We start from the raw sequence: 110,180 nt of genomic DNA on the forward strand, positions 1-110,180 counted from the left end.
CAAGGGCTGACCGCACCCGTGACGGCGGCCGGGCGCCGACCCGGCCGCCGTCACGGACCCCATTGCTTCAACCGGTCGAAAAGAGGCGACATGACTGAGCAGACCCCGGACGGCGGCTTCGAAGGCGCCGAGAGCGAAACCGAAGAGGAGGCCTCGCGCCCCCAGGCTCCGGAGCGTCCCCACGACGACGACGGCGACGGCGGCACGTTGCTCTCCCCTCGCGACGCGGGCGGCCAGCGGCCGGAGGAGTTCAACCCCGACGACTTCGAATGACCCGTCCGGGCTGACACCCACCCACCCACCCGCCCGGCACGCGGTGCTACGCCGCGACTCGGCTCTCCCTGGACAGCCGGCCGTCGGCCATGGAGTACACGCGGTCGACCGCGCCGAGCTGGGCCAGGTCATGGGTCACCATGACGGTGGCCAGTCGGCGTTCGCGTGTCAGCCGTCCCAGCAGTTCCACGATCTGCTCGCCGCGGTGGTGGTCGAGGGCGCTGGTGGGTTCGTCGACCAGCAGCACCTGGGGGGCGTTCATGAGCCCGCGGGCGATGTTGATCCGCTGCCGCTCGCCGCCCGACAGCTGGTGCGGACGCTTGTGCTCCACGCCGGCGAGGTCGACCGAGGCCAGCAGGTCCCGCGCCCGGGCGGCGGCGCGCCGCGGCGGCCGGCCCGCGATGTGCGCCATCACGGTGAGCTGGTCGAGGGCGGTCAGCGAGGCCGGCAGGTTGGGCTGCTGGAACACGATGCCGACGTGGTCGCGGCGCAGCCGGGCGCGTTCCGCGGGACGTAGCCCGGTGACATCGCGGCCCGCGACGGTGACCGTGCCGGAGTCCGGGGTGATGAGCGTCGCGGCGACCGCCAGCAGGCTCGACTTGCCGGAACCGGACGGGCCGACGACGGCGGTGAACTCGCCGGGCTCGACGGTCATGCTCACGTGGTCGAGCGCGGTGAGGGTGCGGTCTCCGTCGGGGTAGGTCAGGACGACGTCGTCGATGGCGAGGTTCACCGTGCGGCTCCCAGAGCGGTCAGCGGGTCGACAGATGTGATCTTGCGGATGGCCAGTGCGGCGCCGGCGGCCCCGAGCAGGACGATCACGGCCACGGGCAGCACGGTGGTGGACGCCGAGACGACGAACGGGACGCTCCCGGCGGCCGCGAGCCCGGCCAGCCCCCCGACGGCGCCGCCGAGCCCGGCCCCCGCCAGCAGGACCAGGACGGCCTGGGCGAGCGCGTCGCGCAGCAGGTAGCCGGTACTCGCACCGAGGGCCTTCAGCACCGCGACGTCCGCCTGGCGCTGGATCGTCCAGACGGTGAAGAACGCACCGATGACGAGGGCCGAGATGACGAAGAGGAACCCGCGCATGAGCTGCAGCGATCCGTTCTCCGCCGAGAACGACGGAATCGCGGACTTGGCGTCGCCGCGCGCGACGGTGGTGGTTCCGAGGCGCTCGTCGACCGCGTCGAGGACGGGTTCCCCGGTCAGGCGAAGCAGCAGGACGGTGGCGGCCTGATCGCCCGCCTGCGCATTGAGGGTGCGCCAGTCGCCCAGCCCGATCCAGGCGACGGGGGTGTGGCTATAGGAAGAGGCGCCGCCGGTCCCCGCGACCGTGAACGCGTGCCCGGAGATCTGGACCTCGTCCCCGGACGCCAGCCCGGTGCCCTCGGCCAGCCCGGACGACAGGACGATCTGACCCGCGGACGGCGATCGGCCCGCGTTCCCCGCCTCGCCGCCGGGAGAGACCCCGAAGAGGGCGGCGGGCGCGCCGCGCTCCCCAGCCGTGCCCTGCCCCCCGGACTTGCTTTGCTCCCCGGACGCGCTGAAGGAGATCCGGCCCATCGAGATGCCGAGCGGCTCGGCCGCCGTGCCCGGAACGTCCTGCCACGCCCGCAGGGTTTCCCCGCTGATCCGGCTGTCGGAGAAGGAGATCTTCCCGTCCGCCGCTCCGCGGGCATCGAACACGACCCGGTCGGCGGGCAGGTTCTCGATGGCCGATGAGCTGTCGGCGGCCAGTCCCGCCGTCAGCCCGGACAGCATGGTCACCAGCACCGTGATGAGCAGCACGACCGAGCCCATGAGCGCGAACCGCCCCTTGGCGAATCGCAGGTCTCTCAGTGCCACGAACACCGTGATCTCCCCGTTCCCGTGCGTCGAAGTGGACGCTTCCCAGCCTCCGGCACCGGGATGACGCGCCACATCGTGCGGGGGGACCGGCGAGCCGCCTTCTTCCGGACGCCTGGAATCCACCTTTCGATCGATGCAGCCCAGACCCGCCGTCGCCTACGCTGAGTGAGAAATGAGGAACGATCTGTTCTCCCCGGCGATGCGGCTGCTCGGCTGGGCCGTGCACGGCACCTTCCTGCTGCTGCTCACCATCGCCCTGGTCCGCAGCCTGTACGACGGCCTGGTCCCGGTAGTGGCGGGCGGCCTCGTGCTGGGCGCGGTCTACATCGCCGGAGTCGCGTCGCCGGCGTCCAGGTACCGGGAACGTCCAGGCCCGGCGCGCGTGTGGCTGGCCCTGCTCACCGCCGGGTGGGCGGCGCTGACGCTGGCCTCCCCCGGCTTCGTGTGGCTGGCCTTCCCGCTGTTCTCCCTCTACCTGCACCTGCTGAAGTTGCCCGCGGCGATGACCGGCGTGGTCCTGCTGACCGCGGCGGCGATCGGCGCCGTCGCCTGGAACGGCGGCGGGCTCACCCTCGCGGAGGTGCTCGGCCCGAGCATCGGCGCCGCCGTCGCCACCCTGATGGCCCTGGCGTACCAGGCGCTCCACCGGGAGAGCGAAGAGCGCCGCATGCTCATCGACGACCTGGTGCGCACCCGCGAGAAACTCGTCCGGGCGGAGGGCGACGCCGCGCGGCTCACCGAGCGGGAGCGGCTGGCCAGGGAGATCCACGACACCCTCGCCCAGGGGATGTCGAGCATCATCCTGCTGCTGCGCGCCGCCCGGCGCGACCTGGACACCGACCGCGAGGCCGCGCGGGAACGGCTGGCGGAGGCCGAGGAGGCCGCGGGGGAGAACCTCGAAGAGGCCCGCAACTTCGTGCGCGCGCTCGCTCCGCCCGTCCTCCAGGGCTCCTCCCTCGTGGACGCGCTGCGCCGCATCACCACGTCGGCCGCCGCCCGGTCCACGGCCAGGATCCGCTTCGAGATGTCCGGTACCTCCGTCGAACTGCCCATCGAGTACGAGGTCGCGCTCCTGCGCATCGCTCAAGGAGCGCTGGGCAACGCCGCCAGGCACTCCCAGGCGGGCAACGTCGGCGTGACGCTGACCTACCTGGACGACATGGTGGTCCTGGACGTCTTCGACGACGGATGCGGCTTCGACCCCTCGGACGCGCCGGCGGACGGCGAAGGCACGGGCTACGGGCTGCAGGCGATGCGCGAACGCGCCAGCGCGCTGGGCGGGACGCTGACCGTCGAGTCGGCGCCGCACGAGGGCACGGCCGTGGCGGCGACCCTCCCCCTGCCCGGCACAGGGGAGGAACGGTGAGCCCGCCGATCCGGATCCTGCTGGTGGACGATCACCCGGTCGTGCGTTCGGGCATCCGCGCCATGCTGCTCGACCAGCCCGACTTCGAGCTGGTGGGCGAGGCCGCGACGGGCGAGGAGGGGGTCGCCGAGGCGCGCCGCCTCCGGCCCGCCGTGGTCCTCATGGACCTGCGGCTCGGCGAGGGCATCCACGGCAGCGAGGCCACGCGCCAGATCACCGGCGCCGGGCCCGGCGCCCCCCGGGTCCTGGTGCTGACCACCTTCGACACCGACTCCGACATTCTCGCCGCGATCGAGGCCGGCGCCACGGGCTACCTGCTGAAGGACGCGCCGCCGGAAAAGCTGCACGCCGCGATACGGTCCGCGGCCGCGGGCGACAGCGCGCTCGCGCCCAGCGTCGCGTCCCGCCTCCTCGGCCGGATGCGGACCTCCACCACCTCCCTGACCGCACGGGAGCTGGAGGTGCTGGGCCTGGTCGCGGAAGGGCTGTCGAACCGGCAGATCAGCAAGCGGCTGTTCCTCAGCGAGACCACGATCAAGACCCACCTGGTGCACATCTACGCCAAGCTGGAGGTCGACTCCCGCACGGCCGCGGTGGCCGCCGCAACCCGCCGCGGCCTAATCCACCCCACCTAACCGCACGCCGCGCGTGGCGCTTGGGATTCGGTGCCGGACGGGGGTGTTCCCGTCCGGCGGGCGGTCTACTGGGTTGGGGGGAGGAGGCCTTCGTCGCGGATTGTGCGGAGGACGTCGCGGGCGGCCTCCAGGGTGCGGTCGACGTCCTCTGACGTGTGGGCGGCGGAGATGTGGTTGCGCTTGAGGGTGAGGGGGAGCATCAGGAAGCCGCGGTCGGTCATGCGGCGGTGGAAGGCCACGTAGGCGTCGTCGTTGTTGCGCATGAGGTCGCGGTAACCGCGGATCGGGGACTCGGTGAAGTAGAGGGCGAACACCCCGCCGAAGCCGGCGGCGGTGGCCGCGATGCCGAGCTCCGTGCAGATGCCGGTGAGGCCGGCGCGCATGCGGTCGCCGAGGGCGTGGGTGTGCTCGTAGAAGTCCGGGTGGTCGCGCAGGTGCGTGATGGTGGCGATGGCGGCGGTGGACGAGACCGGGTTGCCGTTGAAGGTTCCGGCCAGCAGGACGTCCCCGCCCGCGGAGCTGAAGTGCTCCATGAGGTGCCGGGGGCCGGCGAGGCCGGCGATCGGGTAGCCGTTGCCCATCGCCTTGCCGAAGGTGGTGAGGTCGGGCATGACGCCGCAGATCTGCTGGTAGCCGCCCAGCGCATGGCGGAAACCGGTGATCACCTCGTCGAAGATCAGCAGGGAGCCGCGCTCGGTGGTCAGGGCGCGCAGCCCCTCGATGAACTCCTGCGACGGGAGCAGGGCGCCGACGTTGTGCGGGATCGGCTCCATGATCACGGCGGCGATCCGGTCCGGGTGCCTCTCGTACAGGGCGCGGACGGAGTCCAGGTCGTTGAACTCGGCGATCAGCGTGGAGTCCAGCGCTTCGGGCAGGATGCCGCGCGAGAGCGGGTCGCTGCCGTAGGCGCGGTCCGGCGCGGAGATCACGTTGCGGGCGACGGCGTCGTGCCAGCCGTGGAAGCCGCCCTGGAACTTGACGATCAGCGGACGGCCGGTGACCGCCCGGGACAGCCGGATCGCCTGCGCGGTGGCCTCGCTGCCCGACATCGCCGAGATCATCTGCTCCGCGGACGGGATCGTCTCGGTGACCAGCCGGGCCAGTTCGATCTCGGGTTCGGTGACCCCCCAGCCGACGAGGTCGAGCCCGCCGACGGCGGCCCGCACCGCGTCGTCCACCTCGGCTGCGGCGTGGCCGAGCAGGATCGCGCCGAACGCCGCGTGGTAGTCGAGGTAGCGGCGGCCGTCGGCGTCGGTGACGTACGCGCCGGACGCCGCGGTCAGTGCGTGCGGCGCGCCGACCAGGCGGGTCGCGGAGTTGACGCCTCCCGGGATGACGGTCCGTGCGGCGGCGAGCAGTTCCGCGCCGCGGGACCTGCGCCCGGCCGGCTCGGCGGTGGTCATTCTGGGAGCCCCCAAGTGGTTGACGAGTGGTTGGAACTGTCCGGACGAATGGTTCATGGAAAGGTGTTCCATGTCAATGGTCTGGTCAGCGGATCGTGACCTGAACAGGAGTATTTCTAGGTTTTCCTCGACCGCTACTTGACACGTGAATGGTCCGGGGCTCAGGATCCGTCGACATGGAATCCCATTCCGTGCCGGTCCCGGTGCTGGTCGTCGGCACCGGTTTCATCGCCGCGCAGCACGCCGCCGCGATCCACGCCGAACCGCGGCTGGACCTCGCCGGCGTGGTCGACATCGACCCCGGCCGGGCCGCCGCCGCGTCCCGCGCCAACGGCGGCGTGCCGGCCTTCACCGACCTCGCCGAGGCGCTCGCGGGAACCGGCGCCGGCGGCTGCGTCGTGTGCACCCCGAACGACACGCACGCCGGCATCGCCGTCCAGATCGCGGAGGCCGGCGCCCACCTGCTGATCGAGAAGCCGCTCGCCACCGAGGTGGCCGGCGCCCGCCGCGCCGTGGAGGCGTTCGCCGCGGCCGGGCGGGTGCTGATGCCCGCGCACAGCCACCGCCACTATGACTACGCGCGGACGGTCCGGGACGTCGTGCGGTCCGGCGAGCTGGGCACGGTCGACCTCGTCCGGCTGTCCATTCTCGGCGGCTGGATCTGGCCGGACTGGCGCGGCTGGATGCTCGACCCCGGCCGGTCCGGCGGGCACGCCCTGCACAACGGCGTCCACCTGCTGGACCTCGTCACCTGGTGGACGGGCGACACCCCCGAGACCGTGTACGCGCGCGGCCGCCGCCAGACCGCCGCCGAACTCGGCATCTACGACTACCTGGAGATGACGGTCGGGTTCGCGGGCGGCGCGACCGCCGTGTGCGAGATGAGCCGCGGGCACCGTCCCGCGTCGTTCGCCCGCCGCGACGTCATGGTCGCCGGCACCGGCGGGATCCTGACGCTTCCCTGGGACGCGGAGGCGGGGACCGTCACCGACGAGACGGGCATGGCACTGCTCCCGCCCGGCGGCACCGACGGGTTCGCCGCCCAGATCGCCGCATGGGCCGACGCCGTCACGGGAGGCCCGCCCGCCGTGACGGGCGCGGACGGGCTGCTCGCCGTGGCCATGGGCGTCGCCGCCGAACGATCGATCGCGACCGGTGCGCCCGTCCGGGTCGCCGACATCCTGAAGGAGACGTCTTCATGAGCGGAGCGAACCGGGGGGTGTGGGGGGCCGTCCTCCCACGAGGAGGCGCGTCATGCGCGCGCTGAGGGTGCTGCCCTGGGGGTCCGGCGGGCTCGGGACCCAGGATCACCAGCACGACATGTACCTTCCCGCGTTCCGGGAACACGCCGGGTTCACGGTCGTGGAGAGCGGGCTCCCCGGCCTCACGGCCGCCGTCCGCGAAACGGGCGCCGAGATCGTGTGCGTGTGCGCGCCGCCCGCCGAGCGTGCCGCCCGTGTCATCGAGGCCCTGCGCGCCGGCTGCCACGTCCTCGCCGACAAGCCCCTCGCCCTGGACGCGGCGGACGTCGAGGCGATCGCCGCCGTCGCCGCCGAGACGGGGCTGGTCTGCATGCCCGCGCACCATCACCGGTTCGGCGCCGCCGTCCAGGCCGCCAAGGGCGCGCTCGCCTCGGGACGGATCGGGCTCCCCTGGAACGTCCAGGCCGACTTCCTCGTCGACGGCGGCGACCCGTGCCCGGACGGCGAGCTCGTCAACTTCGGCATGTACCCCGTGGACGTGGTGCGCGCCCTCACCGGGCAGGCGGTCCGCCGCGTGCACGCGATGCCGGGCCGCGATCACGGCCGGCTCACCGTTCTGCTGCTCGACCACGAGCACGGCCTGACCAGCACGATCACCGTCGGCCGGCTGCGCGGCACCGCGGACGCTCCGGGCATGGCGCTGCACCGGTACCGCATCAGCGGTTCCGGCGGAGTCATGGATGTCGACGCCGCCCGGCCCGGCGCGTCCGTCCGGACGGTGACGGGGAACCGCACCGCCTGGCACGGCCCCGGCACCGTCGGCCGGATGCTCGGCGCCCTGCACACCGCCGTCGCCGGCGGGCGGCCGCCCGAGGCCGGACCGGCCGACGCCCTCGCCGCGCTGCGGGTCACCGACGCCGCGGCCCGTTCCCTGGCCCTCGGCACACCGGTGCCGATCGACTCCCCGGAGGTCTGATCCATGAAGCTCGCGACGTACCGCCTGCCGGACGGCGCAGTCCGCCACGGCGCGATCGTCGACGGCGGCCGCGTCACCGACCTCGGCTCCGGCGACCTCCTGCCCGTGGTCGCCTCGCTCGCGGCGGGCGCACCCACCCGGCCCGGAGGGGCGACCCGTGCGCTGGACGAGGTGACCCTGCTCGCGCCGCTGCTCCGTCCGGGCAAGGTCCTCGCGGTCGCCGCGAACTACCAGGAGCACGTGACCGAGACGGGCGGGGAGCGGATCGACAAGTCGCGGATCTCGCCGCGGCTGTTCATCAAGCCCGCCACCTCCGTCAGCGGCCCCGGCGAGGAGATCGCGCTGCCGTCCGTCAGCCCCAGCATCGACTGGGAGGCCGAACTGGTCGTGGTGATCGGGCGCGGCGGCAAGGACATCCCGGTCGAGAGCGCCCTGGACCACGTCGGCGGCTACACGATCGGCAACGACGTGTCGGCCCGGAAGATGGACTACGGCCACGAACGCGACACCGACGACCCGGCGGTCGCGTTCTTCGACTGGCTGAACGGCAAGTGGCTCGACGGGTTCGCCGCGCTCGGCCCGTACCTCGTCACCGCCGACGAGGTGCCCGACCCGCAGAAGCTCGAGGTCGTCCTCGAGGTCAACGGGCGGGTCCGGCAGCACGGCGACACCGGTCAGATGATCTTCAACGTCGCGGAGCTGGTGGCGTTCGCGTCCCGGCTGATGACGCTGGAGCCCGGCGACGTGCTGTACACCGGCACGCCGTCCGGGGTGGGGATGGCATCGGGGGAGTTCCTGTCCGCAGGCGACGAGATGACGGTCCGCGTGACCGGGCTCGGAAGCCTGGTGAACCGCGTCCGCTGAGCGGACCAGTGGCCGGGCGGATTCCCCGGCCACCGCCGAGAAGAGGCAAGTCAATGACCATTCGTTCCGGCAGGACGAAGACCGGCAGAGTGAGGCGGGGCGCCGCGGCGGCACTGGGCGGCGTGCTCGCGGCCGGTGTGCTCGCCGCCTGCAGTTCCGACCCGACGCAGAAGACCTCCGGCGGGGACGCGGGCGTCCTGAACATGTACCTGTACCAGAAGCCGAAGACGTTCAGCCCGCTCGCGCCGAACAACGGGCCCGACCAGCTCGTCATGTCGTTCATCTTCGACTCGCTGTACGGCGCGGACGGGTCCTACGCGCTGCAGCCGCACCTGGCCGCCGCCGCGCCCGAGGTGTCCGGCGACGCCAAGACGATCACCTTCAAGCTCAAGCCGGGCCTGAAGTGGAGCGACGGGAAGCCGCTCACCTCCAAGGACGTCGTGTTCACCTACACCGCCCTCGCCGACCCGGAGACGGGCAGCGCGCAGGCCGGCAAGTTCGCCGCGGTGACCGGCGCGCAGGCCCTCGCGGACGGCAAGGCCGATTCCCTCGCGGGCGTGACCGCCCCCGACGCCACCACCGTGAAGATCACCACGACGCGGCCGGCGGCGGGGCTGCCCGGGCTGATCGGCAACACCCCGATCCTGCCCGAGCACGTCCTCGGCGACGTGCCGGCGGAGGGACTCGGCGACAACGGATTCTTCACCGAGCCGACCGTCGGCTCCGGAGCGTTCACGTTCGTCGACTACAAGACCGACCAGTACGTCGAGCTGAAGGCCAACCCCAACTTCCGGGAGCCGGTCTCGATCAAGAAGGTGTACCTGAAGCCGGTCACCTCCGACGTGGCGACCGCCCAGCTCCGCACCGGCGAGATGGACCTCACCCAGGTCTCGCCGACCGACCTGCCGACCGTGAAGCAGATGGACGGCGTCAAGGTCGTGTCCGCCAAGAGCCCCGGCTTCACCCGGATCGCCCTCAACCAGTCCCAGAAACGGTTCAAGGACGCCCGCGTCCGGCAGGCGTTCCTCACCGCGATCGACCGCAAGGGGCTGGTCGGCAAGGTGCTCGGCGGCGCCGGGACGGTCGTGAACTCCAGCTTCTACGGCGACGTCGCCTCGTCCGCCGCGAACGACTACGCCTACGACCCGGCGAAGGCGAAGAGCCTGCTCGCGGAGGCGGGCTGGGACGGCTCCAAGCCCGTCACGCTGTCGTGGATCCCCGGGCAGCGCGACCGCGACACCGCCGTGACCGTGATCCAGAGCCAGCTCAAGGCCGCCGGCGTGGACGTGAAGCTGAAGCAGGTGCAGGCGGACGAGCTGCTGTCGTCCTACGAGGAGAAGTCGTACGACATGGCGCTGTTCGGCGGCGGCAACTACGCGACCGAGCCGTCGACCGTCTCCACCATCGCCGACTGCGACCAGGGGTACCCGGCGGGCGGCAACGTCGCCCACTTCTGCGACCCGGAGCTGGACGAGCTGCTGTCCAAGGCCGACGCGGTCGCCGACCCGGCGGAACGCAAGAGCCTGTTCCAGCAGGCCGCCAAGGTCGAGAACGCCCAGGTCCCGTACCTGTGGCTCTACAACCCTGACACGGTCTGGGCGTACCGGACGCGCCTGTCCGGCTTCGAGCCGGCCGGCCTCCCGACCAACGAGGTCGGGACCTGGAACTTCGCCAACTGGAAGCTGAGCTGACCCGCGCCGGGCCGGGGCCGCTCGCCCCGGCCCGGCCGGTACCGACGGGAGGAGGTGAGGCATGGCGGCCTACGTCATCCGGCGCCTGCTGGTGAACGCGCTCGTGTTCGTGCTGATCAGCATCGGCATCTTCGTGCTGGTGCGGGTCGCGCCCGGCGACCCGGTCCGCATGATGGTCGACCCCGAGCAGATGCGCGGCGGCGGCGCCGCGTTCATCGAGGCCAAGCGGCACGAGCTGGGCCTGGACCGGTCCGTCGTCGTCCAGTACGGCAACTGGCTGTCGGGCGCGCTGCACGGCGACTTCGGATACTCCTACGTCGCGAACCGCCCCGTCTCGGCGGTGCTCGGCGAGCGGGTCGGGCCGACGCTGCAGCTCATGGGCGCCGCGCTGGTGGTCGCCCTGGTGGTGTCGGTCGCGCTCGGCGTCGCCGCGGCGGTGCGCCGCAACACCGCGGTCGACTACGGCGCGACCGTCCTCAGCCTCGCCGCGGTGTCGGTGCCGCCGTTCTTCCTCGGCATCGTCGGGATCTACCTGTTCTCGCTGAAGTGGGGCGTGCTGCCGTCCGCCGGGATGACGACGCCGGGCGGCGGCGGGCCCGTCGACCAGCTCCGGCACCTGATCCTGCCGGGGCTGATCCTGGCGTTCGTCACCGCCGGGCCGTTCACCCGCTACGTGCGCGGCGGCCTCGTCGACGAGCTGGGCGCCGACTATGTCCGGACGGCGGAGGCGAAGGGCGCGTCCCGGGCCCGCGTCGTCATGCGGCACGCGCTGCGCAACTCGCTGATCCCGCTGATCACGGTGGTCATGTACCAGATTCCGCAGATGCTGGCGGGCGCGGTGGTGATCGAGCAGGTCTTCGCCTGGCCCGGCATGGGACAGCTCGCGGTCAGCTCGATCGGCCAGCACGACTACCCGGTCATCGTCGGGTTCGCGCTGTACGTGGCGGTCCTGGTGCTGCTCTGCAACCTGATCGCGGACGTCCTGTACGCCGTCGTCGACCCGAGAGTGAGCCTGCGATGACCGCGATGCCCGCCGGCGCGCCGGCCGAGAAGGTGAGCAAGAAGCCGTCCCTGGAGAAGGGTCCGGGGCCGGGCGGGGCGCCGTCCGCGTCGCCGCGGGCCCGGGCGGTGCGGCGGTTCCGGCGGAACCGGCTCGCCGTCGCCGGCGGCGCCGTGCTCGGCACGGTGGTGCTGATGTCGCTGCTCGCGCCGCTGATCGCCGGTGACCCGAACGCGGTGGACCTGGACGCGGTGCGGCAGGGCCCGTCCGGCGCGCACTGGTTCGGCACCGACACCTCGGGCCGCGACGTGTTCGCCCGCACCCTGTACGCCGGGCGGGTGTCGCTGCTGGTGGGGCTGGCCGCCGCGCTCGGCGCCGTCGTGGTCGGCACCCTGTTCGGCGCGGTCTCCGGGCTGTTCGGCGGCGTGGTGGACAACGTCATCATGCGGATCGCCGACATCGTGATGTCGTTCCCGACCGTCGTGGTGATCCTGGTGCTCGCCGGGATCGTCGGGCCGAGCGTGACGGTCCTGATCGTCGCGATCGGCATGACGCAGTGGCCGGTCGCCGGCCGGGTGGTGCGGGGCGTGACGATGTCGCTGCGCGACCGCGAGTACATCCAGGCCGCGGAGGCGTCCGGGGCGAACGCGCGGTGGCTGATCCGCAAGCACATCGTCCCCGCGGCGCTGCCGCCGGTCACGGTGACCGGCACCCTCGCCGTCGCCCAGGCGATCATGCTGGAGACCACCGCGTCCTTCCTCGGGCTCGGTGTCCGGCCGCCGCAGGCGAGCTGGGGGAACATGCTGAACGACGCGCAGAACCTGACGCTGATCCAGACGATGCCGTGGCTGTGGATACCGCCGGGCGTCGCGATCGCGGTGACGGTCCTCGCCGTCAACTTCGTCGGGGACGGGCTCCGCGACGCCGTCACGCCGGGAGGACGCACATGACCTCGCTCTCGAAGAAGGAACCCGCCGGGCCGCTGCTGGAGATCGAGGACCTGGTCGTCGAGTTCGCCGGCGACGAGGAGACCGTCCGGGCCGTGGACGGCGCCGGGTACACCGTCGCGCCCGGTGAGACGCTCGGCGTGGTCGGCGAGTCGGGATCGGGCAAGAGCGTCACCGCCATGTCGGCGCTGGGGCTGATCAAGCCGCCGGGCCGGGTCGTCTCGGGCCGGGTCGTGTTCGACGGGTCCGACCTGCGCGCGATGCCCCGGCGCGAGCTGCGCAGGCTGCGCGGCGGCCGGATCGCGATGATCTTCCAGGATCCGATGACGGCGCTGAACCCGGTCATGTCGGTCGGCGCGCAGATCGGCGAGGCGCTGCGGCTGCACCGGCCCGGCATGTCGCGGGCGAAGGCGCGGGCGCGGGCCGCCGAGCTGCTGGCCCTCGTCGGGGTGCCGGGCGCGGAGCGGCGGCTGAAGCAGTACCCGCACGAGTTCTCCGGCGGGATGCGGCAGCGCGCGATGATCGCGATGGCCATCGCCAACGACCCGGACCTGCTGATCGCGGACGAGCCGACGACCGCGCTGGACGTGACCGTCCAGGCCCAGGTGCTGGACCTGATCCGGCTGACCCGGCGGGAGACCGGCGCCGCGACGGTGCTGATCACCCATGATCTCGGCGTGGTCGCCGAGCTGGCCGACCGGGTCGTGGTGATGTACGCCGGGCGGGTCGTCGAGCACGGCACCGTCGCGGCGATCTTCGACTCGCCCCGGCACCCGTACACGCGGGGGCTGCTGGAGAGCCTGCCCTCGCTGGACGGCGAGGTCGGCGACCTGACCCCGATCCCCGGGTCCCCGCCGGCGCCCGGCGAGGTCGCGGAGGGCTGCGCGTTCGCGCCGCGCTGCGCGATGGTCCGGGACCGGTGCCGGGTGGAACGCCCTGAGCTGGTCCAGTCCGGGACGAGGCGCGCGAGCGCCTGCCATTTCCACCATGAGCTGGCGGGGGAGGAGACCGATGCCCGAGCTTGAGAAGGCGGCGCCGGCGGAGCCGGACGAGGTTCTCGGCGTCACCGGCCTCGTCAAGCACTTCCCGGTCCGGTCGGGGCCGCTGCGCCTGCGGACCGGCAGCGTCCACGCGGTCGACGGCGTCGACTTCTCGCTGCGGGCCGGGCGGACGCTCGGCCTGGTCGGCGAGTCCGGCTGCGGCAAGACGACCACGGGACGGATGGCGGCGCGGCTGCTGGCGCCCACCGCCGGGCGGATCGCCGTGTCCGGCCGGGACGTCACCCGCGTACGCGGCGCCGAGCTGCGCGCCCTCCGCCGCGACCTGCAGCTGGTGTTCCAGGACCCGTACGCGTCGCTGTCGCCGCGGATGACCGTCCACGACATCATCGCCGAGCCGCTGCGCGTCCAGGGCCGCTACGACGACGGGGGCCCGGCGCGGGTCGCCGAGCTGCTGGACATGGTCCGGCTCGCGCCCTCGCACGCCCGCCGGTACGCGCACGAGTTCTCCGGCGGGCAGCGGCAGCGCATCGGGATCGCCCGCGCGCTCGCCCTCGGCCCGAAGGTCCTCGTGCTGGACGAGCCGGTCAGCGCGCTGGACGTGTCGATCCAGGCGCAGGTCGTCAACACCCTGCGGGAACTGCAGCGCGAGCTGGGCGTGGCGTACCTGTTCATCTCGCACGACCTGTCGGTGGTGCGGCACGTCTCGCACGAGATCGCCGTGATGTACCTCGGGACGATCGTGGAGCGCGGCACCCGGGAGGAGATCTTCCGGAGCCCGGCGCACCCGTACACGCAGGCGCTCCTGTCGGCCGTGCCGCGCACGCGGCCGGGCGCCCGCGAAGGGCGGGAGCGGATCATGCTGACCGGCGACGTGCCGAGCCCGATCGACCCGCCGTCCGGCTGCCGGTTCCGCACCCGCTGCTGGAAGGCGCGGGACGTCTGCGCGACCGAGACGCCGCCGCTCGTCGAGCGCGACGGCGTCGGCCATCCGGCCGCCTGCCACTTCGCCGAGCCCGCCGACGTGCTCGCCACCGCCTGACCGCCACCGCCCGACCTGCCCGCAGACCGACCTCGCCGCAGACCGATCCGAAGGAGACACCTTGCACGACGCCGACCAGCGCCTGGCCGCCGCCCCGGTCGAACCGGGGCCCGCGGGGGAGCGCCCGTCCGTCGCCGCCGCGCGCCGCTCCGGCGCCGTCCTGATCGCCTCCGGCCAGGTCGCCGCCCGCGACGGGAAGCTCCTCGCCGAGGGCCGCGTCGGGGCGGACGTCTCGCTCGACGCGGCCCGCTCCTGCGCGCGGCAGTGCGCCCGCAACGTCCTCACCGCCGTCCGGGAGGAGCTGTCCGGCGACGGCGGGCTCGGCGCGGTCGAACACGTCGAGGCGGTGTCGGTGTGGGTGGCGTCCGCGCCCGGGTTCACCGAGCAGCATCTCGTCGCCGACGCAGCGACGGCGCTGTTCACCGAGGTGTTCGGCGACGACGCCGGGCGGCACGCGCGGGTCGCGCTGGGCGTCGCCGCCCTGCCGACCGGGAGCCCGGTCGAGGTGCAGGCCGCCTTCCGCCTGCGCCCGGAGACGGCGGCGACGTGACCGACCTGCTCATCACCGGCGGGACGCTCGCCGACGGCACCGGGGCGGCGCTGCGCCGCGCCGACCTCGCCGTCCAGGACGGGCGGATCACGGAGGTCGGCGACCTGGCGGGACGTCCCGCCGCGCGGACGATGGACGCGTCCGGCCAGGTCGTGGCGCCGGGGTTCGTGGACGTCCACACCCACTCCGACCTGACGCTCCTGTCGGGCCCCGAAGCGCACAGCGCCGTCCGGCAGGGGATCACGACCGTCGTGGTCGGCAACTGCGGCCTCGGCGTGACGCCCGTCCCCGCCGACGCCTCCGCGCACCACCTTGAGGCGCTGCGCGCCGCCGCCGGATACCTCGACCTGGACCCGGCCGTCCGCTGGGACTGGACCGACCTGCCCGGCTACCTCGCCGCGCTCGACACCGCGCGTCCGGCGGTGAACGTGGCCGCGCTCGTCGCGCACCTGCCGCTGCGCGCGGCGGCCGTGGGGTTCGGCGACCGCCCCGCCGACGCCGCCGCGCTCGACCGGATGCGGGGCCTGCTCGGCGACGCGCTCGCGGCGGGCGCCGCCGGCGTCTCCACGGGCCTGGTCTACGCGCCGGTCTGCTACGCCCGCGAGGACGAGCTGGAGGCGCTCGGCCGGACCGCCGCCGCGTACGGCCGGCTGTTCGCCTGGCATGTCCGCGACTACGCCGACGGGCTGCTCGACTCCGTCCGGCAGGCGCTGCGGGTCGCGGCGGCGACCGGCTGCCGCACCCAGATCTCGCATCTCGTCGCGGTCGGGCGGCGCAACCACGGCTCGGTCGCGCGGGCGCTGGAGCTGATCGACGCCGCGCGGGCCGCCGGGCTGGACGTCGCCTTCGACATCTACCCGTACCTGGCCGGGAACGCGCCGCTGTCGCAGCTCCTGCCCGCGTGGGCGCAGGAGGGCGGCGACGGGCCGATGCGGGCCCGGCTCACCGAGCACGCCGTCCGCGCCCGCGTCCGGGACGAGTGGCGCGACCTGCCGAACTCGTGGGACGACATCGCCGTCGGCGGCCGGGCCCTCCCCGACCTCGCCGCCGACTCCGGAACCGACCCGGCGGACGTCGCGCTCGACCTCGTCGCCGAGCACGGCAACGCCGTCCAGATGGTCGCGGGCGGGCGCAGCGAACGCGACCTGGCCGACGCGCTCACGCATCCCGCCGCCGTCATCGGCTCGGACGGCCAGGCCCTCGACCCCGGCGGGCCCACCGGGCACGGCATGCCGCATCCCCGCTCCTACGGCTGCTACCCGCGGCTGTTCGCCGAGTACGTCCGGTCCGGCCCGGAGGGCGGGGAGGGCCGTCCCACCGCGGGGAACCGGCTTGGGCGGCTCGGGCTGGCCGAGGCCGTCCGCAAATGCACGTCGGCCGCCGCCGAGCGCGCCGGGCTCACGGGCCGCGGCGTCCTCCGCGCCGGGACCGCCGCGGACATCGTGGTTTTCGACCCCGCGCGCATCACCGATAGGGCTACGTTCGCAGCACCCCAGCGGTATCCGGACGGGATCCGCGCGGTCATCGTCGGCGGCCGTGCCGTGGTCGAGGACGGCGCGCACCTCGGCGCGCACGCAGACGCCCGGCACGGCGAGATCCTGCGCATCCCCTGAACCGCGCACCCCCTGATCAGAGACGAGGCACCCATGGAGAGAGCCAGAGGGACAGGAGCCGTCGGGCCGCGGCGGCCCGCGGCCCGCCGCGGCAACGTGGACGACGACCGCCCCGCGGCGGCCAACTACCACGCCAACGCGCTGGCCCGGGGCCTGGCGCTGCTGGAACGCCTCGCCGCACAGACCGGCACGCTCACCCTGAACGACTTCTCGACCGGAACCGGCCTGCCGAAGAGCACGCTCGTGCGGCTCCTCGGCGTACTGGAGGAGATGGGCTACGTGGTCCGCGCCGACGAGCGGCCCGCGTACCGGCTCGGCCACAAGACCCTGACGCTGTCCACCGCGTACCTGACCGGGCTGGACCTGTCGCAGGTGGCTGGCGGGCACCTCGCGAGGGTCGCCGAGGCCACCGGCCAGACCGCCAACCTCGGCGTGCTGGACGGGCGGGAGGTGCTGCACGTGTGCGTCCGCGAACCCGACCGGCCGATCCGCTTCCACACCACGCCCGGCACCCGCGACGCCGCGTACTGCACCGGGCTCGGCAAGATGCTGCTCGCCCGGCTCGACCCGTCGGACCTGGCCAGGCACCTGCCGCCCGAGCCGTTCCCGGCCCGGACCGAGCACACCCTCACGACGGCCGGCGCCCTGACCGAAGAGCTGCGGGCCACCGTCGATCGCGGTCACGCCCTCGACGACAACGAGGGCAGCGTCGGCCTGCGCTGCGTCGCCGCGCCCGTCGAGGTGGACGGGGCCTGCGTCGCCGCCGTCAGCGTGTCCGGGCCGTCCGCCGAGTTCGACGACGACCGCCGCGCCCGCTACCTGGACCGGCTGCGCGCCGCGGCGGCGGACCTCGCGGCCGACGCCGACGTCGTCGCCGCCCTGGAGTTCCTGCACTCGTCCCTGCGCTCCGGCGTACCGCACACCCGGGAGGACGGTTGATCGACTTCCACACCCACTGCCAGCGGCCCGAACACTGGGGCCACGAGTGGGACAACCACTGGAAGCCCGTCTACGGGCGCGGAGCCCACGAGTTCACCCCCGCCGACTACGACCGCGCCATGGCGGACGTGACCGCCGCGTGCGTGTTCGGGATCCGCGCCACCGCCGCCGGGGTGCTCACTCCGAACGAGTTCACCGAGGGGTTCTGCGCGGAGACCGCCACCGAGACGATCGGGTTCATGGCGCTCGACCCCACCGACCCCGACGTGCTCGACCAGCTCGCGGACGGTGTCGCCCGCGGGCTTCGCGGCATCAAGCTGTACCCGGTGCTCGCGCTGTTCGACCCGCGCGACACCGTCCACGACCCGTTCTACCGGGCGGCGGCCGACGCGGGGCTCGTCGTCCTGTGGCACATGGGCGCCACCCCGAGCCCGGCCGGGGACCTGTCGGTCAGCAACCCCCTGGTCGTGGACGACGTCGCGCGCCGCCATCCCGGCCTCGTCCAGATCATCGCGCACCTCGGGCACCCGTGGCAGCGCGAGACGATCGTGACGCTGCGCAAGAACCGCCGCGTGTACTCGGACGTGTCGGCGTGCTGGGCCCGTCCGATGGACGGCTACTTCGCGCTGGCCCGCGCCCAGGAGTGGGACGTGGTCGACAGGCTCGTCTTCGGCTCCGACTTCCCGCTCTGGACGCCCGCCGAAGCCGTCGCGGGACTGCGCGAGATGGCGGGGCGGCGCCCGTCCGGCTTCCCCGAGATCAGGAAGGAGACCGTCGAGTGGCTGCTGGACGGAGACCCGCGACCGCAGATGGGCCTCGCATGACGGCGGACCTTCCGCCCGGCGGGCTGCCCCTGGACGAACTTCCGACGCCCGCCCTCCTCATCGACCGCGCCCGCATGGAGGCCAACCTGACCGCCGTCGCCGGCTCGATCGGCGCTGCCGGGGTCGCGCTGCGTCCCCATTTCAAGACCTCCAAGTGCCTCGCGGTCGCGCGCCGCCAGCTCGCCCACGGCGCGATCGGATTCACCTGCGCCACGCCCGCGGAGGTCACGCTGCTCCAGGACGCGGGCGTCGAGGACGTGCTGTGGGCGCACCAGCCGGTCGGACCCGCCAAGGTCGCCTTCGCCGTCCGTGCCATGGCCCGGGGCGGGCTGACCGTCGCGCTCGACTCGACGGAAGCGGCGGAACCGCTGTCGGAGGCGGCGGCCGGCGCGGGCGTCACGGTCCCCTTCGTCCTGGAGGTCGACACGGGCCTGCACCGGGCGGGCGTCGATCCCGACCGGGCCGTCAGAACCGCCGCCGCGCTCACCGCGCTGCCCGCTCTGGAGATGCGAGGCGTCCTCACTCACGAAGGGCACCTCGCCGCGCACGGGTCCGACCGTGCCGGGCTGGAGGCCGCCGGCGCCCTCGCCGGACGGACGCTGGTGCAGATCGCCAAGGCCCTGCGTGCCGAGGGGCACGAGTGCCCGCTGGTCTCGGTCGGCTCGACACCGGGCGCCACCTCCGCGCCGTTCGCCGAAGGGGTCACCGAGGCCCGCCCCGGCACGTACGTCTACTTCGACGCCAACCAGGTCGGCCTGGGCAGCGCCCAGATCGACCAGTGCGCGCAGACCGTCCTGACCCGCGTCGTCAGCGCACAGCGTCCCGGAACGGTCATCGTCGACGCGGGCATCAAGGCGATGAGCTCGGACTCCATCGCGACCGCCGGCACTCTGGGGATCGTCTGCGACGCGGCCGGCGCCCCGCTGGACGGGCTGGCCTTCACCGGCGGCAACGAGGAGCACGGCTACATCACCGGCCCGGGCACTTCGGGTCTGCGCGTCGGCGACCCGCTGCGGATCGTCCCCAACCACGCCTGCGGCACGACCAACATGTGGAGCGCTCTGCATTTCGTGGACGGCGACCGGGCCGTGGAACGCCACCCGATCGAAGCGCGCCATTAGGCACGCCATTCGCTGGACGACGACAGGCCAACGAAAGCAACCAACGCCGCCGCGTTGAATGCGATGCGGCCCGCCCTTCTTGCGCCGAAAATGGAGCGTTGACATGGAATGGTATTCCGTGTTGTATCCGGGAACTATGCGACTCCATCGAACGATCTCCCTCGCCCTGAGCGCGCTGCTCACGCTGGGGTTCACGAGCGCAGTGGCGCACGCGAGCCCGTCCGCCCCCTCCACCCCGGACCGGCCCGACGTGATCGTCGCCGAGGCCGCCCCGGGCAAGAAGCTGCATTTCCCGAACATGGAACGGCTGAACGACGGGTCCCTCGTCGCGGTGGCGCGCGAGGGCGCCGGCCACACGGGCCAGGACGGCCGGCTGCTCATGCTGACCAGCGACGACGGGGGCCGCACCTGGTCGCCGCCCGAGGTCGTCCACGACTCTCCCTACGACGACCGCGACCCGATGATCACGCAGCTCGGGTCCGGCCGCCTCCTGCTGAGCTGGTTCCAGATCGACTACTCGGTCTCGCCTCCGGAGCCGATGGGCGTGTCCGTCCGGCACAGCGACGACGGCGGCGCCACCTGGTCCGAGCCGGTCGCGGTCCAGTCCTCGATGAGCGGCGAGTCCGACATCGTCGACACCTACGAACTGGGCTGGGCGGCCAGCCACGGGCAGATCAAGGAACTGCCCTCCGGCGAACTGATCGTCCCGCTCTACGGCACCGTCCCCGACGACCGCTGGCAGCGCGCCACCGTCGTGCGCAGCCTGGACGGCGGCGAGTCCTGGCACGCCGGCACCGAATCGCTGATCGCGTCCGCGCAGAACACCCACTACCAGGAGCCCGTGCTCACCGTCCTGCCCGACGGGACGATCCACGCCCTGCTGCGCATCGGCACGGCGGCCTCCACGATGGGTGCGGTCCACTCCCAGGAATCCTGGTCCCGCGACGGCGGCCGCACCTGGACGCCCCCGGCCGAGATCGACCTGGTGACGTCCTCGGCGCACACCGAGGTCCTGGAGAACGGTGACGTCTTCCTCGCCTACGGCGATCTCTCCGGCCACTTCACCGACCGCCGCGGCACCGTCGGGGCCGTCCTGCGCGATCCGGGCCGGCCGTGGAACGGAGCGCCGCGCGAGCTGGTGTACGACTCGGGGACCGGCGACCAGGCCAACCCCGCCGTCGCCGAGGTCCGTCCAGGGCGTGTCCTCGTGCTCGGCTTCGACTCGAACACGAGCCGGCTGGTCGGCGACTTCGTCGACGTGGCCGACATCCGGGACGAGCCCGCCGACCCGCGCCGCGTCGATCTGGCCGCCCTGCACGCCGCGGGCCGCCTCAGCATCGACACCGACCTCGTGTACACCGACTCCCGCCGGCCGAACGTGCGACCGGCGGGCGCGATCGACGGCGTGGTCGGCTACAACGACGCCGCCTGGAAGGCCGGTGCGGCGCCTGCCCGGTACGCCATCGCCTTCGATCGGCCGACCCGGGTGACGGAGGCCGGCGTCGCCCTCAAACCCGGCCACGCCGAAGCGGCGACGATCAAGGTGCGGACCGTGGACGGCGCCTGGCGGAGCGTCGGCGAGCTCGACCACCGCGTTCGGTGGGGTGACGACCTCACCTGGTTCCAGGTGGACCCCGGTACCCAGATCGACGGGATCCAGGTCGAGATCACCCGGTCCGGCGGCTGGGCCGTCCTGGCCGAACTCGGCGTCCGCGCCCCGTCCGGCGGCTGACCCGGACCCTCGTCCCGCCTGGGAATGGCCGGCCGCCACCACTCAATGGCGCGCCGGCCATTTCGCTGCCTCAGCTCGACACTCCTTCATTCTGGGGTGCGGCGCCTGTGGCTTGCGGCGGTGCCGCAACGGGTCTCGGTCGTTTGCCCGGCATTCCGAGTGCGACGAGCATGCCGATGAAGGCGAGTGCGGTGACCGCGCCCATCCCCGCCGAAAAGCCTTCACTGAACTCTTCGGCCGACGCATAGCCCCCGGCGCTCGCGAAGACGGCGACCGTGACGGAGGTGCCGAACACCCCGCCGAACATCCGCAGCATCATGAAGGCGCCGGAGGCCTGACCGATCTCTTGGGGCCGCACCGCTCCGACCACCGCCTTCTGCGCCGCGGGCATGGCCATGGTCACTCCCGCACTGCCGATGACGAGCGAGGGCAGCAGTTCGAGGTAGCCCGTGTCGGCATCGGAGACCATCGCGATCCAGCCCATGCCGATGGTCTGGAGCAGCAGCCCGCCGACGACGAACCTCCGCTCGCCGACCCTGTCGGCCAGCCGGCCGGCGATCGGCGCGCACACCATCAGCGTCGCGGTCCACGGCATCAGCCGCAGGCCGGCGCCGAACGGCCCTTCACCTCGTACGGTCTGGAAATACTGCGCGAGAAAGAACATCGTGCCGTACAGCGAGGCGAACACGAGGAAGTTCGCCGGGTTGGCCGTGGCGAACGCCCTCAACCGGAAGAACCGCATCGGCAGCATCGGCGCCTTCGTGTGCTGTTCCCAGACCGCGAAGGCGATCAACAGCGCGACACCGAGCAGCAGCGCGGTCAGCACTTCAGCGCTGCCCCAGCCCGCCGCGTTCCCGCGGACCAGAGCCCAGACGATGCCGAACGCGCCCAAGGTCACGAGCACGACCCCGCCCTGGTCGAGCCGGTTGTTCGGTCCGAAACCCTCGTCGACGTGCCGCGCCGCGAGCGTGATCACGATCAGGCCGAGCGGCAGGTTCAGCCAGAAGATCCACTGCCAGGCCAGCCCCTCGGCGATGACGCCGCCGAGGAACGGGCCGCTGAAGGTGGCCAAACCGGTGATGCCCAGGTACAGCCCCATCGCCTTGCCCCGCGTCTGCGGCGGGAACAATGCGCTGATCAGGGTGAGCGACAGGGGCAGCACCATCGCGGCGCCGGTGCCCTGCAACGCCCGGGACGCGATCAGAATGCCGATGTTCGGGGACAACGCGCAGGCCACCGACGCGATGGTGAACACCGCCAGACCGCTGACGAACATCCGGCGGCGCCCGAAGCGGTCGCCCAGTGCCGCTCCGGTGAGCAGCAGTACCGCGAACGTCAGGTTGTACGCGTTGACGGTCCATTCGAGTGATTCGAGGGATGTCCGCAGGTCCTGCCGGATGGTGCTCAGCGCCGTCGTCACGACCAAACTGTCCAGCGCCATCATGAAGGACGCCGATGAGGCGATCCCCAAAACCCATGCCTGCTTGGACGTCATCCGCCCTTCGTTGGTACTCACCGTTCTCCTCTGGTCAAAATGTTCATTGGATACGCGGGGTTTCCGCCTATTTCCAGGCATGATTCACCGCACGCGCACCTTCGGCGTGCCGGTGGATGCCTGCGTCGGATCTATGGCCTATGCATGCCGGTTAGGCGCGTAGCGATCTCGGCAGGCCGAATTTCGGCAGAAGCGCGTTGTCGTGGAAGCGGGTGAGCGCGGTGATCCGGTTCCCGGTCAGGGTCAGCACGAGCACTCCGTGTGCGTGCAGGATCGGCGTCCGCGGGTCACGTAGGTAGCAGCCGAACGCCGGCTGGCCGTTCGCCCGCGTCGGGATGAGCACGTGGCGGGGACCGCCGCGCAGCGCGACCGCGGCCAGGAAATTCCGGATCGCGTCCAGGCCCCGGTATTCCAGTGGCAGCGGCGGCATCGTCAGCCACGCGTCGTCGGTCAGCAGGGCGATGACCGCATCGACGTCTCCGGCCTCGAATGCGCGGGCGAAATCGTCCACTATCCGGCGTTCTCGGGGCGAGTTCGGCAGGGGAGTGCTCTCCCAGCCGGCATCCGGCAGTTCGTCCCCCAGCGTTCGCCGTGCTCGTTTCAGCAAGCCGGCCACCGCGTTCTCGGTCGTGCCGAGCATGGTCGCCACTTCGCCGGCCCGGAATCCCATCACGTCTCTCAGCACCACCACGGCCCGCTGCCTCGACGGCAGTTGCTGCAGCGCCGCCACGAACGCCAATGACACCGACTCCCTGGCCTCGTACCGCGCCTCCGGTCCGGGCCCGTGGTCGGCGATCTCGTCGAGCAGCACATCGGGGTACGGCTCCAGCCAACTCGGTTCCGCTCGGCGGTGGGACGGCTCGGGCAACGGGACCTCCGCTCGGTAGGCCGCATGTTCGTGCGGACGACGGGCGCCGGCCCGCAGTGCGTTGAGGCAGCGATTGGTCGCGATCCGGTAGAGCCACGTCCGGACCGACGCCCGCTCCTCGTAGCCGCCGATCCCGCGCCAAGCCGCCAGCAACGTCTCCTGCACCAGGTCCTCGGCGTCCTGCACCGAGCCGAGAATGCGGTAGCAGTGCACCTGGAGCTCATGCCGGTACGGCTCGACGAGCCCGTGGAACGCCTCGCCGTCTCCTCTCCGCGCCTGCGCCAGCAGATCCCCGGCCGGGCGCCGTGCACCGGTCGGGGCATCGTTTTCCCCGGTCAGCGGGATCCCGCTCATATCGGCTCCTTCTCTGCTGGTGGTCCCTCATATGGATGGACACCGCCGGCGCCGGAAAGTGGTCGGCCTGAGCGAAAGCCGCCCGGTTCAGGCCGAGAGCGCGGGCGCCAGGCCGAACACCGGCACCAGAGCCGGGTCGTTGAAGGCCGTGATGCGGGCGATCCGGGGTCCGATCAGCGTCAGGACCTCGACGCCGTACGCCTCGTACCGGCCGTCGTCCGCGCGCAGGTAGGCGGCCGCGGCGGGCTGGCCGTTGGCCCGCGTGGGCACCATCCGCCACCGGTCTGGGCGCAGCACCCGGCCGGCCAGGAACCCGACGACGGCGGGACGGCCGGTGAACCAGGTCGGGATCGGCGGCATCTCCAGCTCGACGTCGGCGCGCAGCAGTTTCACCAGCGCGTCGGGATCGGCCCGGGTGAAGGCGTCGACATAGCCGTCGAGGAGGGCCTGCCGGGTCGCCTTGTCCGGCTCGGCCAGGTCGTCCTGGACCGGGCCGGCCTCGGCCAGGCGGCCCCGGGCGCGGCGGAGCGCGCTGTCGACGGCCGCGGTCGTCGTGTCCAGCATCTCGGCGACCTCGGCCGTCCGGAACGACAGCACGTCGCGCAGCGTCAGCACGGCCCGCTGGCGGGCGGGCAGGTACTGGAGCGCGGCGATGAAGGCGAGCCGCACCCCCGACCGCCCGGCCACGATCGCCGCCGGGTCGCCGGCGCCGAACAGCGTGTCGGGCGCCGGCTGGAGCCACGCCACCGACGGTTCGCGGGATGCCACGGCCACCCGGTGATCGTCCGATGGCGCGCCCAGCCCCGACGGGAGCGGCCGCCGGGAACGCGTTTCCAGCGCCGTCAGGCAGGCCATGGTCGCGATCTTGTACAGCCACCGCCGCACCGATGAGCGGCCCTCGAACCCGTCGAACGCGCGCCAAGCCCGCAGATAGGTCTCCTGCACCAGGTCTTCGGCGTCATGGACGGAGCCGAGCAGCCGGTAGCAGTGCGCGAGCAGCTCCGGCCGGAACGGCTCGGCCAGGGCGGCGAACTCGGCGTCCGGCGGCATCGCGGTTTCTCCTCGGAGTCCGGTGACGTTCACGATAGGCCCGCTCAGCCGACCGGGTGCGGGCCGGCGCCGGTGACCAGGTACTCCGGGGCGCTGGCGGGGTCGGCGGCGAGTTCCACGACGGCCTTGGCGACCTGGTCCGGGGTGAGGACCGGCTGCAGGCCCTCGACGAAGGTGTCCCAGTCGACGCCCTGGCGCTCGGCGTAGCCCGCGACCGCGGCCGAGCCGACGCCGGCGGCCGGGGCGAGCCGCGGAAGCAGCGTGATGAACCGGATGCCCAGCCCGGCCCGCTCCGACTCATCGGCCGCGTACCCGCTGATGTGCCGGACGGCGGCCTTGGCGCCGGCATATCCACCGCTGAGCACCGATCCGCTCAGGGCCGCGCCGCTGGACATCGCGACGACCACACTGCCCGGTGCCAGCGGCTCGGTCAGGGCCGCCCGCGTCCAGGTGAAGACGTGCCGGGTGTCGGTGTCCCAGTGGCGGCTGAAGGTCTCCCAGGTCTGCTCGTGCACGGGCGCCATGTGCGGTGCGGCCCCGGCGTTGAGGACGAGCAGGGTGGGACGGTGCTCGCGGATCACGTCCCGCGCCGGCGCTTCGCGAGTGGCGTCGGCGGCGACGGGTGTGAAGCCCTCGCCGAGTTCGTCGCGGACGGCGCGCAGGTCCCGCTCGGTGCGGGCGATGCCGACGACGCCCGTGCCCGCGGCGACGAGCGCGGCGGCGATCGCCCGCCCGAAGCCGCGGCCGGCGCCGGTGACGACGGCGGTCTGGAAAAGATCGGACATCGGATCCTCCGGAAGGTGGGTCGGGTTCGGTCCGTATCAAGACCGGCCGCCCGAGGAGAATCCGTCGCCCCGGCCGAAAGTAGGAGAGTGACATGGGTCACAGATCAAGCTCAGGCGGCTGCCGGGGACGCTGCCTGACGACGTGTTCATGGATGTCTTTCGCCCTGGAAGACGCTCATGTGGTGTCCGTGGCAGCGGTGGCGGGGTGCGGGCGCAGCGCGAACCAAGTGGAGAGGACGGTCGCGGTGAGGGTCAGTGCACCCGCGCCGCCGATCACCGTGAAATAGATCCACAGCGGTCCGGAGGGGAGCGGCGAGCCGTCCAGGGCGATGCCGAACGGCACCAGCGTCAGGGCCGCGACGAGGGTGCCGAGCACGACGCCGGTGATGGCGACGACGAGTCCTTCGACGCCCATCATCCGGAGCAGCCGGCTGCGGTCGGCTCCGATGAGGCGTTGCAGCGCGAACTCGCGCCGCCGTTCCGCCGCGGCGATGATCAGCGTGTTGACCAGGGTGATCAGCGTGTAGCCGACGATCACCGCGACGAACATGTAGTTCACCCAGGCCCCGGTCCGCTCCTGCTCGGCCTGTGCCGCGGCGGCAGCGTCCCGGTCGGCGACCCGCACGCCGGGCCTGCCCGAGAGCCGGTCGGTGAGCGCGGCGGCCAGCCGGTCGGGACTGACGCCGGGCGCGGCCCGCACAAGAACCTGTGCGGGGCCCGTGGCCGCGGTGTGCTGAGCCAGCAGGGGAGCCGGCAGCAGGACGGTCTTGGGGCCGGCCTGCATCGTGACGAGAGCGATGACCTTGAGGTCCGCCTTCGCGCCGTCGCCCAGCCGCAGCGTCACGGTGTCGCCCACGGCGAGGCCCCCGCCGATGCGGCGGGCGTGCTCGACGTCCACGGCGACCGTGTCGCCGCGCAAGGCGGTGAGCGTGCCGGCCGTGACGGAGACCGCGGTGGTGGCCGCGGCACCCTCCGGGCTGACCCCGCGCAGCGGCAGCCCGTCCTCGCTCTGCGATCCGAAACGCGGCGCCTCGACGTACCCGACGCCGGTGACGAGGGCCGATGCCGCCGCGACCGCCGGGTCTTCGCGGATCTCCGCGACCAGGCCGGGGGCGGGCCCGCCGGTGGACGAGGTGACCACGGCGTCCGCCCGGAGGGTCTCGCCGAAGACGCGCCGCGCGTCGGCGGACTGCGCCGTCTGCAGGTAGATCATGCCGGTGGCCAGGCCCGTGGCGAGCATCACGGGCGTGATGGCGGCCGCCGTCCGGATCCGCCGCGCCCGGACGTTGAGCAGCGCGAGGCGGCCGGCGTTCCCCGTGACCGCGCGCAGCGCCGGACGCAGCGGCGCGATCAGGAGCGGCGCGATCCGCGGTGCGAGCAGGGCGAGCCCGGCCGCCCAGAGCATCGCGGCCGGGCCGGCGGTGCTCGCCGCCACCGGCCCCGGGATCACGATCGCGGTGACCAGCGCCAGCGCGGTGGCGCCGGTCAGGCAGACCAGTGCGCAGCCGGTGCGCATCCAGCCGAGCCGCCGGTCCGGCAGCGACGCCTCGGTGAGGGTCTCGGCCGGACGCGCCGTCGCCGCCCCGCGGGCCGCGACGAACGCCGCGACCACGGCGGTGAGCAGCCCGACGCCCGCCCCGGCGGCGGCCGGGATCCAGCCCTGCCGGAAGACGATCTCGGCCGGCACGACCTCCTGCGCGGTGAGGCGGCCGAACAGCAGCCGTCCGGGGGACGCACCGGTCAGCCGGGCCGACGCGGCGGCCAGGACGGCCAGCACGACCGCCTCGCCGAGGACCAGCCGGCGAAGCTGCGCCGGGGTCGCGCCGACGATCCGCAGCATCGCCATCTCGCGCCCGCGCTGCTGGAGGGACAGCCCCAGCGTGCTCGCCACGACGAAGACCACCACCATGATCGCGAGCCCGCCGAACACGGCGGCCAGCACAATGAGGGTCTCTCCGGCGGGACGGACGTCGGGGAACTCGACCCGCCCCCGGTCGGGACCCGTGGAGACGGTGACGCCGCGTCCTGCGAACGCCGCCGCGATCCGCTCGCGGAGCTCATCGGCGCCGATCCCCTGGGCGGGGAACACCCCGAGGGCGTCGATCCGCTGCGGCGCGAGGCGCTGCACGTCCGCATCGGAGAGGAACACTCCCGGCGGCAGGGCGGAGCGGCCCGAGGCCAGCCCGACGACACGGAACCGTTCGACGGTCCCGCGCACCATCAGCTCGACGGTGCCGCCCGGCTCGACCCCAGCGGACGCGGCCAGTCCCGCGTCGAGCACGGCTTCGCCCTCAGCGCCGGGCGCTCGTCCCGCGCTCAGGGCGTAGGGCGCGAGCGGGGCGGACGACCAGGCGTGCCCTGCCGGTCGTTCGCCCATGGGAAGCGGCGCCCTGTCGCCCGGCCGCAGCACGGCGACGGGAAAGGACACGTCCGGTACCACCCTGGCGACACCGGGCACGGCCCGGGACGCGGACACCAGGTCGGCTTCGAGGCGAACCCGCTCCGGGAGCGTCACCCTCTCGGCGTCCCCGGACTTCGGCACCCGGTACGACTGGTCGCCGGCCACCACGACGGGCGCCGCGGCCAGCCGCTGCGGCCGCACCTCGGTGCGGATGCCGCTCTCCATCAGACCGCCGCAGGCGGTGACGATCACGACTCCGAGGAACAGGGCGGCGAACGAGGCGGCGAAGCCGCCCTTCCGGAAGCGCAGCGTGCGCAGGGCCAGCCGGAACATCAGGACACCTCCGCCTGCGAGTACTCGCCCGGATCCGTGTCCCAGGCGCCCAGATGCGTCATCCGCCCGGCGATCGCGTCGGCGGACGGCCGGTGCAACTCGTCCACGATCCGGCCGTCGGCCAGGAAGACCACCCGGTCGGCGTGCGCGGCCGCCACCGGGTCATGGGTGACGATCACGATGGTCTGCCCCGCGTCGCGCACCGCCTCGCGGAGAAGGGCGAGGACCTCCCGGGCCGTGCGGGTGTCGAGCGCGCCGGTCGGCTCGTCGCCGAAGACCACCGCGGGACGGGTGATCAGGGCGCGCGCGATCGCGACGCGCTGCTGCTGCCCGCCGGACAGTTCGGCGGGACGGCGGCGTCCGAGCGAGCCGAGCCCGACCCGCTCCAGCGCCTCGCGGACGGCGGCCCGGCGCGGCCTGCCGCCGGCGAGCAGGATGGGCAGCGCCACGTTCTCCGCCACGCTCAGCGCGGGCAGCAGGTTGAACGCCTGGAACACGAAGCCGATGCGCTCGCGCCGCAGCCTGGTGAGGGCGCGCTCGCCCATGCCGGTCAGCTCGTGGCCGTCGAGGACGACCGAGCCCGACGTCGGCCGCTCCAGTCCCGCCGCGCAGTGCAGGAACGTGGTCTTCCCGGAGCCCGACGAACCCATGATCGCGGTGAGGCCGCCCGGCCGGAACGTGATGTCGACCCCGTTCAGCGCCGCGACGCCGTTCCGCTTCGAACCGAACACCTTGCGCACCGCCCGCAACCGGACGACACCGTCCGCGCCGGTGCCTGTCGTTTCCCTCATGCCGGTTCCCCGTGATCGCTCTGGTGGCCGTGCGCACCGGTCTCCGATGGCGCCCGTCCTGACGGATTCGAGCCTCGCCGAGCGGACGGCCCGCCCGGCAGATGCCGATGTCGTCAGTCGGCGGTGATGAACGTCATGGGTGAAATGCGGACATCCGCATCTGCCGAAGCGCGCGGCGGCGGAACGACACTGGTCAGCGGCGACCCGCGACGGCGGAGGCGGGCGGCCGTGGAGAGCCGGAGGAGGTCACGTGCCAGATGCCAGTGCCTCGTTGGCGATGCCGCGAGGCCGGCGCATATCCTGGCCCGGCCTTGATCGACGGGTGGAGGGCCGCCTGACGCCGCAACCGACGCAACCGCCGCCCGCCTCGCGACCGCCGCAGCCGGGCGCCGACCGCTCCCTCCCGCTCACGACGAACTTCGTTCCGCTCGCGGCGATGGGCGCGGTCGCCTACAGCGTCCTGATCCCCCTGGTGGAGCTGTGGCGCTTCGCCCTCACGTCCACCGACGCCCCCGCCCTGGGCGCGGTGCTCGCCACGGCCGCCTACCTGCCGCTGCACGTCAGGCACGTCTACCACGCGGCGCAGGGGACCCGCCCCCGCGGAGCGGGCTGGACGGTCGCGGCGATGGCCGCGGTGATCGTCGGGGTCACCCCCCACCTCGGAGCCCTCTGGCTCGGGCAGTTCCACGCGCTCGCCGTCTCGGTGCTCATCGTGTTGCGCCGCCCCTGGTCGTTCGCCATCTTCGGGACGATCGTCGCCGCGCAGGCGCCTCTCGCGATCGTGCTCGGCCGTCCCGACATGGCGCCCTTCTTCACCATCGCCGGGGCCCTCAAGGGACTGCCGGTGTTCCTGCTGATCTGGCTCGTCGGCGCGGTGCGACGGCTGCACGCGGCGCGCACCGCACTGGCCGACAGGGCGGTCGCCCGGGAACGGCTGCGGATCGACGGGGAACTGCGGCACACGGTCGGCACGGCACTGGAGTCGATCGCCGCGCGGGGACGGCGGGCGGGCGTGCTGGCCCCGCGCGACAGGCCGGCGGCCGAGGCCGAACTGCGGTCACTGGCCCGTGATTCGCGGCGGACCCTGGCCGAGACCCGGCGGCTGATCCGCGGCTACCAGCACACCTCGCTGGACGCCGCCCTGGACACCGCGGTGACACTGCTGTCCGCGGCGGGGATCGAGAGCCGCGTCGTGATGCCGGACGGCGACGTCCCGGACACCGTCGACCAGGCCCTCCACTCGGCCCTGCGCACCGACGTCGCACGCCTCCTGCACGACGACACCGTCCGGCGCTGCGTCATCGCGGTCACCCGCCGCGACGGCCGGCTGCGGCTGGAGGTCACCGCCGAGCCGGGGGGCGCGCCGTGAGGGCCGCGCCGCCCGGCTGGCCGGCAGGCCCCGCCTGGTCGCCGCGCCGCGCCCGCTGGTTCCTCGTCGCCGCCCACGTGCCGTTCATCCTGGCGTCTCCGATCTACGCGATCACCGGCCTGGAGGATCCCGCGGCACGCCACCCCGCCGTCCCCCTTCTCGCGGGCCTCGCCGTCGGCGCGCTCCAGCTGCGGCACAGCTTCGCCGCGGTGCGGGGAGAGCGCCCGCGCGGCTGGCGGTGGACGTTCGCGGCGCTGATCGCCCTGGTCTACCTGCCGATGCCGTGGTACGCCGGCAACTGGATCGACATGCAGCTGTTCGTCGTCGTCTCGGCCATGATGCTGCTGCGCGGCGCTCTCGCGGCCGTCGTCGCCGCCCTTCCCGCAGTGGGGACCCTGGTGGTGCTGGCCACGACCGCGCCCGGGCCGTATGCCGGCGTGGGCTTCGCCGAGAAGGCGGCCTGGGGTGCCTTCTGGCTGTCCGCCGGCTTCACGATCGGGGTGGCGGCCACCTACGGATCGGTCTGGCTGGTGCGGATCATCGACGAACTCCAGGCCACCCGTACCGAACTGGCCGAGGTCGCCATCGGACGGGAGCGGCTGCGCCTCTCCCGCGATCTGCACGACCTGCTAGGGCAGAGCCTCTCGGCGGTGTCCCTCAAGGGCGACCTCGCGCTCCGGCTGCTCGCCAAGGACCCGGCCGCGGCCCAGGCGCAGATTGAGAACCTGACCCTCGTGGCCCGCGACGCGCTGGCCGGGATGCGCGCCGTGACCAGGGACGAGCACGCCGTGTCGCTCGACGAGGAGACCAGGGGAGTGACCGCACTGCTCACCGCCGCGTCCATCGAGGCCCGCGTCGACGTGCGGCTGCCCGGCCTCGACCCGGCCGTGCAGGACGTCCTCGCCTGGGCGGTACGCGAAGGCGTGACCAACGTGCTGCGCCACAGCGACGCCCGCATGTGCTCCGTCACCGCGCGGCGCCACGGCGGCACCGTACGGTTGGAGATCGTCAACGATGGCGTGCGGGGGCCGGCGGGCGAGGGCAGCGGGCTGGCCGGACTGGCCGAACGCGCCCGCGCGCTGTCCGGTTCGGTGTCGGCCGACGGCTCCAGGGGCCGGTTCCGGTTGCTCGTCGAGGTACCCGAGGAGACGATCTGATGATCAGGGTGCTGATCGCCGAGGACGTCCACATGATCCGCGGTGCGCTGGTCGCCCTCATCTCGCTGGAGGACGACATGGAGGTCGTCGCCGAACTGGAGCGCGGCGACCGGATCGTCGCGACGGCCCTGGAGGTCCGGCCCGACGTGGCCGTCCTGGACATCGACCTGCCGGGCCTGGACGGGCTCGCCGCCGCCGGCGAGCTGTACGAACGGCTGCCCGAGTGCCGGGCGCTCGTCCTCACCGGGCTCAGCCAGCCCGGCAATCTGCTGCGCGCGCTCAAGGTCCACGTCCGCGGCTTCATCGTCAAGGACGCCCCCGCCGACACCCTCGCCGACGGGATCCGCCGCGTGGCCGCCGGCGAACGGGTCATCGATCCCGACCTGATCGCGGCCGCACTGGAAACCGGCAGCAGCCCGCTCACCCCGCGCGAGACCGACGTCCTCCGCGCCGCCGAGAGCGGCCTGTCCACCGAGGAGATCGCCACCACCCTCTCGCTGTCCCGCGCGACGGTCCGCAACTACCTCTCCAACGCCATCGCGAAGGTCAACGCCCGGAACCGCATCGACGCGATCCGCATCTCCCGCAACGCCGGCTGGCTCTGATCCCGCCACCGCGGAACCACCGGTCCCGGCCGAGGCGGGGACGACCCGTTTACAGGTCGTTGATGAGGTGCCAGATGTCCTGGTCGGTCGATAGGGCTGCCTGGCTGAGGTGTTCGTCCCAGTGGTGGAGCGAGCCGAACTCCGCCCGCCAGGCCAGGGCGGGGAGGGTGTAGCGGTGGAGCGGGTGCTCGGCCGTTGTTCCGATGGCGCCGTGCACCTGGTGGGCGTTGCGGACGACCGTCGTCGTCGCGTGCCCGGCGCAGGATCTGGCCACGGCGACGTTGAACGGCGTGAGGCCGTCGCGCAGCACGGCGTCCGTGGCCGCCTTCGCGAGGGCTGCTTCGGCCGCCATGTCGGCGATCAGGTGCTGGACGGCCTGGAAACCGGCCAGAGGGCGGCCGAACTGGGTTCGTGTCGTGGCGTGGTCGATGCTGAGCCGCAGGATGCCGTCCATCGCGCCGGTCATCTGCAGGGCGCGGGCCAGGGCTCCGCGGAGCATGAACTCCTCCGCCACGTGTCCGCCCACCCGGGTGCCGGATGTGGCGTCCAGCGGGGCGTGGACGGTGTCGCGTGGTTCGCCCGCCAGGTTCGCCGCGCGCTCGATGCGCAGCGACGACGCCGGGACGTCGGCCGTCCGCCAGCCGTCCTCTGCCGCCCACAGCAACGTGATCCGGTCGGCGTCGCCGGCCCAGGGCACCGACCGGGCGGTGCCGGTCTCGTCCAGGACGCAGGCGGTGCGGATGCTTTCGTCGGACGGCAGGTCCGCCTCTGTCAGGAGCCAGTTCGCCAGCAGGTCGTTCTCGGGCAGCGGGACGGGGACGCCGTGGGACGCGGCCGTCCGGAGCAGCGCGGCGGCCTCGTCCCATCCGGCGCCGCTGCCGCCGCGTCCGGCCGGGGTGGTGAGGCGGGCGAGGCCCAGGGACCCCAGCTTCTTCCACAGGGAACCGATCGGAGAGGCCGGGTCGTGGTCGGAGAAGACCGAGGTCAGCATGTCCTGGAGCGCGGGATCGACGGTCATCGCAGCCCCAGGCCCCGCGCGATCACGCCGCGCAGAATCTCGTTGGTGCCGCCGCGCAGGGTGAACCCGGCACGCCGCAGTTGTGCGGTGGTCAGGATCGGGGCGGCCATGCCGAGCTGGTCGGCGAACTCGACGATGTCGCCCTCCAGGGTCGTTCCGAGCACTTTGACCAGTGCGGCTTCGACGTCGGCGGGCTCCCCGTCCTGGAGCGAGCGCGCGACGCCCTGCGACATGTGCCGCAGCCCCGCGACCCGCGCGATGTGACGGCCCAGGTCTGGGTGCTTGGGGAGTTCGCCGCGCCGTGTCGCCGCGGCCGCCTCGTTCAGCAGCGGAAGTGTCGACAGGAAGCGTTCGGGGCCGCTGCGCTCGTATCCCAGTTCGGAGGTCACCTGGCGCCATCCGTCCCCGACACGGCCGAGCAGCCGGTCGTCGGGGACGAACACGTCGGTGAGCGCGACCTCGTTGAAGTGGTGTTCGCCGCCCATCGTGACGATCGGGCGGATGGTCACACCGGGAGCGCGCAAGTCGACGATGAACTGGCTGAGGCCGGCGTGCCGTGCGGACGGGTCGTGCGGCGCGGTGCGGGCCAGGACGAGGAAGGCGTGGGCGCGGTGTGCCCCGGTCGTCCACACCTTGGTGCCGGTCAGAAGCCAGCCGCCGTCGGTGCGTTCCGCGGCGGTGCGGACGCTGGCCAGGTCGGAACCGGAGTCCGGTTCGCTCATGCCGATGGCGAAGAAGCACTCGCCCCGCGCGATCGCGGGCAGGAACTCGCGCTTCTGCTCTTCGGTTCCGTAGGCCAGCAGGGAGGGGGCCGTCTGCCGGTCGGCGATCCAGTGCGCGGACACCGGGGCCCCCGCGGCGAGCAGTTCCTCGGTGACGGCGAAACGTTCGAGAAAGGTCCGTCCGGCGCCGCCGTACTCCTCCGGGATGGTCATGCCGACCCACCCGCGTGCGGCCAGCGCGCGAGTGAAGTCCTCGTCCCAGCCGGCGTGCCAGGCGTCGACGGCCGGAGTGAAGTCATACGACCGCAGGAACGCGCGGACGGACGAGCGCAGGTCGTCCATCAGAACCGGATGCGCCACCGCACCTCCATCGTCGGGTTCGCTGGCGCCAATCTTTCACGGCCGCCGACTGGCGCGCCGACGGGGGCGAGCACCGGCGAACCGCTGCGGAGGGCGCTGTTGACAACTGTGGCTAATAGCATTAGCTTGAAGCTAACGAAATTAGCCATCTGGGGGATGTCATGACCGAGTACCTGGCCGTCGACGGCGGCACGATCGCTTACGAGGTGGCGGGGTCCGGCCCGCTGATCGTCCTCGCGCACGGCATGGGCGACAGCCGCGCCGCCTACCATGCGGTGATCCCGCCGCTGGTGGCCGCGGGTTACCGGGTCGCCGCGGTCGATCTACGCGGCTTCGGCGAGTCCAGCGTCGACTGGCCGGCCTGGAGCCGCACCGCGATCGCCGGCGACCTGCTCGCCGTCATCCGCCACCTCGGCGGCCCGGCCGTGCTCGTCGGCCACTCCGTCTCCGGCGGCGCCGCCACCATCGCCGCGGCGCAGGACCCCTCGCTGATCAGCGCGGTCGTCGAGCTGGCGCCGTTCACCCGCAAGCAGTCGATGCGCCTCGGCGACCTGCGAGTGAAGCGCTTCCGGCAGGGCATGCTGCGGCTGCTCGGCACGGGCGCGTTCGGCAGCGCGGCGCTCTGGCGCTCGTACCTCGACGTGGCCTACCCCGGCGCGAAGCCGGCCGGCTGGGACGAGCGGATCGGCCGCATCGACTCCCTGCTGCGCGAGCCGGGCCGCATGAAGGCCCTGCAGCGCATGGGCCGCAGCGCCCCGACCGACGCCGGCGCACAACTCGGCAACGTCCGCTCCCCGGTCCTGGTCGTGATGGGCACGCTCGACCCCGACTGGGCCGACCCGCACGCCGAGGGGTCGGCGATCGTCGACGCCCTGCCGTCCGGCCTCGGCCGCCTGGAGATGATCGAGGGCGCCGGGCACTACCCGCACGACCAGTTCCCCGACCAGGTGGTGTCGCTCATCCTTGCCTTCCTGCGATCGGACGCCGCTCGTGGCTAGGGTCGGCCTGGACACGGCCGCCGTGGTCGCGGCCGGTGCCGCCCTCGCCGACGAGGTGGGGTTCGCCAACCTGACGATGGGTTCGCTGGCCGAGCGGGTGGGCGTGCGCACCCCGTCCCTGTACAAGCACGTGGGCGGCCAGGAAGACCTCAACCGGCGCATCGCGGCCCTGGCGTTGAGCGAGGCCGCCGACGCCGTCGGCGGCGCGGTCCAGGGGCACGCGGGCCGCGACGCGCTGGCGGCCGCGGCGCGGGCCTTCCGCACCTTCGTCCTGGAGCACCCCGGCCGGTACGCGGCGACGATCGGGGTGGAACCGTCCGGGCCGGACGATCCACTGTCCATCGCGGGTCTGCGGCTGCTCGGCGCCTTCACGGCGGTCCTGCGCGGCTACCGGATCGAAGAGCCCGACGCGGACCACGCCCTGCGCATGCTCCGCAGCCTCTGCCACGGCTTCGCGACCTTACAGGCGGCCAACGGCTTCCAGTGGGGCACCGACATAGACGAGAGCTTCGAGTGGCTGATCGCCTTCGCCGACCGGGGCCTGCGCGCCACATGAGCAGGCCGCCGCCGTCGAGCGGACGTGCGAGGACCGGCCGGGGGTCGTTCGAGCGGGGGCGAGTCCGGGTGCGGGGGCGGTGGTTCAGTCGTGGGCGGGCCTGTCGGTGAGCCGGTGGTCGGCGAGGCTGAGTGCTTCGTCGACCACCCGGCGCAGGTGGCCGTCGTTGAGCGCGTAGACGACCCGGCGGCCCTCCTTGCGGGTGGAGACCAGTCCGGCCAGCCGGAGGCGCGCCAGATGCTGGCTGACGGCGGGACGCGCGGCGCCGCACACCCCGGTCAGCGTGGACACGTCGGCCTCACCGTCGGCGAGCCGGTGCAGCAGGACCAGGCGGGTGCGGTCGCCGAGCAGGGCCAGCAGTTCGGCGGCGAGGGCGAACTGCTCCTCGCCCGGTCTGTGCACGTGCGAGGCCGTTGCACCTGATAGATGCATGCGTGCGTTCATATGCACATAATGGGACGAGGGCAGGCCCGTGTCCACCCGACGTCCCGCTCCCAGGGGTGCGTGTCGTCCGTCCACCCTCGGAAGGCATTCGAATGAGCGAACACCACCGGCACGAACACCGGCATCCGCAGGGCCATGAGGATCACGCGCATGAAGCGCACGCGCATGCCGTCCACCCGGCGGCCGGCCGGTTCGCGCGGTTGCGGCACCGGCTGGGGCACCTGGTGACACCGCACACCCATGACTCGTCCGACAAGGTCGATTCCGCGTTGGAGTCGTCGGCGCGGGGCATGCGCGCTCTCTGGGTGTCCCTCGCCGTCCTCGGAGTGACGGCCGCCGTGCAAGCGGTGATCGTCGTCCTGTCCGGTTCGGTGGCGCTGCTGGGCGACACCGTCCACAACGTCGCGGACGCCCTGACCGCCGTGCCGCTGGGCGTGGCGTTCGTCCTCGGACGGCGCGCCGCCTCCCGCAGGTTCACCTACGGCTACGGGCGGGCCGAGGACCTGGCGGGGATCGTCATCGTGCTGACCATCGCCGCCTCCGCCGGATTCGCCGCGTGGACGGCCGTGAACCGCCTGCTCGATCCCCGCGACATGGACCACGTCGGCGTCGTGGCCGCGGCCGCCGTCGTCGGGTTCCTCGGCAACGAGTGGGTGGCCCGGTACCGGATCCGCGTCGGCCGCCAGATCGGCTCGGCGGCCCTGGTCGCCGATGGCCTGCACGCCCGCACCGACGGGTTCACCTCCCTGGCCGTTCTGCTGAGCGCGGCGGGCGCCGCCGCCGGGTGGCGGTACGCCGACCCGATCGTCGGGCTGCTGATCACTGGGGCGATCCTGCTGGTGCTGCGGGACGCCGGCGGCGAGGTGTTCCGCCGGGTCATGGACGCCGTCGACCCCGCGCTGGTCGGCCGGGCCGAGGAGGCGCTGCGGCAGGTGCGGGGCGTACGGGGGATCGGCGAGTTGCGCATGCGGTGGATCGGCCACCGGCTCCGGGCCGAGGTCGCCGTCATCGTCGACGCCGACCTCACCGTCGGCGAGGCCCACGACATCGCCGTCGACGCCGAGCACGTCCTGCTGCACGCCGTGCCCAAGCTGACCGCCGTCCTCGTGCACGCCGACCCCGCCCCCGCCACCGGCGCCCCCGACCCGCACCTCGCCCTGGCGCACCATCTGCCGGCATGACCTGAAACCAGCGGCACCTGCTCCAACAGTGGACATGCCAGGGGCGGTCTTCAAGGCGGCGGCGTGCCCGCCGGCGCGTCCCGGGGCGCCGCCTACCTCAGCGGCGACCTGCACGCCGCCACCGCCCCGCCGGCCACCTGAGCGCATCGGCGAGCGGCCCGGACGCCGCTCTGGCGCCGTCTGGGCCGAGCGTCTCGACGGGGGAACGGCACCGCTCCCGCTCATGAACCAGCGTCCGGCACGCCGGTCGCGCGGGTCCTGAGGAGGTCCACGACGTCGGCGAGGCCCGTTTCTATGCGCCCATGGACACGGGGGTTGAGCAGTGTCGTGCCGTCGAAGTCCCCTCCGTTCGCGAAGATCGCGACAGGTATCGTCAACGCCTGGAAGAAGGCGAAGAGGGGCCGCATGGCGTGCTCCAGGACGAGTGCGTGGTGGTCGCCCCCGCCCGTCGCGGCGAGCAGAACGGGCTTGTTGGCCAGCGCGTACTGCTCGACGAGATCGAAGAAGTGCTTGAACATGCCGGGGTGGGAACCGCGGAACACCGGTGCCGCCGCGATCAGGAGGTCGGCCTCCTCGGCGAGCCGGAGCGCGGCTTCGACCTCGGGTGTGACGTCGTCGCGCTCGATCGCTCCGGTGAACCCCGGCCCCAGGTGGTACACGTCGATCCGGGACGTCTCGATGGGGAGCATGCCCTTCAGCGTGTCGAGGACGACGTCCACCAGTCCCATCGTCTTGGACTGCCGGCTCGGGCTGCCGTTGACGACGACGACTCGCAGTGCCTTGCCGCCGGTGTGTGCGACCGGGGCCGCGTCGAGGACGGACGGCGCGCTCATGCCGCCCTCCCCTCACGCGCCGCGGCCTCGCGACGCACGACCGGCGCCACCTCGGTGCCGAGCCGCTCGATCGCCTCGAGATGCTCCTTCTGCGGCATCCCGCCGAAGCCCATATGGATGATGGCGCGGTTCAGGCCGTACAACTCGTTGTAGGTGAGCAGCTTGTCGATGACCTCCTGGGAGCTGCCCACCAGCAGCCCGGCCCGTGGTGAGGCCTGCGCGTCGAACGCGGCCCGGGGCAGGAGAAGCCCCTTGCCCCGCTGGTGGTTGTTCTCCGCCATGCCTTTCGCGAAGTAGGGGTACATGACGTCCCTCGCCTGCTGACTGGTGCGTCCGACGTACCCGTGCGCGTTGATGCTGATCGGCAGCGCGTACGCGTCGTGCCCCGCCTTCGCCGCGGACTCGCGGTAGAGGTCGACGGTCTGCTCGTGGAAGGTCATCGGTCCCAGCAGCAGGGCCAGCGCCATCGGCAGGCCGAGCCTGCCGGTGCTGACGGCGGACGCCGGTGATCCGCCGACCCCGACCCAGACCGGGATCGTGCCGCCGTCGGCGCGGGGCGCGATGTCGGCGTCGGTCAAGGGGGCCCGGAAGCGCCCCTGCCAGGTGAGCGGATTCCGCTCGCGGATCTTGAGCAGCAGGTCGAGCTTCTCGCGGAACAGGTCGGCATAGTCCTGCAGGTCATAGCCGAAGAGCGGGAACGACTCGGTGTAGGAGCCGCGGCCCGCGATGATCTCGGCCCGGCCGGCCGACAGCAGGTCGATCGTCGCGAACTGCTCCCAGACGCGCACGGGATCCTCCGAGCCGAGCACGGTGACCGAGCTCGTCAGGCGGATGCGCTCGGTGGCCTCGGCCGCCGCCGCCAGCAGGATCGACGGCGCCGATCCGACGAAGTCGGAGCGGTGGTGCTCGCCGACGCCGAACACGTCGAGGCCCGCCTCGTCCGCCACGCGTGCCTGCTCGATCGTTTCGCGGACCCGCTGCCGCGGGGAGGGGACGCCGCCGCTGACGGGATCCTCTGTGATCTCGCCGAAGGTCATGATTCCGATCTCGAATGCCATTTCTGGTCCTCTCTGCCGCCGGTGGCGCCGGTCGCCTCCGACGGTGGGTCCGATATCGTCTGACCCCCATCAACTTGTCTGCACAGGCAGATATTCCGGTTGTTTCGCGAGGAGGGAACCGGATATCGTGCCGCCATGGCGACCGGCGGACTGACAGACCTGGAGCAGGAGGCCTGGCGCGGGTTCCTGCTGACCCACGACCGGCTCTGGCGTGCGCTGGCGGAGAGACTCGCTTCGCTGAACGTGAGCATGGCCGAGTACAGCGTGTTGAACCTGCTCCACGAAGCCGGCCCGGACGGCATGCGCATGTCCGAACTCGCCGAGCGCCGCCTCATGTCCAGCGGCGGGTTCACCCGCCTCGCCGACCGCCTCGAGAGCCGCGGACTGATCGAGCGCCGGCGGTCGGCCGTCGACGGCCGCGGCTTCGACGCCACGTTGACCAGGAGCGGGCGGACGCTGATACGCCGGGCGCGGCGCAGCCATCACAACGATCTACGTGAACTGTTCTTCGACCGTCTCGACGACGACCACCTCCGCGGCCTCGCCGAAATCTGGGCCCGCCTCGACCCCGGCTCCGACCCCGGCGCGGACTCCGACCGCGACTCCCTGAACACCGTCCCGTGACTCCCCGGCGGCGGACCGCCCACGTCGCCGGCGCCGGTAGGAGCGACATGGCCCTGGCGTTTCGGCTCGACGGGGGAGGGGGCTCACCCGCCGGAGGGAGGCTGCGAGGGGGCGGTCGTCGTGATGATGTCGGCATGACCACGATCTGCGCACCCCGGCCCGCCGCCCGAGTCGAGACCTGGCCTGTCACGGCTGTGACCTGGACTGTCGGTGCGTTCATCGCCTTGGTCGCCGTGCTGGTCGCCAGCAAGCCGCTGCGCGGTGAGAGTTTCGGCGGCACCGACGGCGTGATCGTCCTCGCCTGCGGGCTGCGCGGCGTGACCATCGCGATGGCGCAGGCGACGATCCGGTCGTGGGGGCGCCGGGTGCCCGGCTGGCTGCTGCTCGGCGGCCTGGCGGGCGCGGCGGGCCTCCAGGTCGTCTACCCGCTCGCCGAACTCCTGATCAAGCTGGCGGTCGTGGTGGGCCTGGTGGAGGAGACCGGCCTGGGCGCGACCCACACCGACGCCACGGCCTGGTTCAACCTGGTGATGACCGCGCTGATCTGGGGCGTCCCCGGTGCGCTGCTGGCCCGGATCGCGGTGCAGTACCGGAGCCGGGCAGCCGTGTCGTTCCGCTGGATCCCCCTGGGCGTCATCGGCGGCCTGGCCTTCCTGCTGGCCCTCGGCCTCCTGATCGGCTGACGCCCACCTCGCGGTGGAGACCCAGCAGCATGAACGTCCGAAGAGCCCACCCCGGAGTTCCGGAGTTACAGTCCGATCGCCGCTGGGGCGCCGCCGGCGTAGGCGGCCACGGCGGCGATCACGTGCTCGGCGTCGCGGCTGACGCCGCGCAGGGTGTTCGACGCGAACGACCGCTGGAACTCCAGGCCCAGGTAGCCCAGGCCGGGATGGGTGCTCGACGGCCCGCCGGTGTGCAGCGGCATCCCGTTGGCGTCGAGGGCGCCGAGTTCGGCGAGGTAGGGCAGGTTGGGCACGTAGCCGGTGGCGAGGAGGACCGCGTCCACCCGTTCCGCCGCGCCGTCGGCCCAGAGGACGTTGTCGCCGTCCAGTGCGGTGAACATGGGGCGGCGCTCCATCGCCCCGTCCTGCAAGGCGCGCTGATAGAGGCCGCTGTCGTTGACGAGCCTTCCGGGGACGAGGTGGATCAGCCATTCGGGCGGCAGGCGGTCGAAGCCGCTGGTGACCGCCCAGTGATGGACGTCCTGCCCGCGCCGCCGCTGCGGCAGGAACTGGACCGGGGCGTGCGAGGCCAGCGTCACCGACGCGACCTCGGCCAGTTCGTGCCCGATCTGCACCGCCGAGTTGCCGCCGCCGACGACCACGACGCGCTTGCCCGCATACGGCTTGGGGTTGCGGTAGCCGGCCACGTGCAGCAGCTCGCCGGTGAAGCCGGCGGCGCCCGGCAGGTCGGGCACCAGTGGCCGGGCGCCGCCGGCGGCCACCACGCCCGAGGCCGCGATCTGTTCGCCGTCGGCGGTGTGGACGAGGAAGGCGCGACCGCTGGAGGTGACCGACGTGACACGGACGCCGGTGCGGATCTCGGCGTCCAGCGCCGCGGCGTAGCGTTCGAGATAGGCGACCACTTCGTCGCGGTGCGGGTAGTGGTCGGTGTCGCCCGGGAAGTCCAAGCCGTCCAGTGCGCTGTACCGGGCTGGGGAGAACAGCGTGAGGCTGTCGTAGTACCCGGGCCAGGACCCGACGGGACGGTCACCGGCCTCCAGGACCAGCGGACGGAGCCCCGCGGCCCGGACGGCCCGTGCGGCGGCCAGCCCGGACTGGCCGCCCCCGACGATGACAACAGGATCGGAGTGACTGCTCATGCCGCAAACGTATCAACATTTCATAATGTGTCAATATATTGATACGTGAGTCGGCCACGCAGGACACGCTTGAGCGCGCCGGCCGGTGTGGCGCCAGGGCGGGGGGCGTGATCACAGGCCGGCGGGGGTGGGTAGGGCGAACAGGCCGGACAGGCGGGTCAGCGCTTCGGGGATCGCGCGGTAGTACACCCAGGTCCCGCGCCGCTCGCCTTCGATCAGCCCGGCCTGGCGCAGCACCTTCAGGTGATGGGAGATGGTCGGCGCGGTCAAGTCGAACGGGCCCGTCAGGTCGCACACGCATGCCTCGCCGCCCTCCACCGAGGCGATCAGGTTCAGCAGCCTCAGCCGGACGGGATCGGCCAAAGCCTTGAACACCTTGGCCAGGTCGGCGGCCTCGTCCGCGGGCAGCAAAGGGCCGCTCAGCGGCGCGCAGCAGACCGGCGCGCTCACATCTTCGATCTCCATCAACTTAGACATGCCTCTAATTTGACATCCTTCTATCCAGTGATGCAAGCTGGCCACTGATTAGACAGGCTTCGAAACAAGCGAGGTGTCCGTCATGACCGAGAAGCCCGACCGGCAGGAGCCCGCCGCGTCCACCGCCGAGGGGAGTTGCTGCGGCGTCAGTGCCTGCTGTACCGAAGGCGAGCAGGCGGTGAACCCCGAGGTCACCATCCACCAGGCCAAGACCGACGCCGGCTGCGGCTGCCTGCAGAGCGGGGGTGAGGAGGACGAGGGGCACCCGGTCGTGGTGATCGGCGCCGGGCCCGTCGGCCTCGCCGCCGCCGCGCACCTGGCCGAGCGCGACCTGGACTTCCTCGTCCTGGAGGCCGGTGACGAGGTCGGCCGCGCGATCTCCGAGTGGGGGCACGTCCGGCTGTTCTCGCCCTGGCGGTACGACATCGACGCCGCCGCCCGGCGGTTGCTGGAGCCCACCGGCTGGAGGCAGCCCGATCCCGAGGTGCTCCCGACCGGCGCGGAGCTGGTCCGCGACTACCTGGGCCCGCTCGCGCGGGTGCCCGCGCTGGCCGGGCGGATCCGGACCGGCACCCGCGTGGTCGCCGTGACCCGCAGCGGCGTGGACGTCACCCGCACCGTCGGCCGCGAGGACCGGCCGCTCCTGGTCCGCGCGGTCGGCCCGGACGGCGCCGTCCGCGACATCGTCGCCCGCGCGGTCATCGACGCGTCCGGCACCTGGGGCCGCGGCAATCCGCTGGGCCATTCGGGGCTGCCCGCTCCCGGCGAAGAGGAGGCCGCCCCGTATCTGACGGGCCCGCTGCCGGACGTGCTGGGCCGCGACCGCGCCCGGTTCGCCGGCCGCCACACCCTGGTGATCGGGATGGGGCATTCGGCCGCCAACACCCTGCTCTCCCTGGCCGAACTCGCCGAGAACGAGCCGGGCACCCGGATCACCTGGGCGGTGCGGGCCGCGTCGGTGGACCGGCTGTACGGCGGCGGGGACGCCGACGGCCTTCCCGCCCGCGGTGCGCTCGGCACCCGCCTCAAGACGGCCGTGAACGGCGGCGCGATTGCTCTGGTCCGCGGCTTCACCATCACCGGCTTCACCACCCCTGACGGAGGCCCCGCGGCCGGGCCCGTCCAGGTCGCCGGCCAGACCCCGGACGGGACGAGCGTCCTGCCGGCCGACAACGTCGTCGCCGCCACCGGGTTCCGGCCCGACCTGGACATGCTGCGCGAGGTCCGGGTGGAACTCGACCCGGCGACTGAGGCGCCCGTCAAGCTCGCGCCGATGATCGACCCCAACTTCCACAGCTGCGGGACCGTCCCGCCGCACGGCGAACGCGACCTCGCCCACCCCGAGCCGGGCTTCTACCTGGCCGGCGTGAAGAGCTACGGACGCGCCCCCACCTTCCTCCTGGCCACCGGCTACGAGCAGGTCCGCTCCATCGCCGCCGCGCTCGCCGGAGACCGCGAGGCCGCCGACTCCGTCCAGCTCGACCTCCCCCAGACCGGCGTCTGCTCCACCGACCTGCCTGCCGGAGACCAGGCCGAGCCCGCGAAGGAGACCATTCCGGTCGCGCAGGCCGCAGGCGGCTCGTGCTGCGGTGGGTCGGCACCAGAGCCGGTCAGCATCGGCGCTCCGGTCGGCGTCGGGTTCGCCACCGGACGCGTCCACGGCTACGCCGGCGAGTCCTGACCCGCCCGGACGCCGAACCACACGAGCCAGACCAACCCCGCGCTAGGGCCGGCGGCGGAGGCTCCGCCGCCGGCGTCGGGCTCGCAGCCCGTGTCCGCAGATCGAGACGTCAGGAGACTCGAACATGTCGGAAGGTCCGCTCGCCGCAGGCACGGGCGCGCCGAGATGAGCACGGACGTATTGGACGTCGCGGTCATCGGCGGCGGGCAGGCCGCGCTGGCCGCCGGTTTCTACCTGCGCCGCAGCGGCGTGCGCTTCACCGTCTTCGACGCGCAGGAAGAGCCGGGCGGAGCCTGGCGGCACGGTTGGGCGTCACTCCGGTTGTTCTCGCCCGCCCGTCACAGTTCACTGCCGGGCTGGCCGATGCCCGCCTGGAACCAGGGCTACCCGCCGGCCGCCCACGTCGTCGACTACCTGACGGCCTACGAGAAGCGCTACGAGCTGCCGGTGCTTCGTCCGGTGCGCATCAAGGCGGTGCACCGCGACGGCGACCTGCTGCGGCTGGACGCCGCGACCGGGTCCTGGTGGGCCCGGCACGTCATCAGCGCGACGGGCACCTGGTGGCGGCCCTACCTGCCCTACTTCCCGGGACGGGACGAGTTCCAAGGCCGGCAGTTGCACACCGTCCAATACCGCGCACCGCAGGAGTTTCAAGGGCAGCGCGTGGTCGTGGTGGGCGGAGGCAACTCCGCCGCACAGATCGTGGCGGACCTGGCACCGCACGCGACCACGACATGGACGACCAAGCGCCCGCCCCGTTTCCTGCCCGATGACCTCGACGGACGAGCCCTGTTCGAGTTGGCCGACCGGCGCTACCGCGAACTGCGGGACGGAAGGCCGGACTCGGGCGGGCTCGGCGGACTGGGCGACATCGTCGCCGTCCCACCGGTACGGCAGGCCCGCGACCGCGGCGACCTGGACGCCCGGCCGATGTTCGACCGGCTCACCCCCACCGGCGTGGCCTGGGCCGACGGACGCACCGATGACTGCGACGCCGTCATCTGGTGCACCGGCTTCCGCCCCGCCCTGAGCCATCTCGCACCGCTGGGGCTACGCGACGGCTCAGGGCTCATTCCGACCGGCGGCGGCCCCCGCGCGCTGGCCGAACCCCGCCTTCACCTGCTGGGGTACGGCGACTGGACCGGCCCGGCCTCGGCGACCCTGATCGGTGCGGCCCGGACGGCGCGCGACGTCGCCCGGGCCATCACCGCGCAATTGGAAACCCGCTAGACCCGGCGGGTCTCAGGCTTTCCGCGACGGGGCGCACTTCAACTTCGTGCCCTCCCAGCGGCATGTCTGCTGGTAGCCGGAGCGGAACGGACCGCCGGCCCACGGGTAGCGGTCATCAGGAAGCTCGGCCGGCATGACGCCCGTGAAGTTCGCGGCGTCGTCGATGCTCCCGCTCCCGGTGTACCTGGTCTGCATCGGATAGGGATACACGGGCCGGGTCCGGACGGTCTGGTCTCCGCTCTTCTTGGCGGCGACGACCTTCTGCGGCGCGGCGCCCTTCTCGACCCAGTCGTACAGGGGTGTGAACAGGTCGAAGGTGTCGGGTCCGTATCCCTGCACGCAGTGGAAGACGCCGGGGAACATGAAGGTTCGTGCGAAGCGCTGGGTGGCCTGGGGTCCGCCCATGCGCCGGGTGAGGGCGTGGTGGTAGGCGAGGGTGCTCCCGGGCGGGATGGCGGGGTCGGACCAGCCGTGCCACATGATGAGCTTGCCGCCGTGGTCGCGGAAGCGGGTGAGGTCGGGGTCGGTGGAGTCGTAGATCCCGCTCATCGTGCGCAGCTTCTTGAAGGTGCGCATGTCGAAGCGGTGGTCGTCCAGGGTGTAGGACGCGGGCGGGTTGTTCCAGGACGAGAAGTATTTGAGGTAGTTGTAGCCGAGGGACTCCAGGCCGCCGGTGTGGCCTGCGGGTGCGATCACGTAGCCGAGCCAGCCCGCTTCGCTTCCCTTGGCGAGCCCGGCCGGGAACAGGCGCCGCCCCTTCGCGTCGACGGGCCCTTGGTAGAACTTCCTGACCACGTCGGCCTGGGCCCTGGTCAGACAGGTCGGCTGTGGCGACGCGGTGGGGCAGAGAAGCGCGCCGGGGTCGAAGGAACAGTCGCGGGGCTCGTTGATGAGCCCGTCGGTGAGGCCGTCGGTGGCGTCGCATGCCGCCATGACCTTGCTCTGCAGGAGCGGCAGCTTGTCGGGGCCGAGGATCTGCCGGCCCTCGTCGTCGGTGTTGACGGTGGCGATCCAGGGGAAGAACTCGCCGGCCAGCGCGACGAGGTTGTTGCCGGGTGCGCCGGCGATGATGCCGTCGAAGTCGTCCGGGTAGCGCTGGGCCTCCATCAGCGCCTGCCGCCCGCCGTTGGAGCATCCGGCGAAGTAGGAGTACCGCGGCGGCTGCCCGTAGTAAGCCTCGGTGACCGCCTTCGCGGCGAGGGCGGTGACGTGTTCGGACCGGTAGGCCATGTCGATTCTGAGCTGGGGTCCGGAATGGGCCCACACGCCGTCGCGTGAGTCGACGCCGATGTGGCCGCCGTTGCTTGCGCCGATGACGACCCGTCCGTTGTCGGGTGGTGCGCATCCGCCGGGGAGGAAGTGGTTGGGGTCGTCGGGGTCGGCGAACCCGCAGAACCCGCCGCAGCCGAGCTGCACGTAGCGCCCGGTCCAGCCGTCTTGGGGGAGCCGCAGCTCGAACTGGACCTGTGGCGAGACATAGCCCTTGACCTGGCAGTGGGCGGGCTTGCCGGCGGTGGCCGCCACGGGGGTCGCCGAAATGATCTTCGCGGGGGCGTCCGGCAGGCCGGTGAGGTCCAGGCCGGTGAGCCGCCGGCAGTCGGCCGCCTCCGCGGTAGCGGTGCCGGCTTCGGCGGGTGTGCCGCCGGTGACGGCCTGGGCCGCGCCGGCCGTCAGCAGCAGTGTCATGGCGCTGCCCGCGGCCAGGAAGGCTCGTCTGGATTTGGGCAGGCTTACGCGTCTCATCGAAGGGGGTCCTTCCGCCGGGGGTGTGCAGCAGGCGACCGCTCTGCCGCGGTCGGAAACGGGTGAGGGCGGCGCCGGGGCCGGGCCGGGGTCGTCAGTTGACCTGGCGGCTGCGACCCTCCCAGTACGGTGCGCGGAGCGACTTCTTGTCGATCTTGCCCGCGGGGTTGGTGGGGAGGGCGTCGGTGAAGTCGACGCTCTTGGGGGCCCAGACGCTGCCCTTGTGCTCCTTGACCAGGGCGATCAGCTCGTCCGCCGAAACCGGGACGTCCGGCCGGGCCACCACGAGGGCCTTGACCGCCTCGCCCCATCGGGGGTCCGGGACGCCGATGACGGCGCATTGGGCGACGGCCGGGTGGGTGATCAGGACGTCCTCGATCTGCCGGGGGAAGACGTTGAATCCGCCGGTGACGATCATGTCCTTCTTGCGGTCGACGATGAAGACGTAGCCCGCGTCGTCGATGTAGCCGATGTCGCCGGACCGCACCCAGCCGTCCTGCATGACCTCGGCGTCGCGGTCGCCGTCGACGTATCCGACCATCTGCCCGGGTTGGGACGCGCAGATCTCACCGGTCTCGCCCAGAGGCAGAAGCCGGCCTTCGGGATCGCGGACGGTGAGGTCGACGTGGTACATCGCGCGTCCCGCCGAGGCGAGCCTGGCGATCCCTTCGGGGGAGTCGAGGCGGTGGTCCTCCTTGCGCAGGCAGGTCATGTAGCCGGGTTCGGTACCGGCGTAGGTCTGGGCGAAGACGGGACCGAACGTCTCCAGGGCGCGCCGGAGCCCGTCGGGGGCCATCGGCGAGCCCGCGTAGACGATCGTGCGCAGCGTGGACAGGTCGACCTTGTCGCGGCGGGGGTGGTCCACCAGCATGTACACGATCGTGGGGACGACGGCGGTGGCAGTCACGCCTTCCCGTTCGATGGTGTCCAGCAGCAGGTCGAGGTCGAAGCCGGGCAGCAGGACGTTCGTTCCACCGCGCATGAAGACGGGCATCACGAAGGTCTGCGTGAAGTGGGTGAGCGGCGCGGCATGGGCGAAGATCTCGCCTGGACGGATGTCGCCGATCTCCAGACCCGCGGTGATGGCGTAGTGCGACCAGGTGGCGTGGGTCTGCAGAACTCCCTTGGGGACGCCCGTGGTGCCGGAGGTGAAGCCGACGAAGGCCAGGTCGTCGACGCTGATCCGCACGTCCGGGTCGGTCGAGGGCCGAGAGTCGAATGCGGTGCCGTAGTCGAGGACGCCCGCCGGGGAGTCGCCGCCTCCGAGGCGGATGACGTGCTGGAGCTTGGGCAGCCGGTCGCGGATCTGCGCGATCTGGCCGTCGAAGGCCTCGTGGTAGATCAGGGTCGAAGCCTGGACTTCGTCGAGGTAGAAGCGGAAGTCCTCGGCCGAGGCTCGCGTGGGCATCTGGGTGATCGCCGCGCCCGCCTTCCAGATCCCGCACATGGTCGGGACGAACTCCAGGCAGTTCGGCATCAGCAGCCCGACACGGTGGTCGTTGCCGACGCCGAGGCCGGTGAGCCCGTTGGCGACCCGGTTGGCCCACTCGCGCATCTGCGCGTAGGAGAGGCGGCGTTCGGCGTCCACCAGGGCTGTGCGGTCGGCGTAGTAGGTGCACGTCCGGTCGAAGATCTTGGGCAGTGTTCCCCACATGGCGTCTACCTTCCTGATCCGGTGGCGGCTGTGGATCGCCGTGGTGACGTGGATTGCTGACGTTCGGGGCAGCGGCGCAGGGCGGCGGCCGTCTCCTGCCGCGCCCGGTCGTATTCGCGGCGGGTCCGGTGGACGAGTTCGGCGACGTCGAGGATCTCGGTGATTCCCGAGACGCTGTGGCCGGCGCTCCACACGTTGCGCCGGCTGAGAAGACGCTGTTGCGCGAAACCGTCCGCGGCCGGGATCGAGGCGTCGGCCGTCACCTCCTTCAGCCATCCGTCCAGGAAGTTGGCCGGTAGCCCGCTCAGCGCGGTCGTGAGGGTGACGTCGTCCAGGGTGGATTCCACCAGTGCCTGCTTGAAGGCGTCGTCGGCGAGGCTCTCGGTGGTCGCGATGAACTTGGTGCCCATGTAGGCCAGGTCGGCGCCGAGAGTCTGCGCGGCCCAGAGTGCGACACCGTCCGACACGCCCCCGGCCAGGACGATGGGTCCGTCGAAGAGGGCGCGGGCGGCACGGACGAACGACAGTGGGTTCGCCCAGCCCGTCTGACCGCCGGCGCCTGCGGTCAGCAGCACCAGGCCGTCGACGCCCGCGTCGATGGCGCGCTGGACATGCTGCATGCTCGCGACGTCGGCGAAGACCTCGCAGCCCGCGTCGTGCAACGGCCCCAGAACCGGGACCGGCGATCCGACGCTGGTGATGACCAGCGGCACCTCGTGGCGGATCAGGCACGCGACGTCCCGCTCAAGTCGCTTGTTCGAGCGGTGCACGACCAGGTTCGCCGCGAACGGCGCGGCTCCGTCTCCCATGCCGGCGAGTCCGGCGGTGACTTGCCCCAGCCAGGTGTCGAGTTCGGAGTCGGTCCGCGCGTTGTGGGTGGGGAACGATCCGACGACTCCGTCGCGGCAGGCGGCGATCACCAGGTCCGGCCCGGACACGTCGGTCATCGGCGCCGCCACGAGCGGGAGTGCCAGCCGGTCGAGCCGGGAAGGCAGGCCCATCACCCCTCCAGAGTGAAGATGCACTTCTACTGACAGGGATCACATCATTGATCTGTAGTGGGTTCTTGGTGTCGTAAGTAAATATCGACTAGCCTCATCTTGGCAAGAGTCTGAGAGTGGCGACCAGTGTGGAGGTTCTGCGTGGACCGTCTCGTTCAAATCGCCGGCGTCGGGATGACACCGTTCGCCAAGCCCGGCGCCAGTGCCGCCTACAACGTGCTGGCCGAGCAGGCCGCCCGTGCCGCGCTGGCGGACGCCGGCATCGACTACGGCCAGGTGCAGCAGGCGTACGCCGGTTACGTCTACGGCGACTCGACCTGCGGCCAGGCGGCCCTGTACGGCCTGGGGCGGACCGGCATCCCGATCGTCAACGTCAACAACAACTGCTCCACCGGTTCCTCGGCGCTGTGGCTGGCCCGCCAGGCGGTCCAGAGCGGCATGGTCGAATGCGCGCTGGCCGTCGGCTTCGAGCAGATGCGCCCGGGGGCCCTCGCCAGCGTCTGGGACGACCGTCCCAACCCGCTTGAACGCCTCGATGCGACGATGTCCCAGGTCCAGGGGATCGACGCCCACGCGCCGGTCGCCGCACAGTACTTCGGCGGAGCCGGACGGGCCTACGCCGAAGCCCACGGCACCGCGCCCGAGACGTTCGCCAAGATCTCGGTCAAGGCGCGGCGGCACGCCGCCCACAATCCCCGCGCGGTGTTCCGGACGGCGCTGACCGAAGAGGAGGTGCTGGCGTCCCCGCCGATCTACGGACCGCTGACCCGCCTGCAGTGCTGCCCGCCCACGTGCGGCGCGGCCGCCGCCGTGGTCTGCAGCCCGGAGTTCGCGCGGCGGCACGGCCTCGACGCGTCCGTCGCCATCCGGGCCCAGGCGCTCACCACCGACACCGCGTCCACCTTCGACGCCAAGGACATGCTGCGGGTCGTCGGCTACGACATGAGCAAAGCCGCCGCGGGGCGCGTCTACGCCGACGCCGGAGTGGGCCCGGAAGACCTCGACGTGGTGGAGTTGCACGACTGCTTCACCGCCAACGAGCTCATCACCTACGAGGCGCTCGGCCTGACCCCCGAAGGGACCGCGGAGCGGTTCGTGGTCGACGGCGACAACACCTACGGCGGGAAGGTCGTCACCAACCCCTCGGGCGGCCTGCTGTCCAAGGGCCATCCGCTCGGTGCCACCGGTCTCGCCCAGTGCGCCGAACTGGTGTGGCAACTCCGCGGACAGGCCGACGCCCGGCAGGTCGAGGACGCGCGGCTGGCCCTCCAGCACAACATCGGGCTCGGCGGCGCCTGCGTGGTCACCCTCTACGAGAGGACGTCCTGAGATGGCCCGCACGGACTCGGCCGGCCTGTCCACCCCGCCCTCGACCGTCGAGGTGGAACGCGGACGCCTGCGGCTGTTCGCCAAGGCCATCGGCGAAACCGACCCCGTCTACACCGACCTCGGCGCCGCCGGGCGCGCCGGTCACCGTGACCTCCCCGTCCCCCCGACGTTCCTGTTCTGCCTGGAGATGGAACGGCCCGACCCGTTCGTCTTCCTCGCCGAGGCGGGCGTCGACCTGAACCGCGTCCTGCACGGTGAGCAGAGCTTCACCTACCACGCCCTCTGCCACGCCGGCGACACCCTGACCTTCGAATCCCGCATCACCGACGACTACGAGCGCAAAGGCGGCGCTCTGCGCTTCCTCGTCCGCCAAACCCGCGTCACCCGGGAGGACGAGCCGATCGCCGACCTCGGCAGCGTCATCGTCGTCCAGCAGCCGGAGGCCGGAACATGACCATCACCGACCTTCGCGAGGGTGACGAACTGCCGCCCCTCCCATTGCCGAAGATCAGCCGGACGACCCTGGCCCTGTACGCCGGCGCATCGGGAGACCACAACCCCGTCCACATCGACATCGACGCCGCCCGCGAAGCCGGACTCGACGACGTCTTCGCCCAGGGCATGCTCTCCATGGCCTACCTGGGCAGGCTCCTGACCGGCTGGGTACCCCAGGACCGCATCCGCACCTACAGCGTGCGTTTCACCGCCATCACCCCGCTCCACGCCGAGCCGGTCTGCACCGGCCGCGTCGCCTCGATCGAAGAGGCCGACGGGGAACGCCGGGCCCGCCTCGACCTCCAGGTGACCTTGGACGACGGCACGATCACCCTGCGCGGCCAAGCCCTCGTCGCCCTGACATGACAGCACCGGAAAGGACCCCCGTGGGAACTCTCGACGGCAAGACCGCCCTGGTCTCCGGCTCCGGCCGCGGCATCGGCCGCGCCATTGCCCTCAAACTCGCCGGCCACGGCGCCCGCCTCGTCGTCAACGACCTCGACCCCGGACCGGCGGAGGAGACCCTGGCCGAGATCAAGGCGGCCGGAGGCGAGGCCGTCGCCTGCGTCGGCAGCGTCACCGACGACGACTTCGCCGACCGATTCGTGGCGACGGCCGTCGACAACTACGGCGGTGTCGATATTGTGATCAATAATGCCGGCTACACCTGGGACGACGTCATCCAGAAGATGACCGACGAACAATGGGACGCGATCCTGGACGTCCATCTCAAAGCGCCTTTCCGCATTCTGCGCGCGGTCCAGCCGGTCATCAGCGCCCGCGCCAAGGCCGAACGCGCCGCCGGCGTGGCGACCCACCGCAAGATCGTCAACATCTCCTCGATCGCCGGCCTCGACGGCAACGCCGGCCAGGTCAACTACGGCGCCGCCAAGGCGGGGATCGTCGGCCTCACCAAGACCCTCGCCAAGGAATGGGGCCGCTACGCCGTCAACGTCAACGCCGTCGCCTACGGCCTCATCCGCACCCGCCTCACCGAGGCGGCGGCCGGAACCGACTCCACCATCGACGTGCAGGGCCGGCAGATCAAGGTCGGCGTCAACCCCGGCCTGCTCACCGCGATGGAACAGATGATCCCGCTCGGCCGGGCGGGCACGCCCGAGGAGGCCGCCGGAGCCGTCTACCTGCTGTGCCTGCCCGAGTCGGACTACATCAGCGGCCAGGTCGTCGTCTGCGGCGGTGGCTACTCCTGATGCCGACGGGGGACAAGACTGCGACGACGCGGCCGGGCGCGCGTCCGGCGGGTACCAGGCGCCCCCGGGACCGCAAAGCGCAGATCGTGTCCGCCGCCGCCGATCTCTTCCATCGTCACGGGTACCACACCGTGACGATGGAAGAGATCGCCCGCGCGGTCGGCATCACCGCCGGGGCCCTCTACCGCCACTTCCGCAACAAGCAGGAACTCCTCGCCCGCACCGTCAACGACGGCCTGTCGGCGTTCGAGTCCGCCGTCGAGGGAACCGCGCCCGGCGACATCGACGCGCTCCTGGACGTCCTTGCCACGGTCACGCTGGACCGCCGCGACCTGGGCGTCCTGTGGCAACGCGAATCCCGCAACCTGCCCGACGCCGGCCGGGACCTGCTCCGCGACCGTTTCCACAGCATCGCCGGACGCACCGCCACGGTCGTCCAGGCGGCCAGGCCCGGCCTCTCGGCGGCCGACGCGGACCTGCTGGCCTGGGCACTGTTCTCTGTCTTCGCCAGCCCGTCCCACCACGCGGTGCAGCTTCCCCGCGCCCGCTTCCACGCCCTCCTGCGGCAACTCGGGAGCGCGGTCGTCCACGCAGATCTCCCCGCCGCCCAGGAAGGGGTGGACGCGCCCCCGGCGGCGTCCACCCCGGGGATTCCCCGCGCCTCGCGCAGGGAATCGGTCCTGGACGCCGCCGCGCGCCTGTTCGGCGAGCACGGCTACCAGGCCGTCAGCATGGAGGACATCGGCGCCGCCGCCGGCATCAGCGGTGCCGGAATCTACAAACACGTGACCGCCAAGTCCGAACTTCTGGTCGCAGCCCTGACCCGCGCCGCCGACGCCCTGCACATGGACATCTCCCGGATCTTCGCCACGGCGTCCACCCCCGAACAGGCCCTCACCCTGCTCCTGCGGTCCTACATCGACCTGACCGTCACCTCCAGCCACCTCACCGGCGCCCTGATCACCGAGGTCGTGCATCTGCCCGACGAACAGCGGCACGCCCTCCGCCGCCTGCAGCACGATTACGTCGGCGAATGGGTCCAGCTCCTCACCGGCCGTGAACCCGGCCTCACCGAAACCGAAGCACGCGTGATCACCCAGGCCGTCCTCGCCACCGTCAACGACCTGACCCGCATCGGCCACCTTCGCCGACGCCCCCGCCTGGACGACGACCTCGCAGCCCTGGGCGAGGCCGTCCTCGCGGCACGCCTGCCCCCGGACACTCCCTGACCCGCCACCTCCGGCGATTCTTGTCCGCCCCGGTCACCTCCGAGCCGGCGCCGGACGGCCGCGGCTGTTCCTGAGCGGCCGCGGGCTGACCGCCGGTTCCCGCGCGGGCGATAGCCGTGCCGGAACCGGCGGTCGCCGGTGGTGACGCGAGGTCCCGTCGGCCGGCTCAGACGCCGAGGGGGCTGTAGGTGAGGACGACGACGCCGCTCGGGAAGGTGAGCGAGTCGACCAGGTCGACGGCTCCGACGCTGTCCGGGCGGAACAGCGGCTCACCGGAGCCCTTGATGACCGGGTAGATCCAGACCTTGTACTCGTCCAGGAGCCCGGCGGCGGCCAGGCCGTCGGTCAGGCGGCCGTTGCCCCAGACGAGGATGTCGCCGCCGTCCTGCCGCTTCAGATCGGTCACCGCCCCGGTGAGATCGTTCCCGTCGATGACCGTGGTGGGGTTCCAGGCGGAGGTGTCGACCGGCTCGGTGGCGACGACGTACTTGGTGATGGAGTTGACGTGGTCCGCGTACGGATTGCCGCCCATGTTCGGCCAGGCCTGCGCCATGCCCTCGTAGGTGACGCGGCCGAGCAGCAGCGCGTCGGCGTTCTTGGCCATGGTGAAGGCGTAGTTCTGGGCCTTCTCCTCGGAGTACTGCAGCGACCATTCGTGGGGATTGTCGATGAAGCCGTCGAGAGTGGCGTACGTCGACGCGATCAGCTTGCGCATGATTTCCTCCGGTTCTCATCCGTGTCGCCCGTGTGGGCGTGATTAGACTCGCAATCCGAAGAATCCGCCGGTAGTGCCTGGGTTCAGCAGCTCGATGTGAAGGAATCACATGATCCGTGTGATGGTCGCCGAGGACGTCCGCATCCTGCGGGAGACGCTGACCACCGTCCTCGGGCTCGAGGACGACATCGAGGTGGTGGCCACGGTCGAGCGCGGCGACGAGATCATCGACATGGCCGAGCGGACCCGTCCCGACGTGGCGGTGCTCGACATCGACCTGCCCGGCATGGACGGCCTGGACGCCGCCGCCGAGCTCCGCACGAAGCTCCCGGCCTGCCGGACGGTCGTCCTGACCGGCCTGGGCAAACCCGGATATCTGCGCCGGGGGCTGGCCGCGGGGATCTCGGCGTTCCTTCTCAAGCACGCACCGGCCGACGACCTCATCGACGCGATCCGCAAGGCCGTCGCGGGTGACCGGGTGGTCGACCCCCAGCTGGCCCTCGCCGAGCTCGAACGCGCGGACAACCCGCTCACCGCGCGTGAGGCCGATGTGCTCCGGTTGTCGGCGACCGGCGCGGAGGCCGACGACATCGCCCGGTCCCTCTCACTGAGCCGCGGTACCGTCCGCAACTACCTGTCGTCGTCCGTCATGAAGTTGAACGCCAGGAACCGCATCGACGCGATCCGCATCGCGACCGACCAGGGCTGGCTGTAGCGGCACCGCCACCTCCAGCCGGAAGCCGTCCAAGTCCTTGCCGGCGGTCAGCGTTCCGCCCAGCTCCCGCACCCTTCGTGCCAGGTTCGTCAGCCCGGTGCCCGAGGCGGCGGTGGCACGACCCGGAACACCGTCGTTGACCAGGCGCAACCGGACGCTCTGCGCGACCACCTCGACGACCAGCTCACAGCGGTCGGCCTCACTGTGCCGCAGCACGTTGGTGACCCCTTCGCGCAGGACGGTGGCGAGAAGCATGTCGGTCTCCGCGGGCAGCGCCACCGGCTGGACCGACCCGGACATCTCGATGCCGGCGGCCGAGAGCGCCGCGCGGGCGGACTCGGCCTCCGCCGCCAGCGAGATCTCGCCGCGCCCGGCCACGACGGCCTCCATGTCCGCCAGGGCTCCGCGGGCCGCCGCCAGCCCTTCGGACAGCTCGACGCGGGCCCGTCCGGGATCCCTTTCCCGCAGCCGCAGCGCCAGCTCGCTCTTGAGCACGAGCACCGACAGTCCCAGGCCGAGCAGATCGTGCAGATCGGTCGCGAACCGGAGCCGCTCACGGGCCACCGCCGCCCGGGCCAGCTCCGCCCGCGCCTCCCTGACCCGCAGGGCCAGCTCGCCCATGCGGACCAGCCCGTACACGATCAGCGCCCGCTCGCCGGACCACACGATCTCGTAGGCCATCCCCAGCGGGGTCGGGTCGCCGAGCTGCGCGTCCCAGATCACGAGCAGCGGATCCACGCAGATCAACGGGACGGCCACGACCCACCGCACCCACCCGCGCATCACCACCAGCACGAGCCCCGGCAGGAAGAGGACCACGTGCCACATCGCCAGATCGAAGACGAGCAGCGGGCCCAGGGCGGGAACGACGATGATCAGCGTCCACAGCGGACGGCTCGATGGGGCGCAGGCACGAAGGAACAGCAGGACGAACGCGACGAGCGCCGCGAAGAACACCACCGTCTCCAGCGCGCTCATGTCGACGCGCAGAAACCGCCGCACCTCCACGGGCACGATCATGAGGCAGATCGTCGCGGTCCCGAGAACCGCCACCGCCCTGGACGTCAGATCATCCGCCATCGGCGCGCCCGCGAGGTGCTCGCGCCCGTACCCGTGCGCCACCGACCGGGTCTCGTTCAGCGCCGCCCGCGCCACGTCCAGCCGCCGCTCGACCGCCCGCGGGTCGTCGGCCTCCCCGTCCCGGATGACCCGCCGGAGGCTCGCGCCCACCCGTTCGTTCAGCTGCTGCGCGAACACCAGCCGCTCGCGCGCCACCTCGGCCATCGCGAGCTCGTCCCTGGTCCGCCGCATGTCGCTGACCAGGTCGGCCAGCCGGGCGACCCCGTACAGCGCGATCCCGACGAACGCCGCGTGCCCCACCGCCAGGTAGGCCGCCTCCGCGATCGTCGGCCGGACCGGCAGCGCGGCGGCGAACTGCGCCGCGACCACCGCCGCGAAACCGCCCCACGCCACCCACCGCCGACGGATGAGCAGCAGAAACGCCGCCGCCAGAAACCCCGAGTTCCCGTACCAGGTGTCCGCGTACCAGACCATGCCCACGGCCGTGAGGACCGCCTGCACACCCAGCGTCCACGGCCAGCCCCGCACCCGCGCGTCCTCCGACCAGCGGATGCAGTTCCGCAGGTGCAGGACCAGCAGCGCGGTCAGCAGAACGAACGCCGCCGGCTTGCCTCCCGGCTCCGCGTTGATGATCCCGACATAACCACCGAACGCGAACCCGCAGCTCACCCCCACCGCGACGACGCGGGCCCAGCGAACGGCCGCCACCGGAGACGCAATGTCCATACGGGCCTCCCAAGGGGACCCGCGCATCGTACAGATGATCGGAAACATCGAGAGAGCCCTGGCCGAAGACAGCCACGGGCCACGGGGCCGCGCCAGGACGCCTCAGAACCCTCTCCAGCTTCCGGCCCTATGACTCATGCCACATGCGGTTCCTGTCAGCAATCGGGGCGCTGTTCCGCTCAATCACCAGGAGCAAGCGAACCGACAGGAGCAGCACATGAAGCATCGCATCGTCGTTCTCGGCGCCGGCTATGCCGGGGCGTACGTGGCCGGGAACCTGGCCCGCCGGCTGTCCCGGGCTGACACCGAGATCACCGTGGTCAACGCCGTGCCGGAATTCGTGGAGCGGCTGCGGCTGCACCGGGTCGCGGCCGGCCATCGGATCGAGCCCGGGAAACTCGCCGACGCCTTCACCGGCACGGGGATACGGCTGCGGCTGGCCCGTGTCACCGCCATCGACCCCGATCGGCAGGTCGTGGCCGTGGCCGACGCCGCCGGCGGCGGCGAGGTCGGCTACGACACGCTCCTTTACGCGCTCGGCAGCCACGTCGCCGACCACGGCGTCCCCGGGGTGGACGAGCACGCCTTCAACGTCGCCGCCCGGCCCGCGGCGCTGCGCCTGCGCGAGCGGCTGGACGGCCTGGAACGGCAGGGCGAAGGCGGGAGGGTGCTGGTCGTCGGCGACGGGCTGACCGGCATCGAGACCGCCACCGAGTTCGCCGAATCCCGGCCCGGCCTGTCGGTGACGCTGATCGCCCGCGGCGAGCTGGGCGCCCGGCTCTCCGCCGGGGCCCGCGGCCACCTGCGCCGGGCCTGCGACCGGCTGGGCATCACCGTCCTGGAGCACACCAGCGTCCAAGCCGTCGAAGCGACGCGGGTGCTGTGCGCCGACGGCACCGCGCTTGCCTCCGACGCGACCGTGTGGACGGCCGGGTTCGAGGTCAACCCCATCGCCGCCGCCGCCGGTCTGGAGGTCACCGAGAACGGTCAGATCGTCGTCGATCGCACCATGCGGTCGCTGTCGCACCCCAACGTCTACGCCGCCGGCGACAGCGTCCACGCCATCGGCGACAACGGCCGGCCGCTGCCGATGTCCTGCGCCTCGGCCGGCTACACCGGCCGGCAGGCCACCGACGCGATCGTCGCACGCCTGACCGGCCGCGACATTCCGCAGACCAAGCTGGTCTACCCGGGCAACCACATCAGCCTCGGGCGGCGGGACGGGATCCTGCAACTGGTCGACGACCAGGCGCAGGCAAAACCCAAGTACGTCGGCGGCTGGAGGGCCGCGCAGATCAAGAACGGCATCATCAAGATCTCGCTCTGGGCCGTCTCGCACCCGACCTTCGGCCTGCCCAAGCGCAAGCGCCGCCTGGCCGCCGCACCCGCCGCGTCCAGCCGGGAACACCGGCGCGCAGCCGCCTAAGGTGGTCCCCGTGGACGGCACCGACCGGTTCGACACCGACCGGTTCGAGGCCAGCCGGAACCGGCTGGCCTCGCTGGCGTACCGGCTGCTGGGCTCGGCCGCCGACGCCGAAGACGCCCTGCAGGACGCGTTCCTGCACTGGCAGGCCGCCGACCGGCGGCACATCAGGGTGCCCGAAGCATGGCTGACCAAGGTCGTCACCAACCTGTGCCTCGACCGGCTCCGCTCGGCACAGGCCCGCCGCGAACGCGCCGCCGGCGCCTGGCTGCCCGAACCGCTCCTTGACGGCGACCCGATGCTCGGCCCGGCCGAAACTTTCCAGCAACGCGAATCGGTCTCCCTGGCCGTGCTGACCCTCATGGAACGCCTGTCACCCCCAGAGCGGGCCGTCTACCTCCTCCGCGAAGCGTTCTCCTACAGCCACGCCGAAATCGCCGAAATCCTCGACATCACCCAGCCCGCAAGCCAGCAGCACCTGCACCGGGCCCGGCGCCGCATCACCGCCACGCGCCGCCGCAGCGGCGACGTCGACCCGGCATCCGCCCGCGAAATCGTCGAGGAATTCCTCGCCGCCGCGACCTCCGGCCGCACCGAACGGCTGGTGGCGCTGCTCACCGACGACGCGACCGCGATCTCCGACGGCGCCGGCCTGACCGAAACGCTGCTGCACTACGACACCGCACAGGGCGTCGCCGCCGTCACACGGGCCGGCTTCAAACCCACGCCCGCCAAACGGCGACTCGCCGGCGGCACACCCGCCATCCACTACGCGCTCGTCAACAACGCCCCCGCCGTCCTCTTCGTCCTCGGCGACCACGTCGTCGGCGCCGTCGCGTTCGACATCGCCAACGGCAAAATCGGAACCGTCCGCTCCATCGCCGCCCCCTCCCGCCTGACCCGCCTCACCCAAACCTGGCGGCAACACAAACCCGACACCCCCCTCATCACCCAATGGTGACCCGCCCACCCGCCACCCCTTCAGGGCCGTGCCCCGCGCTGCTGTGGCGGACGACCGCGCACAGGTCGCGGTCCTGATCGGCGCCGTCCCCACGAGATCGTGTTCACCGCATCCGGTTCCGAGGCGAGGGCCGTCCCCGTCGAGGCTTCGTCGGCCATCAGGTCGCATCGGTGCTGGCCGTCGGCGCAGGTGGGGCGGATGCAGGTGTTCTCGGCGGTAATCTTCCGGAAGCTCCGCCAAGCCCGGCGCTCCAGTACAGCCCCCAACGCTAAAAGAGGATCCGATCTGGCATGGGTGCCTCCCACTCGCACGAGTCCGGCGGCGGGTCCGCCTCGCAGCGCACCGTCCGGGTGATGCTCGTCGTGATCGCGTTGCTCGCGGTCGTCACGGTCGTCGCGTTGGCGTGGATGTGGCCGAGTGGATCCGGTGCGCCGCAGGCGGCGTCTGCGCAGCAGGCCAGGGAGACCGGGACGGTGCTCCGGATCGACCTCAAGCCATGCCCTGCCCAGGTCACTCCGGGGGCGGCGCCGGGGAACCAGAAGACCGAGGGGGATCGGGCGCCGGCCGACCCCAGGAGATGCGGCGAGGCCGTCGTCGAGTTGACGTCGGGACCGCAGGACGGGCGCGCAGTCCGGACGGAGTTGCCCAGCGGCCCCGGCAACCGGGTCTTCGAGGTGGGGGACGACGTGGTGCTCGTCAGCCTCCCCGGCGCCGAAGAGGGCTCCGCCTACCAGCTGTCCGATCACGACCGGTCCAACGCGCTGTGGATGGTCGCGGCCGCGTTCGTGCTCGCGGTGATCGCCTTCGGACGCTGGCGCGGCCTGACGGCGCTGATCGGGCTGGCCGTCACCTTCGCGCTGCTCCTGCTGTTCCTGATCCCGGCGATCATCGATGGACGCCCGCCGATGCCGGCGGCGATCGTCTGCGCGGCGGCGATCATGCTGGCGGTTCTCTATCTCACCCACGGGATCAGCGTCGCGACGTCGGTCGCGGTGATGGGGACGCTGGGCTGCCTCACGCTGACCGGTGTGCTGGCCGTGGTGGCGATCGACCTGACCCGGCTCACCGGCATCATCGATGACAGCTCGTTGTTCCTGGACATCGACTACGGCATCAACACGCAAGGGCTGCTGCTGGCCAGCATCATCATCGGCTCACTGGGGGTGCTCGACGACGTCACCGTGACGCAGGCCATGACCGTCCAGGAACTCGCCCGGGCCAACCCCTCATACACCTTCATGCAGCTGTACCGCGCCGCCGCCCGTGTCGGGCGCTCCCACATCGCGTCGGTGATCAACACGATCGTCCTGGCCTACGCCGGGGCGTCGCTTCCGCTTCTGCTGCTGTTCAACATCGGCGGCCGGTCCTCCGGTGAGGTGCTCACCAACCCCGCCGTGGCCCAGGAGATCGTCCGCAGCGTCGCGGGCACCCTCGGTCTCATCGCGGCCGTCCCTCTCACCACGGCCCTCGCCGCCCTGGCCGCCGCGCACCGTGAACCCGGCGTCCGGGACGCATCGTCCGGGCCGGGGTCGCGTCCTTTGCCGGACGCCGCCGGCGCGCGGGCCGAGAGGGCCTGACGGCGACGTCCGTGCGGACCTCGATCCCCGCGTCGGCGCCTGCTGGGTCTTGTCGATGATGTCCTCACGCGTCTTCCGCGCGGCGGTCCTGACCGAGGAGGACGAAGTGGAGACCTCACTGACCGCCCTCACCCTGCGAACCCTCACCCGCTGAACTTCCGTTCGATTTCTGACCTCATGGCGTTTCCTGGCCCCATCTGAAACGCCTCACGACGCTGGCCTCGGCCAATCCGAAATGGCGGCCGCGCACCGGCTCGCGAATGATCTCGTGGTGCGATGATCTTGCAGCGGGCCGCCCCCCGGTCGTTCCCTTGACGCTTGCGGGTGTGGGGCGTGTCATGGAAGAGGGCCCCGCGCCCTGGCGATGAGGCGGGAATGTGATCAAGGGGGTTCACATGACAGCCACGGTAGTCGCACGCAAACCAGCCGTAGGAGAGGCCTTCTGGGTCCTTGGCGGTCTGTACGAGGTCAAAGTGTCGAGTGAGGAGTCCGACGGCGAGTTGGTCGTCATGCACATGACCTTGCAGACGGGGATGGGCCCGCCGCCCCACACGCACCCGGGGAACGAAGCGGTGTACGTCCTGGACGGCACGCTCCGCTATCACATCGGCGACGACACGCTGGAGGGGGAGCCGGGCTCCTTCTTCTACGTCCCCGCGGGAACGTGGGAGAACTTCGAGCCGACGAGCACCTGCCGCGTGCTCGTCGAGTACCTGCCCGGCAACGACATCGACAAGTTCTTCGCTGAGGTCGGGGAACCGGCAACGGCAAGGGAGCTGCCTCCCGCGACGTCACCGCCCGACGTCGACAGGATCATCGCGGTCGGCGCGCGCTACGGCATCGAAATGAGGCCACCACAGGGAACATGACGAAACCCGTCCCATCCCCTGGGATTAGGTGACCCGGGGCCCGCCTCTGGCCAACTTGCGGTACAAGCCGGGCGAGGCGGGCCAGGCTCACCCACTCGTACGCGATCTGCGGCACCGCACCGTGGTGGTTCGACGTGATCGAGCGTGAGGCACTCGGTGGTGATTGCCAGCGACGCCAGGTCACTGACCCTGCATGCAGGCCAGGTGCCACTCGGTGCGTCAGGGGCCTGTGCCTCGCCGGGCACGAAGAGCGCGGAGCTTGTGGCGGTTGCCGCACCGCTCCATCGAGCACCAGCGCCGGGCGCCGGGGCGGGAGGAGTCGACGAAGACCAGCGGGCAGGTGTCGCTCGCGCATTCGCGGATGCGTCCGGACAGCGGTCCGGACAGCAGTTCGATCACCTCTCGCGCCAGAGTCGACAGCGCCTGCGGTGTCCGCACCGGGGTCGCCCACCCCGCGGTCGTGCCGTCCGCTGACAGCTCTGGGACGAGCGGCGCGGCGGCCGCGGCCTGGTTGATGGTCGCCACCGCCTGGGTGGGGAGGGCGCGCTGCGCCGCCTGGGCGTGCGCCGCGTCCCAAATCGCCTGGCGCAGGGACTTGGCCGCGGTCAGCTCGCCGGCCGTGACGGGGACCGACACGACCGCCTCCAGCGGCGGCTCGGCCAACCATTCGGCCAGGTCGCCGGGCTCGTGGAGGCGCTCGAACTTCGTGTACTGGCCCTCGCCGCCGGTGTGGGCGAAGTCCAGGCAGACGGCGCCGGCGTCGAACCAGAACGACCCTCCCTTGGGGTCGCGCAGTAGGCGTCCTGTTGCGTTCCCTCGCATGAACCCAGTATAACTGGTGTCGTATGAAACCGCTTATACCGGTGTCGTCGTCCGAGGAGAGCTCACCATGAGCACACGCCACATCAATCCCGAAGGGCTCCACCGCAGTCCGGCCTTCAGCCAGGCCGTCGTGGTCGAACAGCCGGCGAAGACCATCTACATCGGCGGGCAGAACGGCGTCGACGCCGACGGCAAGGTCGTCGGCCCCACGCTGGGGGAGCAGGCCGGCCAGGCGTTCCGCAACATCGCGACCATCCTTGAGAGCGAGGGGGCGACCTTGGCGAACATCGTGCACTGGCGCATCGCCGTCGTGGAAGGAAACTCGGTCGAGGAGGGCGTGGCCGCCTTCCAGCAGGTGTGGAACCCGGCCGACCCGCCGCCGGCGATCACGGTTCACTTCGTCTCCGGTCTCGGCCCCGGGTTCCTCGTCGAGATCGACGCCATCGCCGTCGTCTGACGCCCGCAGCGGCGAGATCGCCCACGGGGATGGCGCGCTGTACTTCGTCCCCGATGTGGACCAGGACGGCGGATTCCGCACTCGCCCAGGGTGGATCGGCCATGATTTGCGCCGGGAGCAATCGGCTGCGGAGGAGTGTCGTTGAGCAGGACAGTGCCGGTGATCTTCGATGGTGCGATGTTGTGGGCTTATGACGTGGCGCTCAGGGTTCTCTTCATCGAGGCGGCGCGAGTCGGTGCTGAGGCGCCGGCGGACCTCCGGCCCTCGTGGTGGCCGGAGTTGGAGCAGGATCTCCGTACGCACGCGTTGGTGGGCGGCGGTTCCGCAGTCCTGCTGGACGACTTCGGCGAGGACCGGCGACAGATGCTCCTGCATTGTGTTGTGGAGGCGGCTCGCCGGATCGAGGCCCGCGGCGGCGTGGACCGAGCCGAAGTCTCGACCTGGCCCGAGCTGGAGGAGAGTGCGACGAGCTTCCTGCGCGGTGCAGAGCACATCAACGCGGCTCCGCTTGTAGAACTGGCAGAGGCTCTGGTCGATCTGGCTGCCGGCGCCCTGCCTCCCGCTCCGGCCGAGCGGCACTGGTACTACGGAACTCCGGCGGGCCGGATCGTGCAAGGCGGATAGGCATGGCTGAGAATGCGCTGGTCACAGCCATTCGTTGATGGCGGCGACCGCGTGGCTTCGCCTGAGCCGGTTGATCCCGGGGCCGGTGAGTGCTCCCCGTCCCGGAGCACTCACCTGCGTGGGCGCAGCGCCTGGCAGCTCAGTTGAGAAAGGAGCGCAGGGCGGCGTTGACCTCATCGGCGTGCGTCCAGAGCAGTCCGTGCGGGGCGCCCTCGATCTCGACGTACTGCGCGTCGGGCAGGGCCTGACGGAAGCGGCGGGCCGTGGCGTCGATGGGGAGGATGTTGTCGGCGGTGCCGTGCAGGATCAGGGCCGGCTTGCCGCTCGCGCGAACCGCCTCGACGTCGGCGCGGAAGTCCTCAATCCACGCGGAGACGACCGCGTGGGCCGCCACCGGAGCGCTGGAGGTCGCGACGTTCCAGCTGCCGGTGACCGCCTCCTGGCTGATCCGGACACCGAGGTTCTCGTCGAGGTTGTAGAAGTCGGAGAAGAACTGCGTGTACCAGGCGTAGCGGTCCCCCTTGGCCGCGGCCTCGATCCCGTCGAAGACCTTCTGCGGCACGCCCTCGGGGTTGTCGTCGCGAGCGACGAGGAAGGGCTCCAGCGAGGCGAGGAACGCCAGCTTGGCGACCCGCTCGTGGCCGTACCGCGAGACGTAGCGGGCGAGCTCTCCTGTGCCCATCGAGAATCCGACGAGGATGACGTCGCGGAGGTCGAGGGTCTCCAGCAGGGTGTTCAGGTCGGCGGCGAACGTGTCGTAGTCGTAGCCGGTGCCGACCTTGGACGACCGGCCGAAGCCGCGGCGGTCGTAGGTGATGACGCGGTATCCGGCGGCGAGCAGCTCGCGCGTCTGGCGCTCCCAGCTGTGACCGTTCAGCGGATAACCGTGAATGAGGACGACGGGCTGACCCGCGCCCTGGTCTTCGTAGTAGAGCTCGACGGGGGTGCTGTTCTCGTTCCCGACGGTGATGAATCCCATGATCTCTTTCCCTTCGGAAGGTGATGGTGAAACGGCTGTTCTCACTGGCGGCCTGATGTGTAAGGCGCTGAACAGGGCGGGTGTACCCAGCCGGGAGCGCGCACACCTGCTTGCGTCGGCCGAGCCCGACGGTGCAGCGCCCAGGATCCGGTCGCGGTGCCGCGCGATCGATACCGCCTGGGCCGCAGCCGCCATTTCACGTCGAGATGATGGGCTTCGCTCGTCTCAGGTTGAGAGCCAACTCCTCACGATTCTGCCGCGCGTGATGGACCCACGCGGGCTGGCCGGGAGCGGTACGCCAGGATTCGCTCAGCGGGCTGTTGTCCACGGTGTCGAACCCGAATTGGTCGTACAGCCGCGTGACGATTTCCACGGCCTCGGGGTAGTCGCTCGAGACCGACAGCGCCAGCCGCCGCGGGTCGCCTGCCGGGCGGGCGGCGCTGAACAGGCGCGGGGCCTGGATGTGGGTGAACGCCTTGGCGACCTTCGACGCCGGGAGCTGCTCCTGGCGAAGTTCGTGCACTGTCTTCTCGCCGGAGTCGATGACCGGGAAGTGGCCGTCGCGCCAGCTCATGTAGTTGTTCGTGTCCAGGACGACCTTGCCCGCGAGTTCCTCGACGGGCATGTCGTTGACGAGTTTGAGGGGGACGGCGATGACCACGAAATCACCCGCGGCCGCGGCCTCCGCGGCATAGGCGGCACGCGCCGACGGGCCGAGTTCGTCGATGAGGTCTTTCAGGGTCTCGGGCCCCCGCGAATTGGCGATGACGACCTTGTACCCGTTCGCTGTCGCCGCGCGCGCGATCTGGCTTCCGACCTCGCCCGCGCCGATGATGCCGATGGTTGTCACAGGTGCCTCCACCCCAAAACCTTGATTGAAATGCTGCTCCTGCGCGATCGCGCCGTGCGTCGCATCTGGCGCCCGAACGGGTTCACCCGAACGCGGCGCCGTCCGCCTCACGTATCGGAGCGGCGGAACCCCGGGCGTCCGGTGTTCGTGCGGGGAGGTCCGCCGAGGCCAGGAGGGTCAGCTTGTCCGCGTCGTCGGATTCGGGGTCCGGGTGGTACACGACGAGTTTGAGGTTCTCGGCCCCGCCCACGCTCAGCCGCTCTCTGTTGAGGGTGAGTTCTCCCAACTGCGGGTGATCGAGCCGGATCGGCGTCCCGCGCTGTCCGCGTACTTCATGCCGGGCCCAGAGCCGGCGGAATAGAGGGCTTGCCAGTGAGAGCTCTCCGACGAGATCGACGAAGCGGGGATCGTCGGTGTCGTTGCCCACGGACTGCCGCAGGTTGGCGATCAAGCACTCCGTGACGTTCTCCCACTCTGGGTACAGTCGCTGCTGGCCCGCGTCCAGGAACATGTCCCTCAGCTGGTTGCCGCCCACGACGAGCCGGGGATCGAGGACTCTGGCGAGCGCGTTCGAGGCCAGGACGTCGAAGTACCGGCCTTCGATGAAGGCGGGCTGGACGAGGGAGTCCAGGAGCTTGAGCGCGCCGGGCGGCACGGTCTCCTTGCGCGGTCGGCGTCTGCGCTGACGGGGCGCCTCGGCGACCAAGGTCAGCAGGTGGGCGAAATGGTCGTCGTCGAGCTGCAGCACGCGCGCGATCGCCTCGAGGACCTGCACGGACGGGTTGCGGTCGCGGCCCCGCTCCAACCGCAGGTAGTAGTCGGCGCTGATGCCGGCGAGCATGGCGACCTCCTCCCGCCGCAGGCCGGGCACACGCCGCACACCGAGGTCGGGGATGCCCGCCTGCTCAGGCGTCACCAGCTCGCGCCGAGCGCGCAGGTACGCACCGAGGGCGTTCGGTTTCTCGCTCATGTGACCAGCCTAAGTCGCCGTGAAGCCGGTAGAGGGGGCCCTGTCGCACCCCAGGCTCGACAGGGCTCTGGGACCGGAGAGCGGCCCCGCCTAGCGTGCCTAACGGCCGCTCGGGCCAGATATTTCGGGAGGCGAACACATGACCGTCACACTGATCACCGGGGCCAACAAGGGCATCGGTTTCGAGACAGCCAAGCAGCTTCAGGAGTTGGGCCACGTCGTCTACATCGGCGCGCGCGACGTCGAGCGGGGGGAGAAGGCGGCGGCGGAGATCGGCGCCCGATTCGTCTGGCTCGACGTGACCGACGATGCGTCGGTGAACAACGCGCTTGCGACGATCGGTGCGGCCGAGGGCCGGCTCGACGTCTTGGTGAACAACGCGGGCATCCTGGCGGCCGGAGACGTCGACGGCCCCTCGGCGCTGCGTGCCTTCGACACCAACGCGGTGGGGATCGTGCGGGTCACGGAGGCGGCGCTCCCGCTGCTGCGCAAGTCCTCGAACCCCACCGTAGTCACCATTTCGAGCAGCGCCGGGTCGTTCTGGGCGGTGACCAACCCCGACCGGCCCGAGTTCCACCTGTTGTTCGCTCTCTACTCCGCGTCCAAGGCGGCGGCCACCATGTTGACGGTCCAGTACGCCAAGTCCCAGCCGGGCATCAAGTTCAACGCGCTGGAACCCGGCACCACCGCCACGGACATGACTGCGGCCTTCGGAATCGGAAGGCCGCCCGAAGAGAGCGCCAAGGTCGTCGTGGGCCTGGCGACCCTCGACGCTGACGGACCGACGGGAACCTTCCAGGACGAGAACGGGGCATTGCCCTGGTAGACGGGTGAGGGCCCACGGGAATGTGGGTCCTCACCCCGTCGCGAACGTCTTCCTGCGCGTGCTGCGCCTCACCGCGTTTTCCGTTCGCCTCCGGCGGCGTTCAGCCAGGCGTTGAACTCGGCTTCCGGGGCTCCCGAGCCTCCGGTCGCCCACACGATGTGCGTCGAGTCGTCGATACGGCCGTTGAGGGCGTGCCGCTCCAGGTAGGTGCGGCCCTCAGGCGTTCGGGTCAGCATCCGCGGACCGGGCAGCGCCGCAGCCGCCGACGGCTCGACACGTTCACCCACGGCCTCATGGATGTGGGCGACGGCGCGAAATGCGTCCGCGTCCGTCACGGTGAACACCCCCGAGGCCCTGGGCCCCGCGGCGGCGACCGCGATCCCGGAAGCGAGGGGCACGGCCAGCCCGTCCAGGTCGGTCCGGTTGGTCAGCCCGTGGTCGTAGACCGGGCGCGGTGAGCCGTGGAGCAACCCGAGCAGGACGGAAGGCGACTGGACCGGCTCCACGAAGAAGCAGTGGACGTCGCCGCCGAACTCGCGCCGCAGGCCGAGGGCGATGCCCGCCGGGGCACCGCCCACCCCGCACGGAATGTAGACGAACAGTGGATTCTGCTCGCCGACCGCTGTTCCCGCGCGCCGCAACTGTTCCTTGAGGAGCGATGCGGCCGTGCTGTAACCCCACAGCAGGGACCTGGAATCGAGGTCGTCGACGAAATGCGCGTCGGCGTCCCCGGCCGCTGCCTTCCGCCCTTCGGAAACGGCGCGTTCGTAGTCACCGTCGTGGTCCACGACCCTCGCCCCTGCCTTACGGAGGCGTTCCTTCTTCCATTCTTTGGCCTCGCGTGACATGTGCACCGTCACCTGGAAGCCCAGCAGTGACCCCATGATGCCGATGCTCAAGCCCAGGTTTCCTGTGGAGCCCACCTCCAGCCTGTGGTGGGCGAGTGCCCGGCGCGCCCGCCGTAGCGACTCGCCACCGGTGGGCGTCGCACCGAGAAGCGCCTCGGCGTGTTCGAGAACCTCGTGAAAGCCGCCGCGGGCCTTCACCGACCTGGCGACAGGAAGGCGGTGATCCCCCTTGATCCAGAGGGTGCCGTTTTCGCCGTCGAGATGGTCTGGCTGGAGCGGGCGCGCGGGAATCAGCGGTGAGTCCACCGTTCCGTTCGTCCGTGCGAAGTCGGGGTGCAGTTCCGCCAGCGAGCCCCGCCAGTTGCGGAACCGGTTCAGTGCCTCCTCGTAGCCGGTTCCGTTCTCCCACTCGTCCTCGGCCGCGTGTCGCGCACGGGGGTTGAGCCAGAGGCCCGGCGTCCCCTCGTCCAGCCAGGACGGGACGCGCTCCCCGCTCACGGTCGACCGCCGAATACGGGTCCATGGCCGTAGAGCCGCGTCCCGGGCCGGAGTTGCCGGTAGCGGACGCTCGTGGGGTCCATCGGGACGCCCGCCGGTTCGGCGAACTCGATCACTCGGTCGGCGATGCCCGCGAAGTCGGCGCGGTAGTGGTTGGTGCTCTTCACGACTATGAGGGGGTAGTCCTCGGGGACGGCGCCGACCGTGGCGAAACACGCCCGCTCGATGTACCAGGAGCGGCGGCTGCTGAGGACGACGGAGAGGCCGCCGACCCGGACGTGCGCCATCCGCCCGAGATCGAGTTCACCGCCGGCGAGCATGGGACCCTCAAGGGGGAAGGGGCCGTCGTGCAGGCCCATCACCTCTACCTCGGCCTCGAACGGCTCGTGCCCGGGCAGGTGCTTCCCGCCGATGCCCAGCCGCAGGGTCGCGCCGACGCCCGCCGCGTGCGCCGCCTGCGCCGACTGCGGGTCGAAGACGACGCCGACCACGGCGCGCGGCGCCGCGAGTTTCCGCAGGGTCGCCAGGATTTGAGGGGAGTCGCTCGGCGACCCGCCGCCCGGGTTGTCCTGAACGTCGGCGAGGACGGTTCGCCCACCGTCTCCGGCCGCCAGCGCGGTCTGGACGGCCGACACGCTGTCGGGCAGATCCACCCGGAACGCGTGCTCCGCTTCGAGAATCACCCGTTCGAGGCTCGCCAGGGCGTCCTCCAGGGGCCCGGCCTCGGGACCGAACCCGAAGACGCTGGGGTGGCAGTGCGGCACGTCGGCCGGCGAGAACCCCATCATCACGGTGAGGAAGGTCCCGGGAGGGCACTCCGCCTCCAGTTCACGGAGGCGGTCGTAGATGGTCCGGCCGGGTTCGGTGTCGGTGGACTGCAGGTAGATGGGCATCAGGAAGGGCACGGCGACGTGGCCCCGTGCGAGAGGCGCGCCGGCCGCAACGCGCGCACGGAGCAGCCCGTGGGCGCGCGCGCCCGTCGCGTACATGTCGGTGTGCGGGTAGGTCTGGTACCCGACGGTGCCGTCCACCGCCTCGACGAACTCCGCCGAGGTGTTGCCGTGCAGGTCGAGCGTGGTGACGATCGGGACGTCGGCGCCCACCAGCTTCCGTACGCGGCGGGCCGTCTCCGCGTCGGCGTCGGCGATGTGCTCCGCGACCATCGCCCCGTGCAGTTCCAGGAAGACTGCGTCGAACGGCCCCGCTGCCTGCAAGGCGCCGAGTAGTTCCTCAAGGAGCCGCTCGTAGCACTCCCGGGTCAGATGTCCGCTGGACTGGGCGAGCGAATGGTAGACGGGCACCGGATCGTCGCCCGCCTTGCGGGCCGCGTCGGCGAACCCGTGGAGGGAGAACAGCGGCGGGGTCTTCGCCAGGACGTCCGCCCCGCGGAGTACCGGTCCTCCCTTGAAATCGCCGAAGTCGGTGTACGTGGTGGGGAACGGCGAGAAAGTGTTGGTCTCGTGCACCAGTCCCGCGACCGCGATCCGCATTTCAGACCTTTCCGTTCTCTGTCGTGCGCGTGTCCTCGTCCCGGACGAGGGGGGTGCCCTTCGTCTCCGGCAGTGCCCACAGCACCACGGTCAGCGAGACGATCGACGCGCACGTCAGGTAGATGGCCGGGGCGGTGACGAGCCCCGTCTTGTCCACGAGATAGGTGGCGATGTAGGGGGCCGTCCCGCCGAACAGCATCGTGCAGGTCCCGTACGCCACGGCCGAACAGGTGTACCGCACCCGGGTCGGGAACAACTCCACCGTCACCACCCCGGCGATCGGCACGAGGAGGAACGGGGACATCATGAGCAACTGCGCGGCGATGACCGTCGCCAGGTTGTTCTCGCCGACCAGCGCCATGGCGGGCCAGGGAACGACGGCGAGCCCGGCGCACAGCAGCATCAGTCCCCGCCGGCGGGGGATCCGGTCGGCGACCCGCGCCGCGAACGGCAGGCCGACGATCAGGAACCCCAGCGAGAGGGAGCTGACCAGCAGCGACTTGCCGTCCCCGATGTTTCCGCGTTCGATCAGGTAGCTGGGCATGAACACGAACGCCAGGTAGAAACCGACCTGGATGGCGATCCAGAACCCGAACAGGGTCGCCATTTGCCTGCCATGGCTGCGGAATGCCTCCCGTACGGGGAAACGAGCCGTGCGGCCTTCGGCGGCCACCGTGCGGTACGCCTCGCCGTCCTGGATCCGCATCCGGATGTATAGGCCGATCAAGCCCAGCGGGAGGGCGGCCAGGAACGGGATGCGCCACCCCCACGACTCCATGTCCGGGGTGGACACGCTCCACGCGAGGAAGGTGACCAGCAGCGCGGCGCTCAACTGCCCCAGGAACTGTGAGATCTGCAGGGTGCTGCCGTACCAGACGCGACGGGAGTCCGGGGACGCCTCGATGAGCAGCGTCTGCGCGCCGGACTGCTCGCCGCCCGCGGAGAATCCCTGCGCGAGGCGGAGCAGGACGAGCAGCGCCGGCGCCCAGAGCCCGATCTGCGCGAAGGAGGGCATCAGGCCGATCAGGCCCGTGGAAGCGGACATGATCAGGACGCAGATCGCCAGTGACGTCCGGCGGCCGTAGCGGTCCCCGAGGTAGCCGAAGAAGAAGCCGCCGAGCGGCCGGGCGAAGAACGCGATCGCGAACACCGCGAACGTCGCCAGCAGTTCCGCGGTGCGGTCGCTCTGGGCGAAGAACTGACCGGCGATCAGGTAGGCGAGGTAGCCGTAGACGGCGAAGTCGAACCATTCCACGAAGGTGCCGACCGCCGCGCCCGTGACGACTCTTCTGAGCTGGGGGTCCGCCGTGGGGGCCGCTTGGTCCGAGGCAAGGGTGGGACGAAGCATTTCTCTCACTGTGTTTCTGTGAGGGGGATGTGATCGTTGAGGTCGGATGTCTTGCCGAAGAGTCCGCCTTGGCCTCCGGTGTGCCAGAAGACGAGCGGCCTGGTGCTGTCGACCCGGCCGGTCCTGATGAGGTCCAGCAGGCCGCCCATGGCGCGCCCGGTGTAGACGGGGTCCAGGACGACGCCCTCCAGCCGCGCCACCAGGCGGATCGCGTCCACCTCCAGCGGGCTGACGACGCCGTAGCCGCCTCCCAGGTACTCGTCCCGGACGTCGATGTCGTCCGCGAGGTCGTCCGCGAGGCTGGCCGGTCCGCCGGCCTCGGACAGCAGCCGCCCGACGATGCCCCGCAGCGTCCCCGCAGGGTGCAGCACCGAGATGCCGATCGTTCGTGATCCAGGGGCCCAGGCGGTCCGCCCGCCCCGCACCAGCCCGGCCTGTGTGCCACCGCTGCCGGACGCCACCACGACGGTCACCCCGGTCTCGCGCGCCGCCGTCATCTGCCCGGCCAGCTCTTCGGCGGCCCGCTCGAACCCGAGAGCTCCGGTCGCGCTGGAACCGCCGAAGGGGATCAGGTGCGGCCGGGCGCTCGTCGCCATGAGTTCGGCCTGAAGCGCGTCCAGGGAGGCGGTGAAGGGCGGGCCCTCGTCCGTCCAGTGGAGGTGGGCGCCGTGCAGAAGGTCGAGCAGAAGGTTGCCTTCGACCAGTCCGGGCCTTTTCCCGCCGAGGACGACGTGGCACGCCAGGCCATGCCGGGCCGCCGCCGCGGCCGTTTGCACGACGTGGTTCGACTGTGGACCGCCCGCGGTGATGAGGGTGTCGGCACCGGCGCGCAACGCCTCCGCGAGGAGGTATTCGAGTTTTCGCGCCTTGTTCCCGCCCAGCGCGAGACCGGTCAGGTCGTCGCGCTTCATCCAGATCGGCGGCCCGCCCAGGTGTTCGCTCAGCCGGGGCAGCGGCACCAGCGGGGTCGGCAGGAGCGCCAGTGGCACCCTGTCGGGCGCGATGGCCGGCTCCTGGCCGGACCCGTCGGTACGGCGTTCCTCGCCACTGTTCGTCATACTCGTATCTCCTCAACCTCGCTGCAGAAGTCCCAGCGCGGTTTCGTCCGGATTTCGGCGATGCGTCCGAACACCTCCGCGCAGCCGCCGGAACGTGGATCGACCGTCTTGAGCGCCCGGTCGAGCAGTTGCTCGAACCGCACCGGGGGCGTCGCCGCGTCCACTCCCACCAGGTGGATGTCCGACCACGTCGGCAGGCTCGGGTCGGCGAAGAGGACGTCCTGGGTGGTGAGCGGCAGGAATTCCAGGGCGTGCCCCTGCCGCAGCATCTCCGCCATGGCCGGTGTGCAGTGCCGGCGCATCGTCGAGTCGTACTCCGCTCTGTGCTTGTCGGGCACGGAGATGTACTCGACGGCCGTGACCCGGTCCAGCGGTGCGTTCGCGCCTGCGGCGCCGTGCAACATGGGGCCCGACATCGTCTCCGCCCGCTTCGCACCGTCCGCGCAGCAGTCCGCGCCCGGGTCGAACACCTGCCGCAACGGCGGTGAGGGCTCCGCCGAATCCGGCAGGCAGTGCAGGTGCAGGACGTTCCACAGGTCCCGCTCGTCGCCGGCCGCGTACGTCAGGACGCGCCGGTAGGTGCGCCGCCACAGCAGCCGGCCCGCCCGCTGTTCGGCCCGCCAGTGGCCGAGGTGCGCCGACGCCAGATGCCGCACACGGTCGGAGAACTGCGAGGTCGCGACCGCTTCGACCACGGCGATGCAGCGGCCGGTCGTGCTGACTGTCTCCATGCGCACCAGGTTCCACGCCTCGCGTCCGGTACCGCCGGGATCGCCGTACCGTCCGGCTCAGACGCCGCCCGATGCACGAAACACCGCGTCAACCTGCGGCGAACGCAGGATTACGAAACGTCGGCGCTTCCCGAGGGCTCCGTGGAGTGCCAGGGGTCGAGCGGGATGATCTCGCTGGCGCGCCCTTCGCCGTCGAGGACGCGTCCGGACAGCTTGCGCTGAAGAGTCACGTACTGGACTTCGTTCAGCCGCAGGCCGGGATCCAGAACCTCCAGGTCGGAGAGCAGCTCACCGACCTGGGACCGTTCATGCGTGCTCAGCGCGAACAGCAGGTTGGACGTGCCGCTGATCTCCACGGCGAGCCGGCAGCACCGCCACTCGGCGATCTTCGATGCGACCTCCCGCAGGGAGTTCTCGGGCACGCGCAGCCATACGAGGACGAGGACCGGCCAGCCCGCGACCGCCCGCGCCATGTCGCAGCGGATGTCGAGGAGGCGTGCTCCGACCAGCCGGTCCAGGCGGCGCTTCTCCGCCTCCGCCGTGGCGCCGAACGCGGCCGCCAGCGTCTTCAGCGTCGACCGGCCGTCGTGGGACAGTTCCACGAACAACCGGCGCCCCTTCTCGTCCACCTCCGCCGCCGTACCGAGTGGCAGAGGCTTTCTCGACTCCGCCAGCGCGGACCGCTGCGCGCCGCTCAGCGCGCCCAGCGGCCACTGAATCGATCCGTACAGGCGGCCGCAGATCTCCGTGCGGGACGCCGCGATGCCGTCCAGCGCGACCAGCGAGCTGAGGGAGCGGGTCAGGGCCGCCCAGTCCGGGAACAGCACCAGCACGAACAGGTCGTACTTGCCGGTCGTCTCCTGGACCGTCAGCGAATGCGGGAGGCGCACCATCGCGTCGATGACCTCTTCGCGCCCGTGCGGTGCGAGTTCGGCGCGGATCACCGCCATGCCCAGTTCGGGCCACAGCGCGGGCCCCGGCCACGCCGTGACCCACGCCAGCCCGCCGTCGACGATGCGGTTCCACCGGCGGGCCAGCGTCGTCGGCGAGGCGCCGAGCAGCACGGCCAGGTCCGTCCAGCGAACCCTCGGCCGGGAGATCAGCGCGTCGATGATCGCGAGGTCGAGCTCATCCATCTAGTCGGTGGCGGCCTTCGCGAGCAGCGATGTGAGGATCGCTTCGGCGTGTGTCCACAGCAGCGCGCCGCCGATCCCCGGCACCACCCTGCGTTGGGCAGTGGTCATGCGGGTGGCGAGGAGTGCTCCCTTGTCGGGTGAGTGGCTGGTGTCCAGCTCGCCGTACCAGATGTCGACCGGAACAGTGATCTTGTCGAGGGTGAAGGGCCAGCGTCCCATGGCCAGGACCGTATCGCGCGCGTAACCGGCGGCGCCTTGGGCGAAACCCTCGTCCAGGGCCCTGCGGTAGGCGGCTGCGAAGTCCGGATCCCGGTACACGGCAAGGTCGCACTCCGGACTTCCGGCCATGACCATGTCCCACATGACGTCGGCGGTGAGGCCGGCGAAGAACTCTTCGGCGCCGTCCGGGTCGGACGCGGTCCGTTCGACCAGGCCGCGCAGGTCCGCCGGCAGGGCGGACGCGAACTCCGGCGCGGCGACCTCGTCCGCGCCGGAGACCACGGCCATCGCCGACGCGACGCCCGCCTCAGCGCAGGCGATGGCGAACGGCGCACCCTGTGAGTTCGCGACCACGGCCGGAATCCCCAACCCGCGTAGCGTGCAGAGTCGACGCATGTCACCGGCGAAGTCGGAAAAGGTCCGCCCGGGTGCGGGTGTGGAAACACCGAGCCCGGGACGATCCACGGAGACCAGGCGCACACCGAGCGCCTCAACGGCACCTGCACCGAAGCCGAGCCACCGGCTGGTGGCCGCACCCGGGCACAGCAGCACGGGAACCCCGTCCGGCGGTCCCCACTCCGCCCAGCCGAGCAACCGTCCATCAGACAGACGAACCTCTCCCAGCCGGACAGGATCATCAACGTAAGCAGCCATATCCCACCATCATGTCCACGGTCACGCCACGCCGCATTCTGATTTCGGCCAGGTGGCCACCGTTGAGCGTCAGCCGCTCGATGAGTTTCTCCGCGACCAGATACCGGGACGTCTCCTGGGCCTGCTCGAAGTAGGACCGCATGTGCGTCGCGATGGTCTCCTGCAGCCCCAGAAACGTGCGGCCGACGTACGCGGCGACGCCGGCCCTACCGTGCCGACGACACCGATGACGAGCACCCCATTGGCCTCGGCCGATACCGTCTATGCATGGCCCGCAGTGAGGTAGGCGAGAGTCTCACACAGACACAAACCGAAATCGAGACGTTCCTCGCGGCAAGGAATGACGAGACCTCTCGGGTGACCTTGCGCTCCATCACCGGCCGCGATGAACAGCAGTTCCTGGACCTGGTCCGCGCCAGCGTCGGCCTGCATCATCCGTGGATGCCGCTGCCCGCCACATCACAGGAGTTCCAAGCCTTCCTAGCCCGGCTCGACCATGCCAGCGCCCAAGGCCTGCTGATCTGCCTGCGTGAGACCGGAGCCCTCACCGGCATAGTCAACATCAACAGCATCATCCGAGGCCGCCTCCAAAGCGCCTCCCTCGGCTACGCCGCGTTCGCACCCACCGCCGGCCAGGGCTACATGACCGAAGGCCTTGGCCTGGTCATCCGCTACGCCTTCGACCAACTCCGCCTGCACCGCCTGGAAGCCCAGATCCAGCCCGGCAACCACGCCTCCATCAACCTCGTCCAGCGCCTCGGCTTCCGCAACGAGGGTTACTCACCCGACCTGCTGTTCATCGACGGCGCCTGGCGCGACCACGAACGCTGGGCCATCACCAACACCATGATCAGCCCCGGCCCATGGCCTCCCCACCCCACCCTGCCCGCCCGCTGACCACCTGATCACCCCTTTCCTGAAGGGGAACTAGTAGGTGGGAGCGTCCGCTCCTTGTCCTTGTCCGTCGAGCCGCGGCGGTTGCGAGGAGTTCAGTGCGGGAGTTCAGCCTTGCCGCCGTCAGAACCGGGCAGACGCCGGGCGCTGGACCTGGCGGCTGCGATCTCGCTGGCCCCAAGGGGGTCTCAGGACGGCGCCAGGCATGATCGCGGACGGGCATGGCAGGGTGCGTTTGCTCTGGTGAGGGGTGGTGGGTCACGTGGGACTCGAATCCACAGCCTACGGATTAAAAAGCCGAAACTGCCGTATCAGCGGCGGTGCTTTCGGTGCCATTCTATGCTGGCCTGTCCGCGTCGAGCCCCATTTCCATGTCGCCCGATGTCGTCGCGTGTCGATGCGTTTGGTGTGGATGAGCGCCGCCCCTTCATTCGACCCCCTCGACGGCCTCACCAGGGAAGCCGGGGCGTCGGCGGATGCCAGTCCGTCAAAAGGTCCTTCGGCCATGACCTGATCGGCAGGCTGACGAGCGCACAGGTCTCCGGTCACGACGTCGGGGTAGCCCAAATGCTCGGCGCGCAGCGCGGGCTGGGGCGTAGTGGCCCTTCTCGCACGTCACCCGGCGGCGGGCGCGCTGGACTGCGGCGATGAACTGGGGTGGTCAATCTGACCGTCGCTGGACAAGCGAGTCTCCCCCGGATTTAAGTGCTTGCGGATGATCATAAATAGGTCGTTCAAGGGTTGAGGGGAGGCCGGGACGCTGTTAGCTTCACCCGGTGGACGACATGCGTGCACAGGCGGAGGCGATCGAGGACTTCGCGGCGGCTCTACGGGAACTGCGCAAATCGGTTGGCGACCCTCCCTTCCGGGAGATGTCCGGGCGATCCGGGGCTATCTCGCACACGACGTTGCACGAGGCCACGAAGGGAAACCGGCTCCCAAGTTGGGGGACCACCGCAGAGTTCGTCAAGGCGTGCGGCGCGGATCCGGACGCGTTCCGCGGACGCTGGGAGGCGGCGAACCAGGCGGTCAGGTCGGTGAGCGCACGCAAGGCCGAGGTCGCTCGTCCGGCCGGCGAACTCGCGGCCGCGAGCGCCGTGGAACCGCGTCCCGTGGACGTCGACATCACGTCCCAGGCGCCGTCGCCCACCGCGGTGTCCGTGCCCATGCCTCCGGAGGAGGTCGCCGACGATGGGCAGTCGGGCCTTGCCGCCTCGCGGGGGCGGTTTCGGGTTGGGCGGTTGGGCACGTTGGCCGCGGTGGTCGTCGGCGTGGGGGCGGCGATCGTCGTCGCGGTCGCCGTCACTCGCGGCCCCGGGGTCGGCGGGGACGGGCTGAAGCCTGTCGACAGCCGGTCGAAGGCCGCGCTGTCGCCGGCCGACTGCCCGGTGCGGGCGACCAATCCGCCTCCGGCGCCGCCCACGCACAAGGGCGACGCGGCCGCGTTCATAGCGGACATCACCTTGCCCGACTGCACGCGCGTCGGCGGAGGCACGACCGTGACCAAGGTGTGGCGGCTCAAGAACGCCGGAAAGGTGCCGTGGGAAGGGTATTCGCTGCGTCGCCTCGACGTCCCGCAGCAGGCCGATCAATGCCAGACCATCTCCGACGTGCCGATCGACGACACGCGGCCGGGAAAGATGGTCGACATCCGGACCCAGATCACCACGCCGAAGAAGCCGGGCCTCTGCTACGTGCGGTTCAAGATGGTGGACGCGTCGGGAAAGGTCGCGTTTCCCGGAAACCGGCCCGTCAACTTCCAGGTCATCGTCGAGGAACGATAGTTCCCCGCCGCGGCGGGGCGCGGCGGGGAACCAGGGAGCGCGGGATCAGGAGAGGGCGATCCCGCTGTAGTAGGCCTTGAGGATCCTGGAGTAGGCCCAGCCCGCGTTGGCCTTATCGCGGGAGCCGTACTGCGACATCCAGTCTCCGGTGACCCATCCGCCGCACGCCGTCGTCGTGGAGCAGTAGTGGGCCTGGAGGATCTTTCCGCCGCGGGTCATCCGGGTGCCCCACGTCGCGTCCACCGCGGAGCTGGTCGACGCCTTCGCGGAGCCGGGCTTGTACACCTGGCTCGACGTGGTGTCGTAGACGTCGAAGCACCGGCCGTCCGACGTCTTGCGCGTCGAGTGCAGCGCCCAGTACCAGCCGTAACTCTTGACGGCCATCGCCCCGGCCTTGAGGGACTCCCGCGGCCAGCTCGACACCCACTCGTTGGGCAGGACGTTCTTGACGTAGGTCTTGAACGCCACCCGGTCCACCCGGTTGAGGGAGACCCGGTACACGAGGATCGTCGTGGGCAGTTTGGTGTTGGTGCCGTCGGTCTTGCAGCCGGTCGATCCGGAGCTCAAGAACCGGTGGGAGGCGTTCTGGTTCTTCAGGTTGGAGTTGAGGTTGCCTTTGGCGCCGGCCTTGAAGTCCTGGTAGGTGCCGCCGTAGTTGCTGTTGTAGTAGACCCGGACGGTCTTGCTGCTGCGGTTCCAGACCGAGGCGGCCTCGTTCTTGATGCACAGGCCTTTGCCGTTGCCTGGGCCTTTGAAGTCGTAGCAGGACGGCTGCTGTGTGCCGTAGTCGGCGACCGATCCCGTGAAGTCCGAGACCGACCCCGCGTTGTTGCTGTTGTAGTAGTAGCAGAACTCGCCGCTGTCGCAGACGCCGTCGCGGCTCGCCGCGGAGGCGGACGTCGCCGGGATGAACACCGTCCCGCCGAGCGCCACCGCGGCGGTCGCCGCGGTGAGCCGCGGGATCAGTCGCGCTGTTCGTGTCGACACAGTCGTCTTCCTGTTCTGGTGGGGGACGTGGCGCGCTAGGCGATGTTGTAGCCCCGGGCGTGCCAGAACGAGGTCGGGTTCGGGTTGTCCAGGTGCGGGTCGTTGACGCTCTTGGCCGCGTGGGTCTGCCGTCCGAGGCGCATCTCGACGTGGGTGTGCGCGGCCGAACTGGACGACACCCCGCGCCACGCCTCGTCCGCGATGATCTGGCCGCGGCTGATCGACTGGCCCACCGCCAGCGAGGAGCGCGGGGCGGAGTGCAGGTAGATCACGGTCTTGTTCAGCGAGGAGTTGTAGATGGAGATCGTGGAGAGTCCTCCGCTGCCGTTGGACCCGCGTGCGATGTAGATGACCTTGCCGCTCACGAGGGCGTGCACGTTCGAGCCGATGCCGCGGGCGATGTCGATGCCCTCGTGCCGGCCGGGGGTGGAGGTGTAGCCGTCGAAGCCGCAGGTGATCCGGCCGCCGCTCGCCTTGTACAGGCCGGTCGTCATCCTCGTGCGCGACGAGGGCGAGAACTGGTGGGAGGCGTTCTGGTTCTTCAGGTTGGAGTTGAGGTTGCCTTTGGCGCCGGCCTTGAAGTCCTGGTAGGTGCCGCCGTAGTTGCTGTTGTAGTAGACCCGGACGGTCTTGCTGCTGCGGTTCCAGACCGAGGCGGCCTCGTTCTTGATGCACAGGCCTTTGCCGTTGCCCGGGCCTTTGAAGTCGTAGCAGGACGGCTGCTCGGTGCCGTAGTTGGCGACCGATCCCGTGAAGTCCGAGACCGATCCCGCGTTGTTGCTGTTGTAGTAGTAGCAGAACTCGCCGCTCTCACAGACACCGTTGCGGCTCGCGGCCGAGGCGGGCGATGCGAGGGCGGCCGCGGCCCCGCCGAGGGCGACGGCGGCGGTCGTCGCGGTGAGGATCTTGCTGAGCGTGCTCATACTTCTCTCCTTCTGTTCGCGAATCCCGGGGTTGGCGGGGGAGGTCAGCGGCGCTGGTACTCCTCCCAGGTGCGGATGGTCACCTTCGGGCCGTCGTCCGGATTACGGTTGGCGAGCCCGTTCAGGCCGAGGTAGTAGTCGCCCACCTGGTGCTGGGCCTGGCTGGAGAGGTCGGTGTCGCTGATGGCGGCGGCGTGGATGTGCCACGGCCAGTCGCCCTGTTCGGGGCTGCGCACCCAGGCCGCGAAGCCGACCCGGCGCAGCGCGCGGGCGGCCGCGGTGCTGGTGGCGGAGCTCATCCCCTTGACCGAGATGTCGACGACGCCGCCGCCGTCATGGGTGCCCGCGGACGTGGGGTCGCCGCCGGGGTTGTACGACCCCTGCTCGAGCACGAGGTCGCGGCCGAGCAGCCGCTCCGCCTCGGCCAGCATGTCCCGCGTGCGGGTGTTGACGATGACGCCGCCGGTGGAGACGCGGGCACCCGGGCCGATGGTGCGGGTGACCGTGAAGCGGCCGGCTCCCAGCTTGGCGAGGGACGTCTTGCCGGGCAGGCCGTTGGCGTCGAGACCGGTGTAGCCGAGCGACTTCTGGTACTTCGCATAGGCGGCGACCGTCTTGGTGCCGAAGTGGCCGTCCACCCACTGGGCGTCCAGCAGGTTCCGATCGCGCAGAGCCCGCTCGACGAGCAGGACGCCGGCCTTGGCGCCCGGGGTCAACGCGTCGCCGGCCCGCCGCGGGTCGATCTGCGCCGCCTTGACGGTGGCCTCCATGTTCACGCTCGGAAGCGCCTTGGCCCCGGCGGCCTGCGCCGGCGGCGCCTCAGACGCTCCGGTCAGAGAAGTGAGCAAGGCCGCCCCCAGAAGGGCAGCGGCAAGGGACGGCAGGTTCATGTGATCTCCTGAATGCGGGCGACGGGGAGCGAAGTCCGCGGCTGAGGCCACCGTCACCGATCACTCGGGTTGTCCTCAAGAAGATCCGTGTTGTCAGCCTGTACGCCGGACACACTCGTACAGCCGGACACGCTCTCTGCCAGGCGCCGAACCGCGTCCCGCAGGCCGTCCCCGAGTCCAGACCCGCCGGCGGCGGGCACAGGGGCGGCAGGACAGAAACGACCGTTGCTCGGCTTGTGCGCCGACTCGGCCCCAGGGTGGCCTCAGCCCGGCCCCGGGCAGGATCCCCGGTGCACCCGGCGGAGGGCGTTTGCCCTGGTCAGGATGGGTGGGTCGCGTGGGACTCGAACCCACAGCCTGCGGATCAAATCGGCGCCTGCTGGTTGCGCTATGTCAGAGGTACCCGCCGGTGAACACGCTGGTTCAGGGGAGGGCTGGGGCGGTGTGGACCAGGTGCTTGATCTCCTGGAATTCCTCCATGCCGCGTCGGCCGTTGAGCCTGCCGACGCCGCTGTGTTTGAAGCCGCCTTCTTCGAACTGGTCGTGGATGACGCCCCAGGTGTTGGTCCATATCGTGCCGGCGTCCAGTTCGCGGGCCACGCGCATCGGCCGGTCCACGTCGCGGCTCCATACGGAGGCGGCGAGGCCGTAGGGGGTGGCGTTGGCGCGGGTGATGGCTTCGGACTCGGTGTCGAACACCTCGAAGGTGGCGACGGGGCCGAACACCTCCTGCTGGACGATCGGGGATTGGACGTCCGTGACTTCGATCAGGCTTGGTCGTACGAATGCTCCGGCGCCGGTGAGCCCGCCGCGCACCACGATCTTCGCGTAGGTCTCGGCGTCGGCGATCATGCGGTCGATGCGTTCCGCGGCGGCGCGGTCGATGACCGGGCCCATGTCGACGTCGGGGTCTCGGCCGGGTCCGACCCGCACCGCCTCCAGGGATGCGGCGAGCCGTTCCCGGAGCCGGTCGGCGATGCCCGTGTGGGCCAGGATGCGGCTGCCGGCCATGCAGAACTGCCCGGCGAACGTGGTGATCGCGGCGGTCAGCACGGGCACCGCGAGGTCGAGGTCGGCGTCGTCGAATACCAGCATGGGGTTCTTGCCGCCCAACTCCAGCGAGACGGGCTTCAGCCCGGCTGCGGCCTGGGCCATGATGGTCTTTCCTACGGTGGTGCTGCCGGTGTAGCTGACGACGTCGACCCCGGGGTCGGTGACCAGGAGCGGAGCTCCGCCGTTGCCGGATTCGGTGAAGGAGTTGAGCGTTCCGGGCGGAAGGGTGGCGACGCTCGCGGCGATCTCGAGCAGCAGTCCATTGGTGAGCGCGGTCTGGGCGGGCATCTTCATGGCGACCGTGCAGCCCGCTGCGAGTGCCGGTGCGAAGGAGCGCACCGCAAGGATCACCGGCGAGTTCCACGGGACGATGACGCCTGCCACTCCGAGCGCCTGGTGCAGCGTCACGGAGTACATCCCGGGCCTGGCCTCGGCGGAGCGGCCGGTGTCGGTGAGCGCGAGAGCGGCGTGGTAGCGGAGTTTGGGGATCGTGGAGTCGATCTCGATGCCCGCGTCGTGCAGCGTCTTGCCGTTCTCCCGCGAGAGCAGATCGACCAGTTCGTCGCGGCGCTCGGCCATTCGCTGGGCGAACTCCAGCAGCGCGGCGGCCCGTGCATGACGGTCGCGGGACCAGGAGGTATCGGTGAAGGCAGACCGTGCGGCGGCGATCGCCGCACGGGCCTCGTCGATGCCGCCATCGGCGAAGGTGCCGATGGGCTCCCCGGTGGCCGGGTCAGTGGACTGCAGGCGGACCGGGGAGTCGCGCCACTGCCCGCCGATCCAGTTGAGTGCGTTCTTCATCAGGCGTCCTCCCCGGAGAAGCGGATGACCGGTTTGAGCGTGGCGCCGGACTGGGCGTCGGCTACGGCACGGTCCAGTTCCTCGGGCGGGTAGGTCCGGATGAGCCGGTCGAACGGCAGCCGGCCCTGGCGATGCAACTCGATCAGAGCGGGGATGAAGGTGAGGCGGTCGCTGCCGCCCTCGGTGACGCCACGGATCGTGCGGCCGTCGATGAGCGCGTTGACGTCGAAGGAGACGCGGCTGCCCGCGGCGGGAGCCCCGACCACTGCGACGGTTCCCGTGCTGCTCACAGCGTCGATGGCCTGTTCCAGGACCGCGGGTACGCCGGTGGTCTCCAGCGCGTGCGTGAGGTCGCCGAGTCCGGAGAGCAGTTCGGGCAGCGGGCCGCGCGTGGTGTCGACGATGTCGGTGGCGCCCAGTTCCAGCGCCAGGCGCAGCCGGGAGGGAACCCGGTCGACGGCGATGATCCGGCTCGCCCCGGTGAGCCTCGCGGCCATCACCGCCGATAGACCGACCGCGCCGGCGCCGAACACGACGAGGGTCGCGCCGGTGGCCGGGCGCAGCACGTTGAGGACCGCACCGGCGCCCGTCTGGACGCCACAGCCGACCGGGGCGAGCATGGCCAGTTCGTCCTCGCCGGTCGCCGTCACTTTCACCGCGCTGCGCACGTCCACGACGGCGTGCCGGGCGAGCGACGACTGGCCGAAGAACCGGCCGCCCAGTCGCTCGCCGTCCGGCGTGCTGATCGGTGAGCTGCCGTCCGGCCGTCCGGCGGAGAAGTTGCGGAGGAAGAACGTGGAGCACGCCGTCGGCCGGCCGCCGAGGCAGGCCGTGCAGTGTCCGCAGTTGGTGAAGCTCAGGAGCACCCGGTCGCCAGGCATGACCGAGGTCACGCCCGGGCCGACCGCTTCCACCACGGCGGCGCCCTCGTGGCCGAGGACCGCGGGAAGTGTGACGGGAAGGCGTCCCGCCAGGACGGAGAGGTCGGTGTGACACAGGCCGGCGGCGACGACGCGGACCAGTGCCTCTCCTTCACGTGGATCTTCGAGCCGCACCGGCTCCCAGGTGAAGCCGTCGGCTCCTGCTCGCGCGACGGCGGCAGTGGTCGAAACAGGCATGCAGCGGCTCCTCACAAACCTTCCGAGGAATCCTGATTTTCAGGACCCGGATTCTGTTTATCGAGTCACGTCCAGTATGCCGTCGCTTCACGACGAGGGCCGGAGGCACCCTGACCTTCATGTAGCGTTTCCTGCATGGCAGGACAGGCAGAGACTCGTTCTGGGACCTACCGGGACCGCAACTCCACCGCTGACCGGGCGCTGGACATCCTGGCGTTGTTCGGCGACGACCGGCTCGTCATCGGTGGTCAGGAGGTCGCCGACCAGCTCGGGGTCGCGCGTTCCACCGCCTATCGCTACCTGCAGAGCCTGGCTTCGTCGGGCTTCATCGAGGAGCAGCGGCCCTCCGGGTACCGGCTCGGACCACGGGTGTTCGAGTTGGCGCGGCTGGCCCGCAAGGGCATCGGGCTGTCGGAGATCGCGCGGCCGATCATGCGCGAACTGGTCGGCGAGGTCGGCGAGACGGTGCTGCTCACTCGCCGTACTGGAACCGCCGTCGTCTGCCTGGAGCGGGAGTCCACCGACAGTCCGGTGCGGCTGTCGTATGAGCGCGGTCACGTCCTTCCGGTCAATGCGGGCGCGTCGGCACTGGTGCTGCTCGCGTGGGCTTCGGAGAACGAGGTGCGGGCCGTCATCGAGGCGAGCGGCCTGCCGCGCTTGACCGGCGCGACGGTCACCGACGCCGATGCCCTGCTCGCCCGGCTGGCCGAGATCCGGTCCCTGGGTTACGCGGTCTCCCGCGGGGAGTTGGATCCTGACGTGGTGGGGATCGCGGCGCCGATCCGCGATGAGGAGCGCGCCGTGACGGCCGCGGTGAGCGTTGCCGCGCTGTCGCACCGCATCCCCGACGAACGGATCCCCGAGGTGGCCGCGACCGTCGGCGACGCCGCCCGGCGGATCAGTGAGCGTCTCGCGATGGTGGCATCCTGACCTCGGGAGTTCGGCGACGTCGGCCGGGCCTTGGGAGTTCGGCGGCGTGACCGGACCGCCTCCGCGGCGGGGTGCGAAGGTATCGCAGCGGTGACGGTGCCCGTTCATTGAACGGGCTGGTAGGCGTCGCCGTCGTCGTCGAGCAGGCGCTCGGCCTCTGCCCAGATCTTCTCGGATCGCATGCCGAAGTCGATGGTCTTGCGGAACGGCTGCCGGACGTCCCGCTCGATGCGCAGGTAGACCTCGTTGCGGTTGCCCTCGGGGTCGAAGAAGTAGATGCCGAAGGCGTTGCCGTGGGTCACCTCCTGCTGCACCTGGACTCCTTCGGCGACGAACGTGTCGTGGAACGCCCGGATGTCGTCGAGCGTCTCCACGCGCCAGGAGATCTGGTGCTGCTGCTTGTCGCCGATCGCCGCCGTCCGGCCGGTCTGCAGCACGAACTCGTGGTGCTCCTCCTCCGGGCGTGCGCTGAAGAACACGATGCCCAGCTCGGCGTCCTCGTCGGTGACCGTCAGGCCGAGGACGCGCTCGTAGAAGTGGCGCATCTTGGGCAGGTCGTAGACCCACAGTCCGGTGTGGCCCAGCTCCGCGATAGCCATGACCGCTCCTTGTCCTACTTTGCAGGGCATAGATCCTGTATTGCGAAACAACTCTAATCATGACTAGGCTGTCTCGCGCAACAGGAAACCACGTTCGCTTCTCAGGACATACACCCGGCCGGGAGTTGCCATGCAGTTCGTTTCGTTTCGCGGCGCCGACGGCGTCGAGGCCCTCGCCAGGGTCGAGGACGGTCGGGCGTACCCGCTTCTCGGCGTGACCGCCATCGGTCTGGCCACGCGGCCTGAGACCCTGCGGGACGCCGACAGTGAGCAGGCCGGCCTTCCGCTGGAGGACCTGGAACTCCTGCCGGTCGTCACCCGGCCCGGCAAGATCTTCTGCGTTGGGTTGAACTATCGCGCCCACATCGAGGAGACCGGCCGGGAACTGCCCACCTATCCGGTGCTGTTCCCCAAGTTCGCGTCCAACCTCATCGGGCACGGTCAGGCGATCACACTGCCGCCCGAGTCTCAGCAGGTCGACTACGAGGCCGAACTCGCGGTCGTGAGCGGGCGCGGCGGCCGCAGGATCTCCCGTGATGAGGCCTTCGACCACGTCCTGGGCTACACGATCTGCAACGACGTGACGATGCGCGACTTCCAGTACAAGACCCACCAGTGGACCCAGGGCAAGGCATGGGACGACTCCACCCCGCTCGGCCCGGCACTGGTCACCCCCGACGAGGTCGATCCCGGCAAGCTCGACATCAGCCTGCGCCTCAACGGCGAGGAGCTCCAGTCCTCCACCACCGCGCTGATGATCTTCGATGTGCCCGAGCTGATCAGCGTGATCTCCACCTTCACCCGGCTGGAGCCGGGCGACGTCATCCTCACCGGCACCCCGTCCGGGGTCGGCTTCCGGCGCGACCCCCAGGTGTTCCTCGCCGACGGCGACACCGTCGAGGTCGAGATCAGCGGCTTGGGCGTGCTGCGAAACACCGTTCGCGCCGAAGCCCGACCATGACCTCTCTTCCGCTTCCCGTGCTGGTGGTCGGAGCCGGGCCCGTCGGGCTGACCGCGGCCAACCTGCTGGCGGCCCGCGGAGTCCCGGTCGTCCTGATCGAGCGCAACGCCACCACCAGTGACGAGGCCAAGGCGATCAGCCTGGACGACGAATCCCTGCGGACCCTGCAGTCGGCGGGCCTTGCCGAGACCGTCCTGGAGATCGTGGTTCCGGGCACCGGCACCCGCTATTTCGACCGTAAGGGCCGACCGCTGTTCCACGCCCGCGGACCCGAGCCCTACCGGCTGGGATACCCGTTCAAGAACCAGTTCGCCCAGCCGGAACTGGAACGTGCCCTGCTGTCCGCCCTCCGAGCACATCCCGGTGTTCAGACGGCGTTCGGAACAGAACTCGTCGACGCCTCCGAGGCCGAGGACGGCGTCCTGACAACGCTGCGCGACGTGGAGACGGGCGAAACCCGTGAGGTGGCGGCGGCCTGGCTGCTGGCCTGCGACGGCGGCCGGAGCACGCTGCGCGAACTGCGGAAGATCGACATGACGGGGACCAGCCACACGGATGTATGGCTGGTCGCCGACACCCTGGGGGACACCCACGACCAGCGGTACGGCATGCACCACGGCAGACCGGAGCGGCCCACGGTGATCATTCCGGGCCGTGACGGGCGCTGCCGGTACGAGTTCCGCCTGCGCCCCGGCGAGGGAGCAGGCGGGACCCGGCCGGACTTCGAGTTGATCCAGCGGCTGATCGCTCCGTACCGGACGATCGGCCCCGAGCAGGTCGAACGGTGCACGAACTACACCTTCAACGCGGTGGTCGCCGACCGCTGGCGGGACGGCCGATGCATCCTGCTCGGCGACGCCGCTCACATGATGCCTCCATTCGCCGGGCAAGGACTGAACTCCGGTTTCAGGGACGCCGCGAACCTCGCCTGGAAAATCGCCGAGGTATGGCACGGCCGCGCATCCCAGACACTGCTGGACACCTACGAGGCCGAGCGCAGGCCGCACGCCACCGCATTGGTCGCCTTCTCCGAACGGCTCGGCCGGATCGTCATGACCACCAGCCCCGGCCGCGCCCTGCTGCGTGACGGCCTGGTCCGGGCGATGCTGCGGACCGCTCGGGGGCGCCGCTACCTCACCGAGATGAGATTTCGGCCCCGCGCCGTCCACGAGGCCGGCCTGGTCGTCCGGACCGGCCGGGACGGCGAAGAGCTGGCCGGCCGGCTGCTCCCGCAGCCGCTGGCACTGGTCCCTCCCGGACTGCGCCCGCGCAGGTTGGACGAGGTTCTCGGCGAGGGCTTCGCGCTGCTGGGCGTGGACGTGCCGGAGAAGGCATGGAGAGCCCTTCCCCAGGTCTGGCCGTTCCGCCGCATCGACGTGGCCCTCGGTGAGCGCCTGCCCCGCCCGGCGGAAGGGCGCCAGGCGATCGCCGACGCGGACGGTCGTCTCGAAGCGGCGCTCGCCCCTGCTCGCGGCCGCTTCCTTCTGATCAAACCCGACCGTTACATCGCGGCGGTCTTCAGCGCGGACGCACATCAGCAGGTCGCCGACGAGCTGGCCCGCCACGGTCTCGCCGTGCAGGACCCGTCTGCGCCGGCCTGAGGCTCTGTCCAACGTCGCTCCACCCGATGGCTCAGGTGGGGCGGCTGAGCGACGACTCTGCGGTCGCCGCCATCACGGAGAGGAACGGGTGTGATCCCCGACTCCATGATGTCCTGCTATTCAGGATATAGGTTTTTCTCTGCGAGACGCCAAAACCATTGACCCGCCTCCGACCTGGGTTTACTGTGTACCGAGATGCAGGACCTTTGTTTCGAATAGCAGAACACAAGGTCGATGAATGACCGTCACCGCCCCTTCGAACGAGAACGGTTCGGCCAGAACACGGCCGTCCTCTCCCCGAACCGACCGATCTGCGGCCGGCTGAACCGGCGCTGAGGCGTCAACCCAACCCGTCGTCCACGTCTGCGGACCCCATCCCGAGAACCGTCCCGGCCGGGACGCTTGAGCACCGGTGTCCTGGCCGCGGTGACTCCCTGTTCGACCACCCCGACAGGGCAGCGTCCCCCGCCGGCGAATTTCGGCATGGAAAGAGACGCCCGTCCGGGCCGACCTGCGTGTCGCCTGGATCGGCACAGGAAGAAGGGCATTCGGGGTCGGCTCCGCCCGACGACCGCAGTGCCCTCACCCCACCCCCATCCCGCCGGCTCACGGTCAGTCGACCGAAAAGCGGGGCTTTCGTGCAAGGAGTTCCATGACCACGACCACGACCGCCGCTCCACCGGCCACGAGAAGTCAGGTGCGCGTGCTCGTCGTCGCCTGCCTGATCCTCTTCGTGGACGGCTATGACCTGTTCACCGTCGGCACCATCGGCCCGAGCCTCTTGCGGGACCCCTCCTGGGGGGCCACTGGATCGACCCTCGGAACCCTGGGCGCCGCCACCGCCCTCGGGATGCCGCTCGGCTCCGTCCTGGCGGGATCAGGCGCCGACCGGTGGGGACGCCGTACCCCGATGGTCGTCGCCGTCACCTGGATCTCGGCCACCATGCTCGTGTCGGCGATCGTGCCCAACCTGAACAGCCTCGTGGCCGTCCGGTTCTGCACCGGAATCGGCATCGGCGCGCTCGTCCCGCTCGTCTCGGCGTACGTCACCGACGGAGCTCCCGCTCGTCGCCGCACTCTCCACCTGGCCATCGCCCTCGGGTCGATGGGCGTCGGCGGTGCGGCATCGGCCCTTCTCGGCCGTCTGATCCTTCCCGGACACCACTTCCAGACGGTGTTCCTGATCGGCGCGCTGTCGATCATCCTCGTCCCCTTCATCTGGTCGATCGTCCCGGCGAACGCGGTCGGCAGGACGAGCGAGCGTGAGCGGATGACCTCGCTGTTCGTTCCGAGCAGCCGCCGCGCAACGGTGCTGTTCTGGATCGCCGCGTTCATGAGCATGGCGCTGGTGTACAGCACCACCGCTTGGCTTCCGACCGTCATGATCAAGAACGGCTACAACCTCAACTCCTCCCTGGAGTTCCTGATCGCCTTCACGATCGGCGCCAGCTTCGGCAGCATGGCGATGGCCGTGTTCGCCGACCGCGGCTACCTGAAGTTCGTCACCTTCGGGCTCTTCGCGCTCTCTGCGGTCGCCATGCTCGTCCTGTCCAGCAACCAGCCGAGACCGCTGCTGCTCGTCGTCTCGGCGCTGGCGGGGCTCGGCTCGCTCGGCTGTCAAGGCATGGTCATCGCCTATATCTCCGCCTTCTACGCCAAGCGCAACCGTGCCACCAGCCTCGGCCTGGCCTTGGGTGTCGGACGGATCGGCGCGATCGTCGGCCCGCTCTACCTGTCCGTCGTCACCGCGACGATCGCCTCCCCGCGAGCCGGCTTCTACGGCTTCATGGTCCCCGCCATCTTCGGCGCGGTCGCGGTCGTGTTCCTGCCCAGGCTTCGCGCTACAGCTGCGGATCAGGGCTGAGAAGGGGGCTGGGCCCCTGGAAGCGCAGAATCGGCTTCCAGGGGCCCAGCCCCTTGGAACATCGTGTTCAGAAGTCGGTGGTGACGCCGTGGTCGAGCACGTGTATCTCTGTGCCGGACGGCGCGAGACCGCGGAAAAGCTGGTAATGGAGTTGCTGATGCACGTCGGCGAGTCCGGCCTGATGGATCGGAACGGCGGCCTGGGGGGCAACGGACCGCAGGTAGTCGATGCTCTCGCTGACCTTCATCCAGGGCCCGCCGGCCGGCAGCAGCAGCACCCGTACGGCGTCGTCCGGGACGACGAAGGCGTCACCGGGGTGCAGCAGCAGGTCGGTGACCAGATAGCCGTTGTTGCCCAAGCACGGCAGATCGCGGTGGATGACCGCATGGTCGCCGCCCAGGACCTTCACGGTGGACTCTCCCGCCTCCACGGTGTCGCCCGGATTGACCGTGTGATGATTCACCCCCGCCTCGCGCAGCCGCTCTCCGCCACCAGGGTTCGTGATCACCTGTACATCGGGGTTGGCGTTGAGAAGGGCGGGGAGGCGTTCGGTGTCCAGGTGATCGGGGTGCTCGTGCGTGAAGAGGATGGCGTCCAGGTCGCGGAGCTCCTCGAACCCTGAGGCGTAGGCGCCGGGATCGAACAGCAGCCGAGCCCCGGGGGCCTCGAAGAGTACGCATGCGTGCCCGAAATGAGTGATCTTCATGATTCTCCCGTCACCGGCCTTCGGGAGGTTCCGACGGCCGGTCGCTCGTGGTTGTCGGCCCGGCCGCGGCAATCCGGCAGCCGGACCGGGCGGGCGGCACCGGACCATTCCCGTTTCCGGCGGCCTATCCTCCGACGGAGGTCACGCCCGTGTCCTGTCCGCCGAGCGGACGAGGTAGTCGTAGCCGGCACGCACCTGTTCGGCGTTCCAGATCTGGTCGCGCTTGAAGGCCGCTTCGGCCTCGTTGGACCAGACCTGGGGGCCGCCGGCGGCCAGCGCGAGAAGCTGTGTGCGGCAGGCGCGCTCCAGCAGGACGGCGTGCATCACCGCGGTGGCGGCGTCGGGACCGACGGTCACCGCACCGTGCTGGGGCATCAGGCAGGCGCGGGCGTCCCCGAGCGCGCCGGCGAGCGCGCCGCCCAGTTCGGGCGTGGCGATGAGGGCGCCGGTACCGGTGAACCTCGGTACCTGCGGGTCGCTGAACAGGACGCCGTCGTGCGAGATGGGCCGTAGTTCGGTGTTCAGCGAGGCGAAGGCGCTCAGGGCCGGCGCGTGGGTGTGCACAACGCAGCCGACGTCGGGTCGCCGCCGCATGATCTCGGTATGGATCGGGTATTCGATGTGTCGCTTGCCCTGGCCGCCGAGGACCTCGCCCGCCGGGCTCACCAGGACGGTCGTCTCCGCCGCCACCTCCTCGAACCCCCAGCCCGCCGACTTCATCCACACGCCGCGCCCGTCGGGGTCACGGATGGCGGCATGTCCCCAGACCATGTCGGTGAGCCCTGCCGCGGCCAGTGCGCGGCTTGCCTCGACGGTCGTCTCGATCGTGTCTTTCATTTGCTTCCCAGGTCAGCGAAGAAGGTGAGGTGTCCAAGGGTCATTCTTCGTTCCAACTTGCGACGAGCGGGGTGTCCACGCCGATGGTCCCCGTTCCGTAGGCGCCGCCGGGGCTGCCCAGCGGGGCGTCTCTTCCGGGTAGCGCCGTCGTGAAGAAGGCGGCGTTGTCGGCGACCCAGACCGGGTCGGGCCCGTCGCCGGTGGCATCGATCGCATTCACCGGGCATTCGGGCAGACAGGCGCCGCAGTCGATGCATTCGTCGGGGTTGATGTAGCGCTTGGTAAGTCCTTCGTAGATGCAGTCCACCGGGCAGACCTCGACGCAGGCTCCGTCCAGTTCATGGATGCATTCTTGATTGATCACGTAAGCCATCGCACGACCTCTTTTCGTGGTGCGGGGGCGGGCGCCGGCCGGGGCGGAGTGGCCAATCAGATCCAGATCGGTGTGCCGGTGGACGACTCGTCCGACGACTCGAGGTCGGCGTAGGCGCGTGCGGCCGCCGGGTGCAGCGGCAGCGGGGTGCGCGCCAGGTCGGCGGGGACGATCGGGTAGGTCACAGGTGTGCGGTCTTCGGGCAGGTGCGCGTACTGCTTTTCCAAGGCCGCGCGGGTCTTCACCATGCACCAGGTGACCAGGTACGCCAGATCGTCGGCCATGTCCCCGCGGCACAGCACCGCGAAGTCGGAGAAGTCCAGTGTGCGGAGATCCTCGGTCAGGCCGGGCAGGTAGCCGGCCGGGACCACCGCGTCCGGCCAGCCGTGCGCGTTGAAGCCGTCCAGGACTTCAGGACCCCACGGCAGGTAGCGCACCGGGCGGACATGCTCGATGCGTTGCCAGTGCGGTGTCATCACCGCCTCGTGGATCAGGACGTTGGTGTCCCCGTCGGCGAACGCGCCGACGCAGGGGAACGGGCGCTCGTCGTAGAAGAAGGTCAGCTCGGCCGGATCGACTCCGGCCAGCCGCAGCGCCCGGTGGGCGGCCCATCCGATGAGGTTGACGCCGTCGTCCGGCGAGGTCGCCACGGTGAGCCGGTCGGCGATGGCCGCCAACTCCGGAACGGTGGTGACCGGTAGGGCGGCGTCCACGGCGACGACCAGCCGGTCTCGCTGCCCGATGGTCCCCAGCGCGCTGAGATCCTCCAGCTCACCGGACTCGTGCAGCATCCGCACGGCGGCGGTCGGAGTGACGATCGCGATGTCGGCTTCTCCGGCGTTCAGCGCGTCGATCTGGTCCCTGCCGCCGCGCCCCGACCAGATCGCGAAGCGAGAGCCGCCGGGGGTGCGGTCGCCCACTTCCTGGGCGAGCCAGCCGCAGATCCGGTGCATGTTGGCCTGTCCCCAGTCGCCGCGGAACACCAGGGTGATCGGCCGGTCCAGACGGGGAGACTCAGTCATCGCTCACCTTCGCGGCCAGGCCGGCGAGCTCGGCGGCGTTCTGCGTGAAGTCGATCTCGTTGATGGAGTCGAAGGGGAAGCCGACTCGCTCGAACTCGCGTTCGACGTCGTCGGGGGTGGCCGCTTCGTAGACCGAGACGATGAAGCCGGTATCGGTGTTGACGTACAGCTGCTTGAAGGTGGCGTGAACCTGCTGCACGACCTCGGGAGCGTTCCCGGCGATCTCTTCCGCCGACAGTCCGGGGGCTTGGTGGAGGCTCAGATAGAGAGGCATCTCGGTCCTTAATGTGTCATGCTACGGAACAGTGTCCCGTATTTTGCTACACTAGAATGTCAAACGCAAGGCTGGACATAGCTGCGCTAACCTGCTCTCAGCACCACGAAGGGCCGAGGACATTTCTGACGACACCGCTCCCGATCGCCCCGCCGGACTGATCGGCGCGGTCGACAACGTTTTGCGGCTGCTGCGGCTGTACCAGGACCACGAGATGATCCGGGTCAACCAGGTCGCCAGGGAGATGGGGCTGTCCCGCTCGACGGTCCACCGGATGCTCGCCACGCTCGGCCACCACCAGTTCGTGGAGCAGGACGAGTTCTCGCGCGCCTACAAGCCGGGCCCCGCGCTGGTCGACATCGGCCTTTCGGTGGTCCAGAACATCGACATCCGGGCCCTGTCCCACGGTGCGCTCGTGAACCTGCGCGACGAGACCGATGAGACGGTTCACCTGGCGTACCTGCGCGGCACCGATGTGGTCTTCCTCGACAGCGTCGAGAGTGCGCGGGTGGTGCGCACCGGTGCCCGCGTCGGACGGCTTCTGCCGGCGCACGCGACCGCCGCGGGCAAGAGCCTGCTCGCCGAGAAGAGTGACGCGGAACTGGCCGCGCTCTACCCCTCGGGTGAACTCTCCGCTCCCACTCCGAACGCCGTCACGACGCTGGATGAGCTGCGAGAGCAACTTGCCGAGGTCCGCCGGCTCGGGTACGCGTTCAACAACGCCGAGAGTGAAGTCGACGTCGTCGCGGTCGCCGCGGCCGTCCGCGACAAGCGGGGCCGGGTCCGGGCGGCGATCGCGACCACCGCCCCCCAGTCGCGCTGCGACGACGCCTGGATCAAGGACACCGCGGCGGCGACCGTGCGTACCGTCCGCGAGCTGGGGGAACGCCTCGGCTGATCCCGGCGGTCGGCCGGAACACCTCCGTCGGCGACTGCGGCCTTCGCGTCACCGGTTCATAGTCCGTGCATCACGGCCGGATCCCGCTCAGGCGGGGTCCGGCCGTCGGCGTTCCTGACGACTCCTCGTCCATGGACGCTTGTCAAATGTCCAAGCAGGTATCACAATGGGGGCCACTGTTCCGTATCGTGCGACATAGTTGAGGGAGTCGCCATGAGTCAGACCATCACCGACCCAGTGCGGCTGGAGGATACGCGGCGGATTCCGCCGCCCGACCCGGATCTGGAACCGCTCAAGGTCAACGTGTACGAGCGGATGTCGAAGGCCGCCGCGCAGCTCATGCCCCTCTTCCCCTACGTCCACGCCGGCGCGATCGTCCCCTGCGGCAACGTCCTCATCGGCGGACCGGAGCAGAGCTACGGCCACTTCTTCCACTGGAACACCGTGTCGGAGGTTGTGGTGGTCTATGGATCGAACCGGTCGCTGCTCGCCTCGGGGCAGATCATGGCGACGCAGAACCTGCACGGGGTGAACTCCTTCCTGCGTGACGAAAAGGACCCGGAGGCCTATGCGGTCATCGTGGTGACCCAGCACCAGGGAGAATCGGGCGACCAGCGTGAGGCGCTCGTCGCCCGCTGCAAGAAGTGCAAGGCCGAACTGATCCGGCACGAGTACGACGCCACTCCCCCCGGGCTTCCCGGCTATGACGGGGCCCGCCACGGCGGTTCCGATGATCTGGTGCACCAGTTCGCGACCACCCTCGGCTCCGCCGAATTCGCGGACCTCCGCAACACCGAAGCGGTCCGCGTCTGCCAGGCGTGCGGTCACGAGAACGTCCCGTTCTCCCGCGCCGAGTGGGGGTGGGCGCGCCAGGTCGACCAGACCCGGGCTGTCAACGCCGCGTGCAACAGCCTGCGCGAAGCCGCGAATGCGACCGAGAAGGAAGGTCAGCGATGAACCGCCGCCGGATGATCCACGCACTCAAGGCCGCCGCCGAGTTCGGTGACTATCAGGACGAAGCCGTCCTGCCCGACCACACCGATCCGCAGATCTATCTGTCCCGCAACCGCCTGCCCCAGCCCTTCCATCTGATCTGCCAGAAGGACACCGTGCTCAGCCAGATGTCCGGCGCGGCCCACGTGCACCTGCGGGACAGTTCGGTGAACAGGTTCCGCATGGACGTCGGCGACCACATCTATATCCCCGCCGGAACGCCGCACCAGATCGTGCCCATAGAGGTGGGGGTCACGCTCCGCTACCAGGCACTCGACGCCGGGCGGCAGGGCGCGGCCTGGTACTGCCCCGGCTGCGACGCAGAACTGCGGCGCTATGAATGGGAGCACGACAACGACGTCCCGGCGGTCCAGTTCTACACCGCGGCCGTGGCCCGCTTCACCGCCGACCTCGACGCCCGGACCTGCGACAAGTGTGCCGCCGTCCACCCGGAGATCGACCTGGCCGCGTTCGGCTGGAACACCCCCGTCTCGGTCTGATCCTCCCTTCCACGGAGAACCAATGCCCACGACCGCCCTGTCCGAAAGAGTCATTGGGAGGACGCGCCGATGACATCTCTACCCGAGTTGTCGGACTCCCGCCGGATTCCGCCGCCCGACCCGGATCTGGAACCGCTCAAGGTCAACGTGTACGAGCGGATGTCCAAGGCCGCCGCGCAGCTCATGCCCCTCTTCCCTTACGTCCATACGGGCGCGATCGTCCCTTGCGGCAACGTCCTCATCGGCGGACCAGGACGGGCCTACGGCCAGTTCTTCCACTGGAACACCGTGTCGGAGGTCGTCGTCTGCTACGGCTCGAACAATTCGCCTCTGGCGCCGGCCCAGATCATCGCGACTCAGAACCTGCACGGCGTCAACTCCCGCCTGGACAACGAGAAGGACCCCGAGGCCTACGCGGTCATCGTGGTCACCCAGCACCAGGCCGAGGAAGGCGACCAGAGCGAGGCACTGATCACCCGCTGCAAGAAATGCAAGGAGGAGCTGACCAGGCACGAGTACGACGCCACACCGCCGTCCGGCACAACTCTGGCAGTCCACCAGTTCGCCACCACGGTCGGTTCCGCCGACTTCGCCCGGCAGCACAACACCGAGCGTGGTCGCACCTGCGCCAACTGCGGCCACGTCAACAACGCGGTCCCCGGCGATGTCTGGGGCTGGGAAAGGCAGGTCAGGCAGACCGACGCGGTCAACTCCGCCCGGGCCGCGCTGGTGGGGGCACAGTCCTAAAGATCGTGTGGGCGGGATGGTCCGGAAGCCCGGGGCCGAGGCCTCCGGCGGGACGGATCATTTGTACCCACATGACAGGGTGTGCTGGACCGGGCTCGGCGAGATCGGTCGGCGCTGTTGCGCGTTGTCGATCAGCGTTGCCGCGTCATGGCCGCCTCAATGCGTCGCGCAGCGGTGGTCAGTGTGCTCACCCAGCCGGGAAGGGCGTCCCGGTCGAACCGTGCGGTGGGCAGCGCGACGGACAGGCCGGCGAGCGGGGCGCCCGACTCGTCCCGCACCAGGACACCGATCGCGATCAGGCCGGTCTCGGTGAGCTGGTCGTTGATGGCGAAGCCCCGGCGCCGCACCAGGCCGAGTTCGCGGTGCAGCCTCGGCAGGTCGACGTCACCATCCTTATAAAGGTCTGCCACCTCGCCGGGCGGCAAGGCGGCGAGGATCGCCTTGCCGCCCGAGGCCAGGTGCGCCGGGAGCGACACGCCCACGCGGTCGCCCACCCGCAGAACGTGCTCGGACTGGACGGTGGCGATGAACCGGGCCTCGTTCCCCAGGCGCACCACCACGTTCGCCGATTCTTCGGTCTGCTTTACCAGCCATCTGAGATGGGGCTCGCACACCGCCCGCAGGAGCGCGACGGCGGTTTGTTCTTCACAACAGAAAAGCTTATCTGCATTGCAGAATCTTGGCAGGCTGAACGCCTGGAACCTGCTGGAAAGGGACTCCACCATGACCGTCACGGATGGATCGCCGGTGACCGTCGTCGCGACCGACGCCGAGAACCAGCCGGCCCGCACACCGGAGCTGGAGGCGCTGTACCGCGGCTTCGAGGCCGAACTGCTCGTCCCGCTGTGGACGGAGATCGGCGATCTGATGCCGCCGTCGCCGCGGTCGAAGGCCGTCCCGCACCGGTGGCGGTGGGACGCGCTGCTGCCGATGGCGGAGCGGGCCGGGGAGCTGGTCCCGGTCGGGCGGGGCGGTGAGCGGCGGGCGATCGCGCTGGCCAACCCGGGGCTGGGCGGGTGGCCGTTCGCGACGCCGACGCTGTGGGCCGCGATCCAGTACCTCAACCCCGGCGAGGACGCCCCGGTGCACCGGCACACGCAGAACGCGTTCCGGTTCGTCGTCGAGGGGGAGGGCGTGTGGACGGTCGTCGACGGCGATCCCGTCGCGATGCGCCGCGGTGACTTCCTTCCGCAGGCGGGGTGGCACTGGCACGGGCACCACAACATCACCGACCGCCCGATGGCCTGGATCGACGGGCTGGACATCCCGTTCCAGTACTTCGCCGAGTCCACGTTCTTCGAGTTCGGGCCGGACGAGGTCGAGTCGCGGGACGCGCCGGACCGGTCGCGGTCGGAGCGGCTGTGGGGCCATCCCGGCCTGCGTCCGCTCACCCATCTCCAGCCGACGCCGGCGACTCCGCTGCTGGCCTACCGGTGGGAGCACACCGACCGGGCTCTGGCCGAGCAACTGGCGCTGGAGGCGGAGGGGCATCGGGCCACGGTCGAGCCCGGCCACGCCGCCGTCCGCTACACCAACCCCACGACCGGCGGCGACGTCATGCCGACGCTGCGCACCGAGTTCCACCGGCTGGCGCCGGACACGGCGACCGCGACGTCGCGTGAGGTGGGTTCCTCGGTGTTCCAGGTGTTCGACGGCACCGGGCGGGTCACCGTCGGGGAGCACGACTGGACGGTCGCACGCGGCGACCTGTTCGTCGTCCCGTCGTGGCAGCCGATGACACTCGCCACCGAGAACGGGCTGGACCTGTTCCGGTTCAGTGACACCCCCATTTTCGAGCGGCTGCACCAGCACCGCGTCCAGTACGACACGATTCAGGAGAACGCTCAGTGAAGCTCGCGACCGTCCGCACCGGCGATGGAACCCGCGCCGCCAGGCTCACCTCCGGCGGATACGTCCTCCTCGACGCACCCGACGTGGGCGCGTTGCTCGCACGCGAGGACTGGGCCGATGAGGCGGCGAGCGCCGGCGGGGAGCCGCGTGCCGTGGACGCCTCCGACCTCGCGCCCGTCGTGCCGCGTCCGGGCAAGGTGCTGTGCGTCGGGCTCAACTACCGCAACCACATTCTGGAGATGGGGCGGGACCTGCCCGAGCACCCCACGCTGTTCGCCAAGTTCGCCGAGGCGCTCATCGGTGCCGGCGACGACATCCAGCTCGCCCCCGAGTCGTCGGCCGTCGACTGGGAGGCCGAGCTGACCGTGGTGATCGGACGCACGGTGCGGCGGGCCTCCGAACAGGAGGCCTCCCGCGCCATCGCCGGATTCACGATCATGAACGACGTCACCATGCGGGACTGGCAGTTCCGCACCAAGGAATGGCTCCAGGGCAAGACGTTCGAGGGCACCACGCCGCTCGGGCCCGTCATGGTCACGCCGGACGAGCTGCCCGGTGGCGTCCGCCCCGCCGTGGCGCTCACCTGCCGCGTCGACGGCGAGGTGATGCAGAAGGCGGAGACGTCCGACCTGGTCTTCGACCCGGTCGACCTGGTGCGGTACGCCTCCACGGTCCTCACGCTGCGGCCGGGCGACGTCATCGCGACCGGCACGCCCGGCGGTGTCGGCCACGCCCGCAAGCCGCCCCGCTACCTGTCGGACGGAATGACCGTGGTGACCGAGATCGGGGGCATCGGGCGCCTGGAGAACACGGCGAGGACGTCATGACCGTCCGCACCTGGATGGACGAGGCCACCAGGCTGTTCCTCGGCGCCCTCGACCGGCTCGCCGACGACCGGCTGGACGCGCCGACCGCGCTTCCCGGCTGGACGCGCTGGCACCTCGTCGGCCACGTCCACGGCAACGCCGAGGCGCTGCGACGGCTCCTGAGCTGGGCCGCCACCGGCGTCGAGAACCGCATGTACGCGAGCCCGGAGCAGCGGGCGGACGAGATCGAGGCGCTGGCGCGGCGTCCCGCATCCGAGCTGCGCTCCCTCGTCCACGCGTCGGCGAACAGCCTCGCGGACGACATGGACGCCCTGCCCGGCGCCGCGTGGAGCAACCTCGTCGTGACCGCCCAAGGCCGGACCGTCCCCGCCGGGGAGATCCCGTGGATGCGGGCCAGGGAGATGGCGGTGCACGCCGTCGACCTGGGCAACGGCGTGACCTTCGCCGACCTGCCCGACGACTTCAACACCCGCCTGGTCTCCGAGGCCGCGGCCAGGCACGCGTCCAGAGGGCGGGCCGCCGACCTGGCCGCATGGCTGACCGGACGGACCGCCGAGGCGCCCACGCTCGGCCCCTGGCTGTGAACCGACGCGATGAAAGGAAACGCGACGATGACCTCCGTACGTGAACCGGTCGACGTGGTGGTCGCCGGGGGCGGCATCGGTGGGCTCTCCACCGCCTACGCCCTGGCCCGCTCCGGGCGTTCGGTGTCCGTCCTCGAACGGTCACCAGAGTTCACCGAGGTCGGCGCCGGCCTGCAGATGGCGCCGAACGCCACCCGGATCCTGAAGGAGTGGGGCCTGCTCGACGAGGTCCTCCAAGCCGGTGTCGTCCCGCGCCGCCTGATGTTCAAGGACGCCCTCGACGGCAGCGAACTCACCCGCCTCGAACTCGATGACGCGTTCGTTCAGCGATATGGCGCGCCCTATGTCGTGATCCACCGCAGTGACCTGCTCACCATCCTGGTGCGTGCCTGTGAGAGGGCAGGTGTCGAGCTGGTGCCGGACACCGACGTCAAGGACGTCGTGACAGACACTGATGCGGCGATCGTTCAGAGCGCGCGTGGCGAGTACCGAGGGCGAATCGCCGTCGCTGCGGACGGGCTCCACTCGGCCCTGCGCACCAGGCTCAGCGACGACGAGCCCATCTGCTCCGGCTACGTCGCATACCGGGGCACGGTCCCCGTCGCGGACCTCGGCGGGGAGATCGGCGAGGAGGCCCTTCACGAGGTCGTCGTTTACCTGGGGCCTGGGTGCCATCTGGTGCAGTACCCGCTGCGACGTGGCGAGATCTTCAACACCGTTGCGGTCTTCAAATCCCCCGCCTACGAACGCGGCGAGCAGGATTGGGGCGGACCGGACGAACTCGACACCGTCTTCGCCGGCGCCTGCCCGCAGGTGCGGACCGGTCTCGGCTCGCTCTGGCGCGACCGCCACTGGCCGATGTACGACCGGCTGCCGATCCCCAGTTGGATCGATGGCCGCCTCATCCTGACCGGTGACGCCGCCCATCCCATGCTGCAGTACCTCGCGCAAGGCGCCTGCCAGGCGATCGAGGATGCGCACTGCCTCGCCGACGAACTGCGCCGCGAAGCCGACTTGACGGACGCACTGAAGCGGTACGAGGCCGAACGCACCGCCCGTACGGCCCGCGTGCAGACCACCGCCCGCTTCTGGGGCGACATCTGGCACGTGGACGGCGTCGCCAGGATCATGCGCAACGAGTTGTTCCGCGAACGCGATCAGCACAGCTACAAGTACATGGACTGGCTCTATGGGGAAGCGAGGCCGCGAGGTCGTCCGGCGACGTGAGGGAATACTGCTCGCCGATCGAGTCGTGCACTTCGGCCAGGAGTATCAGGCGCAGGCCGTTCGCCCGCTCATGACAGAGCTCGGCACGATCGAACTCCTACACGGCGCCGTCCCGGGACAGGCTGGTGTTGTGCTCGTGAATGAGGCGGGACGCCTCGGCCTCATCGCGGCGTTCCAGCGCCTCGATCAGGTCGGCGTGCAACCGGTATCGCTGCCGGATGTAGTCCGGTAGCGGCTGCTCGCCGCCCGGGAGGACCGACAGGGTGTGGCTCTCGATGATGTCGAGCAGCGTGGAGTAGATCGAGCGCAGCATCCGATTGGGGCTGATCGCCGCGATCTGGGCGTGGAGCTGCCAGTTGGCGTGGACGAAACCGATGGCGTCGCCCGTCTCGGCGGCTCCGGCCATGGGCACGAGTTGCTGCCTCAGGCCGGCCACGTCGGCGGGGGACGCGTGCCAGAGCGCGTCCTGGATGAGCAGCGGGTCGAGGGCGTCGCGGATGCGGACGGCGTCGGCGACCGAGGCATGGTCGGAGTCGAGCGCGAGGACCGAGTTGCCGAGCCGCACCATCGGCGACTGCTCGGCCGCGAACAGGCCGCCGCCGGGACCGGGGCGAACGGTGACGAGCTCCCTGGCCTGCACTAGCCGGAGCGCCTCGTTGAAGGTGCCGACCGACACCCCGCACTTGACTCTCAGCTCCTCCTTGGTGCCCAGCCGGGTACCGGGGACGGCGCGCTCGACCAGCTCGGCGATCACTTCGGCGGCGGTGTCGGCCCGGGAGCGACCCGCTTCGGCCCGCTGGGGCGGGTGCGCACGCCGCCAGTCGGCACGCCGCAGCGCGGGGATCTCGTTCTGCTCGTCGGCGGACGCCACATGCCCTCCTCGGGGACGAATTCACCATAAAGATTATCGCGGTCTCTTGACGATGACGCATCCGGACCGTGATTATCTCCATAATCATCATGGACATTGGAGTGGAGATGGTGACTGACCAGGCTTTCCGTGATCTCATGGCCGGCGTCTGCGCACCGGTCACGATCGTCACCGCGGCCGAGGGCGGCCGACCCCACGGCACGACGGTCAGCGCGTTCGCCTCGCTGTCGCTGCGACCCCCCATGGTGACCGTCGCCCTCGACCACGGATCGGCACTGCTTGAGCGCATCCGGAGGACCGGTCGGTTCGGGGTCAATGTCCTCGGCCACGGTCAGGACGACGACGCGCTGGTGTTCGCCAAGCGAGATGTCGATCGCTTCGCCGCGGTCGAGTGGGGGTTCGACCACGAGCTTCCCCGGCTCGTCCGCTCGCCCGGCTGGCTCGCCTGCGACCTCGCCCGGGAACTCCAAGGCGGTGACCACATCCTGCTGCTCGGCATCGTCATCGCGGCCGAAACCCGTACCGCGGCGCCCCTCGTCTATGGGCACCGCGCCTTCGGTACGCACTCGGGTTTCGCCGATCGCCCCCGCCGCCCCATCACCGACGTCATCACCGCGTGCTCCCACTGATCACTGTCCGAGGAGGAACACATGACCGCCCCTGAGGAGATCATCGCCCGAGCCGAGGCGCTCCAGCCGCTGATCCGCGAGCACGCCGCGAAGACCGAGGCGGACCGCCGCGTCACGACCGAATGCATGGAAGCGATCGGCCAGGCCGGCCTGTTCGAGGTCTCGGTGCCCAAGCGGTACGGCGGCGACGAGGCGACACTTCGCACGATGCTGGACGTCTCGGCGACGATCGCCGAGGCCGACGGATCCACCGGCTGGGTCGTGGCGCTGACCAACGTGTGCAACTGGCTCGCGTCGCTTTTCCCGCAGCGCGCCCAGGAGGAGGTGTTCGGCTCCGGCGGCGCCCGCGTCACCGGCGTTCTGACGCCGACCGCGACGACCCGAAAGGTCGAGGGCGGCTGGGAGGTCACGGGCCGCTGGTACTACAACTCCGGCTCTTGGTGGTCGACCTGGGCCGTGCTCGGCGTTCCGCTCACCGACGAGACCGGAGAGGTCGTCGACCAGGGACTGGTGCTCATTCCCGCGTCGGATCTGACCATCGAGGACGTGTGGCACGTCGCGGGTATGCGCGGCACCGCCAGCAACTGCCTGGTGGGGGAGAACCTGTTCGTGCCGGAGTACCGGGTGCTGTCGGTTCCGGCGGCGATCGAGGGCCAGTACCCGACCGAGCATGCCGAAGAGGCCCTGTATCGGTCGGCGTTCGTCCCGGTGCTCACCCTCGTGCTGGCGGGACCCCAGCTCGGGATGGGACGGGCGGCGCTGAAGCTCGTCATCGACAAGGCCGCCAGGAAGCCGATCTCCTACACCTTCTTCGAGACCCAGACAGAGTCGACCGCCTTCCAATTGCAGATCGCCGACGCCGCCACCAAGATCGACATCGCGACGCTACTCGTGCGCAGGGCCGCCGCCGACATCGACGGCGCCGCCTCCCAGGGCGAACACCTCGATTACACCGCGCGCGCCCGGGTGCGCGCCGACGCCGGAGCCGCCGTCCACCACATCGTGGACGCCCTCACCACGCTGATGAACGCACACGGTGCTGGCGGCTTCGCCGACGTCTCCCCGCTCCAGCGGATCTGGCGGGACGTCAATGTGGCCGCCCGGCACGCCGTGATCTCACCGGCCATTGGTGCCGAGGTTTACGGCAAGGCCCTCCTTGGCGTCGACGACAAGATCACCCCGCTCGTCTGAAGGATCCCTCCATGCGTACAGCCAACCTGTCCGGCCGTCTCGTCCTACTGGTGGACGGTCTTGCCGTCGACGTGGAGCGAGCCGGCGATGGCCGCTTCACCGCCGATCCGCAGGCGGTCTACCAGCGGTGGGGGGAGTTCCGTTCCTGGGCCGCATCCGCGCGTCTGCCCGAGGGCGTGGCCTTCGACCCCAGCGATCTCGGCTCGCCGGCACCCGCGCCCCGCCAGCTGCTGGCGGTCGGACTGAACTACCGCGACCACGCGGCCGAATCCGGCTTCACCCTCCCCGAGGGGCTTCCGCCGGTCTTCACCAAATTCGCCACCAGCATCACCGGACCGGTCACCGAGGTGACCCTTCCCCCCGGCGGCAGCACCGACTGGGAGGTGGAACTCGTCGCCGTCATCGGCCAGCAATGCCGCAATGTCGCCCAAGTCGGCGTGTGGGGCCGGATCGCCGGTGTCACCATCGGCCAGGACCTCTCCGAACGGATCACCCAGATGTCGGGCCCCGCCCCCCAGTTCAGCCTCGGCAAGTCGCTGCCCGGCTTCACCCCGATGGGGCCGTGCCTGGTCACGCCGGAGGAGTTCGCCGACATCGACGACCTGGAGTTGCGCGCCACCATCGATGGCGAGGAGGTCCAGAAAGGCCGGACCCGCGACCTGATCTTCTCCGTCCCGGCCCTGGTCTCTCGCCTGTCGGCACTGCTGCCCCTGCTCCCCGGCGATGTGCTGTTCACCGGCACCCCGGCCGGCGTGGGCTGGGGGCGTGAACCCCAGCGGTTCCTGCACCCGGGCGAGGAACTGGTTTCGACCATCGACGGCATCGGCGAACTGCGCCAAAGGTTCATCGCCTGAGGAGGACCCCGTGGCACTGCACCGTCTCAGCTCCATCACCCTCGCAGTCCCGAATCTGACAGACACTCGCGCCTATTACCGGGAGTTCGGGCTCACCGAGGACGACGGCTGGTTCTCCGGCACCCAGGGCGGCCGTCAGCTCCACCTGGTTCCCGCCGATTTCCGCCGTCTCGTTGAAGTGCGAATCGGCGTGGACGAGCCAGACGACCTCGGCCGCGCACGAGCGTCGCTGGACGCCCTCGGCATTGAGACCACCGTCGAGGAAAAGGCCCTCACCGCCGTCGATCCGGCCACCGGGGTCCGCGCCGTGCTCCAGATCGAGCCGCGTCTGATTCAACCGGTCCACCCGGCCACCCCCTACAACGGCCCCGGCAGGAACGAGCGGGTCGCCATCCGCGCACCCGGGATCCTGCGTGAGGGTCCAGTACGCCCCCGCAAACTCGGCCACGTGGTGCTGGGCAGCACCGACCTCGCAGCGACCGTCGCCTTCTTCCGGGACGGCCTCGGGCTCAGGCCGAGCGACTACGTCAAGGACGCGGCGGCGTTCCTGCGCTGCTCCACCGACCACCACAACATTCTGGTCATGAAGTCACCGATCGTCTTCCCCCACCACACTTCCTGGCAGGTCGAGGACATCGACGAAATCGGACGCGGAGCCCAGCGGATGCTGAAGGACCGTCCCGAACGGCACATATGGGGCCTGGGCAGGCACCATGCCGGATCGAACTTCTTCTGGTACCTGCGCGACCCGTCGGGCATGTTCAGCGAGTACTACTCCGACATGGACCACATCCCCGATGACCAGCCCTGGACCCCAGAAACCATCGAAGGCGCCCGCGGCCTCTTCAACTGGGGCCCACCGCCCCCACCGTCCTTCCTGCAGCCCGAGGATCTCGCGGCGCACATGACCGGCGCACACGGCGGCTGACCCCCGACCTGCCCATACCCGACGAACCCGCACAGCCCGCCACAATGACGGAACTCGCCGTCGTCAGCGACGTCGTCCGGATATGTGCATCGCCGGGCGCAGGCGGCAAGCGGCCGGGCGGCTGTCGACCGACGACAACGCCACGAGATGCTGCGGGCCGGGTGGCGGGTGCCCGGCACCAAGCGGCGCCGACGACCCACGGCGCTCAAGCGGCCCGCCACATCGCGTGCTGGTGGCCGGTCCGCCGCAGAAGGGCTAACAGAACATCAGACCGCGTCCGGCGCCGAGAAGGCCGGACGTCGTATCGCCGTTGCCGGGTGCCGGTCGGATGGTGATGCCCGTGGGGGCTGGCGAGGCGTGTCCAGAGCCTGCTGTTTGTGGCCTCAGGTCGACCCCGGGCGGGCCCCAGGCATGACCCCCGGTGCGCCCGGAGGGGGTGTCTGCCCTGGTGACGGGTGGTGGGTCGCGTGGCCTCGCTTGCTGACCCACACGGATGAGTTCTCGGCCGGTGCAAGCCGGCCACCTGGTCACGGACCATGCATGCCGATCGACCTGCGCGGATGTAGTCCTCCGCAAGCGTGGCCTTCACCGTAGATGGTGGATGCCCTGTGGCCGGCGCGGGCATCGGCCGGGCCCGTGAGCGTCGCTGACCGGTGCTCGGCTGGTCAGCGGCGCTCGGCGTGCCACCAGAGGCCGGTCGGTGTGGAAGAAATTGATCTCGTCGGCGGGTCGTGCAGGTGGAACCGGGTAGCCGGCGCGCGGGTTCCGAGCCCGTCGGCGGCCGCACGCTGCTGCCAGTCGGGGGATTCGAGCGTGTTGTGCACGGTCGGGTCGTCGAGAGACTTTCGGTGCTGGGCAGAGCGTCGTCAAGAACACAGAAGCCGCGCGAGACGTTGGTGATGTGACACACCCGGCCCGACTTGCTTAACTATGGAGGATCTTGTCGTTACTGTCGTACCCCAGGGTCGGCGAAGCGGTCACCGGAGGTAGCGATGAGGTCCGGACGGTGGATGCTCATCGCCTGGCTGATCATAGGAGCGCTCGCCGCGGGACAGCGCCACTACTACACCCAATTCGACGGCAGCTGCGCCAGAATCGCCACGATCGGAATCACCTTGGCCTCCGGTCCGCTCAACTACATCGGTCTCAACCCCACCGCCAACTGCAAGGTTCCCCAGCCGAGCACATGACATGTCGGGCTCTACGACCGCGTCATCGTCAGGCCTTCCGACACCTTGAGCTTCCCCCGTTGCGCGGACACCCGATCTGAGTTGACCTTGATCAACTTGGAGGATGCCCGTCCGCCTGTGGGATGGCGGGGTGTTGTCGGTGAGCGCGACTCTCGTCACCTCCGCCGGCGCTTCTGGCGGCGTTGCTTGGAGGCGGGGCGCTGTGGCGGTGGCTTTTTGCGGGTGGGCTGTTGCCGGAAATTGCGGCCACGGGAGCTGTTGGGGGTGCGGCCGCGGACGATGCCGATCAGTTCCTCCATGAGGTCGGTCGTCACGGCCTCGAGCCAGGCCAGGCCGATCTGTGACTGAGGAGCGTCGGTCACGGTTCGGTAGGTGAGGTCTTTGCGGTGGTGGAGGCGGGCCAGAGACTGCGGGAGCAGCAGGACGCCGGCTCCCGACGCCACCAACTCGATCGCGGTGGCGGTGCTCTCAGGACGGGTGAAGGCAGGTTGCCCGGGGCGGTCGTCCCAGGTCAAGACCTCGTCGAGTGGCTCGAACACGTCCTCGTCGGCGAGATCGGCGAGCTCCACCTCCTCCGCCGCGGCCACCGCGTGATCCTTGGGCACCACGACCACGGTCGTCTCCAGGTACAGCGGGATCACATGGAGGGCCTCGCGGTCGACGGGCAGGCGTACGAACGCCGCGTCCACGCCACCGTTCCGCAGCAGGGGGACGACCTCGGCCGCCGGCATCTGCAGCAGGCGAAGCGGCACCTCGCGGACCCGCTCGGCCCACACCCGGGCCCACTTCCCGGGCGTCACGCCCGGCACATAGGCCAGCCGGAACTCACCATCGGTCACTCCGCCACCCTAGTCACGTCCAGGCCGTTCCCTTCCGCTGGCTACCCTTGAGGTCATGGGCACGTCCAAAGCAAAGACCCCGCAGACCATGAAGTCCGCGACCGCGGCCAAGAAGCTGGGGATCCTGCTGTCGGCAGCACCCGCCGAGTTCCAGGAAGGTCCTGTCTCCCGGGACGAATTGAACGCGCTCCAAGCCGACCCGCCCTCATGGCTGGCGAACCTGCGCCGTGAGGGGCCCCACCCCCGCCAGGTCCTCGCCGCCAAGCTCCGCGTCTCCATCTCAGGTCTGGCCCGCGGCGGCATCACGGGCCCCCTCACCACGGCCGAGATCGAGAACCTGAAGGCCGAAAGGCCTGACTGGCTGGAACGCGAGCAAGCCGTCCAAGCCGAAGTCCGCAAGGAGGAACTCCGCCTCAAGCAGCAGCGCGCCAAGGCCTGACTCACGGGATGCCACCCCGGCTGCGCGCACCGCTGCTCGCGATGGAGGCCGCGTGGGTCAAGGCGCTCTGCATTCTCAGCAAGCGCAGCGCCCGAGGCCGCGTACACCTCATACAGGCGGTCGCGCTCGGGCGTATGGCCGTGCCGACGCCGCAGCCGTTCCGCGACCACCTCATCGACTACACCGTCGCCCTGATCCTGACCACCACCGATCTGGCCATGCCCCTTCACCGCCGACTCCACTGACGGCCACTACTTCGTCCACGGCACGCGGGCGACGGGCGACGGCACGCATCAAGCCTGACTCTTTGATACAGGTCAGGTTCCCGGCTGCGGGGGCGAGGGCGCCCAGCGGTCCGCCAGCAGCCTGAAGCTGGGCACATCGTCGAGCGATATCGAGTATTCGTAGGTCCGTTCATAGCCGATGCCACTGATGCGCCACCCGCCGTCCGCACAGCGCCGATACGTCTCCTCGTAGAAGGCGGATCCGCGGATCAGCACCCGGAACGCCTTGGCGATGACGGTGTCCTCCAGGCACCAGGTGCCCTCGGCCTTATCGCCGTCGACCCGGATCTCGGGTTGGCCCGCGAAGTGCACCGTGGTGATGTCGGGACCGAGATTGTCGCGCATGTAGTCGACGATGGCATCGCGGCCTTCCAGGCGCAGCGGCTCGCCGACCGCGCGGGTCCCGTAGGCGCCCAGGGCGTCCTCGGTGAGGGTGCCGGCGAACCCGTCCCAGTCCTTCAGGTCCAGGCAGCGCAGGTAGCGGTACTTCACCTGACGGATCTCTTCCAGGGCATTCAGATCCATGCGACGTAGCTTGCTCGACACCGCCGCCATTGACAAGAACGCGTTCTGATTCCCAAGGCGCCCCTCCCGCTCGGCGTTCGGCACGTCGGCCAGTGGAGCCCACCGGGTGCCGTGCAGGATCTGAAGTCAGCGCTCTGCTTCGCTGAGGCGCCGCCTTTCCGGCTTCGGTGTGTTTGGTGTTTGTAGTGGGCATGGCGGCGGCGTTTCGTCACGCGCACGATGAGTGCATAGGAAGAGCAAGGAGCGTCGGTTGGGTGTATTGGCGGTGGGTACCGGCGGTGCGGATGTGAGGATCCGCGGACCGGTCGAGCGGTCGGCCGCGTACTGCCCCCGCCTCAAGGCCGAGCGGGGCCATGGCAGCTGGTATCTGCGGCTGGCGCGGTGGCTCCGGGACCATCCGGGGCGGCGTCCACGGTGGCCGGATACGCCAACCATGTCCACCCCTACCTGCACCCGCATCTGGGCGGGCTGCTGCTGGGCGAACTGACCGTGGAGCATGTGCGGGAGATGTTCGCCGCGATTGTGCACGACCATCAGGCCGAGGGGCGGCAGATCCGGCAGGCGACGCTGAACCGGATCCGCTCGACACTGCGCACCGCCTGTGGCCGCCGCGCTGCGGGAGGGGCTGATCGCTGAGAACCCGGCGGCGCTGCTGGTGATGCTGGCGGCGCGGCAGCCACAGGCGGTGGTGTGGGCGTCCTCCCGGTCAAACAGCGAGAGCGGACTGGGGAGCGTCCTTCGGTGGCGGTGTGGACGGCCAGCAGACCGCCGCGTCCCTGCACGCCATCCGCGGTCACCGGCTCTACGCGGCCTGCCACTTGATCGCGTTGCGGGGGCTGCGGCGCGGTGAGGCGGCCGGGCTGCGCTGGGTGGACGTGGACCTGGAGCACGGCACCGCGACCATCTGCCAGCAGCTGCAGCGGCGGAACGGCCGCCTGACGGCTTGTCCACCCAAGACCGCGCACAGCGCCCGCGTCATTGCGCTGGACCGCACCACGATCGCCGCGCTACGGGCGCACCGGGACCGGCAGCGCGCCGAGGCCGCCGCGTACGGGGACCGGTACCGCGATAGCGGTTATGTGTTCACCATTCTCAACGGTGATCCCGTGTCCCCCGGGCGGCTCACCCACGTGTTCCAGAAGATGCTGGCCGAGTACCGGCTGCCGCCCGTGCGGCTGTATGACCTGCGGCACGGCGCTGCCACGCTGGCGCTGGCGGCCGGGGTGGAGTTGAAGGTGGTGCAGGAGATGCTCGGGCATTCCAGCATCGTGCTGACCATCGACACCTACACCTCCGTGCTACCTGAAGTCGCGCACACCGCCGCCGAACAGACCGCCACGCACGTGCTGCGCGCCGGGTGGCGGGTGCCCGGCATCAAACGACGCCGACGACCATCGAGCCCCAGAGGGCGAGCTGCCGCCGCCCGTGCCGGCGACCGGTCCACCGCAGCGCTGGCTGCGTGATCGAGAGCGTTCGCTCCGCGTGCTGTGTCGTCTACCTCGGAAGGGCTAACTGGATATCAGACCGTGTCCGGCGCCGGGGAAGGGCCGGATGCCGGATCGCTGTTGCCCGGCCGTCGGTCGGATCGGGAGGCCCGTAGGAGTTGGCGAGGCGTGGACGGGGTTACCGTTTGTGGCCTCAGGTGAGCCCCAGGCATGATCCCCAGCGCACCCGGTGGAGGGTGTTTTCCCTGGTCGGGATGGGTGGGTCGC

Annotated in this window: 112 protein-coding genes (1 of these 112 running past the window's edge); 64 read left to right on the forward strand and 48 right to left on the reverse strand. The window is 70.8% G+C overall.

The features are described from left to right. Positions 1 to 10 carry the 3' end of a hemerythrin domain-containing protein gene (locus tag AB0C35_RS12955; protein WP_358454105.1) on the forward strand. Its footprint begins 563 nt before the window's first position, so only the last 10 of its 573 coding nucleotides appear in the window; the start codon falls outside the window, past its left edge; the stop codon is at positions 8 to 10. Positions 11 to 90: 80 nt separating this feature from the next. Next, positions 91 to 273 carry a hypothetical protein gene (locus AB0C35_RS12960; RefSeq protein ID WP_358454107.1) on the forward strand — a complete coding sequence of 61 codons (183 nt, stop codon included), beginning with the start codon at positions 91 to 93 and terminating at the stop codon, positions 271 to 273. Between the two features lie 46 nt (positions 274 to 319). Here AB0C35_RS12960 and AB0C35_RS12965 read toward each other — a convergent pair whose 3' ends face one another. Both AB0C35_RS12965 and AB0C35_RS12970 read right to left on the reverse strand, forming a co-directional pair. Further along, positions 320 to 1,006 carry an ABC transporter ATP-binding protein gene (locus AB0C35_RS12965; RefSeq protein WP_358454110.1) on the reverse strand — a complete coding sequence of 229 codons (687 nt, stop codon included), beginning with the start codon at positions 1,004 to 1,006 and terminating at the stop codon, positions 320 to 322. Beyond that, positions 1,003 to 2,124: an FtsX-like permease family protein gene (locus AB0C35_RS12970; RefSeq protein WP_358454113.1), complete on the reverse strand. Its 1,122-nt coding sequence runs from the start codon at positions 2,122 to 2,124 to the stop codon at positions 1,003 to 1,005. The genes AB0C35_RS12965 and AB0C35_RS12970 overlap by 4 nt, the downstream gene beginning before the upstream one ends. Before the next feature lie 169 nt (positions 2,125 to 2,293). Here AB0C35_RS12970 and AB0C35_RS12975 point away from each other — a divergent pair, with 169 nt between their 5' ends. Both AB0C35_RS12975 and AB0C35_RS12980 read left to right on the forward strand, forming a co-directional pair. Then, positions 2,294 to 3,487: a sensor histidine kinase gene (locus tag AB0C35_RS12975; protein ID WP_358454116.1), complete on the forward strand. Its 1,194-nt coding sequence runs from the start codon at positions 2,294 to 2,296 to the stop codon at positions 3,485 to 3,487. Further along, positions 3,484 to 4,122 (forward strand): response regulator transcription factor, encoded by a 639-nt coding sequence (locus AB0C35_RS12980; RefSeq protein ID WP_358454119.1) that lies wholly within the window; start codon positions 3,484 to 3,486, stop codon positions 4,120 to 4,122. Before AB0C35_RS12975 ends, AB0C35_RS12980 begins: the two co-directional genes overlap by 4 nt. A 65-nt stretch (positions 4,123 to 4,187) precedes the next feature. Here the strand turns inward: AB0C35_RS12980 and AB0C35_RS12985 are convergent, their stop codons facing one another. After that, the gene (locus AB0C35_RS12985) at positions 4,188 to 5,525 is read right to left on the reverse strand and encodes an aspartate aminotransferase family protein (RefSeq protein ID WP_358454121.1); all 1,338 of its coding nucleotides are present in this window, start codon (positions 5,523 to 5,525) and stop codon (positions 4,188 to 4,190) included. Between the two features lie 176 nt (positions 5,526 to 5,701). Here AB0C35_RS12985 and AB0C35_RS12990 point away from each other — a divergent pair, with 176 nt between their 5' ends. The 14 genes from AB0C35_RS12990 to AB0C35_RS13055 all read left to right on the forward strand — a co-directional run bounded on the left by AB0C35_RS12990 (position 5,702) and on the right by AB0C35_RS13055 (position 21,024). Continuing rightward, entirely contained in the window at positions 5,702 to 6,727 is a 1,026-nt protein-coding gene (locus tag AB0C35_RS12990) for a Gfo/Idh/MocA family oxidoreductase (protein WP_358454124.1), read from the forward strand. Positions 6,728 to 6,779: 52 nt separating this feature from the next. Then, on the forward strand, positions 6,780 to 7,703 hold the full coding sequence (locus tag AB0C35_RS12995) for a Gfo/Idh/MocA family oxidoreductase (RefSeq protein WP_358454126.1): 924 nt from the start codon (positions 6,780 to 6,782) through the stop codon (positions 7,701 to 7,703). Between the two features lie 3 nt (positions 7,704 to 7,706). Continuing rightward, positions 7,707 to 8,567, forward strand: a complete 861-nt coding sequence (locus AB0C35_RS13000; RefSeq protein WP_358454129.1) for a fumarylacetoacetate hydrolase family protein — start codon at positions 7,707 to 7,709, stop codon at positions 8,565 to 8,567. A gap of 53 nt (positions 8,568 to 8,620) precedes the next feature. Continuing rightward, positions 8,621 to 10,258 carry an ABC transporter substrate-binding protein gene (locus AB0C35_RS13005; RefSeq protein WP_358454132.1) on the forward strand — a complete coding sequence of 546 codons (1,638 nt, stop codon included), beginning with the start codon at positions 8,621 to 8,623 and terminating at the stop codon, positions 10,256 to 10,258. 61 nt (positions 10,259 to 10,319) lie between these two features. Next, positions 10,320 to 11,279 carry an ABC transporter permease gene (locus AB0C35_RS13010; protein WP_358454134.1) on the forward strand — a complete coding sequence of 320 codons (960 nt, stop codon included), beginning with the start codon at positions 10,320 to 10,322 and terminating at the stop codon, positions 11,277 to 11,279. After that, complete coding sequence (locus AB0C35_RS13015) at positions 11,276 to 12,208, forward strand: ABC transporter permease (RefSeq protein ID WP_358454137.1); 933 nt, start codon at positions 11,276 to 11,278, stop codon at positions 12,206 to 12,208. Before AB0C35_RS13010 ends, AB0C35_RS13015 begins: the two co-directional genes overlap by 4 nt. Beyond that, positions 12,205 to 13,230 carry an ABC transporter ATP-binding protein gene (locus AB0C35_RS13020; protein WP_358454139.1) on the forward strand — a complete coding sequence of 342 codons (1,026 nt, stop codon included), beginning with the start codon at positions 12,205 to 12,207 and terminating at the stop codon, positions 13,228 to 13,230. The genes AB0C35_RS13015 and AB0C35_RS13020 overlap by 4 nt, the downstream gene beginning before the upstream one ends. Then, positions 13,217 to 14,245, forward strand: a complete 1,029-nt coding sequence (locus AB0C35_RS13025) for an oligopeptide/dipeptide ABC transporter ATP-binding protein (RefSeq protein ID WP_358454142.1) — start codon at positions 13,217 to 13,219, stop codon at positions 14,243 to 14,245. Before AB0C35_RS13020 ends, AB0C35_RS13025 begins: the two co-directional genes overlap by 14 nt. 61 nt (positions 14,246 to 14,306) lie before the next feature. Then, positions 14,307 to 14,795: a RidA family protein gene (locus AB0C35_RS13030; RefSeq protein ID WP_358454144.1), complete on the forward strand. Its 489-nt coding sequence runs from the start codon at positions 14,307 to 14,309 to the stop codon at positions 14,793 to 14,795. Beyond that, positions 14,792 to 16,408 (forward strand): D-aminoacylase, encoded by a 1,617-nt coding sequence (locus tag AB0C35_RS13035; RefSeq protein ID WP_358454147.1) that lies wholly within the window; start codon positions 14,792 to 14,794, stop codon positions 16,406 to 16,408. The genes AB0C35_RS13030 and AB0C35_RS13035 overlap by 4 nt, the downstream gene beginning before the upstream one ends. A 33-nt stretch (positions 16,409 to 16,441) precedes the next feature. Next, a complete protein-coding gene (locus AB0C35_RS13040) occupies positions 16,442 to 17,347 on the forward strand; it encodes an IclR family transcriptional regulator (protein ID WP_358454150.1) in 906 nt (301 codons plus the stop codon). Beyond that, a complete protein-coding gene (locus AB0C35_RS13045; RefSeq protein WP_358454153.1) occupies positions 17,344 to 18,171 on the forward strand; it encodes an amidohydrolase family protein in 828 nt (275 codons plus the stop codon). Before AB0C35_RS13040 ends, AB0C35_RS13045 begins: the two co-directional genes overlap by 4 nt. Continuing rightward, positions 18,168 to 19,292, forward strand: a complete 1,125-nt coding sequence (locus AB0C35_RS13050; RefSeq protein WP_358454156.1) for an alanine racemase — start codon at positions 18,168 to 18,170, stop codon at positions 19,290 to 19,292. The genes AB0C35_RS13045 and AB0C35_RS13050 overlap by 4 nt, the downstream gene beginning before the upstream one ends. A 136-nt stretch (positions 19,293 to 19,428) precedes the next feature. Next, positions 19,429 to 21,024, forward strand: coding sequence for a sialidase family protein (locus AB0C35_RS13055; protein ID WP_358454159.1), 1,596 nt, complete (start codon positions 19,429 to 19,431; stop codon positions 21,022 to 21,024). A gap of 70 nt (positions 21,025 to 21,094) precedes the next feature. Here AB0C35_RS13055 and AB0C35_RS13060 read toward each other — a convergent pair whose 3' ends face one another. From AB0C35_RS13060 to AB0C35_RS13085, 6 genes are all read right to left on the reverse strand, one after another. Beyond that, positions 21,095 to 22,519 (reverse strand): MFS transporter, encoded by a 1,425-nt coding sequence (locus AB0C35_RS13060; protein WP_358454162.1) that lies wholly within the window; start codon positions 22,517 to 22,519, stop codon positions 21,095 to 21,097. Positions 22,520 to 22,670: 151 nt separating this feature from the next. After that, positions 22,671 to 23,741 (reverse strand): sigma-70 family RNA polymerase sigma factor, encoded by a 1,071-nt coding sequence (locus AB0C35_RS13065; RefSeq protein ID WP_358454165.1) that lies wholly within the window; start codon positions 23,739 to 23,741, stop codon positions 22,671 to 22,673. A gap of 87 nt (positions 23,742 to 23,828) precedes the next feature. Next, on the reverse strand, positions 23,829 to 24,791 hold the full coding sequence (locus AB0C35_RS13070; protein ID WP_358454168.1) for a sigma-70 family RNA polymerase sigma factor: 963 nt from the start codon (positions 24,789 to 24,791) through the stop codon (positions 23,829 to 23,831). Between the two features lie 44 nt (positions 24,792 to 24,835). Then, a complete protein-coding gene (locus AB0C35_RS13075; protein WP_358454171.1) occupies positions 24,836 to 25,576 on the reverse strand; it encodes an SDR family oxidoreductase in 741 nt (246 codons plus the stop codon). 175 nt (positions 25,577 to 25,751) lie between these two features. Next, positions 25,752 to 28,310 (reverse strand): FtsX-like permease family protein, encoded by a 2,559-nt coding sequence (locus tag AB0C35_RS13080; protein ID WP_358454174.1) that lies wholly within the window; start codon positions 28,308 to 28,310, stop codon positions 25,752 to 25,754. Next, positions 28,310 to 29,101, reverse strand: a complete 792-nt coding sequence (locus AB0C35_RS13085; RefSeq protein WP_358454177.1) for an ABC transporter ATP-binding protein — start codon at positions 29,099 to 29,101, stop codon at positions 28,310 to 28,312. The genes AB0C35_RS13080 and AB0C35_RS13085 overlap by 1 nt, the downstream gene beginning before the upstream one ends. Before the next feature lie 322 nt (positions 29,102 to 29,423). Here AB0C35_RS13085 and AB0C35_RS13090 point away from each other — a divergent pair, with 322 nt between their 5' ends. Genes AB0C35_RS13090 through AB0C35_RS13100 form a run of 3 tightly spaced genes read left to right on the forward strand, consistent with a single transcriptional unit; the run spans position 29,424 to position 32,232 of the window. Next, positions 29,424 to 30,470 carry a hypothetical protein gene (locus AB0C35_RS13090; RefSeq protein WP_358454180.1) on the forward strand — a complete coding sequence of 349 codons (1,047 nt, stop codon included), beginning with the start codon at positions 29,424 to 29,426 and terminating at the stop codon, positions 30,468 to 30,470. Beyond that, positions 30,467 to 31,627, forward strand: a complete 1,161-nt coding sequence (locus AB0C35_RS13095; protein WP_358454183.1) for a histidine kinase — start codon at positions 30,467 to 30,469, stop codon at positions 31,625 to 31,627. Before AB0C35_RS13090 ends, AB0C35_RS13095 begins: the two co-directional genes overlap by 4 nt. After that, positions 31,627 to 32,232, forward strand: coding sequence for a response regulator transcription factor (locus tag AB0C35_RS13100; RefSeq protein ID WP_358454186.1), 606 nt, complete (start codon positions 31,627 to 31,629; stop codon positions 32,230 to 32,232). The genes AB0C35_RS13095 and AB0C35_RS13100 overlap by 1 nt, the downstream gene beginning before the upstream one ends. A 49-nt stretch (positions 32,233 to 32,281) precedes the next feature. On the opposite strand, the gene AB0C35_RS13105 is transcribed toward AB0C35_RS13100, so the two are convergent. Both AB0C35_RS13105 and AB0C35_RS13110 read right to left on the reverse strand, forming a co-directional pair. After that, the gene (locus tag AB0C35_RS13105; protein WP_358454189.1) at positions 32,282 to 33,250 is read right to left on the reverse strand and encodes an acyl-CoA dehydrogenase family protein; all 969 of its coding nucleotides are present in this window, start codon (positions 33,248 to 33,250) and stop codon (positions 32,282 to 32,284) included. Then, a complete protein-coding gene (locus tag AB0C35_RS13110; RefSeq protein WP_358454192.1) occupies positions 33,247 to 34,332 on the reverse strand; it encodes an acyl-CoA dehydrogenase family protein in 1,086 nt (361 codons plus the stop codon). Before AB0C35_RS13110 ends, AB0C35_RS13105 begins: the two co-directional genes overlap by 4 nt. A 161-nt stretch (positions 34,333 to 34,493) precedes the next feature. Here AB0C35_RS13110 and AB0C35_RS13115 point away from each other — a divergent pair, with 161 nt between their 5' ends. Further along, positions 34,494 to 35,330: an alpha/beta hydrolase gene (locus AB0C35_RS13115; protein ID WP_358454195.1), complete on the forward strand. Its 837-nt coding sequence runs from the start codon at positions 34,494 to 34,496 to the stop codon at positions 35,328 to 35,330. Continuing rightward, entirely contained in the window at positions 35,323 to 35,886 is a 564-nt protein-coding gene (locus tag AB0C35_RS13120; RefSeq protein WP_358454198.1) for a TetR-like C-terminal domain-containing protein, read from the forward strand. The genes AB0C35_RS13115 and AB0C35_RS13120 overlap by 8 nt, the downstream gene beginning before the upstream one ends. Before the next feature lie 84 nt (positions 35,887 to 35,970). On the opposite strand, the gene AB0C35_RS13125 is transcribed toward AB0C35_RS13120, so the two are convergent. Next, positions 35,971 to 36,318, reverse strand: coding sequence for a metalloregulator ArsR/SmtB family transcription factor (locus tag AB0C35_RS13125; RefSeq protein ID WP_358454201.1), 348 nt, complete (start codon positions 36,316 to 36,318; stop codon positions 35,971 to 35,973). A 104-nt stretch (positions 36,319 to 36,422) separates the two neighbouring features. On the opposite strand from AB0C35_RS13125, the gene AB0C35_RS13130 reads away from it, so the two are divergent. Beyond that, a complete protein-coding gene (locus AB0C35_RS13130; RefSeq protein ID WP_358454204.1) occupies positions 36,423 to 37,511 on the forward strand; it encodes a cation diffusion facilitator family transporter in 1,089 nt (362 codons plus the stop codon). 221 nt (positions 37,512 to 37,732) lie between these two features. Here AB0C35_RS13130 and AB0C35_RS13135 read toward each other — a convergent pair whose 3' ends face one another. Both AB0C35_RS13135 and AB0C35_RS13140 read right to left on the reverse strand, forming a co-directional pair. After that, positions 37,733 to 38,344, reverse strand: coding sequence for an NAD(P)H-dependent oxidoreductase (locus tag AB0C35_RS13135; protein ID WP_358454206.1), 612 nt, complete (start codon positions 38,342 to 38,344; stop codon positions 37,733 to 37,735). After that, entirely contained in the window at positions 38,341 to 39,402 is a 1,062-nt protein-coding gene (locus AB0C35_RS13140; protein ID WP_358454209.1) for an LLM class flavin-dependent oxidoreductase, read from the reverse strand. Before AB0C35_RS13140 ends, AB0C35_RS13135 begins: the two co-directional genes overlap by 4 nt. A 135-nt stretch (positions 39,403 to 39,537) precedes the next feature. On the opposite strand from AB0C35_RS13140, the gene AB0C35_RS13145 reads away from it, so the two are divergent. Together AB0C35_RS13145 and AB0C35_RS13150 are read left to right on the forward strand one after the other, a co-directional pair. Beyond that, the gene (locus AB0C35_RS13145; RefSeq protein ID WP_358454211.1) at positions 39,538 to 40,026 is read left to right on the forward strand and encodes a MarR family transcriptional regulator; all 489 of its coding nucleotides are present in this window, start codon (positions 39,538 to 39,540) and stop codon (positions 40,024 to 40,026) included. A gap of 134 nt (positions 40,027 to 40,160) precedes the next feature. Further along, positions 40,161 to 40,709 (forward strand): hypothetical protein, encoded by a 549-nt coding sequence (locus tag AB0C35_RS13150; protein ID WP_358454214.1) that lies wholly within the window; start codon positions 40,161 to 40,163, stop codon positions 40,707 to 40,709. Between the two features lie 65 nt (positions 40,710 to 40,774). Here the strand turns inward: AB0C35_RS13150 and AB0C35_RS13155 are convergent, their stop codons facing one another. Then, positions 40,775 to 41,848, reverse strand: coding sequence for an NAD(P)/FAD-dependent oxidoreductase (locus AB0C35_RS13155; RefSeq protein ID WP_358454216.1), 1,074 nt, complete (start codon positions 41,846 to 41,848; stop codon positions 40,775 to 40,777). Positions 41,849 to 41,959: 111 nt separating this feature from the next. Beyond that, complete coding sequence (locus AB0C35_RS13160) at positions 41,960 to 42,325, reverse strand: metalloregulator ArsR/SmtB family transcription factor (protein ID WP_358454219.1); 366 nt, start codon at positions 42,323 to 42,325, stop codon at positions 41,960 to 41,962. 82 nt (positions 42,326 to 42,407) lie between these two features. Here AB0C35_RS13160 and AB0C35_RS13165 point away from each other — a divergent pair, with 82 nt between their 5' ends. After that, positions 42,408 to 44,006 carry an FAD-dependent oxidoreductase gene (locus tag AB0C35_RS13165; RefSeq protein WP_358454221.1) on the forward strand — a complete coding sequence of 533 codons (1,599 nt, stop codon included), beginning with the start codon at positions 42,408 to 42,410 and terminating at the stop codon, positions 44,004 to 44,006. A gap of 165 nt (positions 44,007 to 44,171) precedes the next feature. Continuing rightward, positions 44,172 to 45,236: an ArsO family NAD(P)H-dependent flavin-containing monooxygenase gene (locus AB0C35_RS13170; protein WP_358454223.1), complete on the forward strand. Its 1,065-nt coding sequence runs from the start codon at positions 44,172 to 44,174 to the stop codon at positions 45,234 to 45,236. Positions 45,237 to 45,248: 12 nt separating this feature from the next. On the opposite strand, the gene AB0C35_RS13175 is transcribed toward AB0C35_RS13170, so the two are convergent. From AB0C35_RS13175 to AB0C35_RS13185, 3 genes are all read right to left on the reverse strand, one after another. Further along, entirely contained in the window at positions 45,249 to 46,979 is a 1,731-nt protein-coding gene (locus AB0C35_RS13175; RefSeq protein ID WP_358454226.1) for a tannase/feruloyl esterase family alpha/beta hydrolase, read from the reverse strand. A gap of 94 nt (positions 46,980 to 47,073) precedes the next feature. Further along, positions 47,074 to 48,633 carry an AMP-binding protein gene (locus AB0C35_RS13180; RefSeq protein ID WP_358454229.1) on the reverse strand — a complete coding sequence of 520 codons (1,560 nt, stop codon included), beginning with the start codon at positions 48,631 to 48,633 and terminating at the stop codon, positions 47,074 to 47,076. 5 nt (positions 48,634 to 48,638) lie between these two features. Beyond that, positions 48,639 to 49,634 (reverse strand): nitronate monooxygenase, encoded by a 996-nt coding sequence (locus AB0C35_RS13185; protein WP_358454232.1) that lies wholly within the window; start codon positions 49,632 to 49,634, stop codon positions 48,639 to 48,641. 141 nt (positions 49,635 to 49,775) lie between these two features. On the opposite strand from AB0C35_RS13185, the gene AB0C35_RS13190 reads away from it, so the two are divergent. Genes AB0C35_RS13190 through AB0C35_RS13210 form a run of 5 tightly spaced genes read left to right on the forward strand, consistent with a single transcriptional unit; the run spans position 49,776 to position 53,898 of the window. Beyond that, a complete protein-coding gene (locus AB0C35_RS13190; protein ID WP_358454235.1) occupies positions 49,776 to 50,963 on the forward strand; it encodes a lipid-transfer protein in 1,188 nt (395 codons plus the stop codon). A 1-nt stretch (position 50,964) separates the two neighbouring features. Next, positions 50,965 to 51,417, forward strand: a complete 453-nt coding sequence (locus tag AB0C35_RS13195; RefSeq protein ID WP_358454237.1) for a MaoC family dehydratase N-terminal domain-containing protein — start codon at positions 50,965 to 50,967, stop codon at positions 51,415 to 51,417. After that, complete coding sequence (locus AB0C35_RS13200; RefSeq protein WP_358454240.1) at positions 51,414 to 51,824, forward strand: MaoC family dehydratase; 411 nt, start codon at positions 51,414 to 51,416, stop codon at positions 51,822 to 51,824. Before AB0C35_RS13195 ends, AB0C35_RS13200 begins: the two co-directional genes overlap by 4 nt. A 20-nt stretch (positions 51,825 to 51,844) precedes the next feature. Then, complete coding sequence (locus tag AB0C35_RS13205; RefSeq protein WP_358454242.1) at positions 51,845 to 52,669, forward strand: SDR family oxidoreductase; 825 nt, start codon at positions 51,845 to 51,847, stop codon at positions 52,667 to 52,669. After that, positions 52,669 to 53,898 carry a TetR family transcriptional regulator gene (locus tag AB0C35_RS13210; protein WP_358454245.1) on the forward strand — a complete coding sequence of 410 codons (1,230 nt, stop codon included), beginning with the start codon at positions 52,669 to 52,671 and terminating at the stop codon, positions 53,896 to 53,898. The genes AB0C35_RS13205 and AB0C35_RS13210 overlap by 1 nt, the downstream gene beginning before the upstream one ends. A gap of 166 nt (positions 53,899 to 54,064) precedes the next feature. Here AB0C35_RS13210 and AB0C35_RS13215 read toward each other — a convergent pair whose 3' ends face one another. Continuing rightward, the gene (locus tag AB0C35_RS13215) at positions 54,065 to 54,613 is read right to left on the reverse strand and encodes a dihydrofolate reductase family protein (protein WP_358454248.1); all 549 of its coding nucleotides are present in this window, start codon (positions 54,611 to 54,613) and stop codon (positions 54,065 to 54,067) included. 109 nt (positions 54,614 to 54,722) lie between these two features. On the opposite strand from AB0C35_RS13215, the gene AB0C35_RS13220 reads away from it, so the two are divergent. Then, positions 54,723 to 55,328, forward strand: coding sequence for a response regulator transcription factor (locus AB0C35_RS13220; RefSeq protein WP_358454250.1), 606 nt, complete (start codon positions 54,723 to 54,725; stop codon positions 55,326 to 55,328). Here AB0C35_RS13220 and AB0C35_RS13225 read toward each other — a convergent pair. Next, a complete protein-coding gene (locus AB0C35_RS13225; protein ID WP_358454252.1) occupies positions 55,218 to 57,134 on the reverse strand; it encodes a histidine kinase in 1,917 nt (638 codons plus the stop codon). The genes AB0C35_RS13220 and AB0C35_RS13225 overlap by 111 nt on opposite strands. Positions 57,135 to 57,351: 217 nt before the next feature. Here AB0C35_RS13225 and AB0C35_RS13230 point away from each other — a divergent pair, with 217 nt between their 5' ends. The 4 genes from AB0C35_RS13230 (at position 57,352) to AB0C35_RS13245 (ending at position 61,964) form a co-directional block, all read left to right on the forward strand. After that, entirely contained in the window at positions 57,352 to 58,560 is a 1,209-nt protein-coding gene (locus AB0C35_RS13230) for an FAD-dependent oxidoreductase (RefSeq protein ID WP_358454255.1), read from the forward strand. A gap of 10 nt (positions 58,561 to 58,570) precedes the next feature. Further along, entirely contained in the window at positions 58,571 to 59,518 is a 948-nt protein-coding gene (locus AB0C35_RS13235) for a sigma-70 family RNA polymerase sigma factor (RefSeq protein ID WP_358454258.1), read from the forward strand. Between the two features lie 290 nt (positions 59,519 to 59,808). Continuing rightward, positions 59,809 to 61,095: a YibE/F family protein gene (locus AB0C35_RS13240; RefSeq protein WP_358454261.1), complete on the forward strand. Its 1,287-nt coding sequence runs from the start codon at positions 59,809 to 59,811 to the stop codon at positions 61,093 to 61,095. Between the two features lie 377 nt (positions 61,096 to 61,472). Next, a complete protein-coding gene (locus tag AB0C35_RS13245; protein ID WP_358454263.1) occupies positions 61,473 to 61,964 on the forward strand; it encodes a cupin domain-containing protein in 492 nt (163 codons plus the stop codon). Between the two features lie 219 nt (positions 61,965 to 62,183). Here AB0C35_RS13245 and AB0C35_RS13250 read toward each other — a convergent pair whose 3' ends face one another. After that, positions 62,184 to 62,786: a CGNR zinc finger domain-containing protein gene (locus AB0C35_RS13250; RefSeq protein WP_358454266.1), complete on the reverse strand. Its 603-nt coding sequence runs from the start codon at positions 62,784 to 62,786 to the stop codon at positions 62,184 to 62,186. 67 nt (positions 62,787 to 62,853) lie between these two features. On the opposite strand from AB0C35_RS13250, the gene AB0C35_RS13255 reads away from it, so the two are divergent. Next, positions 62,854 to 63,243 carry a RidA family protein gene (locus AB0C35_RS13255; protein ID WP_358454269.1) on the forward strand — a complete coding sequence of 130 codons (390 nt, stop codon included), beginning with the start codon at positions 62,854 to 62,856 and terminating at the stop codon, positions 63,241 to 63,243. A gap of 141 nt (positions 63,244 to 63,384) precedes the next feature. Next, positions 63,385 to 63,867: a hypothetical protein gene (locus tag AB0C35_RS13260; protein WP_358454271.1), complete on the forward strand. Its 483-nt coding sequence runs from the start codon at positions 63,385 to 63,387 to the stop codon at positions 63,865 to 63,867. 139 nt (positions 63,868 to 64,006) lie between these two features. Here AB0C35_RS13260 and AB0C35_RS13265 read toward each other — a convergent pair whose 3' ends face one another. From AB0C35_RS13265 to AB0C35_RS13275, 3 genes are all read right to left on the reverse strand, one after another. Then, a complete protein-coding gene (locus tag AB0C35_RS13265; protein ID WP_358454273.1) occupies positions 64,007 to 64,846 on the reverse strand; it encodes an alpha/beta hydrolase in 840 nt (279 codons plus the stop codon). A gap of 196 nt (positions 64,847 to 65,042) precedes the next feature. After that, positions 65,043 to 65,807: an NAD(P)-binding domain-containing protein gene (locus tag AB0C35_RS13270; RefSeq protein WP_358454276.1), complete on the reverse strand. Its 765-nt coding sequence runs from the start codon at positions 65,805 to 65,807 to the stop codon at positions 65,043 to 65,045. Next, the gene (locus AB0C35_RS13275) at positions 65,779 to 66,666 is read right to left on the reverse strand and encodes a helix-turn-helix transcriptional regulator (protein WP_358454279.1); all 888 of its coding nucleotides are present in this window, start codon (positions 66,664 to 66,666) and stop codon (positions 65,779 to 65,781) included. The genes AB0C35_RS13270 and AB0C35_RS13275 overlap by 29 nt, the downstream gene beginning before the upstream one ends. Before the next feature lie 139 nt (positions 66,667 to 66,805). Here AB0C35_RS13275 and AB0C35_RS13280 point away from each other — a divergent pair, with 139 nt between their 5' ends. After that, the gene (locus AB0C35_RS13280) at positions 66,806 to 67,492 is read left to right on the forward strand and encodes an SDR family NAD(P)-dependent oxidoreductase (protein WP_358454281.1); all 687 of its coding nucleotides are present in this window, start codon (positions 66,806 to 66,808) and stop codon (positions 67,490 to 67,492) included. A gap of 68 nt (positions 67,493 to 67,560) precedes the next feature. Here AB0C35_RS13280 and AB0C35_RS13285 read toward each other — a convergent pair whose 3' ends face one another. The 8 genes from AB0C35_RS13285 to AB0C35_RS13320 form a co-directional block, all read right to left on the reverse strand. After that, on the reverse strand, positions 67,561 to 68,838 hold the full coding sequence (locus AB0C35_RS13285; protein ID WP_358454283.1) for a D-serine ammonia-lyase: 1,278 nt from the start codon (positions 68,836 to 68,838) through the stop codon (positions 67,561 to 67,563). Further along, on the reverse strand, positions 68,835 to 70,328 hold the full coding sequence (locus AB0C35_RS13290; protein ID WP_358454285.1) for a M81 family metallopeptidase: 1,494 nt from the start codon (positions 70,326 to 70,328) through the stop codon (positions 68,835 to 68,837). The genes AB0C35_RS13285 and AB0C35_RS13290 overlap by 4 nt, the downstream gene beginning before the upstream one ends. 1 nt (position 70,329) lies before the next feature. After that, the gene (locus AB0C35_RS13295; RefSeq protein ID WP_358454288.1) at positions 70,330 to 71,676 is read right to left on the reverse strand and encodes an MFS transporter; all 1,347 of its coding nucleotides are present in this window, start codon (positions 71,674 to 71,676) and stop codon (positions 70,330 to 70,332) included. 5 nt (positions 71,677 to 71,681) lie between these two features. Further along, on the reverse strand, positions 71,682 to 72,734 hold the full coding sequence (locus tag AB0C35_RS13300; protein ID WP_358454291.1) for a D-cysteine desulfhydrase family protein: 1,053 nt from the start codon (positions 72,732 to 72,734) through the stop codon (positions 71,682 to 71,684). Then, positions 72,731 to 73,465, reverse strand: coding sequence for a hypothetical protein (locus AB0C35_RS13305; protein WP_358454294.1), 735 nt, complete (start codon positions 73,463 to 73,465; stop codon positions 72,731 to 72,733). The genes AB0C35_RS13300 and AB0C35_RS13305 overlap by 4 nt, the downstream gene beginning before the upstream one ends. Positions 73,466 to 73,575: 110 nt before the next feature. Continuing rightward, entirely contained in the window at positions 73,576 to 74,601 is a 1,026-nt protein-coding gene (locus AB0C35_RS13310; RefSeq protein WP_358454296.1) for an Lrp/AsnC family transcriptional regulator, read from the reverse strand. Next, entirely contained in the window at positions 74,602 to 75,474 is an 873-nt protein-coding gene (locus tag AB0C35_RS13315; protein WP_358454298.1) for an alpha/beta hydrolase, read from the reverse strand. After that, the gene (locus tag AB0C35_RS13320; protein ID WP_358454300.1) at positions 75,458 to 75,616 is read right to left on the reverse strand and encodes a hypothetical protein; all 159 of its coding nucleotides are present in this window, start codon (positions 75,614 to 75,616) and stop codon (positions 75,458 to 75,460) included. Before AB0C35_RS13320 ends, AB0C35_RS13315 begins: the two co-directional genes overlap by 17 nt. A gap of 125 nt (positions 75,617 to 75,741) precedes the next feature. Here AB0C35_RS13320 and AB0C35_RS13325 point away from each other — a divergent pair, with 125 nt between their 5' ends. Both AB0C35_RS13325 and AB0C35_RS13330 read left to right on the forward strand, forming a co-directional pair. After that, positions 75,742 to 76,371: a GNAT family protein gene (locus AB0C35_RS13325; protein WP_358454302.1), complete on the forward strand. Its 630-nt coding sequence runs from the start codon at positions 75,742 to 75,744 to the stop codon at positions 76,369 to 76,371. Between the two features lie 1,109 nt (positions 76,372 to 77,480). Next, positions 77,481 to 78,152: an NBR1-Ig-like domain-containing protein gene (locus tag AB0C35_RS13330; protein ID WP_358454303.1), complete on the forward strand. Its 672-nt coding sequence runs from the start codon at positions 77,481 to 77,483 to the stop codon at positions 78,150 to 78,152. 45 nt (positions 78,153 to 78,197) lie between these two features. Here AB0C35_RS13330 and AB0C35_RS13335 read toward each other — a convergent pair whose 3' ends face one another. The 5 genes from AB0C35_RS13335 to AB0C35_RS13355 form a co-directional block, all read right to left on the reverse strand. Then, positions 78,198 to 79,139, reverse strand: a complete 942-nt coding sequence (locus AB0C35_RS13335; protein WP_358454305.1) for a SpoIID/LytB domain-containing protein — start codon at positions 79,137 to 79,139, stop codon at positions 78,198 to 78,200. 35 nt (positions 79,140 to 79,174) lie between these two features. Beyond that, positions 79,175 to 80,062, reverse strand: coding sequence for a peptidase inhibitor family I36 protein (locus AB0C35_RS13340; protein WP_358454307.1), 888 nt, complete (start codon positions 80,060 to 80,062; stop codon positions 79,175 to 79,177). A gap of 44 nt (positions 80,063 to 80,106) precedes the next feature. After that, complete coding sequence (locus tag AB0C35_RS13345; protein ID WP_358454309.1) at positions 80,107 to 80,952, reverse strand: peptidoglycan-binding protein; 846 nt, start codon at positions 80,950 to 80,952, stop codon at positions 80,107 to 80,109. 423 nt (positions 80,953 to 81,375) lie between these two features. Beyond that, positions 81,376 to 82,806 carry an aldehyde dehydrogenase family protein gene (locus AB0C35_RS13350; RefSeq protein ID WP_358454312.1) on the reverse strand — a complete coding sequence of 477 codons (1,431 nt, stop codon included), beginning with the start codon at positions 82,804 to 82,806 and terminating at the stop codon, positions 81,376 to 81,378. Then, positions 82,806 to 83,924, reverse strand: a complete 1,119-nt coding sequence (locus AB0C35_RS13355; protein WP_358454315.1) for an NAD(P)-dependent alcohol dehydrogenase — start codon at positions 83,922 to 83,924, stop codon at positions 82,806 to 82,808. The genes AB0C35_RS13350 and AB0C35_RS13355 overlap by 1 nt, the downstream gene beginning before the upstream one ends. Positions 83,925 to 84,059: 135 nt before the next feature. On the opposite strand from AB0C35_RS13355, the gene AB0C35_RS13360 reads away from it, so the two are divergent. Continuing rightward, positions 84,060 to 84,854 (forward strand): IclR family transcriptional regulator, encoded by a 795-nt coding sequence (locus AB0C35_RS13360; protein ID WP_358454318.1) that lies wholly within the window; start codon positions 84,060 to 84,062, stop codon positions 84,852 to 84,854. A 104-nt stretch (positions 84,855 to 84,958) separates the two neighbouring features. On the opposite strand, the gene AB0C35_RS13365 is transcribed toward AB0C35_RS13360, so the two are convergent. Next, positions 84,959 to 85,453: a VOC family protein gene (locus AB0C35_RS13365; RefSeq protein ID WP_358454321.1), complete on the reverse strand. Its 495-nt coding sequence runs from the start codon at positions 85,451 to 85,453 to the stop codon at positions 84,959 to 84,961. Between the two features lie 130 nt (positions 85,454 to 85,583). On the opposite strand from AB0C35_RS13365, the gene AB0C35_RS13370 reads away from it, so the two are divergent. From AB0C35_RS13370 to AB0C35_RS13380, 3 genes are all read left to right on the forward strand, one after another. Further along, entirely contained in the window at positions 85,584 to 86,414 is an 831-nt protein-coding gene (locus tag AB0C35_RS13370) for a fumarylacetoacetate hydrolase family protein (RefSeq protein WP_358454324.1), read from the forward strand. Next, the gene (locus tag AB0C35_RS13375) at positions 86,411 to 88,015 is read left to right on the forward strand and encodes a bifunctional 3-(3-hydroxy-phenyl)propionate/3-hydroxycinnamic acid hydroxylase (protein ID WP_358454327.1); all 1,605 of its coding nucleotides are present in this window, start codon (positions 86,411 to 86,413) and stop codon (positions 88,013 to 88,015) included. The genes AB0C35_RS13370 and AB0C35_RS13375 overlap by 4 nt, the downstream gene beginning before the upstream one ends. Positions 88,016 to 88,667: 652 nt before the next feature. Beyond that, positions 88,668 to 89,879 (forward strand): MFS transporter, encoded by a 1,212-nt coding sequence (locus tag AB0C35_RS13380; protein ID WP_358454330.1) that lies wholly within the window; start codon positions 88,668 to 88,670, stop codon positions 89,877 to 89,879. Positions 89,880 to 89,946: 67 nt separating this feature from the next. Here AB0C35_RS13380 and AB0C35_RS13385 read toward each other — a convergent pair whose 3' ends face one another. The 5 genes from AB0C35_RS13385 to AB0C35_RS13405 all read right to left on the reverse strand — a co-directional run bounded on the left by AB0C35_RS13385 (position 89,947) and on the right by AB0C35_RS13405 (position 93,091). After that, a complete protein-coding gene (locus AB0C35_RS13385; protein WP_358454332.1) occupies positions 89,947 to 90,585 on the reverse strand; it encodes an MBL fold metallo-hydrolase in 639 nt (212 codons plus the stop codon). 141 nt (positions 90,586 to 90,726) lie between these two features. Continuing rightward, positions 90,727 to 91,422, reverse strand: a complete 696-nt coding sequence (locus AB0C35_RS13390; RefSeq protein WP_358454335.1) for a class II aldolase/adducin family protein — start codon at positions 91,420 to 91,422, stop codon at positions 90,727 to 90,729. 40 nt (positions 91,423 to 91,462) lie between these two features. After that, entirely contained in the window at positions 91,463 to 91,795 is a 333-nt protein-coding gene (locus AB0C35_RS13395) for a ferredoxin family protein (RefSeq protein ID WP_358454338.1), read from the reverse strand. 56 nt (positions 91,796 to 91,851) lie between these two features. Then, positions 91,852 to 92,817: a TAXI family TRAP transporter solute-binding subunit gene (locus AB0C35_RS13400; protein WP_358454341.1), complete on the reverse strand. Its 966-nt coding sequence runs from the start codon at positions 92,815 to 92,817 to the stop codon at positions 91,852 to 91,854. Continuing rightward, the gene (locus AB0C35_RS13405; RefSeq protein ID WP_358454344.1) at positions 92,810 to 93,091 is read right to left on the reverse strand and encodes a nickel-binding protein; all 282 of its coding nucleotides are present in this window, start codon (positions 93,089 to 93,091) and stop codon (positions 92,810 to 92,812) included. The genes AB0C35_RS13400 and AB0C35_RS13405 overlap by 8 nt, the downstream gene beginning before the upstream one ends. 160 nt (positions 93,092 to 93,251) lie before the next feature. Here AB0C35_RS13405 and AB0C35_RS13410 point away from each other — a divergent pair, with 160 nt between their 5' ends. The 4 genes from AB0C35_RS13410 to AB0C35_RS13425 all read left to right on the forward strand — a co-directional run bounded on the left by AB0C35_RS13410 (position 93,252) and on the right by AB0C35_RS13425 (position 96,229). Continuing rightward, complete coding sequence (locus tag AB0C35_RS13410; protein ID WP_358454458.1) at positions 93,252 to 93,989, forward strand: IclR family transcriptional regulator; 738 nt, start codon at positions 93,252 to 93,254, stop codon at positions 93,987 to 93,989. A gap of 213 nt (positions 93,990 to 94,202) precedes the next feature. Then, positions 94,203 to 94,946, forward strand: a complete 744-nt coding sequence (locus AB0C35_RS13415; RefSeq protein WP_358454347.1) for a hypothetical protein — start codon at positions 94,203 to 94,205, stop codon at positions 94,944 to 94,946. After that, entirely contained in the window at positions 94,943 to 95,482 is a 540-nt protein-coding gene (locus tag AB0C35_RS13420; protein WP_358454350.1) for a hypothetical protein, read from the forward strand. The genes AB0C35_RS13415 and AB0C35_RS13420 overlap by 4 nt, the downstream gene beginning before the upstream one ends. Positions 95,483 to 95,551: 69 nt before the next feature. After that, a complete protein-coding gene (locus tag AB0C35_RS13425; RefSeq protein ID WP_358454353.1) occupies positions 95,552 to 96,229 on the forward strand; it encodes a hypothetical protein in 678 nt (225 codons plus the stop codon). A 131-nt stretch (positions 96,230 to 96,360) separates the two neighbouring features. Here the strand turns inward: AB0C35_RS13425 and AB0C35_RS13430 are convergent, their stop codons facing one another. Beyond that, positions 96,361 to 96,954, reverse strand: coding sequence for an IclR family transcriptional regulator C-terminal domain-containing protein (locus AB0C35_RS13430; protein ID WP_358454461.1), 594 nt, complete (start codon positions 96,952 to 96,954; stop codon positions 96,361 to 96,363). Between AB0C35_RS13430 and AB0C35_RS13435 the strand changes: the two genes are divergently transcribed. From AB0C35_RS13435 to AB0C35_RS13450, 4 genes are read left to right on the forward strand one after another with little or no spacing between them, the layout of a single operon-like run. After that, positions 96,953 to 98,080 (forward strand): cupin domain-containing protein, encoded by a 1,128-nt coding sequence (locus AB0C35_RS13435; protein WP_358454356.1) that lies wholly within the window; start codon positions 96,953 to 96,955, stop codon positions 98,078 to 98,080. The two genes, AB0C35_RS13430 and AB0C35_RS13435, sit on opposite strands and share 2 nt — an antisense overlap. After that, positions 98,077 to 98,907, forward strand: coding sequence for a fumarylacetoacetate hydrolase family protein (locus tag AB0C35_RS13440; protein ID WP_358454359.1), 831 nt, complete (start codon positions 98,077 to 98,079; stop codon positions 98,905 to 98,907). Before AB0C35_RS13435 ends, AB0C35_RS13440 begins: the two co-directional genes overlap by 4 nt. Continuing rightward, positions 98,904 to 99,491 (forward strand): maleylpyruvate isomerase family mycothiol-dependent enzyme, encoded by a 588-nt coding sequence (locus AB0C35_RS13445; RefSeq protein ID WP_358454362.1) that lies wholly within the window; start codon positions 98,904 to 98,906, stop codon positions 99,489 to 99,491. Before AB0C35_RS13440 ends, AB0C35_RS13445 begins: the two co-directional genes overlap by 4 nt. A gap of 27 nt (positions 99,492 to 99,518) precedes the next feature. After that, the gene (locus AB0C35_RS13450) at positions 99,519 to 100,718 is read left to right on the forward strand and encodes an FAD-dependent oxidoreductase (protein ID WP_358454365.1); all 1,200 of its coding nucleotides are present in this window, start codon (positions 99,519 to 99,521) and stop codon (positions 100,716 to 100,718) included. Between the two features lie 97 nt (positions 100,719 to 100,815). Here the strand turns inward: AB0C35_RS13450 and AB0C35_RS13455 are convergent, their stop codons facing one another. Beyond that, the gene (locus AB0C35_RS13455; RefSeq protein ID WP_358454368.1) at positions 100,816 to 101,589 is read right to left on the reverse strand and encodes an FCD domain-containing protein; all 774 of its coding nucleotides are present in this window, start codon (positions 101,587 to 101,589) and stop codon (positions 100,816 to 100,818) included. Positions 101,590 to 101,696: 107 nt separating this feature from the next. On the opposite strand from AB0C35_RS13455, the gene AB0C35_RS13460 reads away from it, so the two are divergent. From AB0C35_RS13460 to AB0C35_RS13480, 5 genes are all read left to right on the forward strand, one after another. Then, positions 101,697 to 102,218, forward strand: coding sequence for a flavin reductase family protein (locus tag AB0C35_RS13460; protein ID WP_358454371.1), 522 nt, complete (start codon positions 101,697 to 101,699; stop codon positions 102,216 to 102,218). A gap of 21 nt (positions 102,219 to 102,239) precedes the next feature. Then, positions 102,240 to 103,409, forward strand: a complete 1,170-nt coding sequence (locus tag AB0C35_RS13465) for an acyl-CoA dehydrogenase family protein (protein ID WP_358454373.1) — start codon at positions 102,240 to 102,242, stop codon at positions 103,407 to 103,409. 11 nt (positions 103,410 to 103,420) lie between these two features. Beyond that, positions 103,421 to 104,263: a fumarylacetoacetate hydrolase family protein gene (locus AB0C35_RS13470; RefSeq protein WP_358454375.1), complete on the forward strand. Its 843-nt coding sequence runs from the start codon at positions 103,421 to 103,423 to the stop codon at positions 104,261 to 104,263. 10 nt (positions 104,264 to 104,273) lie between these two features. Beyond that, entirely contained in the window at positions 104,274 to 105,191 is a 918-nt protein-coding gene (locus tag AB0C35_RS13475; RefSeq protein ID WP_358454378.1) for a VOC family protein, read from the forward strand. 992 nt (positions 105,192 to 106,183) lie between these two features. Then, positions 106,184 to 106,381: a hypothetical protein gene (locus AB0C35_RS13480; RefSeq protein WP_358454381.1), complete on the forward strand. Its 198-nt coding sequence runs from the start codon at positions 106,184 to 106,186 to the stop codon at positions 106,379 to 106,381. Positions 106,382 to 106,536: 155 nt separating this feature from the next. Here AB0C35_RS13480 and AB0C35_RS13485 read toward each other — a convergent pair whose 3' ends face one another. After that, on the reverse strand, positions 106,537 to 107,220 hold the full coding sequence (locus AB0C35_RS13485; protein WP_358454384.1) for a LysR family substrate-binding domain-containing protein: 684 nt from the start codon (positions 107,218 to 107,220) through the stop codon (positions 106,537 to 106,539). Between the two features lie 55 nt (positions 107,221 to 107,275). On the opposite strand from AB0C35_RS13485, the gene AB0C35_RS13490 reads away from it, so the two are divergent. Together AB0C35_RS13490 and AB0C35_RS13495 are read left to right on the forward strand one after the other, a co-directional pair. Further along, entirely contained in the window at positions 107,276 to 107,659 is a 384-nt protein-coding gene (locus tag AB0C35_RS13490; RefSeq protein ID WP_358454387.1) for a DUF5997 family protein, read from the forward strand. Positions 107,660 to 107,667: 8 nt separating this feature from the next. Then, positions 107,668 to 107,904: a hypothetical protein gene (locus AB0C35_RS13495; protein WP_358454390.1), complete on the forward strand. Its 237-nt coding sequence runs from the start codon at positions 107,668 to 107,670 to the stop codon at positions 107,902 to 107,904. 72 nt (positions 107,905 to 107,976) lie between these two features. On the opposite strand, the gene AB0C35_RS13500 is transcribed toward AB0C35_RS13495, so the two are convergent. Further along, the gene (locus AB0C35_RS13500) at positions 107,977 to 108,552 is read right to left on the reverse strand and encodes a nuclear transport factor 2 family protein (RefSeq protein ID WP_358454393.1); all 576 of its coding nucleotides are present in this window, start codon (positions 108,550 to 108,552) and stop codon (positions 107,977 to 107,979) included. A 297-nt stretch (positions 108,553 to 108,849) separates the two neighbouring features. Between AB0C35_RS13500 and AB0C35_RS13505 the strand changes: the two genes are divergently transcribed. Beyond that, positions 108,850 to 109,104 (forward strand): hypothetical protein, encoded by a 255-nt coding sequence (locus AB0C35_RS13505; RefSeq protein WP_358454396.1) that lies wholly within the window; start codon positions 108,850 to 108,852, stop codon positions 109,102 to 109,104. Positions 109,105 to 109,217: 113 nt separating this feature from the next. Next, positions 109,218 to 109,931 (forward strand): site-specific integrase, encoded by a 714-nt coding sequence (locus AB0C35_RS13510; protein ID WP_358454398.1) that lies wholly within the window; start codon positions 109,218 to 109,220, stop codon positions 109,929 to 109,931. Positions 109,932 to 110,180 lie beyond the last annotated feature (249 nt).

The sequence above is a fragment of the Spirillospora sp. NPDC048819 genome, from assembly GCF_040650055.1.
In the GTDB taxonomy this organism is placed as follows: domain Bacteria; phylum Actinomycetota; class Actinomycetes; order Streptosporangiales; family Streptosporangiaceae; genus Spirillospora.

What these genes read in the sequence shown, in the direction of transcription:
- AB0C35_RS13000 (WP_358454129.1), top strand. Translation starts at nt 7,707, where the DNA reads ATGAAGCTCGCGACGTACCGCCTGCCGGACGGCGCAGTCCGCCACGGC.
- AB0C35_RS13180 (WP_358454229.1), bottom strand. Translation starts at nt 48,633, where the DNA reads ATGTGGGGAACACTGCCCAAGATCTTCGACCGGACGTGCACCTACTAC.
- AB0C35_RS13010 (WP_358454134.1), top strand. Translation starts at nt 10,320, where the DNA reads ATGGCGGCCTACGTCATCCGGCGCCTGCTGGTGAACGCGCTCGTGTTC.
- AB0C35_RS12990 (WP_358454124.1), top strand. Translation starts at nt 5,702, where the DNA reads ATGGAATCCCATTCCGTGCCGGTCCCGGTGCTGGTCGTCGGCACCGGT.
- AB0C35_RS13060 (WP_358454162.1), bottom strand. Translation starts at nt 22,519, where the DNA reads ATGACGTCCAAGCAGGCATGGGTTTTGGGGATCGCCTCATCGGCGTCC.
- AB0C35_RS12960 (WP_358454107.1), top strand. Translation starts at nt 91, where the DNA reads ATGACTGAGCAGACCCCGGACGGCGGCTTCGAAGGCGCCGAGAGCGAA.
- AB0C35_RS13100 (WP_358454186.1), top strand. Translation starts at nt 31,627, where the DNA reads ATGATCAGGGTGCTGATCGCCGAGGACGTCCACATGATCCGCGGTGCG.
- AB0C35_RS13395 (WP_358454338.1), bottom strand. Translation starts at nt 91,795, where the DNA reads ATGGCTTACGTGATCAATCAAGAATGCATCCATGAACTGGACGGAGCC.
- AB0C35_RS12975 (WP_358454116.1), top strand. Translation starts at nt 2,294, where the DNA reads ATGAGGAACGATCTGTTCTCCCCGGCGATGCGGCTGCTCGGCTGGGCC.
- AB0C35_RS13305 (WP_358454294.1), bottom strand. Translation starts at nt 73,465, where the DNA reads ATGGAGACAGTCAGCACGACCGGCCGCTGCATCGCCGTGGTCGAAGCG.
- AB0C35_RS13050 (WP_358454156.1), top strand. Translation starts at nt 18,168, where the DNA reads ATGACGGCGGACCTTCCGCCCGGCGGGCTGCCCCTGGACGAACTTCCG.
- AB0C35_RS13005 (WP_358454132.1), top strand. Translation starts at nt 8,621, where the DNA reads ATGACCATTCGTTCCGGCAGGACGAAGACCGGCAGAGTGAGGCGGGGC.
- AB0C35_RS13140 (WP_358454209.1), bottom strand. Translation starts at nt 39,402, where the DNA reads ATGGCATTCGAGATCGGAATCATGACCTTCGGCGAGATCACAGAGGAT.
- AB0C35_RS13175 (WP_358454226.1), bottom strand. Translation starts at nt 46,979, where the DNA reads ATGAGACGCGTAAGCCTGCCCAAATCCAGACGAGCCTTCCTGGCCGCG.
- AB0C35_RS13135 (WP_358454206.1), bottom strand. Translation starts at nt 38,344, where the DNA reads ATGAGCGCGCCGTCCGTCCTCGACGCGGCCCCGGTCGCACACACCGGC.
- AB0C35_RS13015 (WP_358454137.1), top strand. Translation starts at nt 11,276, where the DNA reads ATGACCGCGATGCCCGCCGGCGCGCCGGCCGAGAAGGTGAGCAAGAAG.
- AB0C35_RS12985 (WP_358454121.1), bottom strand. Translation starts at nt 5,525, where the DNA reads ATGACCACCGCCGAGCCGGCCGGGCGCAGGTCCCGCGGCGCGGAACTG.
- AB0C35_RS13200 (WP_358454240.1), top strand. Translation starts at nt 51,414, where the DNA reads ATGACCATCACCGACCTTCGCGAGGGTGACGAACTGCCGCCCCTCCCA.
- AB0C35_RS13315 (WP_358454298.1), bottom strand. Translation starts at nt 75,474, where the DNA reads ATGGCTGCTTACGTTGATGATCCTGTCCGGCTGGGAGAGGTTCGTCTG.
- AB0C35_RS13460 (WP_358454371.1), top strand. Translation starts at nt 101,697, where the DNA reads ATGGTGACTGACCAGGCTTTCCGTGATCTCATGGCCGGCGTCTGCGCA.
- AB0C35_RS13325 (WP_358454302.1), top strand. Translation starts at nt 75,742, where the DNA reads ATGGCCCGCAGTGAGGTAGGCGAGAGTCTCACACAGACACAAACCGAA.
- AB0C35_RS13080 (WP_358454174.1), bottom strand. Translation starts at nt 28,310, where the DNA reads ATGTTCCGGCTGGCCCTGCGCACGCTGCGCTTCCGGAAGGGCGGCTTC.
- AB0C35_RS13055 (WP_358454159.1), top strand. Translation starts at nt 19,429, where the DNA reads ATGCGACTCCATCGAACGATCTCCCTCGCCCTGAGCGCGCTGCTCACG.
- AB0C35_RS13320 (WP_358454300.1), bottom strand. Translation starts at nt 75,616, where the DNA reads ATGCGGTCCTACTTCGAGCAGGCCCAGGAGACGTCCCGGTATCTGGTC.
- AB0C35_RS13400 (WP_358454341.1), bottom strand. Translation starts at nt 92,817, where the DNA reads ATGACTGAGTCTCCCCGTCTGGACCGGCCGATCACCCTGGTGTTCCGC.
- AB0C35_RS13105 (WP_358454189.1), bottom strand. Translation starts at nt 33,250, where the DNA reads ATGACCGTCGATCCCGCGCTCCAGGACATGCTGACCTCGGTCTTCTCC.
- AB0C35_RS13115 (WP_358454195.1), top strand. Translation starts at nt 34,494, where the DNA reads ATGACCGAGTACCTGGCCGTCGACGGCGGCACGATCGCTTACGAGGTG.
- AB0C35_RS12995 (WP_358454126.1), top strand. Translation starts at nt 6,780, where the DNA reads ATGCGCGCGCTGAGGGTGCTGCCCTGGGGGTCCGGCGGGCTCGGGACC.
- AB0C35_RS13405 (WP_358454344.1), bottom strand. Translation starts at nt 93,091, where the DNA reads ATGCCTCTCTATCTGAGCCTCCACCAAGCCCCCGGACTGTCGGCGGAA.
- AB0C35_RS13445 (WP_358454362.1), top strand. Translation starts at nt 98,904, where the DNA reads ATGACCGTCCGCACCTGGATGGACGAGGCCACCAGGCTGTTCCTCGGC.
- AB0C35_RS13210 (WP_358454245.1), top strand. Translation starts at nt 52,669, where the DNA reads ATGCCGACGGGGGACAAGACTGCGACGACGCGGCCGGGCGCGCGTCCG.
- AB0C35_RS13220 (WP_358454250.1), top strand. Translation starts at nt 54,723, where the DNA reads ATGATCCGTGTGATGGTCGCCGAGGACGTCCGCATCCTGCGGGAGACG.
- AB0C35_RS13470 (WP_358454375.1), top strand. Translation starts at nt 103,421, where the DNA reads ATGCGTACAGCCAACCTGTCCGGCCGTCTCGTCCTACTGGTGGACGGT.
- AB0C35_RS13310 (WP_358454296.1), bottom strand. Translation starts at nt 74,601, where the DNA reads ATGGATGAGCTCGACCTCGCGATCATCGACGCGCTGATCTCCCGGCCG.
- AB0C35_RS13280 (WP_358454281.1), top strand. Translation starts at nt 66,806, where the DNA reads ATGACCGTCACACTGATCACCGGGGCCAACAAGGGCATCGGTTTCGAG.
- AB0C35_RS13355 (WP_358454315.1), bottom strand. Translation starts at nt 83,924, where the DNA reads ATGCCTGTTTCGACCACTGCCGCCGTCGCGCGAGCAGGAGCCGACGGC.
- AB0C35_RS13130 (WP_358454204.1), top strand. Translation starts at nt 36,423, where the DNA reads ATGAGCGAACACCACCGGCACGAACACCGGCATCCGCAGGGCCATGAG.
- AB0C35_RS13295 (WP_358454288.1), bottom strand. Translation starts at nt 71,676, where the DNA reads ATGCTTCGTCCCACCCTTGCCTCGGACCAAGCGGCCCCCACGGCGGAC.
- AB0C35_RS13145 (WP_358454211.1), top strand. Translation starts at nt 39,538, where the DNA reads ATGGCGACCGGCGGACTGACAGACCTGGAGCAGGAGGCCTGGCGCGGG.
- AB0C35_RS13125 (WP_358454201.1), bottom strand. Translation starts at nt 36,318, where the DNA reads ATGCATCTATCAGGTGCAACGGCCTCGCACGTGCACAGACCGGGCGAG.
- AB0C35_RS13240 (WP_358454261.1), top strand. Translation starts at nt 59,809, where the DNA reads ATGGGTGCCTCCCACTCGCACGAGTCCGGCGGCGGGTCCGCCTCGCAG.
- AB0C35_RS13480 (WP_358454381.1), top strand. Translation starts at nt 106,184, where the DNA reads ATGAGGTCCGGACGGTGGATGCTCATCGCCTGGCTGATCATAGGAGCG.
- AB0C35_RS13155 (WP_358454216.1), bottom strand. Translation starts at nt 41,848, where the DNA reads ATGAGCAGTCACTCCGATCCTGTTGTCATCGTCGGGGGCGGCCAGTCC.
- AB0C35_RS13435 (WP_358454356.1), top strand. Translation starts at nt 96,953, where the DNA reads ATGACCGTCACGGATGGATCGCCGGTGACCGTCGTCGCGACCGACGCC.
- AB0C35_RS13430 (WP_358454461.1), bottom strand. Translation starts at nt 96,954, where the DNA reads ATGGTGGAGTCCCTTTCCAGCAGGTTCCAGGCGTTCAGCCTGCCAAGA.
- AB0C35_RS13365 (WP_358454321.1), bottom strand. Translation starts at nt 85,453, where the DNA reads ATGGCTATCGCGGAGCTGGGCCACACCGGACTGTGGGTCTACGACCTG.
- AB0C35_RS13070 (WP_358454168.1), bottom strand. Translation starts at nt 24,791, where the DNA reads ATGCCGCCGGACGCCGAGTTCGCCGCCCTGGCCGAGCCGTTCCGGCCG.
- AB0C35_RS13370 (WP_358454324.1), top strand. Translation starts at nt 85,584, where the DNA reads ATGCAGTTCGTTTCGTTTCGCGGCGCCGACGGCGTCGAGGCCCTCGCC.
- AB0C35_RS13450 (WP_358454365.1), top strand. Translation starts at nt 99,519, where the DNA reads ATGACCTCCGTACGTGAACCGGTCGACGTGGTGGTCGCCGGGGGCGGC.
- AB0C35_RS13025 (WP_358454142.1), top strand. Translation starts at nt 13,217, where the DNA reads ATGCCCGAGCTTGAGAAGGCGGCGCCGGCGGAGCCGGACGAGGTTCTC.
- AB0C35_RS13495 (WP_358454390.1), top strand. Translation starts at nt 107,668, where the DNA reads ATGCCACCCCGGCTGCGCGCACCGCTGCTCGCGATGGAGGCCGCGTGG.
- AB0C35_RS13465 (WP_358454373.1), top strand. Translation starts at nt 102,240, where the DNA reads ATGACCGCCCCTGAGGAGATCATCGCCCGAGCCGAGGCGCTCCAGCCG.
- AB0C35_RS13065 (WP_358454165.1), bottom strand. Translation starts at nt 23,741, where the DNA reads ATGAGCGGGATCCCGCTGACCGGGGAAAACGATGCCCCGACCGGTGCA.
- AB0C35_RS13040 (WP_358454150.1), top strand. Translation starts at nt 16,442, where the DNA reads ATGGAGAGAGCCAGAGGGACAGGAGCCGTCGGGCCGCGGCGGCCCGCG.
- AB0C35_RS13275 (WP_358454279.1), bottom strand. Translation starts at nt 66,666, where the DNA reads ATGAGCGAGAAACCGAACGCCCTCGGTGCGTACCTGCGCGCTCGGCGC.
- AB0C35_RS13165 (WP_358454221.1), top strand. Translation starts at nt 42,408, where the DNA reads ATGACCGAGAAGCCCGACCGGCAGGAGCCCGCCGCGTCCACCGCCGAG.
- AB0C35_RS13300 (WP_358454291.1), bottom strand. Translation starts at nt 72,734, where the DNA reads ATGACGAACAGTGGCGAGGAACGCCGTACCGACGGGTCCGGCCAGGAG.
- AB0C35_RS13160 (WP_358454219.1), bottom strand. Translation starts at nt 42,325, where the DNA reads ATGTCTAAGTTGATGGAGATCGAAGATGTGAGCGCGCCGGTCTGCTGC.
- AB0C35_RS13425 (WP_358454353.1), top strand. Translation starts at nt 95,552, where the DNA reads ATGACATCTCTACCCGAGTTGTCGGACTCCCGCCGGATTCCGCCGCCC.
- AB0C35_RS13230 (WP_358454255.1), top strand. Translation starts at nt 57,352, where the DNA reads ATGAAGCATCGCATCGTCGTTCTCGGCGCCGGCTATGCCGGGGCGTAC.
- AB0C35_RS13340 (WP_358454307.1), bottom strand. Translation starts at nt 80,062, where the DNA reads ATGAGCACGCTCAGCAAGATCCTCACCGCGACGACCGCCGCCGTCGCC.
- AB0C35_RS13255 (WP_358454269.1), top strand. Translation starts at nt 62,854, where the DNA reads ATGAGCACACGCCACATCAATCCCGAAGGGCTCCACCGCAGTCCGGCC.
- AB0C35_RS13350 (WP_358454312.1), bottom strand. Translation starts at nt 82,806, where the DNA reads ATGAAGAACGCACTCAACTGGATCGGCGGGCAGTGGCGCGACTCCCCG.
- AB0C35_RS13360 (WP_358454318.1), top strand. Translation starts at nt 84,060, where the DNA reads ATGGCAGGACAGGCAGAGACTCGTTCTGGGACCTACCGGGACCGCAAC.
- AB0C35_RS13420 (WP_358454350.1), top strand. Translation starts at nt 94,943, where the DNA reads ATGAACCGCCGCCGGATGATCCACGCACTCAAGGCCGCCGCCGAGTTC.
- AB0C35_RS13075 (WP_358454171.1), bottom strand. Translation starts at nt 25,576, where the DNA reads ATGTCCGATCTTTTCCAGACCGCCGTCGTCACCGGCGCCGGCCGCGGC.
- AB0C35_RS13390 (WP_358454335.1), bottom strand. Translation starts at nt 91,422, where the DNA reads ATGAAAGACACGATCGAGACGACCGTCGAGGCAAGCCGCGCACTGGCC.
- AB0C35_RS13195 (WP_358454237.1), top strand. Translation starts at nt 50,965, where the DNA reads ATGGCCCGCACGGACTCGGCCGGCCTGTCCACCCCGCCCTCGACCGTC.
- AB0C35_RS13020 (WP_358454139.1), top strand. Translation starts at nt 12,205, where the DNA reads ATGACCTCGCTCTCGAAGAAGGAACCCGCCGGGCCGCTGCTGGAGATC.
- AB0C35_RS13225 (WP_358454252.1), bottom strand. Translation starts at nt 57,134, where the DNA reads ATGGACATTGCGTCTCCGGTGGCGGCCGTTCGCTGGGCCCGCGTCGTC.
- AB0C35_RS13265 (WP_358454273.1), bottom strand. Translation starts at nt 64,846, where the DNA reads ATGGGATTCATCACCGTCGGGAACGAGAACAGCACCCCCGTCGAGCTC.
- AB0C35_RS13185 (WP_358454232.1), bottom strand. Translation starts at nt 49,634, where the DNA reads ATGGGCCTGCCTTCCCGGCTCGACCGGCTGGCACTCCCGCTCGTGGCG.
- AB0C35_RS13375 (WP_358454327.1), top strand. Translation starts at nt 86,411, where the DNA reads ATGACCTCTCTTCCGCTTCCCGTGCTGGTGGTCGGAGCCGGGCCCGTC.
- AB0C35_RS13250 (WP_358454266.1), bottom strand. Translation starts at nt 62,786, where the DNA reads ATGCGAGGGAACGCAACAGGACGCCTACTGCGCGACCCCAAGGGAGGG.
- AB0C35_RS13150 (WP_358454214.1), top strand. Translation starts at nt 40,161, where the DNA reads ATGACCACGATCTGCGCACCCCGGCCCGCCGCCCGAGTCGAGACCTGG.
- AB0C35_RS13490 (WP_358454387.1), top strand. Translation starts at nt 107,276, where the DNA reads ATGGGCACGTCCAAAGCAAAGACCCCGCAGACCATGAAGTCCGCGACC.
- AB0C35_RS13385 (WP_358454332.1), bottom strand. Translation starts at nt 90,585, where the DNA reads ATGAAGATCACTCATTTCGGGCACGCATGCGTACTCTTCGAGGCCCCC.
- AB0C35_RS13085 (WP_358454177.1), bottom strand. Translation starts at nt 29,101, where the DNA reads ATGAGGGAAACGACAGGCACCGGCGCGGACGGTGTCGTCCGGTTGCGG.
- AB0C35_RS13415 (WP_358454347.1), top strand. Translation starts at nt 94,203, where the DNA reads ATGAGTCAGACCATCACCGACCCAGTGCGGCTGGAGGATACGCGGCGG.
- AB0C35_RS13215 (WP_358454248.1), bottom strand. Translation starts at nt 54,613, where the DNA reads ATGCGCAAGCTGATCGCGTCGACGTACGCCACTCTCGACGGCTTCATC.
- AB0C35_RS13170 (WP_358454223.1), top strand. Translation starts at nt 44,172, where the DNA reads ATGAGCACGGACGTATTGGACGTCGCGGTCATCGGCGGCGGGCAGGCC.
- AB0C35_RS13345 (WP_358454309.1), bottom strand. Translation starts at nt 80,952, where the DNA reads ATGAACCTGCCGTCCCTTGCCGCTGCCCTTCTGGGGGCGGCCTTGCTC.
- AB0C35_RS13380 (WP_358454330.1), top strand. Translation starts at nt 88,668, where the DNA reads ATGACCACGACCACGACCGCCGCTCCACCGGCCACGAGAAGTCAGGTG.
- AB0C35_RS13290 (WP_358454285.1), bottom strand. Translation starts at nt 70,328, where the DNA reads ATGCGGATCGCGGTCGCGGGACTGGTGCACGAGACCAACACTTTCTCG.